The sequence below is a fragment of the Klebsiella sp. K5-306 genome (assembly GCF_051835185.1).
GTDB lineage: Bacteria > Pseudomonadota > Gammaproteobacteria > Enterobacterales > Enterobacteriaceae > Klebsiella > Klebsiella oxytoca.
Genome location: NZ_JAIFJY010000007.1, coordinates 114,708 through 227,856, shown reverse-complemented (window position 1 = coordinate 227,856; position 113,149 = coordinate 114,708). Strand labels below are relative to the sequence as shown.

General features: G+C 54.7%; 116 protein-coding genes, 2 tRNA genes and 1 other RNA gene (2 of these 119 only partly in view). 57 read left to right on the top strand and 62 right to left on the bottom strand.

Annotated features, from left to right (window positions below; genetic code table 11):
• The 4 genes from uxuA to mtgA form a co-directional block, all read left to right on the top strand.
• Positions 1-587 carry the 3' portion of a mannonate dehydratase gene (gene uxuA / locus K2184_RS13630; protein ID WP_004106177.1) on the top strand. 478 nt of this gene lie to the left of the window's left edge, so the window shows 587 of its 1,065 coding nt (coding positions 479-1,065); its start codon lies beyond the left edge, outside the window; it ends in the stop codon at positions 585-587.
• A 149-nt stretch (positions 588-736) separates the two neighbouring features.
• A complete protein-coding gene (gene arcB, locus K2184_RS13625) occupies positions 737-3,076 on the top strand; it encodes an aerobic respiration two-component sensor histidine kinase ArcB (RefSeq protein WP_049591507.1) in 2,340 nt (779 codons plus the stop codon).
• Positions 3,077-3,310: 234 nt separating this feature from the next.
• Positions 3,311-3,964 (top strand): isoprenoid biosynthesis glyoxalase ElbB, encoded by a 654-nt coding sequence (elbB, locus tag K2184_RS13620; RefSeq protein ID WP_016809823.1) that lies wholly within the window; start codon positions 3,311-3,313, stop codon positions 3,962-3,964.
• Complete coding sequence (gene mtgA / locus K2184_RS13615) at positions 3,961-4,689, top strand: monofunctional biosynthetic peptidoglycan transglycosylase (protein ID WP_064343894.1); 729 nt, start codon at positions 3,961-3,963, stop codon at positions 4,687-4,689. Before elbB ends, mtgA begins: the two co-directional genes overlap by 4 nt.
• Before the next feature lie 50 nt (positions 4,690-4,739).
• Here mtgA and npr read toward each other — a convergent pair whose 3' ends face one another.
• The 11 genes from npr to K2184_RS13560 form a co-directional block, all read right to left on the bottom strand.
• Positions 4,740-5,012 (bottom strand): PTS phosphocarrier protein NPr, encoded by a 273-nt coding sequence (gene npr, locus K2184_RS13610; protein ID WP_004106170.1) that lies wholly within the window; start codon positions 5,010-5,012, stop codon positions 4,740-4,742.
• Positions 5,009-5,863, bottom strand: a complete 855-nt coding sequence (rapZ, locus tag K2184_RS13605; RefSeq protein WP_004106169.1) for an RNase adapter RapZ — start codon at positions 5,861-5,863, stop codon at positions 5,009-5,011. Before rapZ ends, npr begins: the two co-directional genes overlap by 4 nt.
• A gap of 45 nt (positions 5,864-5,908) precedes the next feature.
• Positions 5,909-6,397: a PTS IIA-like nitrogen regulatory protein PtsN gene (gene ptsN, locus K2184_RS13600; protein WP_004106168.1), complete on the bottom strand. Its 489-nt coding sequence runs from the start codon at positions 6,395-6,397 to the stop codon at positions 5,909-5,911.
• 66 nt (positions 6,398-6,463) lie between these two features.
• The gene (gene hpf / locus K2184_RS13595) at positions 6,464-6,751 is read right to left on the bottom strand and encodes a ribosome hibernation promoting factor (protein WP_004106167.1); all 288 of its coding nucleotides are present in this window, start codon (positions 6,749-6,751) and stop codon (positions 6,464-6,466) included.
• A 22-nt stretch (positions 6,752-6,773) separates the two neighbouring features.
• Positions 6,774-8,207: an RNA polymerase factor sigma-54 gene (gene rpoN / locus K2184_RS13590; RefSeq protein WP_004106166.1), complete on the bottom strand. Its 1,434-nt coding sequence runs from the start codon at positions 8,205-8,207 to the stop codon at positions 6,774-6,776.
• 47 nt (positions 8,208-8,254) lie between these two features.
• Positions 8,255-8,980, bottom strand: coding sequence for an LPS export ABC transporter ATP-binding protein (gene lptB / locus K2184_RS13585; protein WP_004106165.1), 726 nt, complete (start codon positions 8,978-8,980; stop codon positions 8,255-8,257).
• Between the two features lie 6 nt (positions 8,981-8,986).
• On the bottom strand, positions 8,987-9,532 hold the full coding sequence (lptA, locus tag K2184_RS13580; protein ID WP_004106163.1) for a lipopolysaccharide ABC transporter substrate-binding protein LptA: 546 nt from the start codon (positions 9,530-9,532) through the stop codon (positions 8,987-8,989).
• Entirely contained in the window at positions 9,501-10,076 is a 576-nt protein-coding gene (lptC, locus tag K2184_RS13575; protein ID WP_004106160.1) for an LPS export ABC transporter periplasmic protein LptC, read from the bottom strand. The genes lptA and lptC overlap by 32 nt, the downstream gene beginning before the upstream one ends.
• Positions 10,073-10,639: a 3-deoxy-manno-octulosonate-8-phosphatase KdsC gene (kdsC, locus tag K2184_RS13570; RefSeq protein ID WP_004106158.1), complete on the bottom strand. Its 567-nt coding sequence runs from the start codon at positions 10,637-10,639 to the stop codon at positions 10,073-10,075. Before kdsC ends, lptC begins: the two co-directional genes overlap by 4 nt.
• A gap of 14 nt (positions 10,640-10,653) precedes the next feature.
• On the bottom strand, positions 10,654-11,658 hold the full coding sequence (gene kdsD / locus K2184_RS13565; protein ID WP_004115845.1) for an arabinose-5-phosphate isomerase KdsD: 1,005 nt from the start codon (positions 11,656-11,658) through the stop codon (positions 10,654-10,656).
• Positions 11,655-12,632, bottom strand: a complete 978-nt coding sequence (locus K2184_RS13560) for a calcium/sodium antiporter (RefSeq protein WP_004106154.1) — start codon at positions 12,630-12,632, stop codon at positions 11,655-11,657. The genes kdsD and K2184_RS13560 overlap by 4 nt, the downstream gene beginning before the upstream one ends.
• A 209-nt stretch (positions 12,633-12,841) precedes the next feature.
• On the opposite strand from K2184_RS13560, the gene mlaF reads away from it, so the two are divergent.
• From mlaF to murA, 7 genes are all read left to right on the top strand, one after another.
• Positions 12,842-13,654: a phospholipid ABC transporter ATP-binding protein MlaF gene (gene mlaF, locus K2184_RS13555; RefSeq protein WP_004106152.1), complete on the top strand. Its 813-nt coding sequence runs from the start codon at positions 12,842-12,844 to the stop codon at positions 13,652-13,654.
• Between the two features lie 7 nt (positions 13,655-13,661).
• Complete coding sequence (mlaE, locus tag K2184_RS13550) at positions 13,662-14,444, top strand: lipid asymmetry maintenance ABC transporter permease subunit MlaE (RefSeq protein WP_004106151.1); 783 nt, start codon at positions 13,662-13,664, stop codon at positions 14,442-14,444.
• Positions 14,445-14,448: 4 nt separating this feature from the next.
• Positions 14,449-15,000, top strand: coding sequence for an outer membrane lipid asymmetry maintenance protein MlaD (gene mlaD / locus K2184_RS13545; protein ID WP_004106149.1), 552 nt, complete (start codon positions 14,449-14,451; stop codon positions 14,998-15,000).
• An 18-nt stretch (positions 15,001-15,018) separates the two neighbouring features.
• The gene (gene mlaC / locus K2184_RS13540; protein ID WP_004106146.1) at positions 15,019-15,654 is read left to right on the top strand and encodes a phospholipid-binding protein MlaC; all 636 of its coding nucleotides are present in this window, start codon (positions 15,019-15,021) and stop codon (positions 15,652-15,654) included.
• Complete coding sequence (mlaB, locus tag K2184_RS13535; protein ID WP_004106144.1) at positions 15,654-15,944, top strand: lipid asymmetry maintenance protein MlaB; 291 nt, start codon at positions 15,654-15,656, stop codon at positions 15,942-15,944. Before mlaC ends, mlaB begins: the two co-directional genes overlap by 1 nt.
• 135 nt (positions 15,945-16,079) lie before the next feature.
• Complete coding sequence (gene ibaG, locus K2184_RS13530) at positions 16,080-16,334, top strand: BolA family iron metabolism protein IbaG (RefSeq protein ID WP_004106141.1); 255 nt, start codon at positions 16,080-16,082, stop codon at positions 16,332-16,334.
• Between the two features lie 54 nt (positions 16,335-16,388).
• Positions 16,389-17,648: a UDP-N-acetylglucosamine 1-carboxyvinyltransferase gene (gene murA, locus K2184_RS13525; protein ID WP_004106129.1), complete on the top strand. Its 1,260-nt coding sequence runs from the start codon at positions 16,389-16,391 to the stop codon at positions 17,646-17,648.
• Positions 17,649-17,704: 56 nt separating this feature from the next.
• Here murA and sfsB read toward each other — a convergent pair whose 3' ends face one another.
• Both sfsB and ispB read right to left on the bottom strand, forming a co-directional pair.
• Positions 17,705-17,977 (bottom strand): DNA-binding transcriptional regulator SfsB, encoded by a 273-nt coding sequence (sfsB, locus tag K2184_RS13520; protein ID WP_163524800.1) that lies wholly within the window; start codon positions 17,975-17,977, stop codon positions 17,705-17,707.
• Between the two features lie 196 nt (positions 17,978-18,173).
• Positions 18,174-19,145 (bottom strand): octaprenyl diphosphate synthase, encoded by a 972-nt coding sequence (ispB, locus tag K2184_RS13515; RefSeq protein WP_004106125.1) that lies wholly within the window; start codon positions 19,143-19,145, stop codon positions 18,174-18,176.
• A 260-nt stretch (positions 19,146-19,405) separates the two neighbouring features.
• Here ispB and rplU point away from each other — a divergent pair, with 260 nt between their 5' ends.
• The 4 genes from rplU (at position 19,406) to cgtA (ending at position 22,243) form a co-directional block, all read left to right on the top strand.
• On the top strand, positions 19,406-19,717 hold the full coding sequence (gene rplU / locus K2184_RS13510; RefSeq protein WP_004106123.1) for a 50S ribosomal protein L21: 312 nt from the start codon (positions 19,406-19,408) through the stop codon (positions 19,715-19,717).
• A 19-nt stretch (positions 19,718-19,736) separates the two neighbouring features.
• Positions 19,737-19,994, top strand: coding sequence for a 50S ribosomal protein L27 (rpmA, locus tag K2184_RS13505; protein WP_003861831.1), 258 nt, complete (start codon positions 19,737-19,739; stop codon positions 19,992-19,994).
• Between the two features lie 95 nt (positions 19,995-20,089).
• Complete coding sequence (locus tag K2184_RS13500) at positions 20,090-21,055, top strand: DMT family transporter (protein ID WP_123830018.1); 966 nt, start codon at positions 20,090-20,092, stop codon at positions 21,053-21,055.
• A gap of 15 nt (positions 21,056-21,070) precedes the next feature.
• Positions 21,071-22,243: an Obg family GTPase CgtA gene (gene cgtA / locus K2184_RS13495; RefSeq protein WP_004106119.1), complete on the top strand. Its 1,173-nt coding sequence runs from the start codon at positions 21,071-21,073 to the stop codon at positions 22,241-22,243.
• Positions 22,244-22,287: 44 nt separating this feature from the next.
• Here the strand turns inward: cgtA and dacB are convergent, their stop codons facing one another.
• The gene (gene dacB / locus K2184_RS13490; RefSeq protein ID WP_163524795.1) at positions 22,288-23,721 is read right to left on the bottom strand and encodes a serine-type D-Ala-D-Ala carboxypeptidase; all 1,434 of its coding nucleotides are present in this window, start codon (positions 23,719-23,721) and stop codon (positions 22,288-22,290) included.
• A 234-nt stretch (positions 23,722-23,955) separates the two neighbouring features.
• On the opposite strand from dacB, the gene greA reads away from it, so the two are divergent.
• Entirely contained in the window at positions 23,956-24,432 is a 477-nt protein-coding gene (gene greA, locus K2184_RS13485) for a transcription elongation factor GreA (RefSeq protein ID WP_004106115.1), read from the top strand.
• Between the two features lie 152 nt (positions 24,433-24,584).
• On the opposite strand, the gene yhbY is transcribed toward greA, so the two are convergent.
• The gene (gene yhbY, locus K2184_RS13480; protein WP_004139797.1) at positions 24,585-24,878 is read right to left on the bottom strand and encodes a ribosome assembly RNA-binding protein YhbY; all 294 of its coding nucleotides are present in this window, start codon (positions 24,876-24,878) and stop codon (positions 24,585-24,587) included.
• 124 nt (positions 24,879-25,002) lie between these two features.
• On the opposite strand from yhbY, the gene rlmE reads away from it, so the two are divergent.
• The 6 genes from rlmE (at position 25,003) to K2184_RS13450 (ending at position 30,601) form a co-directional block, all read left to right on the top strand.
• Positions 25,003-25,632 (top strand): 23S rRNA (uridine(2552)-2'-O)-methyltransferase RlmE, encoded by a 630-nt coding sequence (gene rlmE / locus K2184_RS13475; protein WP_004106110.1) that lies wholly within the window; start codon positions 25,003-25,005, stop codon positions 25,630-25,632.
• Between the two features lie 99 nt (positions 25,633-25,731).
• Positions 25,732-27,666, top strand: coding sequence for an ATP-dependent zinc metalloprotease FtsH (gene ftsH / locus K2184_RS13470; protein WP_004854549.1), 1,935 nt, complete (start codon positions 25,732-25,734; stop codon positions 27,664-27,666).
• Between the two features lie 96 nt (positions 27,667-27,762).
• Positions 27,763-28,611 carry a dihydropteroate synthase gene (gene folP, locus K2184_RS13465; RefSeq protein ID WP_064397209.1) on the top strand — a complete coding sequence of 283 codons (849 nt, stop codon included), beginning with the start codon at positions 27,763-27,765 and terminating at the stop codon, positions 28,609-28,611.
• Positions 28,604-29,941 (top strand): phosphoglucosamine mutase, encoded by a 1,338-nt coding sequence (gene glmM / locus K2184_RS13460; protein ID WP_004106105.1) that lies wholly within the window; start codon positions 28,604-28,606, stop codon positions 29,939-29,941. Before folP ends, glmM begins: the two co-directional genes overlap by 8 nt.
• A gap of 229 nt (positions 29,942-30,170) precedes the next feature.
• On the top strand, positions 30,171-30,500 hold the full coding sequence (gene secG / locus K2184_RS13455; RefSeq protein WP_004106103.1) for a preprotein translocase subunit SecG: 330 nt from the start codon (positions 30,171-30,173) through the stop codon (positions 30,498-30,500).
• A gap of 14 nt (positions 30,501-30,514) precedes the next feature.
• A tRNA-Leu gene (locus tag K2184_RS13450) sits at positions 30,515-30,601 on the top strand.
• 153 nt (positions 30,602-30,754) lie between these two features.
• On the opposite strand, the gene argG is transcribed toward K2184_RS13450, so the two are convergent.
• Positions 30,755-32,098, bottom strand: a complete 1,344-nt coding sequence (gene argG, locus K2184_RS13445; RefSeq protein WP_004106101.1) for an argininosuccinate synthase — start codon at positions 32,096-32,098, stop codon at positions 30,755-30,757.
• 307 nt (positions 32,099-32,405) lie between these two features.
• On the opposite strand from argG, the gene K2184_RS13440 reads away from it, so the two are divergent.
• The 12 genes from K2184_RS13440 to mtr all read left to right on the top strand — a co-directional run bounded on the left by K2184_RS13440 (position 32,406) and on the right by mtr (position 46,112).
• A tRNA-Met gene (locus K2184_RS13440) sits at positions 32,406-32,482 on the top strand.
• Between the two features lie 206 nt (positions 32,483-32,688).
• Positions 32,689-33,141, top strand: coding sequence for a ribosome maturation factor RimP (gene rimP, locus K2184_RS13435; RefSeq protein WP_004125659.1), 453 nt, complete (start codon positions 32,689-32,691; stop codon positions 33,139-33,141).
• 27 nt (positions 33,142-33,168) lie between these two features.
• Positions 33,169-34,656 (top strand): transcription termination factor NusA, encoded by a 1,488-nt coding sequence (gene nusA / locus K2184_RS13430; RefSeq protein WP_123830017.1) that lies wholly within the window; start codon positions 33,169-33,171, stop codon positions 34,654-34,656.
• A 24-nt stretch (positions 34,657-34,680) separates the two neighbouring features.
• Positions 34,681-37,371, top strand: coding sequence for a translation initiation factor IF-2 (infB, locus tag K2184_RS13425; protein ID WP_004106093.1), 2,691 nt, complete (start codon positions 34,681-34,683; stop codon positions 37,369-37,371).
• Positions 37,372-37,462: 91 nt separating this feature from the next.
• Entirely contained in the window at positions 37,463-37,864 is a 402-nt protein-coding gene (rbfA, locus tag K2184_RS13420; RefSeq protein WP_004106092.1) for a 30S ribosome-binding factor RbfA, read from the top strand.
• Positions 37,864-38,808: a tRNA pseudouridine(55) synthase TruB gene (gene truB, locus K2184_RS13415; RefSeq protein WP_004106091.1), complete on the top strand. Its 945-nt coding sequence runs from the start codon at positions 37,864-37,866 to the stop codon at positions 38,806-38,808. Before rbfA ends, truB begins: the two co-directional genes overlap by 1 nt.
• A 147-nt stretch (positions 38,809-38,955) precedes the next feature.
• On the top strand, positions 38,956-39,225 hold the full coding sequence (gene rpsO / locus K2184_RS13410) for a 30S ribosomal protein S15 (RefSeq protein WP_004106090.1): 270 nt from the start codon (positions 38,956-38,958) through the stop codon (positions 39,223-39,225).
• Between the two features lie 241 nt (positions 39,226-39,466).
• On the top strand, positions 39,467-41,605 hold the full coding sequence (pnp, locus tag K2184_RS13405) for a polyribonucleotide nucleotidyltransferase (RefSeq protein WP_004106089.1): 2,139 nt from the start codon (positions 39,467-39,469) through the stop codon (positions 41,603-41,605).
• Positions 41,606-41,712: 107 nt separating this feature from the next.
• Entirely contained in the window at positions 41,713-42,597 is an 885-nt protein-coding gene (gene nlpI / locus K2184_RS13400; protein WP_004106088.1) for a lipoprotein NlpI, read from the top strand.
• Between the two features lie 100 nt (positions 42,598-42,697).
• Complete coding sequence (yrbN, locus tag K2184_RS13395; RefSeq protein WP_085903200.1) at positions 42,698-42,778, top strand: protein YrbN; 81 nt, start codon at positions 42,698-42,700, stop codon at positions 42,776-42,778.
• The gene (locus tag K2184_RS13390) at positions 42,771-44,723 is read left to right on the top strand and encodes a DEAD/DEAH family ATP-dependent RNA helicase (RefSeq protein ID WP_016809829.1); all 1,953 of its coding nucleotides are present in this window, start codon (positions 42,771-42,773) and stop codon (positions 44,721-44,723) included. The genes yrbN and K2184_RS13390 overlap by 8 nt, the downstream gene beginning before the upstream one ends.
• 144 nt (positions 44,724-44,867) lie before the next feature.
• Positions 44,868-46,112 carry a tryptophan permease gene (mtr, locus tag K2184_RS13385; RefSeq protein WP_017145353.1) on the top strand — a complete coding sequence of 415 codons (1,245 nt, stop codon included), beginning with the start codon at positions 44,868-44,870 and terminating at the stop codon, positions 46,110-46,112.
• A gap of 32 nt (positions 46,113-46,144) precedes the next feature.
• On the opposite strand, the gene K2184_RS13380 is transcribed toward mtr, so the two are convergent.
• The 3 genes from K2184_RS13380 to ubiU form a co-directional block, all read right to left on the bottom strand.
• Positions 46,145-47,152, bottom strand: coding sequence for a luciferase-like monooxygenase (locus K2184_RS13380; RefSeq protein ID WP_004106061.1), 1,008 nt, complete (start codon positions 47,150-47,152; stop codon positions 46,145-46,147).
• Positions 47,153-47,295: 143 nt separating this feature from the next.
• Positions 47,296-48,174 (bottom strand): U32 family peptidase, encoded by an 879-nt coding sequence (locus K2184_RS13375; RefSeq protein ID WP_023321681.1) that lies wholly within the window; start codon positions 48,172-48,174, stop codon positions 47,296-47,298.
• 8 nt (positions 48,175-48,182) lie between these two features.
• A complete protein-coding gene (ubiU, locus tag K2184_RS13370; protein WP_023321680.1) occupies positions 48,183-49,178 on the bottom strand; it encodes a ubiquinone anaerobic biosynthesis protein UbiU in 996 nt (331 codons plus the stop codon).
• A gap of 221 nt (positions 49,179-49,399) precedes the next feature.
• Between ubiU and ubiT the strand changes: the two genes are divergently transcribed.
• Positions 49,400-49,924 (top strand): ubiquinone anaerobic biosynthesis accessory factor UbiT, encoded by a 525-nt coding sequence (gene ubiT, locus K2184_RS13365; RefSeq protein WP_004106057.1) that lies wholly within the window; start codon positions 49,400-49,402, stop codon positions 49,922-49,924.
• On the top strand, positions 49,918-50,421 hold the full coding sequence (locus K2184_RS13360) for a GNAT family N-acetyltransferase (protein ID WP_023321679.1): 504 nt from the start codon (positions 49,918-49,920) through the stop codon (positions 50,419-50,421). The genes ubiT and K2184_RS13360 overlap by 7 nt, the downstream gene beginning before the upstream one ends.
• Here K2184_RS13360 and K2184_RS13355 read toward each other — a convergent pair.
• Positions 50,408-50,692, bottom strand: a complete 285-nt coding sequence (locus tag K2184_RS13355; RefSeq protein ID WP_023321678.1) for a GIY-YIG nuclease family protein — start codon at positions 50,690-50,692, stop codon at positions 50,408-50,410. The two genes, K2184_RS13360 and K2184_RS13355, sit on opposite strands and share 14 nt — an antisense overlap.
• A gap of 55 nt (positions 50,693-50,747) precedes the next feature.
• Here K2184_RS13355 and K2184_RS13350 point away from each other — a divergent pair, with 55 nt between their 5' ends.
• Positions 50,748-51,191 (top strand): YhbP family protein, encoded by a 444-nt coding sequence (locus K2184_RS13350; protein ID WP_004106054.1) that lies wholly within the window; start codon positions 50,748-50,750, stop codon positions 51,189-51,191.
• On the opposite strand, the gene K2184_RS13345 is transcribed toward K2184_RS13350, so the two are convergent.
• Positions 51,171-51,689, bottom strand: coding sequence for a type 1 glutamine amidotransferase domain-containing protein (locus tag K2184_RS13345; RefSeq protein WP_004106053.1), 519 nt, complete (start codon positions 51,687-51,689; stop codon positions 51,171-51,173). The two genes, K2184_RS13350 and K2184_RS13345, sit on opposite strands and share 21 nt — an antisense overlap.
• 128 nt (positions 51,690-51,817) lie before the next feature.
• Here K2184_RS13345 and K2184_RS13340 point away from each other — a divergent pair, with 128 nt between their 5' ends.
• The 3 genes from K2184_RS13340 (at position 51,818) to K2184_RS13330 (ending at position 53,736) form a co-directional block, all read left to right on the top strand.
• The gene (locus K2184_RS13340) at positions 51,818-52,468 is read left to right on the top strand and encodes an NAD(P)H-binding protein (protein WP_017145358.1); all 651 of its coding nucleotides are present in this window, start codon (positions 51,818-51,820) and stop codon (positions 52,466-52,468) included.
• Positions 52,469-52,537: 69 nt separating this feature from the next.
• Positions 52,538-53,578: a permease gene (locus K2184_RS13335; protein WP_004106051.1), complete on the top strand. Its 1,041-nt coding sequence runs from the start codon at positions 52,538-52,540 to the stop codon at positions 53,576-53,578.
• A complete protein-coding gene (locus K2184_RS13330) occupies positions 53,578-53,736 on the top strand; it encodes a hypothetical protein (protein ID WP_023321677.1) in 159 nt (52 codons plus the stop codon). Before K2184_RS13335 ends, K2184_RS13330 begins: the two co-directional genes overlap by 1 nt.
• Here the strand turns inward: K2184_RS13330 and dolP are convergent.
• The 4 genes from dolP to K2184_RS13310 all read right to left on the bottom strand — a co-directional run bounded on the left by dolP (position 53,729) and on the right by K2184_RS13310 (position 57,541).
• On the bottom strand, positions 53,729-54,304 hold the full coding sequence (gene dolP, locus K2184_RS13325; RefSeq protein WP_004106049.1) for a division/outer membrane stress-associated lipid-binding lipoprotein: 576 nt from the start codon (positions 54,302-54,304) through the stop codon (positions 53,729-53,731). The genes K2184_RS13330 and dolP overlap by 8 nt on opposite strands.
• A 9-nt stretch (positions 54,305-54,313) precedes the next feature.
• Positions 54,314-54,904: a DnaA initiator-associating protein DiaA gene (gene diaA / locus K2184_RS13320; protein ID WP_002918211.1), complete on the bottom strand. Its 591-nt coding sequence runs from the start codon at positions 54,902-54,904 to the stop codon at positions 54,314-54,316.
• Between the two features lie 211 nt (positions 54,905-55,115).
• Positions 55,116-55,502 carry a YraN family protein gene (locus tag K2184_RS13315; protein WP_004106044.1) on the bottom strand — a complete coding sequence of 129 codons (387 nt, stop codon included), beginning with the start codon at positions 55,500-55,502 and terminating at the stop codon, positions 55,116-55,118.
• Positions 55,460-57,541 (bottom strand): penicillin-binding protein activator, encoded by a 2,082-nt coding sequence (locus K2184_RS13310; protein WP_163524793.1) that lies wholly within the window; start codon positions 57,539-57,541, stop codon positions 55,460-55,462. Before K2184_RS13310 ends, K2184_RS13315 begins: the two co-directional genes overlap by 43 nt.
• A gap of 63 nt (positions 57,542-57,604) precedes the next feature.
• Between K2184_RS13310 and rsmI the strand changes: the two genes are divergently transcribed.
• Positions 57,605-58,465, top strand: a complete 861-nt coding sequence (rsmI, locus tag K2184_RS13305) for a 16S rRNA (cytidine(1402)-2'-O)-methyltransferase (RefSeq protein WP_023321675.1) — start codon at positions 57,605-57,607, stop codon at positions 58,463-58,465.
• A 50-nt stretch (positions 58,466-58,515) separates the two neighbouring features.
• On the opposite strand, the gene K2184_RS13300 is transcribed toward rsmI, so the two are convergent.
• The 14 genes from K2184_RS13300 to K2184_RS13235 form a co-directional block, all read right to left on the bottom strand.
• A complete protein-coding gene (locus K2184_RS13300) occupies positions 58,516-59,595 on the bottom strand; it encodes a fimbrial protein (RefSeq protein WP_023321674.1) in 1,080 nt (359 codons plus the stop codon).
• A gap of 13 nt (positions 59,596-59,608) precedes the next feature.
• Complete coding sequence (locus K2184_RS13295) at positions 59,609-62,134, bottom strand: fimbria/pilus outer membrane usher protein (RefSeq protein ID WP_032744999.1); 2,526 nt, start codon at positions 62,132-62,134, stop codon at positions 59,609-59,611.
• A gap of 56 nt (positions 62,135-62,190) precedes the next feature.
• Positions 62,191-62,883: a fimbrial biogenesis chaperone gene (locus K2184_RS13290; RefSeq protein WP_004106031.1), complete on the bottom strand. Its 693-nt coding sequence runs from the start codon at positions 62,881-62,883 to the stop codon at positions 62,191-62,193.
• 60 nt (positions 62,884-62,943) lie between these two features.
• Positions 62,944-63,513 carry a fimbrial protein gene (locus tag K2184_RS13285; RefSeq protein WP_004106030.1) on the bottom strand — a complete coding sequence of 190 codons (570 nt, stop codon included), beginning with the start codon at positions 63,511-63,513 and terminating at the stop codon, positions 62,944-62,946.
• 328 nt (positions 63,514-63,841) lie between these two features.
• Positions 63,842-64,615: a DeoR/GlpR family DNA-binding transcription regulator gene (locus K2184_RS13280; RefSeq protein WP_004106029.1), complete on the bottom strand. Its 774-nt coding sequence runs from the start codon at positions 64,613-64,615 to the stop codon at positions 63,842-63,844.
• 110 nt (positions 64,616-64,725) lie between these two features.
• Positions 64,726-65,769 carry a galactitol-1-phosphate 5-dehydrogenase gene (gatD, locus tag K2184_RS13275; RefSeq protein WP_004106028.1) on the bottom strand — a complete coding sequence of 348 codons (1,044 nt, stop codon included), beginning with the start codon at positions 65,767-65,769 and terminating at the stop codon, positions 64,726-64,728.
• 46 nt (positions 65,770-65,815) lie between these two features.
• Positions 65,816-67,189, bottom strand: a complete 1,374-nt coding sequence (locus K2184_RS13270) for a galactitol-specific PTS transporter subunit IIC (RefSeq protein WP_004106027.1) — start codon at positions 67,187-67,189, stop codon at positions 65,816-65,818.
• Between the two features lie 5 nt (positions 67,190-67,194).
• The gene (gene gatB, locus K2184_RS13265) at positions 67,195-67,479 is read right to left on the bottom strand and encodes a PTS galactitol transporter subunit IIB (protein ID WP_004106023.1); all 285 of its coding nucleotides are present in this window, start codon (positions 67,477-67,479) and stop codon (positions 67,195-67,197) included.
• A 26-nt stretch (positions 67,480-67,505) separates the two neighbouring features.
• Positions 67,506-67,973, bottom strand: a complete 468-nt coding sequence (gene gatA, locus K2184_RS13260) for a PTS galactitol transporter subunit IIA (protein WP_016809840.1) — start codon at positions 67,971-67,973, stop codon at positions 67,506-67,508.
• A 15-nt stretch (positions 67,974-67,988) separates the two neighbouring features.
• On the bottom strand, positions 67,989-69,260 hold the full coding sequence (gene gatZ, locus K2184_RS13255; protein ID WP_004106019.1) for a tagatose-bisphosphate aldolase subunit GatZ: 1,272 nt from the start codon (positions 69,258-69,260) through the stop codon (positions 67,989-67,991).
• A gap of 176 nt (positions 69,261-69,436) precedes the next feature.
• Entirely contained in the window at positions 69,437-70,252 is an 816-nt protein-coding gene (locus K2184_RS13250) for an HPr family phosphocarrier protein (protein WP_004115756.1), read from the bottom strand.
• 10 nt (positions 70,253-70,262) lie between these two features.
• A complete protein-coding gene (locus K2184_RS13245) occupies positions 70,263-71,675 on the bottom strand; it encodes a PTS fructose transporter subunit IIC (RefSeq protein WP_004115754.1) in 1,413 nt (470 codons plus the stop codon).
• A gap of 10 nt (positions 71,676-71,685) precedes the next feature.
• A complete protein-coding gene (pfkB, locus tag K2184_RS13240) occupies positions 71,686-72,600 on the bottom strand; it encodes a 1-phosphofructokinase (RefSeq protein WP_004115752.1) in 915 nt (304 codons plus the stop codon).
• 24 nt (positions 72,601-72,624) lie between these two features.
• Positions 72,625-73,479 (bottom strand): tagatose bisphosphate family class II aldolase, encoded by an 855-nt coding sequence (locus K2184_RS13235; RefSeq protein ID WP_004106011.1) that lies wholly within the window; start codon positions 73,477-73,479, stop codon positions 72,625-72,627.
• Positions 73,480-73,831: 352 nt separating this feature from the next.
• Between K2184_RS13235 and K2184_RS13230 the strand changes: the two genes are divergently transcribed.
• Positions 73,832-74,626: a DeoR/GlpR family DNA-binding transcription regulator gene (locus K2184_RS13230; protein WP_163524817.1), complete on the top strand. Its 795-nt coding sequence runs from the start codon at positions 73,832-73,834 to the stop codon at positions 74,624-74,626.
• A gap of 10 nt (positions 74,627-74,636) precedes the next feature.
• Positions 74,637-75,584, top strand: a complete 948-nt coding sequence (locus K2184_RS13225) for a sugar kinase (RefSeq protein ID WP_004106007.1) — start codon at positions 74,637-74,639, stop codon at positions 75,582-75,584.
• Positions 75,585-75,634: 50 nt separating this feature from the next.
• Here K2184_RS13225 and garD read toward each other — a convergent pair whose 3' ends face one another.
• A complete protein-coding gene (gene garD / locus K2184_RS13220) occupies positions 75,635-77,206 on the bottom strand; it encodes a galactarate dehydratase (protein ID WP_004106006.1) in 1,572 nt (523 codons plus the stop codon).
• Between the two features lie 518 nt (positions 77,207-77,724).
• Between garD and garP the strand changes: the two genes are divergently transcribed.
• From garP to K2184_RS13190, 6 genes are all read left to right on the top strand, one after another.
• On the top strand, positions 77,725-79,059 hold the full coding sequence (gene garP, locus K2184_RS13215) for a galactarate/glucarate/glycerate transporter GarP (RefSeq protein ID WP_004106004.1): 1,335 nt from the start codon (positions 77,725-77,727) through the stop codon (positions 79,057-79,059).
• 28 nt (positions 79,060-79,087) lie between these two features.
• Complete coding sequence (gene garL, locus K2184_RS13210) at positions 79,088-79,858, top strand: 2-dehydro-3-deoxyglucarate aldolase (protein WP_004106001.1); 771 nt, start codon at positions 79,088-79,090, stop codon at positions 79,856-79,858.
• Positions 79,859-79,886: 28 nt separating this feature from the next.
• A complete protein-coding gene (gene garR / locus K2184_RS13205) occupies positions 79,887-80,777 on the top strand; it encodes a 2-hydroxy-3-oxopropionate reductase (protein ID WP_004105999.1) in 891 nt (296 codons plus the stop codon).
• 65 nt (positions 80,778-80,842) lie between these two features.
• A complete protein-coding gene (gene garK, locus K2184_RS13200; RefSeq protein ID WP_163524791.1) occupies positions 80,843-81,988 on the top strand; it encodes a glycerate 2-kinase in 1,146 nt (381 codons plus the stop codon).
• Positions 81,989-82,020: 32 nt separating this feature from the next.
• Positions 82,021-82,399, top strand: an RNA gene (gene rnpB, locus K2184_RS13195) — RNase P RNA component class A.
• Between the two features lie 686 nt (positions 82,400-83,085).
• Positions 83,086-83,496, top strand: a complete 411-nt coding sequence (locus K2184_RS13190; RefSeq protein ID WP_023330073.1) for a Spy/CpxP family protein refolding chaperone — start codon at positions 83,086-83,088, stop codon at positions 83,494-83,496.
• A gap of 35 nt (positions 83,497-83,531) precedes the next feature.
• Here K2184_RS13190 and K2184_RS13185 read toward each other — a convergent pair whose 3' ends face one another.
• The gene (locus K2184_RS13185; protein ID WP_016808040.1) at positions 83,532-83,699 is read right to left on the bottom strand and encodes a hypothetical protein; all 168 of its coding nucleotides are present in this window, start codon (positions 83,697-83,699) and stop codon (positions 83,532-83,534) included.
• An 18-nt stretch (positions 83,700-83,717) separates the two neighbouring features.
• The gene (locus K2184_RS13180; protein WP_004105987.1) at positions 83,718-84,419 is read right to left on the bottom strand and encodes a pirin family protein; all 702 of its coding nucleotides are present in this window, start codon (positions 84,417-84,419) and stop codon (positions 83,718-83,720) included.
• A gap of 104 nt (positions 84,420-84,523) precedes the next feature.
• Here K2184_RS13180 and K2184_RS13175 point away from each other — a divergent pair, with 104 nt between their 5' ends.
• Positions 84,524-85,420 (top strand): LysR family transcriptional regulator, encoded by an 897-nt coding sequence (locus K2184_RS13175; RefSeq protein ID WP_004105985.1) that lies wholly within the window; start codon positions 84,524-84,526, stop codon positions 85,418-85,420.
• Between the two features lie 37 nt (positions 85,421-85,457).
• Here the strand turns inward: K2184_RS13175 and K2184_RS13170 are convergent, their stop codons facing one another.
• The 11 genes from K2184_RS13170 to K2184_RS13120 all read right to left on the bottom strand — a co-directional run bounded on the left by K2184_RS13170 (position 85,458) and on the right by K2184_RS13120 (position 93,003).
• On the bottom strand, positions 85,458-85,826 hold the full coding sequence (locus K2184_RS13170) for a DUF805 domain-containing protein (RefSeq protein WP_004105984.1): 369 nt from the start codon (positions 85,824-85,826) through the stop codon (positions 85,458-85,460).
• 126 nt (positions 85,827-85,952) lie between these two features.
• Complete coding sequence (locus K2184_RS13165; RefSeq protein WP_070556304.1) at positions 85,953-86,939, bottom strand: glutathione S-transferase family protein; 987 nt, start codon at positions 86,937-86,939, stop codon at positions 85,953-85,955.
• Between the two features lie 191 nt (positions 86,940-87,130).
• The gene (locus K2184_RS13160; RefSeq protein ID WP_004105982.1) at positions 87,131-87,523 is read right to left on the bottom strand and encodes a DoxX family protein; all 393 of its coding nucleotides are present in this window, start codon (positions 87,521-87,523) and stop codon (positions 87,131-87,133) included.
• Between the two features lie 331 nt (positions 87,524-87,854).
• The gene (locus tag K2184_RS13155; protein WP_004105981.1) at positions 87,855-88,154 is read right to left on the bottom strand and encodes a YqjK-like family protein; all 300 of its coding nucleotides are present in this window, start codon (positions 88,152-88,154) and stop codon (positions 87,855-87,857) included.
• Positions 88,151-88,549 carry a phage holin family protein gene (locus K2184_RS13150; protein WP_004105980.1) on the bottom strand — a complete coding sequence of 133 codons (399 nt, stop codon included), beginning with the start codon at positions 88,547-88,549 and terminating at the stop codon, positions 88,151-88,153. Before K2184_RS13150 ends, K2184_RS13155 begins: the two co-directional genes overlap by 4 nt.
• Before the next feature lie 2 nt (positions 88,550-88,551).
• Positions 88,552-88,857 (bottom strand): DUF883 family protein, encoded by a 306-nt coding sequence (locus tag K2184_RS13145; protein ID WP_004105979.1) that lies wholly within the window; start codon positions 88,855-88,857, stop codon positions 88,552-88,554.
• Positions 88,858-88,902: 45 nt separating this feature from the next.
• Positions 88,903-89,271, bottom strand: coding sequence for a DUF1090 domain-containing protein (locus tag K2184_RS13140; protein WP_004105978.1), 369 nt, complete (start codon positions 89,269-89,271; stop codon positions 88,903-88,905).
• Positions 89,272-89,410: 139 nt separating this feature from the next.
• Positions 89,411-89,788, bottom strand: a complete 378-nt coding sequence (gene mzrA, locus K2184_RS13135; protein ID WP_160886235.1) for an EnvZ/OmpR regulon moderator MzrA — start codon at positions 89,786-89,788, stop codon at positions 89,411-89,413.
• Positions 89,789-89,796: 8 nt separating this feature from the next.
• Positions 89,797-90,459, bottom strand: a complete 663-nt coding sequence (yqjA, locus tag K2184_RS13130; protein WP_004105976.1) for a DedA family general envelope maintenance protein YqjA — start codon at positions 90,457-90,459, stop codon at positions 89,797-89,799.
• Positions 90,460-90,797: 338 nt separating this feature from the next.
• Positions 90,798-91,574 (bottom strand): transcriptional regulator ExuR, encoded by a 777-nt coding sequence (gene exuR, locus K2184_RS13125; RefSeq protein ID WP_004105974.1) that lies wholly within the window; start codon positions 91,572-91,574, stop codon positions 90,798-90,800.
• A gap of 127 nt (positions 91,575-91,701) precedes the next feature.
• Complete coding sequence (locus tag K2184_RS13120; protein ID WP_004115725.1) at positions 91,702-93,003, bottom strand: MFS transporter; 1,302 nt, start codon at positions 93,001-93,003, stop codon at positions 91,702-91,704.
• 480 nt (positions 93,004-93,483) lie between these two features.
• Here K2184_RS13120 and uxaC point away from each other — a divergent pair, with 480 nt between their 5' ends.
• The 3 genes from uxaC to K2184_RS13105 all read left to right on the top strand — a co-directional run bounded on the left by uxaC (position 93,484) and on the right by K2184_RS13105 (position 97,266).
• The gene (gene uxaC / locus K2184_RS13115; protein WP_004105970.1) at positions 93,484-94,896 is read left to right on the top strand and encodes a glucuronate isomerase; all 1,413 of its coding nucleotides are present in this window, start codon (positions 93,484-93,486) and stop codon (positions 94,894-94,896) included.
• Positions 94,897-94,914: 18 nt separating this feature from the next.
• Positions 94,915-96,402 carry a UxaA family hydrolase gene (locus K2184_RS13110; RefSeq protein WP_004105968.1) on the top strand — a complete coding sequence of 496 codons (1,488 nt, stop codon included), beginning with the start codon at positions 94,915-94,917 and terminating at the stop codon, positions 96,400-96,402.
• Between the two features lie 309 nt (positions 96,403-96,711).
• A complete protein-coding gene (locus tag K2184_RS13105; protein ID WP_004105965.1) occupies positions 96,712-97,266 on the top strand; it encodes a YgjV family protein in 555 nt (184 codons plus the stop codon).
• Positions 97,267-97,281: 15 nt separating this feature from the next.
• On the opposite strand, the gene sstT is transcribed toward K2184_RS13105, so the two are convergent.
• From sstT to K2184_RS13075, 6 genes are all read right to left on the bottom strand, one after another.
• Entirely contained in the window at positions 97,282-98,529 is a 1,248-nt protein-coding gene (gene sstT, locus K2184_RS13100; RefSeq protein WP_004105963.1) for a serine/threonine transporter SstT, read from the bottom strand.
• A gap of 254 nt (positions 98,530-98,783) precedes the next feature.
• Positions 98,784-99,752 carry a TerC family protein gene (locus tag K2184_RS13095; protein ID WP_004105962.1) on the bottom strand — a complete coding sequence of 323 codons (969 nt, stop codon included), beginning with the start codon at positions 99,750-99,752 and terminating at the stop codon, positions 98,784-98,786.
• 250 nt (positions 99,753-100,002) lie between these two features.
• Positions 100,003-100,992, bottom strand: coding sequence for a Gfo/Idh/MocA family protein (locus tag K2184_RS13090; protein ID WP_004105959.1), 990 nt, complete (start codon positions 100,990-100,992; stop codon positions 100,003-100,005).
• Positions 100,993-101,061: 69 nt separating this feature from the next.
• Positions 101,062-101,565: a M48 metallopeptidase family protein gene (locus K2184_RS13085; protein ID WP_014839612.1), complete on the bottom strand. Its 504-nt coding sequence runs from the start codon at positions 101,563-101,565 to the stop codon at positions 101,062-101,064.
• Between the two features lie 78 nt (positions 101,566-101,643).
• Positions 101,644-103,287, bottom strand: a complete 1,644-nt coding sequence (locus K2184_RS13080) for a glycoside hydrolase family 43 protein (protein ID WP_163524789.1) — start codon at positions 103,285-103,287, stop codon at positions 101,644-101,646.
• A 128-nt stretch (positions 103,288-103,415) separates the two neighbouring features.
• The gene (locus tag K2184_RS13075) at positions 103,416-104,282 is read right to left on the bottom strand and encodes a helix-turn-helix domain-containing protein (RefSeq protein WP_004105950.1); all 867 of its coding nucleotides are present in this window, start codon (positions 104,280-104,282) and stop codon (positions 103,416-103,418) included.
• A gap of 107 nt (positions 104,283-104,389) precedes the next feature.
• Here K2184_RS13075 and K2184_RS13070 point away from each other — a divergent pair, with 107 nt between their 5' ends.
• The 3 genes from K2184_RS13070 (at position 104,390) to K2184_RS13060 (ending at position 107,873) form a co-directional block, all read left to right on the top strand.
• Complete coding sequence (locus K2184_RS13070) at positions 104,390-105,733, top strand: glycoside-pentoside-hexuronide (GPH):cation symporter (RefSeq protein WP_004105949.1); 1,344 nt, start codon at positions 104,390-104,392, stop codon at positions 105,731-105,733.
• A 104-nt stretch (positions 105,734-105,837) separates the two neighbouring features.
• Positions 105,838-106,968: a 23S rRNA (guanine(1835)-N(2))-methyltransferase RlmG gene (gene rlmG, locus K2184_RS13065; RefSeq protein WP_004115706.1), complete on the top strand. Its 1,131-nt coding sequence runs from the start codon at positions 105,838-105,840 to the stop codon at positions 106,966-106,968.
• A 77-nt stretch (positions 106,969-107,045) separates the two neighbouring features.
• The gene (locus tag K2184_RS13060) at positions 107,046-107,873 is read left to right on the top strand and encodes a hypothetical protein (RefSeq protein WP_053064443.1); all 828 of its coding nucleotides are present in this window, start codon (positions 107,046-107,048) and stop codon (positions 107,871-107,873) included.
• Between the two features lie 153 nt (positions 107,874-108,026).
• Here the strand turns inward: K2184_RS13060 and K2184_RS13055 are convergent, their stop codons facing one another.
• The 3 genes from K2184_RS13055 to lsrR form a co-directional block, all read right to left on the bottom strand.
• Positions 108,027-110,048 carry an NADPH-dependent 2,4-dienoyl-CoA reductase gene (locus tag K2184_RS13055; protein WP_047720605.1) on the bottom strand — a complete coding sequence of 674 codons (2,022 nt, stop codon included), beginning with the start codon at positions 110,046-110,048 and terminating at the stop codon, positions 108,027-108,029.
• Positions 110,049-110,262: 214 nt separating this feature from the next.
• A complete protein-coding gene (gene lsrK / locus K2184_RS13050; protein WP_004115701.1) occupies positions 110,263-111,855 on the bottom strand; it encodes an autoinducer-2 kinase in 1,593 nt (530 codons plus the stop codon).
• 38 nt (positions 111,856-111,893) lie between these two features.
• Positions 111,894-112,865, bottom strand: a complete 972-nt coding sequence (gene lsrR / locus K2184_RS13045; RefSeq protein ID WP_004105944.1) for a transcriptional regulator LsrR — start codon at positions 112,863-112,865, stop codon at positions 111,894-111,896.
• A gap of 219 nt (positions 112,866-113,084) precedes the next feature.
• Between lsrR and lsrA the strand changes: the two genes are divergently transcribed.
• A protein-coding gene (gene lsrA, locus K2184_RS13040) for an autoinducer 2 ABC transporter ATP-binding protein LsrA (protein WP_004105943.1) crosses the window boundary here: on the top strand, positions 113,085-113,149 show its beginning. 1,423 nt of this gene lie beyond the right edge of the window; only the first 65 of its 1,488 coding nucleotides appear in the window; it begins with the start codon at positions 113,085-113,087; its stop codon lies off the right edge, out of view.

The window sequence follows — 113,149 nt, the reverse complement described above, 5'->3', positions numbered from 1 at the left end:
CTGAGCGTCTGGCCAAAGTTCAGGAGCTGTTTGCGCAGTACAAAGATGTTGATGACAAGACGCTGCGGGAGAATCTGGTCTATTTCCTGAAGGCGGTTATCCCCGTCTGCGAAGAGGTCGGCGTGAAAATGGCTATTCACCCAGACGATCCGCCGTACTCTATTTTTGGCTTGCCGCGTATCGTGAAAAATCGCGACGATCTGGATTGGATCTGCCGGGCGGTAGATTCTGAGGCCAATGGCATCACGCTCTGCACCGGTTCAATCGCGGAAGATCCTGCCAATGACGTCTACTCGATTCTGGCCGAGTTTACACGGCGCAAACGTATCCATTTTGCCCATGTGCGTAATATTAATCTTATTAAAGATAAAGACTTTTATGAATGCGCTCATCCGTCAGAATTCGGCTCTTTGGACATGTATAAAGTGATGCAGGCGCTCTATGACAATGGTTTTAGTGGCTATATACGCCCGGATCATGGACGTTTTATCTGGGGTGAAACAGGGCGGCCAGGTTATGGATTATACGACCGTGCGCTGGGCGTGACCTACCTGAAGGGGCTGTGGGAAGCGCTCAGTAAACGCTAACGCTCGTTTTGTTCTCTTCTCTATTTCCGGCTGACGCCCGTTCAGCGTCAGTCGCGTAACTGCAATCCTTCCCGCATTTTTTGCACAACTTACAGCGTCTTGCTCAGAATTGAGTATTATTGTGCGAAGTTGTCGCGAAGGAATCCCTTATGAAGCAAATCCGTATGCTGGCGCAGTATTATGTTGACCTGATGATGAAGCTGGGTCTGGTGCGCTTTTCAATGCTGCTGGCCTTTGCGCTGGTGGTGCTGGCGATAGTTGTGCAGATGGCCGTTACGATGGTGCTGCATGGCCAGGTGGAAAGTATTGATGTGATCCGCTCCATCTTCTTCGGCCTGCTGATTACCCCATGGGCGGTCTATTTCCTTTCGGTGGTGGTTGAGCAACTGGAAGAGTCCCGGCAGCGCCTCTCGCGGCTGGTAGAGAAACTGGAGGAGATGCGCGAGCGCGATCTCAAGCTGAATGTGCAGCTCAAGGACAATATCGCCCAGCTTAATCAGGAAATCGGCGAACGTGAAAAGGCGGAAGCGGAACGTGAAACGACGCTTGAGCAGCTCAAAATTGAGATGAAAGAGCGTGAAGAGGCGCAAATTCAGCTTGAGCAACAATCCTCTTTTCTGCGCTCCTTCCTTGATGCTTCTCCGGATCTGGTTTTCTATCGTAATGAAGATAAAGAGTTTTCCGGTTGTAACCGTGCGATGGAGCTTTTGACAGGCAAAAGTGAAAAGCAGCTTATCCATCTGAAGCCGCAGGATGTTTATACCGAAGAAGTGGCGGAAAAGGTGCTGGAAACGGATGAGAAAGTCTTCCGCCATAACGTCTCACTAACCTACGAACAGTGGCTGGATTATCCGGACGGGCGTAAGGCCTGCTTTGAAATCCGTAAGGTTCCTTATTACGACCGCGTAGGTAAGCGGCGCGGCCTGATGGGTTTTGGCCGCGATATCACGGAGCGTAAGCGCTATCAGGACGCTCTGGAGCGAGCCAGCCGAGATAAGACCACCTTTATCTCAACGATCAGCCACGAGCTGCGTACGCCGCTTAACGGCATTGTAGGGCTTAGCCGAATTCTGCTGGATACCGATTTGACCGGCGAACAGGAAAGATACCTGAAAACCATCCATGTCTCAGCGGTAACCCTTGGTAATATCTTCAATGATATTATTGAGATGGATAAGATGGAGCGGCGTAAAATTCAGCTGGACAACCAGCCGGTTGATTTTACCGGTTTCCTTGCGGACCTGGAAAACCTCTCCGGCCTGCAGGCGCAGCAGAAAGGCCTGCATTTTGTGCTGGAACCCACGCTTCCGCTGCCGCATAAAGTGATCACCGACGGAACGCGTTTACGCCAAATCTTGTGGAATCTTATTAGTAATGCGGTGAAATTTACTCCGCAAGGCGGGAATGTGAACGTCCGCGTGCGCTATGACGAGGGGAATATACTGCACTTCGAAGTGGAAGATTCAGGTATCGGCATCCCTGAAGCGGAGCAGGATAAGATTTTCGCCATGTACTACCAGGTTAAAGATAGCCAGGGCGGCAAGCCTGCGACGGGCACCGGTATCGGTCTTGCCGTATCACGTCGCCTGGCGCGAAATATGGGGGGGGATATCTGCGTTTCCAGCCTGCCGGGTAAAGGCGCGACATTTACCCTCACCGTACATGCTCCGGCCGTTGCGGAAGAGGTTGAAGATACGCTGGCGGAAGATGAAATGCCATTACCTGCGCTGAACGTGCTGCTGGTGGAAGATATTGAGCTAAACGTGATCGTTGCGCGATCGGTACTTGAGAAGCTTGGCAATAGCGTCGATGTGGCGATGACCGGTAAGGCTGCGCTGGAGATGTTCGTCCCCGGCGAATACGATCTGGTGCTGCTTGATATCCAACTGCCGGATATGACCGGCCTTGATATCTCTCGTCAGCTTAAACAGCGCTTTGCCGCCGACGAGCTTCCGCCGTTGGTTGCGCTTACCGCTAACGTACTGAAGAACAAGAATGAGTATCTGGAAGCGGGAATGGATGATGTCCTGAGTAAGCCGTTATCGGTTCCGGCATTAACCGCGATTATCAAAAAATTCTGGGATGCGCCGGAAGAAGAGGAGAATGAGATGCCATCTGTAGATAGCAGTAAATCGGCTTCCGTACTGGATATTCCGATGCTTGAGCAGTACATCGAACTGGTAGGGCCGAAGCTTATTTATGACGGTCTGGCCGTCTTTGAAAGAATGATGCCGGGCTATATGGCGGTTCTGGAGTCTAATTTGACCGCTCGCGACCAGAAAGGAATTGTTGAAGAGGGGCACAAGATTAAAGGGGCTGCGGGCTCGATCGGTTTGCGCCATATTCAACAGTTAGGTCAGCAGATCCAGACGCCGGATTTACCCGCATGGTCGGATAACGTTGGCGAATGGGTTGAAGAGATGAAATCCGAATGGCAAAGCGATGTCGCGGTACTGAAAGCGTGGGTCGCGGCGGCAGATAAAAAATGACCCCGGATAAACCGGGGTGCGCGAATACTGCGCCAACACCAGGGAACTGGACATTGCGCCAGAATCATTTAAGTGATTTTTTTACACGGCGCAACCTGAGGATTTGGCTTACTCGCTCATTAAGATAGCAAACCTTAAATATTTTGTTACGTGAAACAGTAAAATATGTGAAGCATAGCGAGTAAATCAAAATTTTTGACTGCTTTCATAAACTTGTACTAAGGGGCTGATGTGATGAAGAAAATTGGTGTCGTGCTGAGCGGATGCGGCGTTTATGACGGAAGTGAAATCCATGAAGCCGTCATTACCCTGCTGGCAATTGCCCGCAGCGGGGCTCAGGCCGTTTGCTATGCGCCGGATAAAATACAAACCGATGTTATCAATCATCTGACCGGCGAAGCGCAGGCGGAAAGCCGTAATGTGCTGGTGGAAGCGGCGCGTATCGCGCGCGGAGAGATTCAGCCTTTGGCCAATGCCCGAGCGGATGAGCTGGACGCGCTGATTGTGCCCGGCGGTTTTGGCGCGGCAAAGAATCTCAGTAGCTTTGCCTCGCAGGGGAGCGAATGTGAAGTGGATAGCGATCTTAAAGCGTTGGCTCTGGCGATGCATCAGGCCGGTAAGCCGCTGGGCTTTATCTGCATCGCTCCGGCGCTGTTGCCGAAAATTTTCGCTATTCCGCTACGCGTGACCATCGGTACCGATCTCGATACCGCCGATGCGGTAGAGGAAATGGGCGCTGAGCACGTGCCTTGCCCGGTGGATGATATTGTAGTTGATGAAGATAACAAAGTGGTGACGACTCCGGCGTACATGCTGGCGCAGAACATCGCGGAGGCGGCGAACGGAATTGAAAAACTGGTCGCTCGCGTCCTGGTGCTGGCCGCATGACCCTCCGCTTTTCGCCGCTGCGGATGATGAAGCGTTTTGTTCTGAGGCTGCTGTTGGCTTGCGTGGTGCTTTGGGGCGGCGGAATTGCGCTGTTTAGTATCGTGCCCGTCCCTTTTTCGGCAGTGATGCTGGAGCGCCAGGTCAGCGCCTGGCTTTCCGGGAATTTTCATTATGTCGCCCATTCCGATTGGGTGGGGATGGATGAAATCTCGCCGTGGATGGGGCTTGCCGTTATTGCTGCAGAAGATCAGAAATTCCCGGAGCACTGGGGGTTTGATGTTTCGGCCATTGAGAAGGCGCTGGCGCATAACGAGCGCAATGACAGCCGGATCCGCGGAGCGTCAACGCTGTCGCAGCAAACGGCAAAAAACCTGTTCCTGTGGGATGGCCGCAGCTGGCTGAGAAAAGGGCTGGAGGCGGGGCTGACCGTCGGCATCGAAACGGTCTGGAGCAAAAAACGGATCCTCACCGTTTACCTCAATATTGCTGAGTTTGGCGACGGAACGTTTGGCGTAGAAGCCGCATCGCAGCGCTATTTTCACAAACCTGCCAGTAGACTGACGGCTGCAGAAGCCGCGCTTTTAGCTGCGGTTTTGCCCAATCCCATTCGCTTTCGCGCCGATGCGCCGTCGGGTTATGTTCACAGCCGTCAGGCGTGGATCCTGCGCCAGATGAGGCAGTTGGGTGGGGAAGGTTTTATGCGGGCGAATAAGCTACATCAATAAACTTGCTATCAGATCTCCCCGGTCAGCACCGCTGCAGCCGGGGAATACCTCTAGTCTTCATCAAACCCGGCGTTGAATAGCGCGATAACGGCGGCCAGCGCTTCAACCTCCTGCGGGCCGTTAGCTTCAATCTCAATCTGACGGCCTTTAGCCGAGTCGAGCATCAGCAAGGCAATCACGCTATTCGCTTCAGCTTCAGTACCTTCATCATTGCGCAGCAGGACTTCAGCATCATAGTTCTGCATTAATTCAAACAGCTTCATCGCCGGGCGAGCGTGCATGCCCAGCTTATTGGTGATTTCAACGGTTTGCTTAACGGTCATGATTTGCGTTTTTCCAGCGTCCGATGACGGGACTGCACGTTCTTACCGCGTGAGCGGAAGTAGTCAGCCAGCTGTTCGGCGATATAAACCGAACGGTGTTTACCACCGGTACAACCAATAGCTACCGTCAGATAGCTGCGGTTATTGGTCTCCAGCATAGGTAACCATAGCTCAAGATAGCTGCGGGTCTGGTAAATGAAATTATGAACTTCCGTGTGCCGGTCGAGGAAAGCGGCCACGGGTTTATCAAGGCCGGTCATCGGGCGCAGCTTCGGATCCCAGTGCGGGTTCGGCAGAAAGCGCACGTCAAAAACGTAGTCGGCATCGATAGGGATGCCGTGCTTAAAGCCAAAGGATTCAAATACCATCGTCAGTTCGCGTTCGCGTTTGCCCAGCAAACGCGTGCGCAACATTTCTGCCAGCTCATGCACCGACATTTCAGAAGTATCGACGATCAGGTCGGCGCGGGAGCGCAGAGGTTCCAGCAGATCGCTCTCTTCATCAATGGCGCTTTCCAGCGACAGGTTTTTGCTCGATAGAGGATGTAAACGACGGGTGTCGCTATAGCGGCGAATCAGGGTGTTACGATCGGCATCAAGGAACAGCAACTGAGGTGAAAACTCTGCGGGCAGATTTTTCATCGCCTGCTCGAAGATTTCCGGCGATTCGGGCATGTTTCGCACGTCAATACTGACGGCCGCCGAGATGTTTCTGTCGGCGAGCGAACGCGCCAGCTCTGGCAACAGCACAACCGGCAGGTTATCGACGCAGTAAAAACCCATATCTTCCAGCGCTCGCAGGGCGACGGATTTCCCCGACCCTGAACGGCCGCTGACGATCATCAGTACCATGTACCGTTTCTCCTCAGTACGAAAAAGAGTAAGGTGCGACTTCCGTTATGCCTCATTGTTGCTTCCCGCTTCAGTGATGATTTCATAGAGCTCTTCATCACTTTGTGCAGCGCGCAGACGGCGGCAAATAGTTTTATCTGCCAGGCGCTTCGCCACCAGCGAGAGCGTATGCAGATGCGTTTTAGTTTGATCGGCCGGGACGAGAAGGGCAAACAGCAGATCGACAGGTTGATTGTCGATAGCATCAAAGGCAATCGGGGTTTCCAGTTGAACAAAAACGCCCACGGCCCGCAGCGTATCCTCTTCGAGTTTACCGTGGGGGATCGCAATGCCGTTACCAATCCCGGTACTGCCCATTTTCTCACGGGTGAGAATCGCCTCGAACACCACCTGGGGCGCTAAGCCTAACTGCTTTGCCGCCAGCTCGCTGATGATTTCCAGCGCGCGCTTTTTGCTCTGGCAGTGAACCTGGCTACGGGTACATTCCTGGTTAAGGACATTGCTCAGTTGTAGAGCCGAATCGTTATTTATCATAATTTCACCTGAGCTCACCCTGGCCAACCGCCTGCAGGCGGTTGGCGTAGGCTATTGCCCGGACAATTAGTGTTGTTTCAGTTTATCTTTATGTTTTGTTAACTGTCTTGCCAGCTTATCGATAAGGCCATCGATAGCAGCATACATATCCTGCCCTTCCGCACTGGCATGGATTTCGCCACCGTTGACATGCAGATTGGCGTCCGCAATTTGCGTCACCTTCTCCACTTTTAACACAATATAGACCTGATTGATCCTGTCGAAAAACTGCTCCAGTTTGCTGAACTTCGCCGTCACGAAATCGCGCATGGCGGGAGTTATTTCGACGTTGTGTCCTGTAATGTTGAGCTGCATAGTGTCTTCCTTATCGGTTGGGTCAAACCAGCTGCTTGCGCTGATTCGACGGCGGGATGGATAAAGACTCTCGGTACTTAGCAACGGTTCGCCGCGCCACCATAATACCCTGATCGGACAGCATGGTGGTGAGCTTACTGTCACTCAATGGTTTCGCGGGGTTTTCCGCGGCGATTAATTTCTTCACCAGCGCGCGAATGGCCGTCGACGATGCTTCGCCGCCGCCTTCGGTGTTCACATGGCTGGAGAAGAAATACTTCAGCTCAAAAATACCGCGTGGACTGTGCAGGTATTTTTGCGTGGTAACGCGTGAAATAGTGGATTCATGCATTTCGACGGCCTGAGCGATATCCGCCAGCACCATCGGCTTCATAAACTCTTCACCTTGTTCAAAAAAGGCCTGCTGCTGTTCGACGATGCAGCGGCTGACGCGCAGCAGGGTGTCGTTGCGGCTCTCCAGGCTCTTGATAAGCCAGCGGGCTTCCTGGAGATTGCTGCGGATAAACTGGCCGTCAGCATCATTGCGCGCGCTGTTGCCCATTGCCGCATAGTGCTGATTGATCTTCAGGCGGGGAAGGCTATCTGAATTGAGTTCGACAACCCAACGATCGTGAACCTTACGCACCAGTACGTCAGGGATGACATATTCCGGCTCGCCAGTTTGAATCGACTGGCCCGGGCGCGGATCCAGCGATTGGATCAGATTCACCGCTTCCTTTAACACCTCTTCTTTCAGGCGGGTAACGCGCATCAGAGTACGGAAGTCATGGTTGGCCAGCAGATCGAGATGATCGCTGATGATCAGGCGAGCTTCATCAATCCACGGCGTCTCTTTGGCAAACTGTGAAAGCTGAACCAGCAGGCAATCGCGCAAGTCTTTCGCCGCCACGCCGACGGGGTCGAAACGCTGGATGCGCTTGAGCACCGCTTCAACTTCTTCAAGTCCGATTTCATCATCGCCAATACTTTCAACGATCTCTTCGACAGGAATAGTCAGGTACCCCGTGTCATCAACGGCATCGACGATTGAGGTCGCAATGGCGCGATCGGTATCGGTAAATGGCGTGAGTTCAACCTGCCACATCAGGTAATCCTGCAGGCTTTGCGTGGTCTCGCCCTGATAGACGGGCAGTTCATCATCCTGATAATCGACGCCGTTGCCTGAGGGCGTTCCCGCGGTATAGATCTCATCCCAGCTGGCATCAAGCGGCAGCTCGTCGGGCATCTCTTTCTGCTCAAGGGCATCGACGGTATCCAGAGATTCGCGATCCTCGGCCTCTTTGGTTTCTACCTCATCGTGAAGATCGGTTTGCTCCAGCAACGGGTTGCTGTCCAGCGCCTGCTGGAGTTCTTGCTGGAGTTCTAACGTAGACAACTGCAGTAAACGAATCGCCTGCTGCAGCTGTGGCGTCATGGCAAGCTGTTGGCTTAGCCTTAATTGCAAACCTTGCTTCATATTCAGGGCCAATATCTCCGGCTAAAACGTCTGGAACCTCTACCCTATCAGAGTCTGAAGTCTTCCCCAAGATACACGCGCTTAACCTGCTCGTCTTCAAGGATTTGCTGTGGCGTACCGTGAGCAATCAGGTGGCCCTGGCTGACGATATAAGCGCGTTCGCAAACGGCCAGCGTTTCCCTGACGTTATGGTCGGTAATCAACACGCCGAGGCCGCTGTCGCGCAGGTGTTCAATAATACGTTTGATGTCGATAACGGAAATGGGGTCAACGCCGGCGAAGGGTTCATCAAGCAGGATGAATTTCGGATTAGCGGCCAGCGCGCGGGCGATTTCAACGCGGCGGCGTTCACCACCGGAGAGCGCCTGACCGAGACTGTCGCGCAGGTGCTCAATGTGAAACTCTTCCATGAGCTCTTTCGCGCGATCTTCACGCTGTTCGGTGCTCAGGTCGTCGCGAATCTGCAATACCGCCATCAGGTTATCGTATACGCTCAGGCGGCGAAAAATAGAGGCTTCCTGAGGGAGATAGCCGATTCCGCGACGCGCGCGCGCGTGCAGCGGCAGCAGGCTAATATCTTCGTCATCGATGATAATATTCCCTGCGTCGCGCGGTACGATGCCAACGACCATATAGAAGGTGGTCGTTTTACCGGCGCCGTTTGGGCCGAGCAGGCCTACAATTTCGCCCGAGTTCACGGTCAGACTGACATCTTCCACGACGCGGCGGCCTTTATAGGCTTTAGCAAGGTTCTTTGCAGTTAATGTTGCCATAACGAATTACTTACCTTTCTTTGACTGATCGCCACTTTTGTCCTGCAGCTGCGAAGGAACCAGAACCGTGGTCACGCGCCCGCCTTTATTGCTGAAAGCCTGCATTTTTTGTTCTTTCACCAGGTAAGTGATTTTGTCACCCTGGATATTGCTATCGACCTGCTCCAGATGCGCATTGCCGGTCAGGACGACAAAGTCATTTTGCAGTTCATAATGCATTTTCGACGCGCGGCCTTTCACCGGCTTGCCGTTGTCCTGCATCTGGTAGAAGGTGGCAGGGTTACCGTAGCCATCGATAACCTCTTTACCTTTTTCGCCGCCAGGACGGGTCACAACGACTTTGTCGGCATTGATTTTGATGGTTCCCTGAGTGACGACAACATTCCCCGTAAAGGTCACGACGTTGCCCTGCATATCCAGCGACTGCTGATCGGATTCAATGTGAATCGGCTGATCGGTATCACCCGTCTTTGCCTGAGCCGACAGGCTGGCCGCCAGTAAGGCGCTGGCGAGCGCAATCTTAAGGCTGAGTTTGTTTGTTCTGAATTTCATATGAGGTTCTAACCTTTTCAATCAGCTCGGCATTTTTGCTGCGCAGGTTCCCGCGCATTTTCAGGCCGCTGGAATTAAATGTTGTTCCGTACAACGTCACCATGTCATCGGAGGTAACATCCTGCGTCACCAGGTTTATCTGGGCGTTATCCGTCGTAATTTTGCGCAGTTGAGAGTCAGCCGACAGCGCATCGACTTCAACGTGCCCGTAAAGATACAGCATGCGATCATTGGTCAACTTAGCTTTATCCGCTTTGATAGACCAGGTTGGTGCTTTATTCGTATCAAAGGTGGTCATCACCGGTTTGGCAAACCACGACAGCTGCTGCGCGGAGAAGTACTCCACGTGTTCAGCGATGAGCCGGTAGTTAAGCGCCCCCTCGGGACTATACACGACGGTATCGGTATGTTCGCTGGTATACGTTGGGTCATCAGGATTGATCGCTTGCTGGGTCGTATCGTCCGTACTCGCCAGGTTCAGGCCGATCAGAATCAGCGCGACCAGCGACAGTAAAATGATAACCCAACGTCTGGTTTTACTCATATAGATTGCCCTTTGGCCTCATCCAGCTTGCCCTGCGCCAATAGTAGCAAATCGCATACTTCCCGTACCGCTCCGCGACCGCCGTTAATACGCGTGACGTAATCCGCGCGCGGGAGCAGCAACGGATGCGCATCGGCTACCGCTACACTTAAACCCACTTTAGCCATCACCGGCCAGTCAATCAGATCGTCGCCAATGTAGGCGACTTCATCAGCATCAACGGCCAGCTTATTCAATAGTTCATGGAACGCCAGCAGCTTATCGGACTGTCCCTGGTACAGATGCCTGATGCCCAGCGTTTGGCAGCGATCTTCCACCAGTTTAGCTTTTCGCCCGGTAATTATCGCCACTTCAATATCTGAAGTCAGGGCGCAGCGGATGCCGTAGCCATCGCGCACGTTAAACGCTTTCAGCTCTTCACCGTTATTGCCCATGTAGATAACGCCGTCGGATAGAACGCCGTCCACATCAAGTATGAGTAAACGGATTTTTGCCGCCCGGTCAATAAAGTCCTGGCTCACCGGCCCATAGCAGGTCGCGATCAGGGCATCAGCATTATTCATTATTTTTTCCTTACTTACACTACGCCCGCGCGCAGGAGATCGTGCATATGTATCACACCTACCAGGCGGTCGCCATCGGCAACCAGCACGCAGGTGATATGACGGGACTGCATCAGGTTGAGCGCATCAACGGCCAGAGTGCCGGGACGGATACGGATACCGCCTCGCGTCATCACCTCGGCAATGCTGGCGTTACGCATATCAATACCGGTATCAAATACGCGGCGCAGATCGCCATCGGTGAAGATGCCGATGATATTCATCTCATCATCGCAAATGGCAGTCATGCCTAAATTTTTGCGCGTGATTTCCAGCAGCGCATCGCGCAGCGTAGCCTCCAGGCTCACGTGCGGAATTTCATCACCGGTGTGCATGATATCATTGACCCGCAGCAGTAGCTTACGGCCCAGCGCGCCGCCGGGATGCGATAGCGCAAAATCCTCTGCGGTAAAACCGCGGGCTTCCAGCAGCGCTACGGCAAGCGCATCGCCCATGACCAGCGCGGCGGTGGTGCTGGATGTCGGAGCCAGCCCTAACGGGCAAGCCTCTTTGGGCACCTTTACGCACAGATGAATATCCGCCGCGCGCGCCATGCTGCTGTCCGGTCGGCTGGTGATACAAATCAGCGACACCTGCTGGCGCTTAAGCACCGGGATCAGGGCGAGGATTTCGTTTGATTCGCCGGAGTTGGACAGCGCAATCACCACATCGCAGGGGGTGACCATACCCAAATCGCCGTGCGCGGCCTCTCCGGGGTGAACGAAGAAAGATGAAGTACCGGTGCTGGCAAACGTCGCCGCCATTTTTCGCCCGATATGGCCGGATTTGCCCATCCCCATCACCACAACTTTACCGTTACAGCGGAAGATGGTCTCACAGGCACGGGTAAAATCTTCATTAATATATTGATCGAGCTGGGCCAGACCTTCACGTTCAATTTCCAGAACCTCACGGCCTGCCCGTTGAAAGTCAAAATCCGCTGGCAAATCTGTTTGCGACATAATGTTATCCCGAATCATTCAACGAAGAGCGGCGCTGTCCAGTACAGCATCGCTAACCAAAGCATAAAACCGCCAACCAGCAGGGCGCCGGCAAGGCGACCTGGCTGCTGCTTACGGCGCCAGCACAGCGCAGCGAAGATCAGGCTGACCAGCAGCATAACGCCATAGTCGCGGGTAAAGGCCTCGGCGGCAAAGGTACCCGGCGCAATCAGCGCGGGGAGCCCGAGGACCAGTACAATATTCAGAATATTAGCGCCAATGATATTGCCGATGGCGATATCGTTCTCGCCTTTGCGCGCTCCGGCAATGGCGGTAGCCAGCTCGGGCAGGCTGGTGCCTATCGCGACGACCGTTAAGCCGACGGTCAGTTCGCTGATGGCAAAAAAGTTCGCCAGAACCGTGGCGTTATCAACGACCATTCGCGTGGCCATCGGCATCACTATCATCGCAACGCCCAACCAGAGCAGCGCGACGGGAAGCGAACCCTCCCGCGGCAGCTCCGCCAGCTGTTCGCGGGTCAGGCTGTCGTTCCCCTGACGCTCTGCCAGGCGGGCGATTTTAATGGTAAACAGCAGCCATAATATGGCCAGCGCCAGCAAAAAAAGGCCGTCTATCCGCGTGAGCTGCCCGTCGTACAGCACGAATCCCGCCAGTAAACTGACCAGCAACATTAACGGCAATTCGCGGCGCAGGATATCAGAATGCACGGTAAAAGGTTGAAACAGAGCCGTGAGGCCGAGGATCAGCAGGATGTTGGTGATATTCGATCCGAGAGCCGTTCCGATCGCCAAATCGGTTTGCCCATGCAGAGAAGCGGCGGCGGAAACGATCGTTTCCGGTAAGCTGGTTCCGATGCTTACCACCGTCATGCCAATAATCAGGGGAGGGATCCCCAGCATACGGCAGAGTATTGAAGCGGCGTAGACCAGACGATCGGCGCTGTAGACAACCAGCAATAAACCAATAATTAACAGAGCCGTCGCTAAGAGCATCTAAAGTCCTTTATTCAGGTATAATCGTCGCCTCGCTGGCCGTCCGTAGGCAGCGTAACGAATTCTTAATTTTGACTTTATGTGTGCCAAAAGTAAAACAAATGCCAGCTTTCGCTAACCTGGGCAGGTAAGATTCTGTAAAAATGTTGGGTTTGTGGTGAAAGAAAGCGCCATGCTTAGCCCGAAGGGTGTCTAGTAAGGATGATTTTATGAGCCAGAGTTTGGCGAATCTAGTCGAAGTGCGCGGTATTCGCTTCTCGCGGGGCGATCGCGTGATCTTCGATGATATCTCGCTTTCGGTACCCCGCGGAAAGATCACCGCGATTATGGGGCCATCAGGGATCGGCAAAACCACCCTGTTACGCCTGATCGGCGGCCAGATCCCGCCGGACAAGGGCGAGATCCTGTTTGATGGTGAAAACGTACCGCAGATGTCGCGCTCGCGCCTGTACACCGTGCGCAAGCGTATGAGCATGCTGTTTCAATCCGGCGCGCTGTTCACCGACATGAACGTGTTTGATAACGTCGCCTATCCGCTGCGCGAGCATACTCGTCTGCCGGAAGCGCTGCTGCACAGCACGGTAATGATGAAGCTGGAAGCCGTCGGCCTTCGCGGAGCCGCTAAGCTGATGCCTTCTGAACTTTCGGGGGGGATGGCGCGCCGTGCTGCGCTGGCGAGGGCGATTGCGCTGGAACCTGATCTCATCATGTTCGATGAGCCCTTTGTCGGACAGGACCCCATTACGATGGGGGTACTGGTGAAATTGATTTCTGAACTCAACAGCACCCTGGGTGTCACCTGTATCGTAGTTTCGCATGATGTGCCGGAAGTGCTCAGCATTGCGGACTTTGCGTATATTGTGGCGGACAAAAAAGTCGTGGCGCATGGGAGCGCGCAGTCGCTGCGTGAAAATGCCGATCCTCGCGTTCGTCAGTTCATTGATGGTATCGCTGACGGCCCGGTGCCGTTCCGCTATCCGGCGGGTGATTATCATCATGATTTATTGGGCAAAGGGAGTTAAGCGACTCATGTTGTTAAATGCGCTAGCCGCGCTCGGACATCGCGGTATTAAAACTATCGCGACGTTCGGGCGTGCTGGATTGATGCTCTTCAACGCAGTTGTGGGCAAGCCTGAGTTTCGCAAGCATGCGCCGCTGCTGGTACGCCAGCTGTATAACGTTGGCGTGCTGTCGATGCTGATCATTATTGTATCGGGGTTGTTCATCGGTATGGTGCTGGGTCTGCAGGGCTATCTGGTGTTAACCACCTATAGCGCTGAAACCAGCCTCGGCATGCTGGTGGCGCTGTCGCTGCTGCGTGAACTGGGGCCGGTTGTTGCCGCGCTGCTGTTTGCCGGACGTGCCGGTTCGGCATTGACGGCCGAAATTGGTCTGATGCGCGCCACTGAACAGCTCTCCAGCATGGAGATGATGGCGGTCGACCCGCTTCGCCGCGTGATTTCACCGCGTTTCTGGGCCGGGGTGATTTCACTGCCGTTGCTAACCATTATTTTTGTGGCGGTCGGCGTATGGGGCGGTTCGCTGGTTGGGGTTAACTGGAAGGGCATTGATGCCGGCTTCTTCTGGACGGCGATGCAAAATGCCGTCGACTGGCGGATGGATCTGGTCAACTGCCTGATTAAGAGTCTGGTTTTCGCCATTACGGTAACATGGATCGCGTTATTTAACGGTTATGACGCTATCCCCACTTCCGCCGGGATTAGCCGGGCGACGACGCGTACGGTAGTACATGCGTCGCTGGCGGTTCTGGGGCTGGATTTTGTGCTGACTGCGCTGATGTTTGGGAATTGAGTTCATGCAAACGAGAAAAAATGAAATCTGGGTTGGGGTATTCTTACTGGTGGCGCTGCTGGCGGCGCTGTTTGTCTGCCTGAAGGCGGCAAACGTGACCTCTATACGTACTGAACCGACCTACCGGCTCTATGCCACTTTTGACAATATCGGCGGTCTGAAAGCGCGCTCACCGGTGCGAATTGGCGGCGTGGTCGTAGGACGCGTGGCGGATATTACCCTCGATCCTAAAACCTACCTGCCTCGCGTGGCTCTCGATATTGATGAGCGCTATAACCATATCCCCGATACCAGTTCGCTGGCGATCAGAACTTCCGGTCTGCTGGGCGAACAGTACCTGGCGATGAACATCGGGTTTGAAGACCCTGAGCTGGGAACGGCTATCCTTAAAGATGGCGGCACCATTCAGGACACCAAATCCGCCATGGTGCTGGAAGATTTGATAGGCCAGTTCCTCTACAACAGTAAAGGTAGTGACAATAAGAATTCTGGCGATGAACAGGCTGCTGGAGAGAGTCATACTGACGCTACGCCGCCTGCCGGCACGACGCATTAATTTCAGGAGAGAGAAGACATGTTTAAACGCTTACTAATGGTCGCCATGCTGGTGATTGCCCCATTGACTGCGGCTACCGCCGCGGACCAGTCCAATCCGTATAAGCTGATGAACGAAGCGGCGCAGAAAACCTTCGACCGCCTGAAAAACGAGCAGCCGAAGATTCAGGCTAATCCGAACTACCTGCGCGAAATCGTCGATCAGGAATTGCTGCCGTACGTTCAGGTAAAATACGCCGGTGCGCTGGTGCTGGGGCGTTATTACAAAGAAGCGACCCCGGCGCAGCGTGAAGCCTATTTTGCCGCCTTCCGTGAATATCTGAAGCAGGCCTACGGCCAGGCGCTGGCGATGTACCACGGTCAGACCTACCAGATAGCGCCGGAGCAGCCTCTGGGCGATGCGACTATTATCCCTATCCGCGTCACGATCCTTGACCCGAATGGCCGTCCGCCGGTGCGCCTGGATTTCCAGTGGCGTAAAAATACCCAGACCGGCAACTGGCAGGCGTACGACATGATTGCGGAAGGGGTGAGCATGATCACCACTAAACAAAATGAGTGGAGCGACCTGCTGCGCACCAAAGGCGTTGATGGTCTGACGGCGCAGCTGAAGGCAAGCTCCGCGCAGCCGATTACCCTGGAACAGAAAAAATAATGACCGGGCAGCTGAGCTGGGCTCGCGATGGTGAGACGCTGGCGCTGCGCGGAGAGCTGGATCAGGATCTCCTGGTCCCGCTGTGGGATGCACGCGCTCAGGCGACGGATGGCGTGTCGGCAATTGACCTGAGCGCAGTGACCCGCGTGGATACCGCCGGACTGGCGCTATTGGTGCATTTTATCGCGCTGATTCGTCGGCAGGGTCGGGAAGCGAAATTGATCGGTAAGAGTGAAAATCTGCAAACCCTGGTCAGGTTATATAACCTTCCTGCTGATATGATCCCATAAATTTTTCAGTGCCTTACTGCTGAAGCTATTCTGAAAGCCCCATCAAACTTTTCGATGGGGCTTTTTGCTTGTTTAAGACAGCGCCACTTTCCTCTAAGATGTTGGGCTGTTTTCACTATCAGATAAATGTAGCCCATGGAAAATCATGAAATTCAGACCGTGCTGATGAACGCACTCTCCCTTCAGGAAGTCCACGTCTCTGGCGATGGCAGCCACTTTCAGGTTATTGCTGTGGGTGAGATGTTCGACGGCATGAGCCGGGTCAAGAAGCAACAGGCTATCTACGCCCCGCTGATGGAATATATTGCCGATAATCGCATCCATGCTCTGTCGATTAAAGCGTTTACTCCGCAGGAGTGGGCGCGAGACCGCAAACTTAATGGCTTATAAGCTGTGGGGATGTTCCCCGCAGCGTATGTGAATTCTTAACAGAGAACAGAATCAATGGATAAATTCCGTGTTCAGGGGCCAACTCGCCTTCAGGGCGAGGTCACCATTTCCGGCGCGAAAAACGCCGCCCTGCCAATCCTCTTTTCCGCGCTATTAGCCGAAGAGCCGATTGAGATCCAAAACGTACCGAAGCTGAAAGACATCGATACCACCATGAAACTGCTGAGCCAGCTGGGCGCGAACGTTAAGCGCAACGGCTCCGTCTGGATTGATGCCGGCCCGGTCGACGTTTTCTGTGCTCCGTATGATCTCGTTAAAACTATGCGCGCGTCTATTTGGGCGCTGGGGCCGCTGGTGGCCCGCTTTGGCCAGGGTCAGGTATCTCTGCCTGGCGGCTGCGCTATCGGCGCGCGCCCCGTTGATTTACACATTACCGGCCTTGAGCAGCTGGGCGCGGAAATCAAACTGGAAGAAGGGTATGTTAAGGCGTCGGTCAACGGCCGTCTGAAAGGCGCGCATATCGTGATGGACAAGGTCAGCGTTGGCGCAACCGTGACCATCATGAGCGCAGCGACGCTGGCGGAAGGCACGACCGTTATCGAAAACGCCGCGCGTGAGCCGGAAATCGTTGATACCGCAAACTTCCTTAATACGCTGGGCGCGAAAATCAAAGGTCAGGGTACCGATCGTATCACCATCGAAGGCGTAGCGCGCCTCGGTGGCGGCGTGTACCGCGTTCTGCCGGATCGTATTGAAACCGGGACGTTCCTGGTGGCAGCGGCGATTTCTGGCGGTAAGATTCTGTGCCGCAATGCTCAGCCCGATACCCTGGATGCGGTTCTGGCGAAGCTACGTGATGCCGGCGCGGATATCGAAACGGGCGAGGACTGGATTAGCCTCGACATGCATGGCAACCGGCCGAAGGCTGTCAACGTGCGTACTGCTCCGCACCCGGGCTTCCCGACCGACATGCAGGCCCAGTTCACATTACTGAATCTGGTTGCTGAGGGAACAGGGGTGATCACCGAGACGATCTTCGAAAACCGTTTTATGCATATTCCGGAACTGATCCGTATGGGTGCGCATGCGGAAATCGAAAGCAACACGGCGATTTGCCACGGCGTGCAGCAGCTTTCTGGCGCTCAGGTAATGGCGACGGATCTGCGCGCGTCAGCCAGCCTGGTACTGGCGGGCTGTATCGCGGAAGGTACGACGATTGTCGATCGTATTTACCACATTGACCGCGGCTACGAGCGTATCGAAGACAAACTGCAGGCGCTGGGCGCGAATATCGAACGCGTCAAAGGCGAATAAGCCTGTAGCAGCAGCCCTCTGACGTTGGTCCGGGGGCTGTTTTCTGCAACCTCGCTTTACTCGTTATTCTTCCTCTGACGCATCATCTGCGTTCTGTCGATAAACTGATGGGTATGGGGATCGTGATAGCGCGATGGCCATATCACCCACGGATCGGTTTCCAGCGCATTCGCAATAATCAGCTCGCCTTTGGGCCAGGGACGAGTCAACGCGTTGGCAAGCGTTGAAGAACTTAAACCATTACGCCGCGATTCAGCTGCCAGCGACGTCCCTTTTTTGCGTAATCCGGCAATAATATCCGCCGGATGCCAGTCGATGAACTTATCCATAAATTCTCCTGGTATTAAACATTCCGTTCGTCCTTAATGGGCGACAAAATGACTATACCTTGAGTTCCAGTAATGTTCTAACAAGTTCTTTTAATGGATGGGATATTAGGAATATATCAAGAAATAAAGCAGATTTTGAGTTTACAGGATTTTATTGGAACTTTCCCGCGATTGACGCGGGAAAGGAAGACGGGAATTAATGATCGCGCTGTACAGCGATATGGGCGAGGCCAATTAGCGCTTCCCGCCATGGAGAATCGGGAAGGACCTGAAGCGCGGCAATAGCTTTATCAGCTTCTTCCTCCGCGCGTTTTTGGGTCCATTCAAGCGAACCACAGGTGGCCATGGTTTCCAGCACGGCTTCAAGAAGATGACGACCGTTACCCTGTTCAATCGCTCCGCGGATCATGGCGGATTGTTCGGCGTTGCCGTGCCGCATCGCGTGCAGCAGCGGAAGGGTAGGTTTGCCTTCATTCAGATCGTCACCGACGTTTTTACCGAGTCGCTCGCCGTCTGAACTGTAGTCCAGCAAATCATCGATCAGCTGGAAAGCGGTCCCCAGATAGCGTCCGTAATCCTGTAACGCTTTTTCTTGTTCTGCGGTACAGTCAGCCAGAATACCGGAGCACTGAGCTGCGGCTTCAAACAGACGGGCAGTCTTGCTGTAAATAACCCGCATGTAGTTTTCTTCGGTGATGTCCGGATCGTTGACGTTCATCAACTGCAGCACTTCGCCTTCAGCGATAACGTTAACGGCTTCCGACATCACTTCCAGAACTCTCAGCGAGCCAAGGCTGGTCATCATCTGAAAGGCGCGGGTGTAGATGAAATCACCAACCAGCACGCTAGCGGCATTACCAAAAGCGGCGTTTGCTGTGGCTTTTCCGCGGCGCATATCAGACTCGTCGACGACATCATCATGCAGCAGGGTGGCGGTGTGGATAAATTCGATCAGCGCGGCAATGGCGACATGAGCGTTGCCCTGATATCCAACGGCACGCGCGGCCAGTACGGCGATCATCGGACGAATGCGTTTACCGCCTCCGCTAACAATGTAATAGCCTAACTGATTGATAAGCTGAACATCAGAGTCGAGTTGCTCAAGAATTGTCGCATTGACGCCCGCCATATCCTGCGCGGTTAACTCATTGATTTTTTCTAAATTCATCGCAAAAGCCGGGCCAAATGTCCTGTTATCGCGTATCCGAATAGGATCACAGAAGGATTAAGACAGAATTAAAAGAAGATGTGATTGTACTGAAAAATTGCCGTAGATAAACGCTGGAGTGAAAGTTGTGTTTTTTTTCTGCGTTGATCGCTGATCGCTCTTGTCAAAGGCTCGCGTTTTGCGTAATATTCGCGCCCTATTGTGAATATTTATAGCGCACTCTGAATCATACGAAGAGGTGCGCGGAAGCGGAGTTCTATATGTACGCGGTTTTCCAAAGTGGTGGTAAACAACACCGAGTAAGCGAAGGTCAAACCATTCGCCTGGAAAAGCTGGACATCGCAACTGGCGAAGCTGTTGAGTTCGCTGAAGTGCTGATGATCGCAAACGGTGAAGAAATTAAAATCGGCGTTCCTTTCGTTGAGGGCGGCGTAATTAAAGCTGAAGTTGTTGCACACGGTCGTGGCGAGAAAGTTAAAATCGTTAAGTTTCGTCGTCGTAAACACTACCGTAAGCAGCAGGGCCATCGTCAGTGGTTCACTGATGTGAAAATTACTGGCATCAGCGCCTAAGACCTGAGGAGAGATTTAAATGGCACATAAAAAGGCTGGCGGCTCAACTCGTAACGGTCGCGATTCAGAAGCTAAACGCCTGGGCGTTAAGCGTTTCGGTGGCGAATCCGTTCTGGCGGGTAGCATCATCGTTCGTCAACGTGGTACCAAATTCCACGCTGGCACTAACGTAGGTTGCGGTCGTGACCACACTCTGTTTGCTAAAGCAGACGGTAAAGTGAAATTCGAAGTTAAAGGCCCGAACAACCGTAAATACATCAGCATCGTTGCTGAGTAAGTTTTTCGTGGTCCGGTAACGGATTAAAGCCCCGCAACGTGTTGCGGGGCTTTTTACATTGAAAACCCGGAAAATTTTCTGCAGGGAAAACGGGCATGAAGCAGCAGGCCGGCATCGGCATTATTTTAGCGCTCACCACGGCGATGTGTTGGGGCGCTTTGCCGATCGCAATGAAGCAGGTTCTTGAAGTGATGGAACCGCCGACGGTGGTGTTTTACCGCTTTTTGATGGCAAGTATTGGTCTCGGCGCCATTCTGGCCATGAAAAGAAAACTGCCTCCGCTGCGTATTTTTCGCAAGCCGCGCTGGTTGGTACTGCTGGTCATTGCGACGGGTGGTTTGTTCGGTAACTTCATTCTGTTTAGTTCTTCCTTGCAATATCTCAGCCCCACCGCTTCTCAGGTGATTGGCCAGCTGTCCCCGGTCGGCATGATGGTGGCCAGCGTTTTTATCCTTAAAGAGAAAATGCGCGGCACCCAGGTTGCGGGAGCGCTAATGCTGGTGAGCGGTCTGGTGATGTTTTTTAACACCAGCCTGATTGAGATTTTTACCCGCCTGACGGACTACACATGGGGGGTAATTTTCGGCGTAGGCGCCGCGACGGTGTGGGTGAGTTACGGCGTCGCGCAAAAGGTGTTATTACGCCGTCTGGCATCGCAGCAAATCCTTTTTTTGCTGTACACTTTATGTACGATATCGCTATTGCCATTAGCAACGCCTTCACAGGTGCTGGCATTAAGCGACTGGCAGCTGGCCTGTCTGGTTTTTTGCGGGCTCAATACCCTGGTGGGCTACGGTGCGCTGGCGGAAGCCATGGCGCGCTGGCAGGCGGCGCAGGTGAGCGCGTTGATTACCTTAACGCCGTTATTTACGCTGCTATTTTCAGATTTATTATCACTGGCCTGGCCCGACGTTTTCGCCAGACCGCTGTTGAACCTGATGGGTTATCTCGGTGCGTTTGTCGTGGTTGCGGGCGCGATGTATTCCGCCGTCGGCCACCGTCTTTGGGGACGGTGGCGAAAGCGAGAAGCGGTTGTGCCGCTCCCCCGCTCAGGCGAATGATTTACGGAGAGTAAAATGAAGTTTGTTGATGAAGCAACGATCCTGGTCGTAGCAGGTGATGGCGGCAATGGTTGCGTTAGCTTCCGCCGCGAAAAATATATCCCGAAAGGCGGCCCCGACGGCGGCGACGGCGGCGACGGCGGTGATGTCTGGCTCGAGGCGGACGAAAACCTGAATACCCTGATCGACTACCGTTTTGAGAAGTCTTTCCGCGCCGAACGCGGGCAGAACGGCCAGAGCCGCGATTGTACCGGCAAACGCGGTAAAGACGTGACGGTGAAAGTGCCGGTAGGGACCCGCGTGATTGACCAGGGCACCGGCGAGACGATGGGTGATATGACCAAACATGGTCAGCGCCTGATGGTCGCCAAAGGCGGCTGGCACGGTCTCGGCAACACCCGTTTCAAATCGTCCGTTAACCGTACTCCGCGTCAAAAGACGATGGGGACGCCGGGCGATAAGCGCGATCTGCAGCTGGAGCTGATGCTGCTGGCGGATGTCGGAATGCTGGGGATGCCTAATGCGGGTAAATCGACCTTCATTCGCGCCGTTTCCGCGGCGAAGCCTAAAGTTGCTGACTACCCGTTCACTACGCTGGTACCGAGCCTCGGCGTGGTGCGTATGGACAACGAGAAGAGCTTCGTGGTGGCCGACATCCCTGGGCTGATTGAAGGCGCAGCTGAAGGCGCAGGCCTCGGCATTCGCTTCCTGAAGCACCTGGAGCGTTGCCGCGTACTGCTGCATCTCATCGATATTGAGCCGATTGACGGTTCCGATCCGGTTGAGAATGCGCGGATCATCATCGGCGAGCTGGAAAAATACAGTGAGAAACTGGCTTCTAAGCCGCGCTGGCTGGTCTTTAACAAGATTGACCTGATGGATAAAGCTGAGGCGGAAGAGAAAGCGAAAGCCATCGCGCAAGCGCTGGGCTGGGAAGATAAGTTCTATCTGATTTCCGCCGCCAGCCAGCAGGGCGTAAAAGACCTGTGCTGGGATGTCATGACCTTTATCATCGAAAACCCGATAGTGCATGCGGAAGAAGCGAAGCCCGCAGAAAAAGTCGAGTTTATGTGGGATGACTACCACCGTCAGCAGCTTGAAGAAGCTGAAGTGGAAGATGATGAAGACTGGGATGACGATTGGGACGAAGACGACGAAGAAGGTGTCGAATTCATCTATAAACGTTAATTCCGGGTAAACTAAAAGGGCCGCAGAAGATGCGGCCCTTTTGCTTAATTATTCTGATACAGGTCTTTATACAAGCGGCTTTCGAAGCGCACCAGCGGAATACGTCGGTTACGCTGGTCGGCCGGAGGCACGGCGTAGCCTGATAAATACTGCACGAACGCCATCTTCTGCCCGCTGGCCGTGGTAATGAATCCAGCCAGGTTATACACCCCCTGCAGTGAGCCCGTTTTCGCCGAAACTTTGCCGTCAACGCCTGCCTGATGCAGACCCGCGCGGTATTGCAGAGAGCCATCGTGGCCAGCCAGGGGCAGCATCGAGATAAAGTTGAGCGCGTTATCATGCTGGGCGATGTACTGTAGCACCTGCATCATCGTCGCTGGCGCGATCAGGTTATGACGCGACAGGCCTGAGCCATCGGCAATGATCGTATTCCCGAGATCGACACCGGTCTGCTGACGCAGGATCTGCCGTACGGCATCGGATCCGGCTCGCCAGGTTCCCGGCACGCCGAAGCGAGCATGGCCAATGGTGCGAAACACCGTATCGGCGATCATGTTGTCCGATTTTTTCAACATAATACGCAGCAAATCGTGCAGCGGCGCAGATTGCGTACTCGCCAGTACGGTACCCGGCTCGTTTGCCAGCGTCTGACGTAGCAGCGTACCGCTCCAGGTGATATCGGCGTCGGTCAGCTCCGCTTTCAGAATCGCGCCGGCATAGCTGGCGCCATCCTGAATGGCAAAAGCCAGCGGCAGCGGCTCGCTGCGCTGCGGTAGACAGCCGGTCAGGGTGTAACGGTTGAGATCGCCGGGAACCACGTCCAGCTCACAGTATTGTGCTTCAGAAGAGCCGCGAGCGAGGGTACGCACCTGGCTGAACATGGTCACCGGGTAATAAGACGCCACGCGGATAAACGCCAAATCGCCCGGCTTTTGCGCGCTATAAAGCGAGATGGAGAAACAGTTTCGATCGACAATCGCCGCCGCCGGAGGTGCGCTAAAGCACTGCGTCATATCGTTCCATGGCCAGCCTGGCGCTTTATCATGACTGGCGAAAATGGAGGTATCGATCAGAACATTGCCTTCAATTCGCTGGACGCCTGCTTTCTTCAGCGTGGCAACCATATTACGAATATCCTGGCGCTTGAGGGTAGGGTCGCCGCCAAAGCGCGCAATCAGGTCTCCTTTCAGGATGCCACCGCTGAGGCTGCCTTTCGTTTCCAGCGTCGTGGTGAAGCGGAAATCCGGACCCAGCTGCAGCAGCGCGGCCAGCGCGGTGATCACTTTTTGGGTGCTGGCGGGTAGCGCCATCTGCTGGCTATGGTAGTCTATCTCCGGCGTCGGGGAGCCTACCTTCTGCGCCATAAAGGCAAGGTTTGCGCCCGCAGGAAGCTGATTGATGTACTCGTCAATATTCGCCGCATGAGCGCTAATCGCTATACCGGCAGTCAATCCGATGATAAATCTGGGAAATCGCATAATCTCGCGCTAACAACCTGAAACCAGTCCGTCATACTACGGTGCAACGCCCTGTAAAGTAAACGATGACCCATAATGAACTTCGGGTTAAAATACGTATCAAATTGAAAATTGCTGCTGGCCTGGGGATCGCTTTCCGGGTCGGTTTTCTTTTGCTCCGGCCATGCTCAAGACTTGACCGGCTGCGGAGCAGCGGCGTCTGCTCCATGAAGGATCGATAAAGAGGTATAACAAATGCAAGCTATTCCGATGACCTTACGTGGCGCTGAAAAACTGCGCGAAGAACTGGATTTCCTGAAGTCCGTACGTCGTCCTGAAATCATCGCGGCTATCGCTGAGGCGCGCGAGCACGGCGATCTGAAAGAAAATGCTGAGTATCACGCTGCCCGCGAACAGCAGGGTTTCTGTGAAGGACGCATCAAGGATATCGAGGCGAAGCTGTCTAACGCGCAGGTCATCGATATCACCAAAATGCCTAACAATGGCCGAGTGATTTTTGGTTCCACAGTCAGCGTTCTGAATCTTGATACCGATGAAGAGCAAACTTATCGTATCGTCGGCGATGACGAGGCCGATTTTAAGCAAAATCTGATCTCTGTAAACTCACCGATTGCGCGTGGTTTAATCGGTAAAGAACAGGATGATGTTGTCGTCATCCGTACACCGGGCGGTGAAGTCGAATTCGAAATTATCAAGGTTGAGTACCTTTAATCCGAATTTAACGCTACGATGTTGATGGATTGTAAAGAAAGGAAAAAGGCCGCGTAGCGGCCTTTTATCAACGTCCGGAGCATGGCATTTTGCTCGTCTACCCGCAGAAAACCCTCGATTTACACAAAGTTGTGTCGATAACCAGGATATTCTTAGCGTGGCAGCGAGATTTTACGCTCTTTAGTCGGGCGGTACAGAACCAGCGTTTTACCGATGACCTGTACATTACAGGCGCCGGTTTCGCGCACGATAGCTTCCACGATCAAGGTTTTAGTTTCGCGATCTTCCGAGGCGATCTTCACCTTGATAAGTTCATGGTGCTCTAACGCTTGTTCAATCTCGGCCAGTACCCCTTCGGTCAAACCATTGTTGCCAAGCATAACTACCGGCTTGAGCGGATGTGCCAGACCTTTCAGGTGCTGTTTTTGTTTAGTACTCAGATTCATCGTATTTTTTTGCTTACGTTGGGATTGAAAACGGTTCATTCTACCGCCATCTCCCATATATCGCCAAACTACCGCGTCGATTTTTACGTCGCGAAGTACGATGAACCCGAAATGGGAATGTTAAATGACAGGTAAAAAGCGTTCTGCCAGCTCAAGTCGTTGGCTTCAGGAACACTTTAGCGATAAATATGTTCAGCAGGCACAGAAAAAGGGGTTACGTTCCCGAGCCTGGTTTAAACTTGATGAAATACAGCAAAGTGACAAGATTTTTAAACCGGGGATGACGATAGTTGACCTCGGCGCTGCACCCGGTGGCTGGTCGCAATACGCGGTTACGCAGATCGGTAACAGCGGCCGCATCATTGCTTGCGATCTTTTACCTATGGATCCAATCGTTGGTGTGGACTTCCTTCAGGGCGACTTTCGTGATGAATTAGTCCTGAAAGCGTTACTTGAGCGTGTAGGTGACAGTAAAGTACAAGTTGTCATGTCCGATATGGCGCCAAATATGTGTGGAACACCGGCGGTGGATATTCCCCGGGCCATGTATCTGGTGGAGCTGGCGCTTGGAATGGCTCGAGATGTATTAGCGCCAGGTGGTAGTTTTGTAGTGAAGGTGTTCCAGGGCGAAGGCTTCGATGAGTATCTAAGAGAGATTCGCTCCCTGTTTACGAAGGTCAAAGTTCGTAAGCCGGACTCTTCTCGCGCCCGTTCGCGTGAAGTGTATATTGTAGCGACCGGGCGTAAACCATAGCCGGCAGATTTCAAACGAAAGTTTGAAAGACGCGGGATATAGAGTATCCTGACGCTGTTTTTAACACAGTTGTAATAAGAGGTTAATCCCTTGAGTGACATGGCGAAAAACCTAATACTCTGGCTGGTCATTGCCGTTGTGCTGATGTCAGTTTTCCAGAGCTTTGGGCCCAGCGAGTCGAATGGCCGAAAGGTAGATTATTCAACCTTCCTGCAAGAGGTCAATCAGGACCAGGTTCGCGAAGCGCGTATCAACGGACGTGAGATCAACGTTACCAAGAAAGATAGTAACCGTTACACGACTTACATTCCGGTTAACGATCCGAAGCTGCTTGATAACCTGTTGACGAAAAACGTCAAAGTGGTTGGCGAACCGCCGGAAGAGCCAAGCCTGCTGGCTTCTATCTTCATTTCCTGGTTCCCGATGCTGCTTCTTATCGGCGTCTGGATCTTCTTCATGCGTCAGATGCAGGGCGGCGGTGGCAAAGGCGCCATGTCGTTCGGTAAGAGCAAGGCGCGCATGCTGACGGAAGACCAGATCAAAACCACTTTTGCCGACGTCGCCGGTTGTGACGAAGCGAAAGAAGAAGTCGGTGAACTGGTTGAATACCTGCGTGAACCGAGCCGTTTCCAGAAGCTGGGCGGCAAGATCCCGAAAGGCGTCCTGATGGTCGGCCCTCCGGGTACCGGTAAAACCCTGCTGGCCAAGGCCATTGCAGGCGAAGCGAAGGTTCCATTCTTTACAATTTCAGGTTCTGACTTCGTTGAAATGTTCGTGGGCGTTGGCGCATCTCGCGTGCGCGACATGTTCGAACAGGCCAAGAAAGCGGCACCGTGCATCATCTTTATCGATGAAATCGACGCCGTAGGCCGCCAGCGTGGCGCGGGCTTAGGCGGCGGTCACGATGAACGTGAGCAGACGCTGAACCAGATGCTGGTTGAGATGGATGGTTTTGAGGGTAACGAAGGTATCATCGTTATCGCGGCGACCAACCGTCCGGACGTTCTTGACCCTGCGCTGCTGCGTCCGGGCCGCTTTGACCGTCAGGTTGTTGTTGGTCTGCCGGATGTTCGCGGTCGTGAACAGATCCTGAAAGTGCATATGCGTCGCGTACCGCTGGCGCCGGATATCGATGCGGCAATTATCGCCCGCGGTACGCCAGGCTTCTCCGGTGCTGACCTCGCGAACCTGGTAAACGAAGCTGCGCTGTTTGCCGCTCGTGGCAACAAGCGCGTGGTCTCGATGGTTGAGTTCGAGAAAGCGAAAGACAAAATCATGATGGGTGCGGAACGTCGCTCCATGGTGATGACGGAAGCGCAGAAAGAGTCCACCGCGTACCACGAAGCGGGTCATGCGATTATCGGTCGCCTGGTGCCGGAACACGATCCGGTGCACAAAGTGACAATTATTCCGCGCGGTCGTGCGCTCGGTGTTACCTTCTTCCTGCCTGAAGGCGACGCTATCAGCGCCAGCCGTCAGAAGCTGGAAAGTCAGATTTCGACCCTGTACGGCGGTCGTCTGGCAGAAGAAATTATCTACGGCGTAGAGCATGTTTCTACCGGTGCGTCTAACGACATAAAAGTCGCGACTAACCTGGCGCGTAACATGGTGACCCAGTGGGGCTTCTCTGACAAACTCGGCCCGCTGCTGTATGCCGAAGAAGAAGGCGAAGTTTTCCTTGGCCGCAGCGTCGCGAAAGCGAAACATATGTCCGATGAAACGGCTCGTATCATCGACCAGGAAGTGAAGTCACTGATTGAGCGTAACTACAATCGTGCACGCCAGCTTCTGAACGATAACATGGACATCCTGCACGCGATGAAAGATGCGCTCATGAAATATGAGACCATCGATGCTCCGCAGATTGATGACCTGATGGCTCGCCGCGATGTTCGCCCGCCAGCTGGCTGGGAAGAACCGGGTTCGTCCAACAATTCTGACAATAACGGCACGCCTCGTGCGCCGCGTCCGGTTGATGAACCGCGTACGCCAAACCCGGGTAATACCATGTCAGAACAGCTGGGCGACAAATAAGTTAGCCGTCATTGATGCTGTTGTACTTTTAAAACCCCAGGGCGTTTGCTCCGGGGTTTTTCTTTTTCAATCTTTCTCTGACTCAGGGACATAGCGATGAAACTTGAAGCCCAGGGTTCAACCCTCGATCTCTCCCACCCCCATGTAATGGGAATTCTTAACGTCACCCCGGATTCGTTCTCTGACGGCGGGACTCACAATACGCTGGTAGAAGCCGTTAAACATGCCAATCTGATGATTAATGCCGGAGCGACTATTATTGATATCGGTGGGGAATCGACGCGCCCGGGGGCCGCAGATGTCAGCGTTGAGGACGAGCTCGCTCGAGTCATTCCGACGGTAGAAGCCATTGCCCAGCGCTTCGAAGTGTGGATCTCCGTTGATACCTCTAAACCGGAGGTGATTCGTGAATCAGCGCGCGTGGGGGCGCATATCATCAATGATATCCGTTCGTTAACCGAGCCGGGAGCGCTGGAGGCTGCGGCGGAAACCGGCTTGCCGGTGTGCCTGATGCATATGCAGGGCCAGCCGAAGACCATGCAGGATGCCCCTAAATACGCGGATGTCTTTGCTGACGTTGAACGCTTTTTTGTCGAACATATTGTGCGCTGCGAGCGGGCCGGTATCGCAAAAGATAAATTGCTGCTCGACCCGGGATTCGGTTTCGGTAAAAATCTTTCCCATAATTATGAACTGCTTGCCCGACTCAGCGAGTTCCATCATTTCGGTCTTCCGCTACTGGTCGGTATGTCGCGTAAGTCGATGGTAGGCCAGTTGCTTAATGTCGGGCCGAAAGAACGCCTGAATGGCAGCCTGGCTTGCGCAGTCATTGCTGCAATGCAGGGCGCGCAGATTATTCGCGTCCATGATGTCAAAGAAACGGTAGAAGCGCTGCGTGTGGTGGAAGCTACCCTGGCCGCTAAGGAAAATAAACGTTATGAGTAACCGCAAATATTTTGGTACTGATGGTATCCGTGGCCGCGTAGGCGATGCGCCAATAACGCCAGAATTTGTCTTAAAGCTGGGCTGGGCGGCTGGAAAGGTGCTGGCGCGCCACGGTTCGCGCAAGATTATTATCGGTAAAGATACCCGTATTTCAGGCTATATGCTGGAGTCCGCGCTGGAGGCTGGCCTGGCTGCCGCAGGGTTATCCGCTTCTTTCACCGGCCCAATGCCAACGCCGGCAATTGCCTATCTGACGCGAACCTTCCGCGCGGAGGCCGGAATTGTGATCTCCGCTTCGCATAATCCGTTCTATGATAACGGTATTAAATTCTTCTCTATCGAAGGGACTAAGCTCCCGGATGAAGTTGAAGAAGCCATTGAAGCCGAAATGGAGAAAGAGCTGACCTGCGTTGATTCCGCCGAGCTGGGCAAAGCCAGCCGTATCGTCGACGCGGCTGGTCGCTATATCGAGTTTTGCAAAGGCACCTTTCCGAACGAGCTGAGCCTCAACTCCTTGAAAGTGGTGGTCGATTGCGCTCACGGCGCGACTTACCATATCGCCCCGAGTGTTTTCCGCGAGCTGGGCGCTCAGGTGATCGCCATGGGCTGTGAGCCTGATGGACTCAACATCAATGAAGAAGTCGGAGCGACGGATGTTCGTGCTCTGCAGGCGCGCGTGCTGGAGGAAAAAGCCGACCTGGGTATTGCCTACGATGGCGATGGCGATCGGGTCATAATGGTGGACCATGAAGGCAATAAAGTCGACGGTGATCAGATCCTCTACATCATAGCTCGCGAGGGTCTGCGCCAGGGGCAACTGCGTGGCGGCGCCGTCGGGACGCTCATGAGCAACATGGGGCTTGAACTGGCGCTCAAACAGCTGGGTATTCCTTTCGTTCGCGCGAAGGTAGGTGACCGTTATGTGCTGGAAAAACTGCAGGAGAAAGGCTGGCGCATCGGTGCCGAAAACTCCGGCCATGTGATCCTGCTGGACAAAACCACCACGGGGGATGGGATTGTCGCCAGCCTGCAGGTGGTGGCGGCGATGGTGCGTAACCATATGAGCCTGCACGATCTGTGTAGCGGAATGAAAATGTTCCCGCAGCTGCTGGTTAATGTCCGCTTTACCGAAGGTAGCGGTAACCCGCTGGAACATGAACATGTAAAAGCGGTCACGGCAGAAGTGGAGGCCGAGCTGGGCAATCGTGGCCGCGTACTGCTGCGTAAATCAGGCACCGAGCCGCTGATTCGCGTTATGGTGGAAGGCGAGCATGAAGAAAAGGTGCACGAGTTCGCCCATCGTATCGCTGATGCCGTAAAAAGCGTGTAATTTGTCTGGCTAAGTAATTAAAAAGGCGACGCTTGCCGCCTTTTTAATCGACAAAAAATCGCTTTTTGCTGTTTTTTTCCGCACTTGATACAATGCGTTGAAATTGCCCTTGCGAAGGTCATTCGCTTTGGTTAGTATTCACACCCGCTTCAGTGGGAAACGTTAATACGTCCCGCTTTATTGGTCGAAGCACTTGGTATGCGGCGAATCCGCAAGGAACAGGTTGATTATGTACGAAGCTCTTTTAGTTGTTTTCCTTATTGTGGCAATTGGCCTTGTTGGTCTGATTATGCTGCAGCAAGGTAAAGGCGCTGATATGGGAGCCTCCTTCGGAGCAGGCGCTTCCGGCACTCTGTTTGGATCCAGCGGTTCTGGTAACTTCATGACCCGCATGACTGGTATCCTGGCTGCGCTGTTCTTCATCATCAGTCTGGCGCTGGGCAATATCAACAGCAACAAGACCAACAAAGGAAGTGAGTGGGATAACCTGAGCGCTCCGAAAACCGAGCAAACTCAGCCGACAGCTCCGGCACAGCCGAGCAGCGACATCCCGCACTGATAAGTAGTATCCGTACCGAGGTGGTGGAATTGGTAGACACGCTACCTTGAGGTGGTAGTGCCCTAACGGGCTTGTGGGTTCGAGTCCCATCCTCGGTACCAATTTCCTGAAAAAAGACGCTGAAAAGCGTCTTTTTTTCGTCCAGAGAAAAGTGCGCAGTCGCATAAGCGGCTGATATTCCTCTTCAGTTGGGGGCGGGATTTCACAGCATAAAAAAGGCCGCTTGCGCGGCCTTTACTGTTTTCTCAGGGATGTTACTTAGCTTTATTTTCCAGGTTTTCCACCTGCGGCAAGCCGGTGGCGGAAGAGGCGGTCAGCAGTCCGGACTGAGCGTAGCCAAACAGCTTATCGCGGGTATCGGTGATATCCAGATTGCGCATTGTCAGCTGGCCGATACGGTCCTCAGCGGAGAACATTGAGTCGCCTTTTTCCATGGTCAGGCGTTCTGCTTTATAGGTCAGATTATCTGACACGGTATTTAGGATGGAATAGTCGTTGCCGCGACGCAGTTCAAGGGTCACTTCGCCGGTGATTTGGCTGGCCACCCAGCGCTGCAGGCCGTCGCGCAGCATCAGAGCCTGTGAGTCGAACCAGCGCCCCTGATACAGCAGGCGACCCAGCTGACGACCGTGTGCGTGATATTGTTCGATGGTATCTTCATTATGAATACCGGTCAGCAGACGCTCATAGGCAATATGCAGCAGCGCCATCCCGGGGGCTTCATAAATGCCGCGGCTCTTCGCTTCGATGATACGGTTTTCGATCTGATCGCTCATGCCGAGTCCATGGCGGCCGCCGATCCGATTAGCTTCCAGCATCAGCTCAACGTCATCGCTAAAGGTCTGTCCATTCAGCGCAACCGGGTGGCCTTGTTCAAAGCGGACGGTGACTTCTTCCGCAGGAATTTTGACGCTTTCATCCCAGAACTTCACGCCCATAATTGGGTTCACAATCTTGACGCTGGAGTTCAGGAACTCAAGATCTTTAGCCTCGTGCGTAGCTCCCAGCATATTGGAGTCGGTTGAGTAGGCTTTTTCAACGGACATTTTATAGTCAAACCCGCAGGAAATCATAAATTCTGACATTTCCTGGCGGCCGCCTAACTCGTCGATAAAGTCGCTATCCAGCCACGGTTTGTAAATTTTCAGCTCTGCGTTGGTCAGCAGGCCGTAACGATAGAAACGTTCGATATCGTTGCCTTTATAGGTACTGCCGTCGCCCCAGATGTTAACGCCGTCTTCTTTCATCGCGGCAACCAGCATAGTACCGGTCACTGCGCGGCCCAGCGGAGTGGTATTAAAGTAGGTCAACCCGCCGGTGGTGTTATGAAACGCGCCGCACTGGATTGCAGCAATACCTTCCGCAACCAGCTGCTTACGGCAGTCGATCAGACGAGCTCCTTCAGCACCATACTCTTTGGCACGACGAGGAATGGCTTCGTAATCGTCTTCGTCTGGCTGTCCCAGGTTAGCGGTATATGCATAAGGGACTGCTCCCTTTTTACGCATCCACAGCAGCGCGGCGCTGGTATCCAGCCCACCAGAAAAAGCAATACCAATACGTTGTCCTACCGGGAGATGCTTGAGAATCGTCGTCATAAAATAAAACCCTGCTAGAGAGACTGTGGTGAGTTTGACTCAACAATCTTTATTGCATGTTTATGCATTAATTGTGAGTTTTCATTTAATCATCTTTTGCTGGTGACAGGAAGAGGCTGAGCCGTTTTTTACCAAAAAACCCTGAAATACCAGCACGAACCGAAACCCGCTATGTGAAATTCATGTTGACAAAATATATGAAGTATCAATACAATTCACTACGATTTTATGTCCCGTCTCTCGGTACCAAATCCCAGCAGTATTTGCGTCTTTTGCTCAAAACGAGTAAAATATGCCACGTTTCAGGCGCGGGGTGGAGCAGCCTGGTAGCTCGTCGGGCTCATAACCCGAAGGTCGTCGGTTCAAATCCGGCCCCCGCAACCACTTTCCCATTAAGTACTTTTTCAAATATACTGTGAGGACCGGGTCCTTCGTAGACGAATTTGAAAGAATTCTTCTGGAAAGTGTTCCAGATCGCAGTTGCGATCTCAGGGTTCAGTTATCTAAAGCCCCGATTTATCGGGGTTTTTTGTTATCTGACTTCAGAATAACTGGGCTATACGCCCTTTTTTTATGTCTTGGGGGTGGGTTTGTCCACATTAGAGCAAAAATTAACAGAGATGCTCACAGCGCCAGTTGAAGCGCTTGGCTTTGAGCTGGTCGGCATCGAATTTATTCGCGGTCGCACATCCACACTGCGCATCTATATTGATAGTGAAGATGGCATCAATGTTGATGATTGTGCTGATGTGAGTCACCAGGTCAGTGCTGTTATGGACGTAGAAGACCCGATTACAGTCGCTTATAACCTGGAAGTTTCTTCCCCTGGTCTCGATCGTCCTATGTTTACCGCCGAACACTATGAGCGTTTCATCGGCGAAGAAGTTTCGCTGGTTTTGCGCATGGCGGTACAGAACCGACGCAAATGGCAGGGCCTTATCAAAGCGGTAGACGGTGAGATGATCACGGTAACCGTCGAAGGCAAAGATGAAGTGTTCGCGCTGAGTAACATCCAGAAGGCGAACCTGGTTCCCCACTTTTAACAGTCTGGATTGAGGTGAAAGGCCCCGATGAACAAAGAAATTTTGGCTGTTGTTGAAGCCGTTTCCAACGAAAAGGCGCTGCCGCGTGAGAAAATTTTCGAAGCGTTGGAAAGTGCGTTAGCAACGGCTACTAAGAAAAAATATGAACAAGAGATCGACGTTCGCGTAGAAATCGATCGTAAAAGCGGTGATTTCGACACATTCCGTCGCTGGCTGGTTGTGGAAGAAGTCACCCAGCCGACGCGCGAAATCACGCTGGAAGCTGCGCGTTTCGAAGATGAAAGCATGAATCCTGGCGATTACGTCGAAGACCAGATTGAATCTGTCACCTTTGACCGTATCACTACGCAGACTGCGAAGCAGGTTATCGTACAAAAAGTACGTGAAGCCGAACGCGCAATGGTCGTTGATCAGTTCCGTGAGCACGAAGGTGAAATTATCACGGGCGTAGTGAAGAAAGTGAATCGCGACAACATTACGCTGGATCTGGGCAACAACGCTGAAGCCGTGATCCTGCGTGAAGACATGCTGCCGCGTGAAAACTTCCGTCCGGGTGACCGTATCCGCGGCGTACTGTACGCAGTCCGCCCGGAAGCGCGTGGCGCGCAGCTGTTCGTGACGCGTTCCAAGCCGGAAATGCTGATTGAACTGTTCCGCATTGAAGTTCCGGAAATTGGTGAAGAAGTTCTCGAAATTAAAGCGGCGGCTCGCGATCCTGGCTCTCGTGCTAAAATCGCGGTTAAAACTAACGATAAGCGCATCGATCCGGTGGGTGCCTGCGTCGGTATGCGCGGCGCGCGCGTTCAGGCAGTCTCGACTGAACTGGGCGGCGAGCGTATTGATATCGTGCTGTGGGACGATAACCCGGCGCAATTTGTCATTAACGCCATGGCTCCGGCTGACGTCGCCTCTATCGTGGTAGATGAAGACAAGCACACCATGGATATCGCAGTCGAAGCGGGCAACCTGGCGCAGGCCATTGGCCGTAACGGTCAGAACGTCCGTCTGGCGTCTCAGCTGAGCGGCTGGGAACTGAACGTCATGACCGTTGATGACCTCCAGGCTAAGCATCAGGCTGAAGCCCATGCAGCGATTGATACCTTCACTAAATATCTTGATATTGATGAAGATTTCGCCACGCTGCTGGTTGAAGAAGGTTTCGCCACTCTGGAAGAACTGGCCTATGTGCCAATGAAAGAACTGCTGGAAATTGACGGTCTGGATGAACCGACCGTTGAAGCACTTCGTGAGCGGGCGAAAAACGCGCTGACCACGCTGGCGCTGGCCAAAGAAGAGAGCCTGGGAGACAGCAAACCTGCCGACGATCTGTTGAATCTGGAAGGTATGGATCGCGCCCTGGCATTCACCCTGGCCGCCCGTGGTGTTTGTACGCTGGAAGATCTCGCCGAGCAGGGCATTGATGATCTGGCTGATATCGAAGGCTTGACCGACGAGAAAGCCGGAGAACTTATCATGGCCGCTCGTAATATTTGTTGGTTCGGCGACGAAGCGTAATAAACTGTAGCAGGAAGGAACAGCATGACAGATGTGACCATTAAAGCGCTGGCCTCAGAGATTCAGACCTCTGTGGATCGCCTGATACAGCAATTTGCTGATGCAGGGATCCGCAAATCGGCTGATGATTCTGTGACCGCGCAAGAGAAGCAAACCTTGTTGACGCACCTGAACCGTGAACACGGCTCAGCGCCCGACAAGCTGACGCTGCAGCGCAAAACGCGCAGCACGTTAAATATTCCGGGTACCGGTGGAAAGAGTAAGTCGGTACAAATCGAAGTCCGCAAGAAACGCACCTTTGTGAAACGCGATCCGCAAGAGGCCGAACGCCTTGCCGCGGAAGAGCAGGCGCAGCGTGAAGCGGAAGAGCAAGCCCGTCGTGAGGCAGAAGAAGCTGCCAAACGCGAGGCGCAATTAAAAGCTGAACGTGAGGCCGCAGAACAAGCGAAACGTGAACTCGCCGATAAAGCGAAACGTGAAGCCGCGGAAAAAGACAAAGTGAGCAATCAACAAACCGACGATATGACCAAAACCGCCCAGGCTGAAAAGCAACGCCGCGAAAACGAAGCTGCGGAGCTGAAGCGCAAATCGGAAGAAGAAGCACGCCGCAAACTTGAAGAAGAAGCGCGCCGTGTAGCGGAAGAAGCACGCCGTATGGCTCAAGAAAACGAAAAGAACTGGACTGAAGCGCCAGAAACGCCTGAAGAGACCACTGACTATCACGTAACAACTTCTCAGCATGCGCGTCAGGCTGAAGACGATAACGATCGTGAAGTTGAAGGCGGTCGCGGCCGTGGACGTAATGCGAAAGCAGCGCGTCCGGCTAAGAAAGGCAACAAACACGCTGAATCGAAAGCCGATCGTGAAGAAGCCCGTGCGGCCGTTCGCGGCGGTAAAGGTGGTAAACATCGTAAGGGTTCGGCTCTGCAGCAAGGCTTCCAGAAGCCGGCTCAGGCGGTTAACCGTGATGTTATCATCGGTGAAACCATCACCGTTGGCGATCTGGCCAACAAGATGGCCGTTAAAGGTTCTCAGGTCATCAAAGCGATGATGAAGCTGGGCGCTATGGCGACGATTAACCAGGTCATCGACCAGGAAACCGCACAGCTGGTTGCCGAAGAGATGGGCCACAAAGTTATCCTGCGTCGTGAAAACGAGCTGGAAGAAGCGGTAATGAGCGACCGTGACACCGGCGCTGCGGCGGAACCGCGCGCACCGGTTGTGACTATCATGGGTCACGTTGACCACGGTAAAACCTCTCTGCTGGACTACATTCGTTCAACGAAAGTGGCCTCTGGCGAAGCGGGCGGCATTACCCAGCATATCGGTGCGTACCACGTCGAAACCGACAACGGTATGATCACCTTCCTGGATACCCCGGGCCACGCCGCGTTCACCTCTATGCGTGCTCGTGGTGCTCAGGCGACGGATATCGTGGTTCTGGTTGTGGCCGCAGACGACGGCGTGATGCCGCAGACCATCGAAGCAATCCAGCACGCGAAAGCGGCGGGTGTGCCGGTCGTGGTTGCGGTGAACAAAATCGATAAGCCGGAAGCGGATCCGGATCGCGTTAAAAATGAACTGTCCCAGTACGGCATTCTGCCGGAAGAGTGGGGCGGTGAAAGCCAGTTCGTCCACGTGTCTGCTAAAGCGGGTACCGGCATCGACGAACTGCTGGACGCAATCCTGCTGCAGGCTGAAGTTCTGGAGCTGAAAGCGGTTCGTAAAGGTATGGCGAGCGGCGCGGTTATCGAATCCTTCCTGGATAAAGGTCGTGGTCCGGTTGCTACCGTTCTGGTACGCGAAGGTACGCTGCACAAGGGTGACATCGTCCTGTGCGGTTTCGAATATGGTCGCGTTCGTGCGATGCGTAACGAACTGGGTCAGGAAGTGCTGGAAGCGGGTCCATCCATTCCGGTGGAAATCCTCGGCCTGTCAGGCGTACCGGCTGCCGGTGACGAAGTGACCGTCGTTCGTGACGAGAAGAAAGCACGTGAAGTTGCGCTGTATCGTCAGGGTAAATTCCGTGAAGTTAAGCTGGCTCGTCAGCAGAAATCTAAACTTGAGAACATGTTCGCCAACATGACCGAAGGCGAAGTTCACGAAGTGAACATCGTCCTCAAAGCGGACGTGCAGGGTTCTGTGGAAGCGATCTCCGACTCCTTGCTGAAACTGTCTACTGACGAAGTGAAAGTGAAGATTATCGGTTCCGGCGTAGGTGGTATCACCGAAACCGACGCAACCCTGGCCGCTGCCTCCAACGCGATTCTGGTTGGCTTTAACGTTCGTGCTGATGCATCCGCACGTAAAGTTATCGACGCGGAAAGCCTGGATCTGCGCTACTACTCCGTCATCTATCATCTGATCGACGAAGTGAAAGCAGCGATGAGCGGCATGCTGTCTCCGGAACTGAAACAGCAGATCATTGGTCTGGCCGAAGTCCGTGATGTGTTCAAATCGCCGAAATTCGGCGCCATCGCAGGCTGTATGGTTACTGAAGGTACGATTAAGCGTCATAACCCAATCCGCGTACTGCGCGACAATGTGGTTATCTATGAAGGCGAGCTGGAATCCCTGCGCCGCTTCAAAGATGACGTTAACGAAGTTCGTAACGGCATGGAGTGTGGTATCGGCGTTAAGAACTACAACGACGTTCGCGTTGGCGATATGATCGAAGTGTTCGAAATCATCGAGATTCAACGTACCATCGATTAATCGTTTAGTAGGCCGGGGAAGCGCAGCGCCACCCGGTTATACAAAATTAAAGGGGGCCGCGTGGCCCCCTTATTTGTCTGGAGAATTTATTATGGCGAAAGAATTTGGTCGCCCGCAGCGCGTGGCTCAGGAGATGCAAAAAGAGATCGCAATCATCCTGCAGCGCGAAATTAAAGACCCGCGTCTGGGCATGATGACCACGGTTTCAGGCGTCGAGATGTCCCGCGACCTGGCCTATGCCAAAGTGTTTGTGACCTTCCTGAACGACAAAGACGAAGCCGCCGTGAAAGCGGGCATCAAGGCTTTGCAGGAAGCGTCTGGTTTTATTCGCTCGCTGCTGGGCAAAGCAATGCGCCTGCGTATCGTGCCGGAACTGACCTTCTTCTACGACAATTCATTAGTCGAAGGAATGCGCATGTCGAACCTGGTGACCAGCGTGGTGAAACATGACGATGAGCGTCGTGTGAACCCGGACGACAGTAAGGAGGACTAATGAGTCGTCCTCGTCGTCGCGGTCGCGATGTGCACGGCGTACTGTTGCTGGATAAACCGCAAGGCGCATCCAGCAACGACGTGCTGCAGAAAGTTAAACGACTTTATAATGCTAACCGGGCAGGGCATACGGGAGCGCTGGATCCGCTGGCGACCGGCATGTTGCCGATTTGCCTCGGGGAAGCGACAAAGTTTTCCCAGTATCTGCTTGATTCTGACAAGCGCTACCGCGTGATTGCTAAACTTGGCCAGCGCACCGATACCTCTGATGCCGACGGCCAGGTGGTGGAAGAACGTCCGCTGACTTTTAGTCCTGAGCAGCTGGCAGCCGCGCTCGATGGCTTTCGTGGTGAAACCCAGCAGGTGCCGTCGATGTATTCGGCGCTGAAATACCAGGGGAAAAAACTGTACGAATATGCCCGTCAGGGGATTGAAGTACCGCGTGAATCCCGGCCGATTACGGTTTACGAGCTGCTGTTTATCCGCCATGAGGGGACGGAGCTTGAGCTGGAAATTCATTGCTCCAAAGGCACCTACATTCGCACGATTATTGATGATTTAGGCGAGAAGCTTGGATGCGGCGCGCACGTCACTTTCCTGCGTCGCCTGGCGGTCAGTAAATATCCCGTCGAACGGATGGTGACGCTGGAGCAGCTGCAGGCGCTGGTTGAACAAGCCAATGCGCAGGATATTCCCGCAGCCCAGCTGTTGGACCCGCTGTTGATGCCGATGGACAGCCCGGCTTCGGATTACCCGCTGGTGAATATTCCGGAAACCTCCGCCATCTACTTTAAAAACGGTAATCCGGTGCGGACATCGGGTGCGCCGCTGCAGGGGCTGGTTCGCGTCACTGAAGGTGATGACGAGAAGTTTCTTGGCATGGGGGAAATCGATGATGAAGGCCGCGTGGCGCCTCGTCGTCTGGTGGTTGAATACCCTGCCTGAGCGCTTTCCTTGCGATAAAAGGCTGCTGCGAGTAGAATATCGCCGCTTAACGTCCGCCAAAGTGTTTTAACATTTGCGAGCGTTATATCAGGGGTTGCTGAATTAGAGATCGGCACCCTTTCTTTCTTTTAATTTTGGAGTTCGAAAATGTCTCTAAGCGTTGAAGCTAAAGCAAAAATCGTTTCTGAGTTCGGTCGTGGCGAAAACGACAGCGGTTCTACTGAAGTTCAGGTTGCACTGCTGACTGCACAGATCAACCACCTGCAGGGTCACTTTGCAGAGCACAAAAAAGATCACCACAGCCGTCGTGGTCTGCTGCGCATGGTTTCTCAGCGTCGTAAACTGCTCGACTACCTGAAACGTAAAGATGTTGCACGTTACTCTTCGCTGATCGAGCGTCTGGGTCTGCGTCGCTAATTCTGCGAGTTTCAGAAGAAGGGGCCTCACGGCCCCTTTTTTCGACCGGGCGGCAGCAATTCATTAAAAACTCATGTATTGTTGCTATTAATGATCTTCATGCAGAGGTTCGCGCGGCTAATGAGAGGCTTGACTCGCAGGGGCGGGTAAAGGTTGTCATTAGTCGCGAGGATGCAGAAGATCGGGTCATACGATGTCTTATCGTGGATTTGACATCATCTATAGATAAAAGGATAGAATTTTGCTTAATCCGATCGTTCGTAAATTCCAGTACGGCCAACATACCGTAACGCTGGAGACCGGCATGATGGCGCGCCAGGCAACTGCCGCCGTTATGGTTAGCATGGATGACACCGCGGTATTCGTTACCGTAGTCGGCCAGAAAAAAGCGAAGCCAGGCCAGGATTTCTTCCCGCTGACCGTTAACTATCAGGAGCGTACTTACGCTGCTGGTAAAATCCCGGGTGGTTTCTTCCGTCGTGAAGGCCGTCCGAGCGAAGGCGAAACCCTGATTGCGCGTCTGATTGACCGCCCGGTTCGCCCGCTGTTCCCGGAAGGCTTCGTTAACGAAGTTCAGGTTATTGCGACCGTCGTTTCCGTTAACCCACAGGTTAACCCGGATATCGTCGCGATGATCGGCGCTTCCGCTGCGCTGTCTCTGTCCGGTATTCCGTTTAACGGCCCAATTGGCGCCGCGCGCGTGGGTTATATTAATGACCAGTACGTGCTGAACCCGACCCAGGAAGAGCTGAAGTCCAGCAAACTGGATCTGGTTGTTGCGGGTACCGAAGCCGCAGTACTGATGGTTGAATCCGAAGCTGAACTGCTGAGCGAAGACCAGATGCTGGGCGCGGTCGTGTTTGGTCACGACCAGCAGCAGGTTGTTATTCAGAACATCAACGACCTGGTGAAAGAAGCCGGTAAACCGCGTTGGGACTGGCAGCCGGAAGTGGTTGATGCCGCGCTGAACGCGCGCGTCGCTGCGCTGGCTGAATCTCGCCTGAGCGATGCGTACCGTATCACCGACAAACAGGAGCGTTATGCTCAGGTTGACGTGATCAAATCCGAAACTATCGCGACCCTGGTTGCGGAAGATGAAACCCTGGACGCTAACGAACTGGGCGAAATCCTGCACGCAATCGAGAAAAACGTGGTGCGTAGCCGCGTACTGGCCGGTGAGCCGCGTATCGATGGTCGTGAAAAAGATATGATTCGTGGTCTGGACGTTCGTACCGGCGTTCTGCCGCGTACCCACGGTTCAGCACTGTTTACCCGTGGTGAAACTCAGGCACTGGTTACCGCGACCCTGGGCACCGCACGTGACGCGCAGAACATCGATGAGCTGATGGGCGAGCGTACCGACTCTTTCCTGTTCCACTATAACTTCCCTCCGTACTCCGTAGGCGAAACGGGAATGGTCGGCTCTCCGAAGCGTCGTGAAATCGGTCACGGTCGTCTGGCTAAGCGCGGCGTACTGGCCGTGATGCCGACTATCGAAGAGTTCCCGTACACCGTACGCGTGGTTTCTGAAATCACCGAATCGAACGGTTCCTCCTCCATGGCTTCCGTTTGTGGCGCTTCTCTGGCGCTGATGGACGCAGGTGTGCCGGTGAAAGCCGCCGTTGCGGGTATCGCAATGGGTCTGGTGAAAGAAGGCGACAACTTCGTCGTGCTGTCTGACATTCTGGGCGATGAAGATCACCTGGGCGATATGGACTTCAAAGTTGCGGGTTCCCGTGAAGGTATCTCTGCTCTGCAGATGGATATCAAAATTGAAGGTATCACCAAAGAGATCATGCAGGTTGCTCTGAACCAGGCTAAAGGTGCGCGTCTGCACATCCTGGGCGTGATGGAACAGGCGATTAACGCGCCGCGCGGCGATATCTCTGAGTTCGCACCGCGTATTCACACGATCAAGATCAGCCCGGACAAAATTAAAGACGTTATCGGTAAAGGCGGCTCCGTTATTCGCGCGCTTACCGAAGAAACCGGCACCACTATCGAAATCGAAGATGACGGTACCGTCAAAATCGCAGCAACCGATGGCGACAAAGCGCAGCACGCGATTCGTCGTATCGAAGAGATCACCGCTGAGATCGAAGTTGGCCGTATCTATAACGGTAAAGTGACCCGCATCGTTGACTTTGGCGCATTCGTTGCCATTGGCGGCGGTAAAGAGGGTCTGGTTCACATCTCTCAGATCGCCGACAAGCGCGTTGAGAAAGTGACCGACTATCTGCAGATGGGTCAGGAAGTGCCGGTTAAGGTTCTGGAAGTTGACCGTCAGGGCCGTGTCCGTCTGAGCATCAAAGAAGCAACTGAACAAACTCAGCCTGCGGCTGCGCCGGAAGCTCCGGCTGCCGAACAGCAGGGCGAGTAAGGTTGCCGTTTGCCCTCCGCATTGCGGAGGGCGCATTGCGGGCAGGAAGCCCTGTTTGCAGCCGGGGAACTGGACGTTCATCCAATCGTTGTCTTCGGGAGTGGGAAATGAAGCCTTTTTTGCGCTGGTGTTTCGTGGCGACAGCTCTCACGCTGGCAGGATGCAGCAACTCTGCCTGGCGTAAGGACGCAGTCCTCGCGGTGCCATTGCAACCGACTTTGCAGCAGGAAGTGATTCTGGCGCGCATGGAACAAATTCTTGCCAGTCGGGCTTTAACCGATGACGAACGCGCACAGCTTTTATATGAGCGCGGAGTGTTGTATGATAGTCTCGGTCTGAGGGCATTAGCGCGAAATGATTTTTCACAAGCGCTGGCAATCCGACCGGATATGCCTGAAGTATTCAATTACTTAGGCATTTATTTAACGCAGGCAGGCAATTTTGATGCTGCCTATGAAGCGTTTGATTCTGTACTTGAGCTTGATCCAACTTACAACTACGCGCACTTAAATCGCGGCATCGCTCTGTATTACGGCGGTCGTGCTAAGTTAGCGCAAGATGATCTGCTGGCGTTTTATCAAGACGATCCCAATGATCCTTTCCGAAGCCTGTGGCTTTATCTCGCCGAGCGTCAGCTCGATGAGAAGCGGGCGCTTGAAGCACTGAGACAGCGCTTAAACAAGTCGGACAAAGAACAATGGGGATGGAACATTGTCGGGTTCTACCTTGGCGACATTAGCGAAAAAGAGCTAATGGACCGTCTGAAGGCAGACGCAACGGATAACACCTCGCTCGCTGAGCATCTCAGTGAAACCAACTTCTATTTAGGTAAGTACTACCTAAGTCTGGGGGACAAGGACAGCGCTACGGCACTGTTCAAACTGGCGGTCGCAAACAACGTTCATAACTACGTTGAGCACCGATACGCATTGTTGGAATTATCGCTCTTGGGCCAGGAGCAAGATGACCTGGCAGAATCGGACCAGCAATAGCTGACGAACACATCAGCCCTTTTTTGATTGCCATCACCTTAGCGGGTGAGGGCGTTGTTGTTCGTTAATACACCTACTTTGAGCCGGTTCACACTTTTCAATGAAAATTACCGTAAATTTTCACGATGAGTTATGTAGACTGGCCGCCATTAATTTTGAGGCACACGTACTACATGGCTGAATTCGAAACCACATTTGCAGATCTGGGCCTGAAGGCTCCCATCCTTGAAGCGCTTAACGATCTGGGTTACGAAAAACCATCTCCGATCCAGGCTGAGTGCATTCCGCATCTGCTGGGCGGCCGCGACGTTCTGGGTATGGCCCAGACGGGTAGCGGTAAAACCGCAGCGTTCTCTTTACCGCTGCTGAACAACATTGATCCTGAGCTGAGAGCACCGCAGATTCTGGTGCTGGCGCCGACCCGCGAACTGGCGGTACAGGTTGCTGAAGCAATGACGGAGTTCTCTAAACATATGCGCGGCGTAAACGTGGTTGCCCTGTACGGCGGCCAGCGTTATGACGTGCAGCTGCGCGCACTGCGTCAGGGGCCGCAAATCGTTGTCGGTACCCCGGGTCGTCTGCTGGACCACCTGAAACGCGGTACGCTGGATCTCTCTAAACTGAGCGGTCTGGTACTGGATGAAGCTGACGAAATGCTGCGCATGGGCTTCATCGAAGACGTAGAAACCATTATGGCGCAGATCCCGGAGGGTCATCAGACCGCTCTGTTCTCTGCCACCATGCCGGAAGCGATTCGTCGTATTACCCGCCGCTTTATGAAAGAGCCGCAGGAAGTGCGCATCCAGTCCAGCGTCACGACTCGCCCGGACATCAGCCAGAGCTACTGGACTGCTTACGGTATGCGTAAAAACGAAGCGCTGGTGCGTTTCCTGGAAGCGGAAGATTTTGATGCGGCGATTATCTTCGTTCGTACCAAAAATGCGACCCTGGAAGTGGCCGAAGCGCTGGAGCGTAGCGGCTATAGCAGCGCTGCGCTGAACGGCGACATGAACCAGTCCCTGCGTGAGCAGACTCTGGAGCGTCTGAAAGACGGTCGTCTGGATATCCTGATTGCAACCGACGTTGCGGCTCGTGGCCTGGACGTTGAGCGTATTAGCCTGGTGGTTAACTACGATATCCCGATGGATTCCGAGTCTTACGTTCACCGTATCGGCCGTACCGGTCGTGCGGGTCGCGCTGGCCGCGCGCTGCTGTTCGTTGAGAACCGCGAGCGTCGTCTGCTGCGCAATATCGAACGTACGATGAAGCTGACCATTCCGGAAGTTGAACTGCCGAACGCAGAGCTGCTGGGCAAACGTCGCCTGGAAAAATTTGCCGCGAAAGTTCAGCAGCAGCTGGAAAGCAGCGATCTGGATCAGTACCGCGCGCTGCTGGCGAAAATCCAGCCGTCTGCCGAAGGCGAAGAGCTGGACGTGGAAACGCTGGCCGCAGCGCTGCTGAAAATGGCGCAGGGCGAACGTCCGCTGATCCTGCCGCCGGATGCGCCTATGCGTCCTAAGCGCGAGTTCCGCGACCGTGACGATCGTTTCGAACGTCGTGGCGACCGTAACGATCGTGGCCCGCGCGGCGATCGCGGTGGCGAAGATCGTCCGAAGCGTGAGCGTCGTGACGTTGGCGATATGGAACTGTACCGCATTGAAGTGGGCCGTGATGACGGCGTTGAAGTTCGTCATATCGTTGGCGCCATCGCGAACGAAGGCGATATCAGCAGCCGTTACATTGGTAACATCAAGCTGTTTGGTTCTCACTCCACCATCGAACTGCCGAAAGGCATGCCGGGCGAAGTGCTGCAGCACTTTACGCGTACCCGCATCCTGAACAAGCCGATGAACATGCAGTTGCTGGGCGATGCTCAGCCGCGCCCTGAGCGCAGCGGCGAACGTCGTGGCGGCGGTGAGCGTCGTGAAGGCGGCCGTAGCTTCGGCGGCGGTGAACGTCGTGAAGGTCGTGGTTTCGGCGGTGAGCGTCGCGAAGGCGGCCGTGGTGAAGGTCGTCGTTTCAGCGGTGAACGTCGCGAAGGTGGCCGCGCGCCGCGCCGCGATGATGCTTCAGCGCCGCGTCGTGACGACTCCGCAGGTCGTCGTCGTTTCGGTGGCGATGCATAATTAGCGCTTTCCGCTAACGTAAAGTAAACGATACAGCCCCGATCTTAACGATTGGGGCTTTTTTTATTTCCTTTGTACTCGTGTACTGGTACAGTGCGTCACGTTGATAACAAGAAAAGTATTTTCGACTGGAGATTTCGGCAAATGGCGACACTTACCACTACGGCAACCCGACCGTCCTTATTTGGCGGCGTAGTGATTATCGGCGGGACAATTATTGGCGCGGGCATGTTTTCGCTGCCGGTTGTAATGTCCGGCGCATGGTTCTTCTGGTCTCTGGCGGCGCTGGTTTTTACCTGGTTTTGTATGCTGCATTCCGGGTTGATGATCCTCGAAGCGAACCTGAATTATCGGATTGGTTCGAGCTTCGATACCATTACTAAAGATCTGCTCGGTAAAGGCTGGAATCTGGTTAACGGCGTGTCGATCGCCTTTGTACTTTATATTCTGACTTACGCCTATATCTCCGCCAGCGGCTCGATCCTGCACCATACGTTTAGCGAAATGTCGCTGAACGTACCGGCAAGGGCGGCCGGTTTTGGTTTTGCGCTACTGGTGGCGTTTATCGTCTGGTTGAGCACCAAAGCGGTGAGCCGCATGACGGCCATTGTGCTGGGAGCTAAGGTCATTACCTTCTTTCTGACCTTTGGCAGCCTGTTGGGGCACGTCCAGCCGACCACGCTGTTTAACGTGGCTGAACAAAATGCCTCGTATATGCCCTATCTGCTGATGACGCTGCCGTTCTGTCTCGCATCTTTCGGCTATCATGGCAACGTGCCGAGCCTGATGAAGTACTACGGCAAAGATCCGCGCACAATCGTGAAATGCCTGGTTTACGGTACGCTGCTGGCGCTGGGTCTGTACGTGGTGTGGCTGCTGGTGACGATGGGCAATATCCCGCGCCCTGAATTTATCGGCATCGCGCAGAAGGGGGGCAATATAGATGTCCTGGTCCAGGCACTCAGCGGAGTGCTGAACAGCCGGAGCCTGGATCTGCTGTTAGTCATCTTTTCGAACTTTGCCGTTGCCAGTTCATTCCTTGGCGTAACGCTGGGGCTGTTTGATTATCTGGCGGATCTGTTCGGCTTCGATGACTCCGCGCTGGGACGTTTTAAAACAGCGGTACTGACCTTCGTTCCGCCGATGGCGGGAGGCTTGCTGTGGCCGAACGGATTCCTCTATGCGATCGGCTATGCAGGTCTGGCCGCGACGATCTGGGCGGCAATTGTACCGGCGCTGCTGGCTCGCGCATCGCGTAAACGTTTTGGCAGCCCATTGTTTCGCGTTTGGGGTGGAAAGCCGATGATCGCTTTGGTGCTGCTGTTTGGGCTGGGTAACGTTATCGTGCATTTCCTCTCAAGCTTTAACGTATTACCCACCTATCAATAATTGAAAATGCGGCAAAAATGCCGCATTGCTCACTACCCGATCAGCTCTTCTTTCACCTGCATCGCCAAATCAAATGAATGTAGGCGCGCCTGATGATCGAAGATTTGGCCGTTAACCATGATCTCATCAGCCTGGGTCTCCCGTAGAATCGATGCCAGCCCGTGGCGGATTTTCGCTTTATCGCCGACCAGCGACATGCTCAGCGCCTGCTGAACGCCGTACTGCTCTGAAGCGGACCACAGCTGATGCATATTTTGCACCGGCGGCGGCAGTTGTCCGGTCTCGCCCCGGCGCAGTTTGACGAACGCCTGCTGCATGGACGTAAACAGAAATTCCGCATCTCTGTCGCTATCGGCGGCAATAATGTTAATGCATACCATCGCATACGGCTTCTCTAACCGTTCTGACGGCTGGAAGTGGGTGCGGTAGAGGTGCAGGGCCTGGAAGAGCATATCCGGCGCGAAGTGCGAGGCAAAGGCGAACGGCAGCCCCAGCTGCGCCGCCAGCTGAGCGCTGTAAAGGCTTGAGCCGAGCAGCCAGACAGGTATCTTCTCGCCATAGCCGGGAACCGGCCGTACGTGCGGATTAGGATCGCGGGCGTCGAACCAGTCCACCAGCTCCGCGACATCGCGCGGGAAGTTATCAACATCGCCGCTCATATGGCGACGCAGCGCGCGCATGGTCGGCTGATCGCTACCTGGCGCGCGCCCAAGGCCGAGATCGATACGACCGGGGTAGAGCGTATTGAGCGTGCCGAACTGCTCGGCAATCACCAGCGGCGAATGGTTAGGCAGCATCACGCCGCCGGAGCCCAGATGCAGAGTGGTGGTATGGGCGGCAAGATAGCCAATCAGCACCGAGGTCGCGGCGCTCGCAATACCGACCATATTATGGTGCTCGGCCAGCCAGTAGCGATGATAACCGCGTTTTTCCGCCAGCTGCGCCAGATCTAAAGAGTGGGAGAAAGCTTCCTTTGCGGAAGATCCTTGCGGGATTGGCGCCAGGTCGAGCACCGAGAATGAAACAGATTTGTCAGTCATAAAGGCTCACTTTGCTACAGCATAGTCATCAGATTGAAGGTCTTCTTCCAGCCTGGCGCATCCGCGATACGCCTGCCAGAAAAGCTGCATCTTTAATAGTGCATTAAAAAGCAGCGATAGCCATTAACAAAGTGAGCGGTTAATCAGCTCTGCAGTTCCAGTCCGGCCAGCCGCCGCCAGTAGCCGTTGCAGTCGCTGTTCGCCGTCAGCGGTAGCGGCGCTGCGCCGTTCTCATTTGCCCGGAAGGCGTCCAGCATCGCAAAGGTCTCGCTGCCCAGCGGCGACAGGCGGACCATATCCACCAGCCCGTGCATGGTGCTCAGCTCATTCCCGAGGTTATAGACGTAGCCGCTCATGGTCTGAATGCCGTTGAGGACGAATACCTGCTGGTTCTCCTGCGAGAGCACATCGCGCCCGTTAGGATATTTTATGCAGCAGGTTTCGCACTCGTCTTTGGGTCGGTCTTCCGAACGGGCGGTAAAGCAGCGGGCGGAGTAGGCCAGCGGCAGATGGCCGTAGCTCAGCACCTCTACCTCAAACTGGTTGCGAATGCCCAGTTCGTCGCACTGGGTCAGCAAGTTCGCCAGCCAGTCGCGGGAAAGCTCGACCGGCATACACCAGCGCACCATACCTTGCTTAAGCAGCAGACGCAGGGTGACGGCGTTGTAGCAGTTGAGCGCATGGCCGGCGACGAACGGCAGTTTACGTTCCGCGCACAGGTTAACGACGCCGAGATCGCTGGCTTCAATCAGAAATTCGCCGTTATCGACATAGCGCTTCAGTTCGCCCAGTTCCGAGGACGCCTGCACCAGCGCGAGGGTGGAAAGCACTATCTGTTTGCCGCTTCCCGCCAGCGCTTTCGCCATCTCGATCCAGTCGCCGACTTTGGTGGCGCGGCGTTTGCTGCATACCGCTTCGCCGAGATAAATCGTGTCCGCGCTGCAGCTGGCTGCCTGCTGGTAAAAATCTTCCAGCGTCTCTTTTGGCCAGTAATAAAGCACCGGCCCTAATGAATATTTCATTGCTGTTCTCACTGCCATTTACGGTGATAGGCGCCAAGGGTGGTTTGCGTCCCTTCGGACATCGAACCGAGGGTCTCCATCCACGCGGACTGCGGCACGAAGTTTTGCGGATCGGCTTTGCAGCGATCGATCGCCTGACGCCAGACTTTCGCCACCTGGGTGACGTACGCCGGACTGCGCTGGCGGCCCTCGATTTTGACCGAGGCAATATTTGCCGCCATCAGCTCCGGCAGCAGCTCCAGGGTGTTCAGGCTGGTGGGCTCTTCCAGTGCGTGGTAGCGCTCGCCGTCGACCAGATACCGCCCTTTACAGAGGGTGGGATAGCCGGCATTTTCACCATCTCTATAGCGGTCGATCAGCACTTCGTTAAGGCGTGATTCCAGTCCCTGCGGCGTTTGCTGCCAGCGCACGAAGCGTGCCGGCGAACAGGCGCCGACGGTATTCGGTGATTCGCCGGTCAGATAAGAGGAAAGATAGCAGCGGCCTTCCGCCATAATGCACAGGCTGCCGAAGGCGAAGACCTCCAGCGGCACCGGCGTGGCGCGGGCCAGCTGTTTGACCTGGTGAATCGACAGTACGCGCGGCAGCACCACGCGGGCGATGTCAAAGTTGCGATGATAAAATTTTACCGCTTCTTCGTTAGTGGCCGAGGCCTGAACGGAAACGTGACGCTCGATGTGCGGGTAGCGCTCGGCGGCATACTCCAGCATTGCGATATCGGCGAGGATCAGCGCGTCGGCGCCCAGCTGGGCCGCCATATCTACCGCGCGCTGCCAGCGGGTATAGCCATCAGGATGCGCGAAGGTATTGATGGCAATATGCAGTTTACGACGATGCTGGTGCACAAAGCTGACGGCTTCCTGCAGTTTCTTTTCGGTGAAATTAAGGCCGGCAAAGTGGCGGGCGTTGGTGTCATCTTTCAGCCCGATATAGACGGCATCGGCGCCGTTTTCGATGGCCGCCTTAAGCGCCGGAAGGTTACCGGCTGGGCAGAGCAGCTCCATAATTTTTCCTGAAAAACGCGGCCCGTCAGGGACGCTGGATGGTTAATGAGCTGGGATTTTAGTTAACCTTCTGGTGACAATTTTTGATTTGAGGCAGTTAAAAGCGTATTGGCGGGATCAATACCAGCGGCCCGACATCGTGATTTTGTTGATTTACGCCGCTATGTCGTTTATTTGATATGGCACAATAGAGGAACTATTGCATTCATGGAGTAAAGCTTGTGTTGGATAAACTGCGTTCCCAACTGGTTCACTTTGGCCCGTCGTTAATAAGCGTGCCGGTTAAGCTGGCGCCTTTTGCCCTCAAGCGCCAGGTGCTGGAACAGGTATTAAGCTGGCAGTTTCGCCAGGCGCTGGCGGATGGGGAGCTGGATTTTCTCGAGGGGCGCTGGTTAAGTATTCATGTGCGTGATATCGGCCTGCTGTGGTATACCTCGGTGATTAACGGCCGTCTGGTGGTCAGCCCGGCGGCTGAAGCGGACGTCAGCTTTAGCGCCGACGCCAGCGACCTGCTGATGATTGCGGCACGCAAGCAGGATCCGGATACGTTGTTCTTCCAGCGTCGCCTGGTTATCGAAGGCGATACCGAGCTGGGTCTTTATGTAAAAAACCTGATGGATGCCATTGAGCTGGAGCAGATGCCCAGGGCGCTGCGTATTATGCTGCTGCAGCTGGCGGACTTTGTTGAAGCAGGCCTGAAAGGCCCGCAGAAACCTGAACAGACATCGGTAGGTGAGGCATGCTGATTCGAGTAGAAATTGGGATTGATGCACCGGGAATCGACGCGCTATTGCGTCGTACCTTCGGCAGCGATGCGGAAGCGCAGCTGGTGCACAGCCTACGTGAAGATGGCCTGATCACGCTGGGCGTGGTGGCGACGGATGACGAAGGTCAGGTCGTGGGCTATGCGGCCTTTAGCCCGGTTGCCGTTGAAGGCGAAGAGCTGCAGTGGGTTGGACTGGCTCCGCTGGCGGTCGATGAAAGCTACCGCGGTCAGGGCATCGGTCGTCAGCTGGTCTATGAAGGGCTCGATTCACTGAACGAGTTTGGCTATGCCGCTGTTGTCACCCTTGGCGATCCGGCGCTTTATGGTCGTCTGGGCTTTGAACCCGCAGCGCGTTTTAATCTGCACTGCCGTTGGCCGGATAGCGCGGAAGCTTTCCAGGTTCACCGTCTGGCCGATAACGCCCTTGATGGCGTCAGCGGGCTGGTCGAATACAGCGACCACTTTAACCGCTTCTGAGGCTTTTCAACAGCGCCTCAAACGAACCGTCTCCGGCAACGAGGCGCTCTTTCTGGCGCTTCGTTAGCTGCTTGATACGATACTCCAGTCGCAGTGCTAGTGAGTGCTCACCAACTTCCCGGCTGAAGGCCAGCTGAAGCTCTCCCTTACCACGCAGCGCTTTCGCGCCTTTGCCGTCCTGGTGCTGGCAAAAGCGGCGTGAGACATCGGTAGTAATCCCGGTATAAAGGCGATTATCGGCGGTACGAATCAGATAGAGAAACCAGCACACGGTACAGAGGTCGCTATGTTAAGGTGTGAGCACCATAACATACTGGAGAGTAAAGATGGATACGCTCGCCGCTATCAGCCGTTGGCTGGGAAAGCAGCATGTCGTGACCTGGTGCGTCGCCCGCGATGACGAACTGTGGTGCGCCAATGCCTTTTACGTTTATGACCCGGAAAAGGTCGCCTTTTATTTGCTTAGCGATGAAAAAACGCGCCACGGCCAGATGACCGGGAAAGGCGCCAGGGTGGCCGGAACGGTAAACGGCCAGCCGAAGACCGTCGCCTTGATCCGCGGCGTCCAGTTTAAAGGCCAAATTCGCCGCCTGTCCGGGGAGGAAGAGGCGGCGATGCGTAAGCGTTACGTCAGCCGTTTTCCGGTTGCCCGCATGCTATCGGCGCCCGTCTGGGAGATTCTCCCCGATGAGCTTAAGTTCACCGATAACACGCTGGGCTTTGGTAAAAAGCTGCACTGGCTGCGTGAATCAGGCACCGAGCAGACGTAAAGCTTCTCGATTAAACGCCGGCAGGTCGTCCGGGGTTCTGCTGGTCACCAGCTGCTCGTTGTCGATAACCACTTCCTGATCGTAGAATTCGCCACCGGCGTTTTTCACGTCGACGATGATAGGCTTCACGGCTGTCAGCTTACGCCCGCGAATCACATCGGCGCTAATCAACAGCTGCGGACCGTGACAGATGGCGAATACCGGTTTGCCGCTGTTCACAAAATCGCGGGTGAAGGTGACAAAGCGTTCGTCTCCGCGCAGCGCGTCCGGTGAATAACCGCCCGGTAGCAGCAGAGCGTCGAAGTCGGCAGGGGTGACGTCATCAATGGCTTTATCGATAACGACTTCAGCTTCCCCTTTTTTCCCTTTTACCTTCTTCCCCGCCTGTTTTTCAATCGTCACGACCTCATGACCGGCCAGACGATAGGCGTCCGCGGGTGAGGTGAACTCCGAGTCTTCAAAGTCGTCGGTAATTAAAACGGCTATCTTCTTACTCATTCTTCCTCCAGTGTTTTGGTGTGGAATGAGGCATTTCCCTGATGATGATGGATAATTACCTCGTAGAGTATTAAGTCTGGAACATGAGGCTGGGATCGCAACATAGAAAAATCTGCAAAGGAGTTTCGATGAGTCAGGTACTGATAACGGGGGCAACCGGGTTAGTTGGCGGTCACTTACTTCGAATGCTACTCAACGCGCCGGGCGTTAAGTCCGTTGCCGCCCCGACGCGTCGGCCGCTGGCCGATATCTCCGGCGTCTTTAACCCCCACGATCCGCAGCTAACGGACGCCCTGGCGCAGGTTGTCGATCCGATAGATATCGTTTTCTGCTGTCTGGGGACTACCCGCCGGGAAGCGGGTAGCAAAGAGGCGTTTGTGCATGCCGATTATACGCTGGTCATTGATACCGCGCTGGTGGGAAAAAAGCTGGGCGCGCAGCATATGCTGGTCGTCAGCGCGATGGGGGCCAATGCGCATTCGCCCTTTTTCTATAATCGTGTAAAGGGTGAGATGGAAGAGGCGCTGATTGCGCAGCAGTGGCCGCGCCTGACCATTGCCCGCCCGTCAATGCTGATAGGCGAGCGCGAAAAAAAACGCGCCGGCGAAACGCTCTTTGCGCCGCTTTTCAATCTGCTGCCGGGAAATCTGAAGTCAATAGAGGCGCGGGACGTGGCGAGCGCGCTACTCGCGGAGGCGCTATCGCCCACGCAGGAGGGCGTACAAATTCTCTCTTCGTCGCAGCTGCGCGAAAGGGCGGCACGCTCGGGGGATTACTGATTTCCAAAATTTCCCCGGAGGCGTAGTATTCATGTCCTCAATTTATCATGACACTCCCCGGGGAATGCTATGGCTGGTCAGTCTTCATCTCAGGTGGCATCACCGTTTCAATGGTGGAAGCCCGCGCTCTTTTTTCTCGTCGTTATCGTTGGTCTGTGGTTCGTTAAATGGCAACCCTACTATGGCAAAGCCTTCACTGCCGCAGAGACGCACAGTATCGGCAAATCTATCCTTGCTAACAGTAACGATAACCCTTTCGCTGCGGCCTGGGATTACGCCCTGGTCTATTTCCTGGCCGTATGGAAAGCGGCGGTCCTGGGCGTGCTGCTGGGTTCGCTGATTCAGGTGCTGATCCCGCGTGACTGGCTGCTGCGCACGCTGGGGCAGGCGCGTTTTCGCGGTACGCTGCTGGGAACCGTATTCTCTCTGCCGGGCATGATGTGCACCTGCTGCGCCGCGCCGGTGGCGGCAGGAATGCGTAAACAGCAGGCCTCGATGGGCGGCGCGCTGGCGTTCTGGCTGGGCAATCCGCTGCTCAATCCGGCGACGCTGGTGTTTATGGGCTTTGTGCTGGGCTGGCAGTTTGCGCTGGTGCGCCTGCTGGCTGGTCTGGCGACGGTGCTGGTGGTCGCAACGCTGGTGCAGAAATGGGTAAAAGAGGCGGCGACGCAGCCGGTTTCGGTGCCTGAACAGCCGGTTGCAACCGTGCAGGACGGTTTCTTTAGCCGCTGGCTGCGCGCTCTCTGGACGCTGTTCTGGAACACTATCCCGGTTTATATTCTGGCGGTGCTGGTGCTGGGAGCCGCGCGGGTGTGGTTATTCCCTCATGCCGATGGGGTGGTAGATAACACGCTGTTCTGGGTGATTGCTATGGCGATTGCCGGCTGCCTGTTTGTTATTCCGACGGCGGCGGAGATTCCGATAGTGCAGACGATGATGCTGGCAGGTATGGGCGTGGCGCCCGCGCTGGCGCTGCTGATTACGCTGCCTGCTGTCAGCGTACCGTCACTGATTATGCTGCGGAAAGCGTTTCCGGCGAAGGCGCTGTGGCTCACCGGCGGGCTGGTGGCGCTGTGCGGCGCGGTGGTTGGCGGGCTGGCTTTAATCTGATGACTTTCCCGGAGGCGGCGCTGCGCGCCTGTCCGGGCTTGCTGATGACCTTCCCGGAGGCGGCGCTGTGCGCCTGTCCGGGCTACGGGTCTACAGCAGGCGATGAACCCGTAGCCCGGCTCAGCAAAGCGCAAGCCGGGGGGTTAACGTTTACTTGATATAGGTAAAAGCGGTGGTGACGCGAGTCACGCCGCTTACCCGGCTGGCGATATCCGCCGCCGCGCGTCCTTCACGATCGGTAACCAGACCCATCAGGAACACTTCGCCATTTTCGGTTGTTACCTTCACGTTGGAGGATTTCACCTGGTCGGTACCCAGCAGCTGGGAGCGGACTTTGGTGGTGATCCAGGTATCCGAAGAGGCGGTACCTAAGCCGATCGGCTGGCCCTGACGCACCTCATTAAACACCTCCGTTGTCCCTTCTACGCCCATTGCGATTTGCTTCGCGCGCGCGGAGAGGTCTGGCGTTGGAGACTGACCGGTCAGCAGGACTTTACCCTGGTAGGCGGTCACGTTGATGCGGGCCTGTTTCTTAATTTGTTCATCTTTGGATAGCGCGCTGTTGACGCGTAGCTCCAGCGTGCTGTCATCCACCTGAGTACCTACCGTACGCGGGTCCGTCGCGGCTTTGGTGCCGACCGCTGCCGTGCCAACTACCGCTGCGGCAACGCATCCCTGAAGCAGTAGCGCAGACAGCAGAATGGCGAGGGGCGAGAGAGCCTTCATGTGTTCTCCTTAATCGTCCTGGTGTGGAAAAAGCGTGTTATCGATCAAATCGCACAGACAATTGACGGTGAGCATATGCATTTCCTGAATTCGCGCGCTGCGATGCGAGGGAATGCGGATTTCGACGTCCTGCTGCCCTAAGAGGCCAGCCAGTTCACCGCCGTCATAACCGGTTAACGCCACGATAGTCATATCGCGGGTGACCGCCGCTTCCACGGCTTTCACGATATCCCGGCTATTGCCGCGCGTAGAAATCGCCAGCAGTACGTCGCCGGCGTGTCCCAACGCACGCACCTGCTTGGCATAGATTTCATCATGCAGGCGATCGTTGGCAATTGCGGTTAAGACCACATTATCGGTATTTAGTGCAATGGCGGGTAAACCAGGGCGTTCAGTTTCGAAACGATTAATCATGCTGGCAGCAAAATGCTGTGCGTTGGCGGCGGAAGTGCCATTACCACAACAGAGAATTTTGTTGCCGTTCAGCAGCGATTGTACGAGCGTCATAGCCGCACGGGAGATGGCGTCCGGGAGTGCTTCCGCTGCTGCAATTTGGGTTTGAATGCTTTCGGTGAAGCAGGCTTTGATTCTGTCGAGCACGGGATCCCTTAATTCATTTTACCCATCATACTTCAGGTTGCTTGTGCGTTGGCTACGCTCGTTCGCCCGAATCACTGACTTGAGTCAGCTCATCGGGACTTTCTCGCTTGCCGCGTTACTCGGCCTGCGGTCTCGCCCCTTCGGGGCCAGCGCCAGCGCTGTTCAAAGCACAAGTGCTTTGTCCTGCAACTCCAATTATTTTGGGTGTACGCTATTCGCCAAAGGCGTTTTTTAGCCATTGGATGTCGTTTCCGGTGAAGGCTACCACATCGAAACGGCAATCCACAGTCTCAAAGCTCCCATTCTGTCGGCAGAGCCACAGACGCGCGGCTTTGAGCAGTCTTTGTTGCTTTTGCGGCGTGACGCTGGAAGCGGCATCGCCGTAGCTTGCGCTGCGACGATAGCGTACTTCGACAAATACGGTGACGCTACCGTCGCGCATGATGAGGTCAATCTCGCCGCCGCGCTCGCGGACATTGGCGGCGATAAAGCGCAAACCCTGGCGCTCCAGCCAGCGGCGCGCCTGCATTTCCCAGGCATCGCCGGTCTGTTTACTTAGTTGGCTGCGACGATTTGCCCACCCTGGTATTTGAGCCATGACAGTTTCCTGTTGATCACGCAATCCTGCGTGGCCGTAAGATCGCCGGTATTGCCGTTCAGCTCAAAGCCTGGCACCTGGCGCATCTGCGAGAAGTGGTTGGCCAGAGACCAGGCGTCGGCGCCCATGGCGTACAGGCGCGCCAGCGAGTAGTCGTTACGAACGGCGGCCAGCGCCTGCTGCTGCAGCGCCGGGTTGCTTCCCGCCAGCATCGGGATTTCGCTGTATTGCAGGCCTTCCATCTCCAGACGGAAGTCCGGGCCGGAGGTTCCCTGGGCGCTGCGGGAGCTGGCGTACAACGTCACGCCGCTCTGGCTACCGTTACGCAGGGCAATCATCGGCTTGACGTAAGCAATTTGTTCCGGCGTCGCCAGGATGTACGCGGCGTCGACGCCGCCGGTGCTGCTGACCGGCATATCGCTCGGGCTTCCCAGAGCGCTGTCCTGCGCTGACGGCAGGGTAGAAACCGGCGTACCGCTTAATGAAATACCGCTGTTAACGCTGCCGCGCAGCTCGGCCGTGGAACCTAAACGCTGTTGCAGTACCGTGCCGCCCCCCAGCTTCAGCCACTCATTGGCAAAGGCATTAACCACGCGATCGCCCAGCGCGCCGCGCGGTACCAGCAGCAGCGGAGTCTGTTTACCCTGATCGTGTATGTGGTGCGCCGCGTCGCGAGCTTCGTCTTCCGGAGAGAGGGCGAAATAGCAGATATTAATCCGGTTTTCGATTTTCTCCGGCTGGTTGAGCGCCAGCACGTTCAGCGAGGTATTGCTCTTGATGACCTGTTCGACGTTATCTTTCAGCAGCGGGCCGACGACGATGGTCGCGCCGTCCTGCTGTACCTGAGCCAGTAGCTGGCTCATCGGTTGCGTGGTGGTGTCATAGATTTTCAGCTCGGCGGCCGGGTTAGCCGGGGTGGCGGACACAGCCTGAGTCTGCGATGCCTGTACCGGCTGGCTGGTGGTCTCCGGCGCCGGGGCGGATGTCGCCTCCGGTGCGGTGACCGGCGCCTGAGCTTGCGCCTGGTCGGCAGCTGGCGTTTGTACTGGCGCCTGAGCGCTGTTCGTCGCCGTCAGATCGGTTACTTCCGCCTGCGACGGGCTTACCACTGCGCTATCGGCAACATTCGCCGCCTGGGCGACCTGGGCGGGCACCGCGCTTCCGGAAACGGCAGGCGCGCCGTTTTTCGCCGCTTCAAAGCCCTGCTGGATAGTCCGGCCAAAAATGGCCGCCTGGCCGTTAAGCGGCAGCAGCAGCGCGATTTTATTGGTCGATGCGGCCCGGTAGTTTTGCATATTGACGAGCTGCGTCGGCAGCATTTTCGCGCCCGGGTTTTGCGGATAGCGGGTCTGCCAGTCTTTGATGCCTGCTTTGAGCATCGTCGGATCGCTGCGGTTATCAAACCACATGCGCTGCAGGTCCAGCCAGCCCTGCAGAACGTTCTCGTCGGCGTTAATCACCAGCGCGTAGGCCTGATCTTTGGTCATCGCGGTGAGCGCTTTCCAGGTCGCGTCGATGTTCTTCTGCTTTTGCGCGGCCAGGCTCAGCAGCGGCTGCTGGGCGACCAGGGCCCGCAGCAGGTTCAGCGAAGGCTGCCCCTGGCTGGCGTCAATTTGCGCCTGCCAGTAGCGCGGCAGCTGGTTCTGCTCAAAGCTTGCCGGATCGAGTTTGCTCAGCAGCGCCTGCGCGCCCTGGAAGTCGTTCTGCGCCAGCTTCACTTCTACCGCCAGCAACGACCGTTCGCGACTTTGCGCAGCGTTAAGACCGGACGGCAGCTGGTTGAACAGCTCAACGGCCTGCGGTTTCTTACCTTCTTTCAGCAGTGCACGAATGGCGAGTAATTGCCAGTTGGTCTTGCTATCATTCGAGCTTTGCTGCATCTGTTGCAGATAGTAACTGGAGTCTGCCTGTGCCGTACCCTGCAAATACGCCGTGCTTTGGTCCGGGGTGTGGGTGCCGCAGCCGGCAAAGATCAGAGCGGCCAGCAGTACGGGCAGACAACGCACGGGTTTAGAACGAAGAAATGTTGACGGTACCATATGTGTCCAGTGATATTTTTTTGGCTCAATGCTCAATATTAATTCGGCAATACGGACGAGACAATGAAACAACACGAATCAGCAGATAATTCTCAGGGACAGCTCTATATTGTGCCCACTCCGATAGGGAATCTGTCTGATATCACGCAACGCGCGCTGGAAGTGTTGCAAACCGTTGATTTAGTTGCGGCCGAGGATACCCGCCATACCGGTTTGCTGCTGCAGCATTTTGCGATTAACGCCCGGTTATTTGCGCTTCATGACCATAACGAGCAGCAAAAAGCGGAAACGCTGGTGGCGAAGCTAAAAGAGGGGCAAAACATCGCCCTGGTTTCCGATGCCGGAACCCCGCTGATTAACGATCCCGGTTACCATCTGGTGCGCACCTGCCGCGAGGCCAATATCCGCGTGGTGCCGCTGCCCGGCCCCTGCGCGGCGATTGCGGCGCTGAGCGCGGCGGGGCTGCCGTCGGATCGTTTCTGCTACGAAGGTTTTCTGCCTGCGAAGTCTAAAGGGCGTCGCGATACGCTGAAGGCGCTGGAAGAAGAGCCGCGCACCATTATCTTCTATGAATCGACCCACCGCCTGCTGGAAAGCCTGGAAGATATCTGCACGGTACTGGGCAAGTCCCGCTACGTGGTGCTGGCGCGAGAGCTAACCAAAACCTGGGAATCGATTCACGGCGCGCCCATCGGCGAGCTGCTGGCATGGGTGAAAGAAGATGAAAACCGCCGTAAAGGCGAGATGGTGCTCATCGTCGAGGGTTTTAAAGCGCAGGAAGAGGCGCTGCCGGCGGTGGCGCTGCGCACGCTGGCCCTGCTGCAGGCCGAGCTACCGTTGAAAAAAGCCGCTGCCCTGGCCGCAGAAATTCACGGCGTGAAGAAAAACGCGCTGTATAAGTATGCTCTGGAGCAGCAGGGGTAATACTGCGAATTACCGCCTTCCTGATAGCGCGTCAGGAAAGGCGGATGTGGCTATCTAACCGTTGCGGTGAGGGTCACTGAGCCGTGGAACGGGCCTGGCTGCAGTACTCCGCCGACCAGATTAATGGGTTGGGCTTGCAGCTGTACAGCGCCTGGAGCTGATTTATCTAAAGTTATCGATCCACCATTCATGGGTATATTGACGTTATGGCGCATCATAATACCAACATCAGCAACATTATCTGATTCCCTGCGGCGGGCTGCGAGCACGTACTGACTCACGACGTCATCACCCTGCACAACAAGTTCAAGAGTGTCAGATTTTTGATATAATGACGCATCCCCACAATCGTAGACAATATCAAACTTTACAGGCGTATATCCGTCAGGCATGTGGTCCTTAGTGGTGAATTTTGAGGCGCTGATTTGCCCAAGGTCGACCCGAATGACATCGCCTTCGTTAATCTTACAGCTTTGCGGAACGGTGATGCTGCCCTCGAGATAGATATCGGCAATATCTTTGTAGACGTTTTTTGCATAACTAACGGTGCTACTCCAGGCCGACTGGAGGGTAGCAATATGCGTGCTCGGGATCTCCATCCGGCCTAAAAAAGATTGCGTGACGCGAAAGGTAATGCTGACGTTACTGCCTACGGTAAATGTCCCGGCGCGCTGTTCGTCAGGATCCCCATTACATACGCCATTATCGTTTGCAGCCTTAAAATAACCTTCTCCCCTAACCGGTGAGTTTATGTTAGTAGGAACCGTAAGCGCCGATACGCCAGGTACATCGGTAATCACCGTTTTAATATCCAGATTATCATTTAATTTTTGAAATCCAGAATAGCCGGAGCTAGCTAACGGCGTGGTTGCTGAATAGTAGAGATTAACCCCGGTGTTGGCGGGACAGTCGCAAACCATTTTATAGCTACCGCCAGAGGTGGTGCCGGAGGTCATGTCTATTAAAGTCCCGGCGACGTTTTGCTCTTTTGTCCAGTCGTTGGCAAAGCTGGTGATAAAATTAACAGGCCCGCCTACGGCTTCGCAGCCGCCCATCGCCGCGCGTGCCGGTGCTGCGGCAAACAGGGCGAGAGCAATGCCGCCGGTTAAAAGATAAATCGCGTTTTTCATGGTGTTTTGTTCCTTAGCGGCATGTTGTCGTGGCCCGAATAACGGAGGCTGTGCGCTGGCCGTTAGCGGGCAGGCTAAACGTAAATCGGCACTGCTGATGCTCTTCATTCCCCCAGCGCACGTTCCAGGCCTGCGGCCGTTCGTTGACGCCGGTGAGATAGAGCACGCCGCCTTCATCAACAATGCTCTGCTGCTGCTGGCTTTCGCTGCTGGCCATCGCGCCAAACGGCAGCGGTTTACCGTTTCTGTCGGTCAGCGTCAGCAGCACGCGCTGGCCAATTTTGGCGCTAAACTGCGCGGTCACAGCCGCTCCCTGACTCGGAACCACCAGCTTCATGGTCTGGGTGACGTCGACGTCATCCGGCATCGTGGTGGTATCCAGATAGATACGGTTCTCCTGATAAGAGGTCAGGTAGGGGATCACGGCATAGCCGAAGTAGTCGGTAGCGATTCCGGGATAGTTTTTGACGCGTATACCAGAGGCGCCATCGGCATCAATCAGCGCAAAGGCGTTACCCAGCGGCTGCGACAAGGTGACGCCGTGGCTGTGCGCCACGATGCCGCCGGCCAGGCCATAGCTCATCTGGTGGTTATCGGAACTGTAATCGTAACCGGCGTTGACGGTGCCGTAGGCGGAACGATAGCTGCCGTAGAGGCTGCTGCCGTTGCTGTCGTTATTCTTGCTCTGCCGCTGTTTCAGGCTGTAGCTCAGACGGCTATCTTCCAGTAGAGAGCCGTTGATTCCGACTTCATGCTGGGTCGCTTGCTCCTTCTGGCTGGTGATCCGCCAGTTGGCGTTAGCGTGCGGCAGCCAGCGGTCCAGCGGTACGCTGAGGCTGATGGACAGCGAACGATCGCTGTCGCGATCGGCATAGTCGGTAAACTGGCCGCTGACGTTATAGCTGACACCCCACAGGTTGCCGCTGAGGCCAATCGACAGGTTTTTGTCCTTCTGCCCTTTGTCCCAGTATTCCTGCTGCGAACCGGAAGCGTAAAAACTGACGCCGGTAAACAGATTCTGATTAATGCTGAACTGGATTTCGCTGCTCTGCCGATCGTCAGCGTCGATATCCCGCTGGTTGGCATCTGAGAACGTGAAGTAGCCAGTGCTGGTATAGCGGTAATAGCCCAGCGATAGATTGGTGCCGGTCTCTGGAATATCTTTAATGTACTGGGTGCGCCAGCTGTAGCCGGAATCGCTGTCGCCGTTATCAAAGCGGGTATCCGCCCGGCCAATATCCATCGACAGGGCACCAAACTCTCCCAGCGTACCGCCGATACCCAGAGTTAACGCCTGGTAATCCTCGGAGCCCGTCAGGCCGCCGTACAGCGTAAAGGTGTTACTCAGGCCGTAAATCCCCGTAGTTTCAATAAACTCCGGTTCTTTACTGTCCTCCGAGCCTGCCGCCCGAAAGCGCCCGGCGGTGACGCTATATTTGAGGTGCCCCGGCCGCTGCATCATCGGCAGGGAGGAGAACGGCTGTACAAAATGGCGCGTGGTGCCGTCAGCCTCTTCAATCGTCACGTCTAAATCGCCGCTGAATGAGGAGGGGTACAGATCGTTGATCTCGAAAGCGCCGGCAGGCACGGTGCTCTGGTAAATGGTGTAACCGTTCTGACGAACCGTCACGATAGCGCTGGAGTTAGCGATCCCGCGGATCGTCGGCGCAAAGCCGCGCTGGCTGTTAGGCAGCATGCTGTCATCGGAATAGAGCCGCGCGCCGGTAAACTGATAGCTGGAGAACACGCTGCCGTCAGTCGCGCTTTCGCCCATCACCAGCTGCGATTTGAGGCTTTTGATATCCCGCTGCAGCCAGGTATTAATGCTGTCCCACTGCGAAGTGTCGCTGTTGTGCGTCCAGGTCGAGTAGTTGCGCAGCCGCCACGGGCCGAGGTTGGCGCCGTTCTGCATGTTCAGATACTGGCGCCTGCTGCGCTCGCCGCCGTCGTAGCGGCTCTCTGAACCGGTAAAGTTATAGTTGGTGAACAGCACCGGGATGCCATTGTCCCAGCGGGAGGGGTCAACATAGCCTCTGGCATCGCGGTAGAGCATAATTTGCGGTACGCTCATGTTCAGCTTACCGTGGTTGAGATCCAGCTCGCTGCTGCTGTTCGGCACCGTTTGCGCGAGGTTGGTGACTTTTGCTGCATCGTCCAGCTTCGCCAGCGCCGGGATCTCATCAACTTTAAAGCCCAGCTCGCGCAGCTGGCCGACGGTAAACTGGGGGATAAGCTGGTGGTTATCTCCGGCGACAAACGGGATTTTACGCTGCGTCAGCTTCTTATTATTAATATAAATATCAACGATATACTCGCCGGGTAGCTGGGCGCTGTCCTGAGAGAAGGCTGATAGATCTACCGTTTGCAGGCCGCTTTTGTTGGTTTCCAGCAGCGAAGGATCGAAATAAAAGTCGTCGGCCTGCGCGACATGGCATATCAGGCCGCTGCCGGCCAGCATCATCGGCAAAGCGTGCCTGACCCTGTAAGCAAGGCTTTTAAGCGCCAGCACGTTTTTTTTCCCTGTGGTGTTGCTTTGCATTCCCTGATTGCCCGTATCCGTTATTTATTGTTATTTACGTCTTGCCTGCGTAAGCGTTATTGCAGTACCCGAGTTTCTTTTGCCGTGGTACCGCCATAGTCATTGATGGCGGCCCACTGCACGGTATTACCCGATGCGGCAGGTAGCGGAATTTGTTTGTGCTCGCCGGGAGCGATATAGTCAACCTGATTGGTTAAATCTGTTTTACCCAATGCGATGCCGGCAAATACCACGTAATAGGCGGATGGGTTATAGATATCTAAGGTATTATTCGTTCGCTTATATTGTATAGATTTCCACGCATCCTGCGGGGCGCCTTTAAGATGCGCCGGGCGATAGAAAAGCTTTATTCTGGTTTTAAATACCAGGGTCAGCGCGTTGGTTTTTTCCGCTTCACTTTTCGATTGGGCCGGAATAGCCCGCACGTTAACGTAAAACAGCGACTCTTTATCTTCCGGCAAATTGCCTTCGGTTTTAATAATGCGCAATGAGGAGTCGTCGCCGGCATTCAGGCGAAACAGCGGCGGGGTCATAATAAACGGCCCGCGGATTGTTCCTTGCGGATTATCAATCCATGATTGCAATAAATAGGGCATTTTGCTGCTGTGATTGGCAACGGGCAGGGCGGCCTCTTTTTTACTGGCGTCGTAAATCACCCGCGTGGTTTGCAGAACGATCCCGCCGGCCAGGCTTTGGCTGACCCATCCTCCAAGCAACAAGGCCAATGCTACCAGGGTTTTCCCTTTCATCCTGCGGCTCCAATAAAAAGTTTTACCCACCATATGGTGGGTAAAAGCACAACGTGAGAATTAACGATAATCGATGGTAACGTCGACGGAAGCGTTCGCTTCCCCGGCGGTGATGGCCGAAGATTCAACGGTAGAGACGTAGTAAGCCTGCAGATTGACGTCCGTTTGTTCACCCGTGATATCAAAAGTGACCGGGGTGTCGTTCAGTTTATTGAGCGCCAGCTGGGCTCCGTCGGAAGCGCGGTCGATGCGAATACCGACGCCGGTCGCAGGCGTGGCCGAACCCGTTACTGCAACCAGATCGTTATTTGCGCCCGTAGTACCGCCATTACGCGTTTCCAGCCAGAGCTGGAACGACTTGCTTTCGCTGCCATCAACATGTTTCCAGGCTTCAGTTGGGCAATTGGTCAGCGGAATGGTGAACGGGGTAGTCGGTGATTTGTCGCCTACGGTTTTAAACTGGGTATTAGAGTAATGGCCCAGTTCAACATTTACCGTATCGCCGTTAGCGAATTCACAGGTAGAGGTGGTGATTTCACCCGTGAATTCAATAGTACCATCGCTTGCCCAGGCGCTGCCTGCAGCCATTGCCAGTAATCCAACTGCAACGGACTTTGCAATTACATTCATTTTTTACCTCATCCATGTATTTTTTTTGGAAAACATCTTTTATGGTGATTAAGCTTTTTTCATAAATCATCACGACGAAGATTATATTGAACTTTTTATGAATTCATATTGGCTGAGGCGGGTTTTAGGATTGTATTTATGGTAATTCGCTGTAAAGTTAAATGTGCTTAATTTACGTTTAAATAAAAGTTTTCAGGAATGGGTTTATGAACTAATTTTATTAAAAATGAATTCATGAACGTACCGGTTAGCAAGCTATTTTTATAGGTTTTTTTTTATAATATTAATCAAGTGACAAAAGGCAGATGTTTAATATCTGCCGGGTTGTCTAGACGATTTGTAACTCAATGGGTGTGTTTTTTAACTCTGCGAGATATTCCCCGCTAATCCCGTCATCGGTAATCACGCAGTTTATTTTCTCCATCGGCAGAACCTGGTTGAAGCCGCGACGATTAAATTTGCTGGCATCCAGCACGGCAACGACCTTATGCGCAGCGGCTGCCATGACGCCGCTGATGGAGTAGCCTTCGTTGAAGGTCGTGATGCCGTTGGTGGTGTCGATACCGTCCGCGCCGACGAACATGAGATCGGCGCTGATGCCCTGAAGCGAGCGTTCAGCGATGGTGCCGTGCATCGAGTGCGTTTTGTGGCGCACGGTGCCACCGCACACCACCAGGGTGATATCTTTATTTTCTGAAAGCGTAAACGCTGCGGGTAAGCTATTGGTAATCACCGTAATATTGGTCATACGTACCAGCGCCTCGGCAATCAGCAGGGTGGTGCTGCCGCTATCCAGGATCACCGTCATGCCTTCGCTAATCATTGCCGCCGCGGCCTGGGCTATTCGCTTTTTCGGGTCGCTGGCCAGTTGATAACGCTCTTCCAGCACCACTTCCTGGCTATCTCCTTCGGTTAAATTGCTGCCGGGCCTCGCGGCGCCGCCGTGAAAGCGGGTGAGTAATCCCTTTTCCTCCAGCAAGCGGAGATCGGCCCGGATAGTCACTTCGGAGATGCCAAAGAGATTCGAAAGGTCCAGCACCAATACGCTACCCTGCGTATTGACCATTTCGACAATTTTGTTCCTTCGCTCGAATGAGTTCATATTAATTTGCCTGATAATTAACTGATCTTAGTGTAATCGAAGGATAATGAAAGTTGAACGATAATTTTCGAAAGGTTATGTGAGCCAGCGCAGATTGCTGGCTCAGGCGGTCAGGAGAGTTTAAGCAGGATTTTCCCCTGCATCGGCGCGCCGTTGAGCGCCTGGACTTCGCGGGCAAAGCTTTCGGCATCGCCGATGTGGGCGATAAGCGGGGCAAGCTGAATGCGTTTTTCCGTCAGCAGCCGAGCCGCCGTTTGCCACTCTTCTCCCGGCCACGGACCGGAGTAATTCATCCAGCTACCAACGATAGTCAGCTCTTTACGGAGAATCTGGCCAAAGGTGGCGGAAGGCAGCGTCAAATCATGGTGCAACGTGCCCACCAGCGCCAGCTGCGCACGCGGTCCGGCGACCTCAATGCCCAGCGCCACGGTTTGCGGCGTGCCGGCGGTTTCCAGCACCAGTTGGTCGAACTGAATCTCTTCCAGCGCCGTTTGAATCTGTTTGCCGCTCATCTCCTTACTGTTAAAGACGTGCGTTGCGCCGAGCGTTTTTGCCAGCTCCAGCTTCTGCGGGTTGATATCAATAGCCGTAATACTTTTGGCGCCCAGTTCGCGGGCGCACTGCAGCGCCAGCAGGCCAATCGTGCCTGCGCCAATAATAATCACGTTTTTCCCTTCGCAGCCCTGCGCCAGATGAAAGGCGTGCAGACCGACGGTAATCGGTTCAATAAACGCGCCGTCATCAATCGGCATCTGATCCGGCAGACGGAACAGGTTGGCGCGTTTAACTACCACGTACTGCGCATTTCCGCCTTCGCTGCGCGAACCGACAAACTGATACTGCTTGCAGAGAGAGAAATATTCGCGCTGACATTGGGGACAACTAAAGCAGGGGAGCAGAGGCACGCAGGCTACCGCGTCGCCCGGTTGCAGGTCGGTCACCGCTGAGCCGTAAGATTCAACATAACCGCTGAACTCGTGACCCAGGGTGATGGGATAGTAGTGGGCGCCTTTGGCGAAGATGCGCGGAATATCAGAACCGCACAATCCAGAGCTGACGACTTTGACCAGGACATCGTTTTCCGTTTGTAGGGCCGGTATCGGGCGTTCTTCAACGCACACTGTCCCCTCAGCATGGATAACCACTGATTGCATAATATTCTCCAGAAATGTCCGGGGGAGCGAATGCTCCCCCTTGAGATTAAGAAACGCTCGGGCTTTGCTGCGCGGCGGTGGCTTTCTCTGCGGCGGCGAAGCTGCGCGCCCGACGCCACGTCAACAGCACGCCGGCGACATAGATGACGCCGATAACCACAAAGCCCACCACGTTTTGCCAGGTGAAGAGCTGAATGAGCAGCCAGGTAACCGGTGAACCGCCCTGGTCCATAGAGGCCACAAGGCCGCCTGTCTTCAGAGCCCCGGCGTTAGCCGCCAGCTGGGTATGCAGGCCGATGGTCTGCGTCGCAATCCATAGCGTGATCCCCATCAGGGTGATCCCGGAAATCAGCGTGCGGAACAGGTTCCCCTGGTGTACCGCCACCGCCATGGCGACGAAGAATCCAATGGTCGCGAGATCGCCGAACGGCAGGACCTGGTTGCCCGGCACCACAACCGCGATCAGAATAGTGAGCGGAATAAAGATCAGGCTGGCCGATACGACCGAGGTATGCCCAAGCAGTAGCGCCGGATCGAGACCAATCAGGAAATCCTGGCCGCCAAACTTCGCCTGCAGACGTTTACGCGCCTGTTTGGCAATCGGGTTCAGGCCATCCATGATAGGTTTGATAACGCGCGGCATCAGCAGCATGACGGCCGCGGTTTTGACCGCCAGCTGGAGAATTCCCTTCAGGTCGTAGCCCGCCAGCGCGCCGATGACCAGACCCATCACAAAACCGACGGTGACCGGTTCGCCAAACGGACCGAAGCGTTTCTGAATGTCGTCAGCGCTGAAGTGAATGCGGTTCAGGCCGGGGATTTTTTCGATAATCGTATCGACCAGCACCGCTATCGGCCCTAAATAAGCCGAGCTACCGTGCGGTATGGCGATGCCATCAAGGCCGAAAAAGTCGCGGGTATCCTTCGCAAACCAGTCGCCGAGCTTGTAAACGAAAGCTGCATGCACCACTACGCCAAGAATACCAATCCAGTAAGAACCGGTCGCGATATGCAGCATGGCGCCGGTAAAGGTCATATGCCAGATGTTCCAGATATCGACGTTCACGACGCGAGTCATCCGAGTGACCAGCATGAAAATGTTGACTGCGATGGCGATAGGAATCGCCACCAGCGCGATTTGCGACGCCCAGGTCATCGGTGACGACCCCGGCCAGCCAATATCAATCACGTGCAGGTTAATCTGGAAATGCTCAGCCATCGCTTTTGCCGCCGGGCCGATAGAGTCGAGCATCAGGCCGATAACCAAGCCGATACCGACAAAGCCAATGCCGATATGCAGGCCAGATTTAAAACAATCCCCGAGCTTCATCCCCAGTATTTTGGAGAAGATAATGATCACGATAGGCAGCATCACCGTCGGACCAAGATCGAGGATATAACGCATGATTTCGCTAAACATGGGCGTTACTCCGTCAGGATGTTCAGGATTTTTTGCTGCAGCTCTTCAATGCCTACGCCGGATATGAAAGGCATACCGTGAACCACCGGAATGTCGCCAAAGGTTCTGTCAACCCGGGCGGTGGTGCAAATGAGGTGTGCGCCGTCCATATAGGTTTCGATTTCATTCACCCGGCACTGCACCAGGTCCAGCTCGATGCTGTGGTCCGCGCACAGATCTTTGATCTCTTCTGCGGCCATGGTCGAGGTGGCGACAGCGCCGCCACAGGCGACGATTACTTTGCGTTTCATAGGGTACCCCTTTTATTATCAGTGTCTTATAAAGCCTGAGCGTTCGGCTCTGACTCAAGGATAGAGCGCCGAAACAGCTCGGGCAGCTGCTCCTGCGAGGCAGCGAGCAATGCTTCTAGCGTGGTCGGGTTCTGTAGCTCACTAAATAACCGGCGCAGCAGCTGTAGCTGTGCAGTCGGATTTTCTACAATCAGCGCGATGATTAACGAAACGTCGATTTCGCCGTCGTCGTCAGCACGCTGAAAAGGGACCGGATTGTCCGGGCGAATCAGGTAGATAGCCGGAGACTTCGCATGTACCGCCTCGCAGTGGGGAATCGCGACCGCATGCTGCTCCAGCGCAATACCGGTTGGGAAAGTCGCTTCTCGTTCGAGCAGCGCCAGCGGATAGCTATCGTGCACGACGCCGCGCGCCAGCATCTCTTCGCCAATGTGTTCCAGCGCCTGCTGGCTGGAACGAAAATGAATGCCGGTACGAACAAACAATTGACTCATAAATCCTCTTTAACTTCAGGCGATTTCAGATGAACAGCCGTAACGGTAGGCACGCAGCACATCCTGAATTTTGTCGAGGATGAGGTCGTGCGGTACGGCGGCGAGTTCGTTTAACGACAGTCGTTCAAACTGCACGGGCATATACTGGCTGATAAGGCCCAAAGGCAGCTTAGTTTCGGTCAGGTTTGCCATTAACTTTTCCACGCTCTGGCGAATACGCGGATGCGGCCAGTAGTAGCGAATGCGATCGGACAGGCTGAAGTGAATATCCACCATTGCCTGGCTCCAGGTCGGACGATAGTACTTCTGCCAGTAGCCCGGTTCGTTAAGCATCACTTCATCAATCACTTCCATTACGCGGCTGCGAGACTCCGGAGCGACCAGTTCATTCTCCATTTGCGCGAGAGCAAAGATGGCTTCACGCAGCGCGAAGGTTAGCGCCGGCCCCACTTTCAGGATGGCGTAATGGTCGCGTACCAGCGCCCGGTAGGCCTGACGGGACTGGTAGTCAGTCGAGTGCGCTTCGTAGACCATGGGCGTGCTTTCGATCCACGCGGAGAGTGCTTTGGCTGCCTCCGGTTGGTAATGAATAATTTGCGTATGGTCGAACTCAACGCCGGGCTGCACCACGATAGCGATGACGCGATCCAGCGCGGCGTTCAGCCCCAGATTACGAAAGGCGGCTTCATGGGTTTCCAGCGTTGCCGCCGCATCCTGGGCGCGGGTCACGTGGACGCTGCCGATGGTGCTGGCTTCGCCGCCGGGAACCGGAACTTCGGTGCCGATGACGTAGGTCAGATGGCGTTTCTGCTCGTCGGTTGCGGTCTCTTCCGCAGCCTGGCACAGGCGAGCGGCGCGTTCGGCGACGACGGCCGGGTTCAGCGGCACCGGATCGTCTGCACAGGACATTGAAGCATCGAGATGGATTTTGCTGAATCCTGCGGCGACGTAGGCTTTAATCAGATCGACTGATTTTTCCATCGCTTCAGCGGCGGGTTCGCCCTGCCAGCAGTTGGGGCCGAGATGGTCGCCGCCGAGGATGATGCGTTCTGACGGGAAACCGACTTCGCGGGCGATTTTATTTACGAAATCACGGAAGTCCGCAGGCTGCATTCCGGTGTAGCCGCCAAACTGGTTAACCTGGTTAGAGGTGGCCTCGATGAGGACCTTATTGTTGGTATGCAGATCGAAACGTAGCGCGGCTTCGATGACCAACGGGTGTGCGGAACAAACTGAGCAGATGCCGATGTGTTCGCCAGCTTTGTGGCGGGAAATAATATCTTTCATTTCAAACCTCCGTTTTCTTTCGAATATATTCGTTATGTTTTGTTTTGCTCGCAAACTCCTTTGTTTTGATTTGTGATCAATCTCGAAAAAAAGAAAGGTAAAACGTAATGTTGCGAAAGTTAGAGATAAAAAAACGCTCTGGCGATGACGGCAGAGCGTTTTTAATTGTTTGAAATTTAACTAAATAATCGAGACAGCCAGCTCCGTTTAGGTTTTTCTACGGGCGGAACGGCACGCTGCGGCTGAGCGGCGATTTCGCCTAATCCGGCATTAAAGGCCGCGCCAATAGCCTCCAGCGCCTGATGAGCATCCTCTCCGCTGGCCATAAAGTGCAGCCGATGGCCCTGTTTTGCACCGAGAGAGACAACCCGCATCAGATTTTTGGCGTCAACAATGGCGGAACGCGTGTCGAGATTTTCCACCCGGATTTGCGACTGCCACTGCTTCACCGCTTTCACCAGTACCGCGCTTGGTCTCGCGTGCAGTCCGTGGGGATTGCGCAGGGTAAAGGTCGCCTCTTCGTCGAACATCGGGGGCGGTTCCGTCTCTTCTCCTCCGGCCGGGAAGATATTGCCGGCCAGTATCTCCAGCACCGCCTGTGGGCTCTCAGCGCGCGAAAGCGCTGCCGGCACGCGCTCATCGCTCAGGGCGTGGGTAAGCTGGCGGAGAATATCAAGGTGTTCGTTATCCTGGGCGGCGATGCCCACAATCAGATATGCCGTTTGTTCTTCTCCCCAATCCACACCCTGCGGGCAGGCCAGTACTTTGACACCGGTTTTCAGTACCGCATCGCGGCTCTGTGGCGTGCCGTGAGGGATCGCGATACCGTTGCCGAGGTAAGTGCTGATTTGTCCTTCACGGTCGCGCATGCCGCTCAGATAAGCGGGCGTGGTATGCCCGGCTTCGGTTAATTTGCCAACGACGCGTTGCAGCGCTTCATCTTTCGTTTTGATCGCGCGATCGAAATGGATATCTGCGCAAGTCAGTTGCATACATAGCTCCTTATTTAATAGCGCCGGCCAGCGATGTTGCTTCCAGGGCCCGCTTTTGCCACAGCCTCCAGCATCCCAGCATGACCGCGCCGCAGGCGGAACCGGCGAGAATGCACAGCACCCACATCAGTGGTTTGCTCACCAGCGGCAGGATCAGGAAGCCGCCGTGCGGAGCGGGAACCTGAATATGCAGGCTGTAGCTAAGAACCGCAGAGATGGAAGAGGCGATCATCATCATGGGGATAACGCGTAAAGGATCTTTCGCGGCGAACGGAATAGCGCCTTCAGTAATATGGGTGCAGCCGAGAATATAGTTGACCATCCCGGCGGCGCGCTCTTCTTCGCTGAACCCTTTCGGGAAGAAGGTCGTTGCCAAAGCGATAACCAGCGGCGGTGTGATGCAGGCGGCGGAAACCCCGGCCATAAAGAAGTAGTTGCCCTGGCCAAGCAGCAGCGTACCGGTGACGTAGGCGGCTTTATTCACCGGGCCGCCGAAGTCGAAGGAGCACATCGCGCCGACCACAATACCTAACAGAATCGGGTTTGCTTCCTGTAATGAACTTAGCCAGTTCATCATCGCGTTATTGATGGCGGCGACGGGTTGACCGAGGAGGACCATCATTACACCAATCACCAGCACGCCGATGAGCGGCATAATGAATATCGATTTGAGCCCTTCATACTGTCGCGGCAGGCCGTTGAGCATATTGCGGATCAGCAGCATAAAATAACCGGCGGCAAAACCGGCGATAATTCCGCCGAGAAAGCCTGCGCCGGTCGCATTGGCCAGTAAGCCACCGACGAAGCCCGCGACCATACCGGGACGCCCGGAAATAGACCAGGCGATATAGGCGGTGAAAATCGGTACCATGATTGAGAAGGCTTGTTGGCCCACTTTCATTAGCGTTGCGGCGATCGCGTTATATTGCGGCGAGTTTGGATCGGCGGAGTAGATGCCCCACAGGAAGGAGATGGCAATCAAAATCCCTCCCGCTACGACAAACGGCAGCATGTTGGACACGCCGCTCATCAGGTGCTTATAAACCTGACGGCCGAAAGACTCTTGCTCGTATTTCTCCGTTGACTCGGCGGAAGCAGAAATTCCCTGGCGACGCGCCGCCTGACCGCCGATCACTTTATTAATTAAATCGGCCGGATGGTGAATGGCTTCTTTAACCGGAACCTCAATGACCGGCAGGCCATTAAACCGCTCGGCGTTCACGTCTTTATCGGCGGCGATAATCACGCCATAAATATCTTTTAAATCCGCGGGGGTAATCGCGTTTTCAACGCCGGAAGCGCCGTTGGTTTCCACTTTAATATCGACATTTAATTTCTTTGCTGCGGTTTTTAAGGCCTCTTCAGCCATAAAAGTATGTGCAATACCCGTAGGGCAGCCGGTAACTGCAATGATTTTTTTCATAATCGGACCTTTATAATTGGACGACCTGAATTTGTTGTAATAATTCTTCTGTGCGTTGTAATTTGCCTAACCCGGCGGAAGCGGCGACATCGGCGCCGGTCGCGCTGGCTAATGCCAGAGCGTGAGTGACATCTTCTTTGTTAAGCCATTTACTGAGAAAAGCACCCAGTGCGGCGTCACCAGCGCAGGCGGAGCTGACCAGTTCAATTTTCGGTGCGGAGCAAAACCACACGCCTTCGCCGTTGGAAAAGTAGAGACCCTCGGCTCCCATCGTCAGCAGCACGTTGCGAGCGCCCAGTTGATGCAGCGTGCGCATGGCCTCACGCACCTGCTGGCGGCTACTGACGTCAAGACCGAAGATTTCCCGCAGCTCGTCATCGTTGGGTTTAATCAACAATGGCCGTAATTCCAGCAGCTGGCGCAGTACCGGATGGCTGATATCGAGAATAACTTCACAGCCTTTCTGCTGGCATAATTCAATGATTTCAGCATAAAATCGGCTTTCAATTCCCGGCGGCAGGCTGCCGCTGATCGCTAAATAATCCCCGGAAGTGACGCATTGCAGATGATGAATAACCTGTTGTTTGCACTCATCATCAATTTTTGCTCCGGGATTAACGAGTTTATATTCCTCAGCACCGTCATTAATAAAAATATTAATTCGGGTTGGCTCAGAGACCCATGCCGGCGTCACTTTAATGTTTTTCTGACGTAACTCTTCCACAATATAACGGCCAGTGAAACCACCGAAAATGCCCATAATGTGAGTGGGCTGCTGATAGTGATTTAATATCAGCGAAACGTTCACTCCTTTGCCATTCGGGCAATATTCCGTGTGCCGGGTTCGGTTCACTGCCGACGGCTTCAGCGGATCGCAAAAGATATTCATATCGATTGCAGTATTGAGTGTCAGGGTATGGATCACGACGTTGCTCCTTCGATCCGAAAATTACAGTTGTCCTTCACAGCCGCAAACGTGAATGACTTTGCGTACGATATCCTTCATCGCCGCTTTGGCCGGTTTCATATAATGACGCGGATCGTTAGCGTCTGGATTTTCCTCGAAATAGTGCTTCAGGGCATCGGAGAAGGCGATTTTCAGCTCGGTGGCGACGTTGACCTTGCACACGCCCAACGAGATTGCCCGGCGGATATCGCTATCGGCCAGACCCGATGCGCCATGAAGAACCAGAGGAACCTCAACGCGATCGCGAATGGCGGCGAGGCGGTCAAAATCGAGCTTGGGTTCTGCAGCGTACATGCCGTGGGCAGTACCGATAGCGACCGCCAGCGAGTCGATACCGGTGCGGGCGACAAATTCACGCGCCTGTTCCGGGTTGGTATACAGCGCATCTTTTGCATCGACCACGAGATCATCTTCCACACCGCCCAGGCGACCAAGCTCGGCTTCGACGCTGGCATCATAACGGTGGCTCAGTTCAACCACGCTCTTGACTAACGCGACGTTTTCTTCAAAAGGTGCGTGTGAACCGTCGATCATGACCGAGCGGATACCGGCCTGTACTTTACGTGTGATATCGGCCAGATCTTCATGGTGATCGAGGTGGACCGCTAAAGGGAGATCCCAGATCTTAGCCAGATCGCGAGCGATCGCCACCACGTTACCGGTTCCTGCATAGCTATAAGTTCCCGGGGTGCCGGCAAGGATCAGCGGAGAACGCAGCTCGGCCGCCGTCTCTACCACCACCTGCATCGTTTCCAGGTTGTGGATATTAAAGGCCGGAACAGCGTATCCAAGCCGCTGAGCTTTCAACAGCATGTTTTTACTCGAGATAATGTACATTCTTGCTCCTTAACTTTCATTTTGTAAATTTGTTTGTTGATTATACCTTCGTTTTGAAAGTAATGTAGCGATCGCTGCGCTTTGTTGTTGTGATCAATCGCACACTACTGTGATGTTATTTTAAAAATGAAAGTTATATGCTCTTGTTTGTTTTCTTTTTTAAAAGTATCTTAAAAAGCATGATTAAACATAACCTACTGAATTAAATAATTTTAATTCGTCATTCAATGCTTGAAGAAGGCCTGGCGTTTGACAATGCAGCGGGGAAATTTAAAAATGAAAGTTATTCTGGGAGAAAATAAGAAGGCACAACACTGTGGCAAAACCGTCTACAAGTCTGCTGAAAAGGCGCCTGGACATCGCGGAGATCGTGCGCAAAAACGGAGAGATCAAAGTTGACGATCTGGCTGAAATGCTGGCTGTATCTGGGGTAACGATCCGTAATGACCTGAACTACCTTGAACAGCAGGGCTACCTTAAGCGCTCGTTTGGCGGCGCAATTTACACTTCCCAGGCCGGGACTCCGATCGCCCTGGCTCCGGAGGCCCCGGTAGTAACGGATAAAGCCCTGGAGACCGAAATGGCTCGCCAGATCGCCGCGCAGATCGAAGATAGCGAAACGCTCTTTCTGGGGCAGGGGTCGATCTTACGCAAAGTGATCCCGTTTCTTGCTGGCTATGACGAGCTTTGTCTGCTGTTAAACGACCTGGCGCATGTGCCGCTGGCGCAGGAGTTTCTGAATGGGGAAACCGTGCTGCTCGGCGGCGTACTCGGGAGCAGCGGCAAAATAGTCGAAGGCGATCTGGCGCTGAACGCGCTGGGTCAATATCGCCCCTCACGAGCGCTGATCGCTGTCGACCACATTGCGGAAGATGGCACCTTGAGCGTCAGACAGGAAGCCAGCGCTCGCCTGCTGAGCGAAGCGGTGGCGCAAAGTGAGAGGGTGATTGCGGTCGTTGCGCATCGTCCGGTGTATGGCGATAAGCGCTACGCGATTGGCGACTTGCAGCAAATTAGCGGCATCGTGACGCCGCAGGTGGTCGCCGCGGAGTATCACGCCCGCCTTCTCGCCGCTGGCATGACTAACAGCTATACCAACAACGAGTGCCTGACATGGCTCAACCCTGCTTTGCAGAAGGCAAAGTAAAGGAGCGATGATGAATGTGACCATTTGCACCATCGGCGAACTACTGGTGGAGTTTCTGGCAAAAGAAGAGAACCAGGGTTTTTCTCGCCCGGGTGAATTTTGGGGGCCATATCCCAGCGGCGCCCCGGCAATTTTCGCCGATCAGGTGGCAAAGCTGGGGCTGGGCTCGGTGCTTTTCAGCTGTGTCGGCAACGATGCGTTTGGTGAAATGAATATCGCGCGGCTGGAAAGCGACGGCGTAAACGTTAATGGGATCGCCATACTGCAAAAGGCGACCACCGGCAGCGCTTTCGTGAGCTACCGTAGCCAGGCGCAGCGCGATTTTATTTTTAATATGCCGAACAGCGCCTGTGGTTTGCTAACCGCTGACCATATTGACGACCGTCTGCTTAACCAGTGCAATCATTTTCACATTATGGGCTCTTCGCTGTTTTCGTTTCGCATGATCGACGCGATGCGTAAAGCGATTGAAAATATTAAAGCGCGCAACGGCACGGTTTCGTTCGATCCGAATATCCGCAAAGAGATGCTCAACATCCCTGAAATGTCGCAGGCTTTTGAATATATCCTTGATTATACAGATATTTTTTTGCCCAGCGATGGCGAACTGGATTACTTTGGCCTCAACCCTGGGCGCAATGAGCAGGTGCTGGTGGATAAGCTTTTAAAGCGCGGCGTTAAGCACGTGGTAATTAAACGCGGCCCGCGCGGAGCGAGCTATTACAGCGCCAGAGAAACGCATCATGCTGCCGGTTTTCATGTCCCGGTTGTCGATCCGACGGGGGCCGGCGACTGCTTTGGCGCCACCTTTGTCAGCCTTTTCCTGTCCGGCGCATCGCCGCAGGAGGCGCTGAGATGGGCCAACGCCAGCGGCTCTCTGGCGATTACCCGGCGTGGGCCGATGGAAGGGACTTCCACCAAAGCGCAGATAGAGGGGTTTCTCAACGCGCATCAATAGCAGAGGTATCCCGCCCGAAGCATCACGAGCGGGATAAGTTGCTGAGCCGATCAGGTCACCGGCGCCGGGTTAAACACCGCCAGCTGATTGTGCAGGCCCCACTGATCTGAGAAAGTCTTCTTGCGGCCGCTGGCGACATCAAGAATAAATTCAAACAGCTTCAGCCCTACCTCTTCGATGGTTTCTTCGCCGGTGGCGATGGTTCCCGCATTGATATCCATTAGGTCATACCAGCGGTTTGCCAGCTCGGTACGCGTCGCCATTTTAATCACCGGTACGGCGACCAGGCCATACGGCGTACCGCGACCGGTAGTAAAGACCTGCACCGTGATCCCGGAGGCCACTTGCTGAGTACCGCAGACGAAGTCGCTCGCCGGCGTCGCGGCGTAAATCAAACCGCGTTTGGTCGGGCGCTGCCCCGGAGAGAGCACTTCGGCAATCGCGCTCTTTCCGGATTTAGCGATAGAACCCAGCGCCTTTTCTACAACGTTGGCCAGACCGCCTTTTTTATTGCCCGGGGATGGGTTGGCGCTGCGGTCGGTTTTACCCATATCAAGATAGTTATCGTACCAGGCCATCTCCTCCAGCAGGCGTCTGCCGACTTCTTCGTTGATGGCGCGCGGCGTCAGCAGATGAATCGCATCGCGTACTTCGGTGACTTCGGAAAACATGACGGTCGCCCCGCAGCGCACCAGCAGATCGGAGGCATAGCCCACCGCCGGGTTGGCGGTCACGCCAGAAAACGCATCGCTGCCGCCGCACTGCATACCGACCACCAGTTCGGAGGCCGGGCAGGTTTCGCGCTGGCGCTGGTTCAGCTTCTCCAGATGGCGCTCGGCGACCTGCAGAATGTCATCCACCATTGATTTAAAACCGACGTGCTTCTCATCCTGCAGGCTGACGATGCTGGCGCTATCTACGGGAATGCTTTTTACATCGTCGGTGCCTTCCAGCAGGCGCTCCGGCTGCAGTTTCTCGCAGCCAAGGCCAATCACCATCACTTCGCCGCCGAAGTTTGGATTGAGGGCCAGGTTATGAATGGTGCGGATCGGAACGACCGCTGCCGGAGCGTTAATCGCCACGCCGCAGCCATAAAGATGGTTCAGACCCACGACGCCATCGACGTTGGGATACTTCGGCAGCAGATCGCGTTCGATAATTTTCACTACGTAATCGACGACTCCCGCCACGCAGTGCACGCTGGTGCTAATACCGAGCAGATTTTTGGTGCCAACGCTGCCGTCGGCGTTGCGATAGCCTTCGAAGGTATAGCCTTCCAGCGGCGGCAGCGGCGCCGGAACTTTGGTCGCCAGAGGTAAGGTGTGCAGAGGCGGCGCCTTCGGCAGTTCCACCAGCGATTCGTCAATCCAGCTGCCCTGCGGAATATCGCGTACCGCGTAGCCAATCACCTCGCCATAGCGGATGATTTCACCGTGTACAGGAATATCGACCAGCGCGACCTTGTGGCCTTGCGGGATATGCTCAACCAGCGTGAGCCCGTCAGGGAAACGCGTTCCGGCTTTTAAACCTCGATCGTTAACAATAATCGCCACGTTATCCGTTTCGTGCACTTTTATATAAAACGCCGTTGGCGATTCTTGTCTAATTTCAATGTCAGCCATTGTCCAGTATTCTCCAGCAAGGTGCGAATAATAAAATAAAACGTTTATACCCGTCATATTTCAAGCTGCATTTGCGTTGGCTTTCCTCGCTCACCCCAGTCACTTACTTTAGTAAGCGCCAGGGGATTCCCTGCGTTGCCGCCTTCATGCAACTCGAAATATTTAGGGTATATTCAATTTCTGATGCGCAGATTTGTGAAATAAAGAATGTCAGGTGTTTGAATTTGAAAATGTGATCTAAATCACCCATTGCTACGCAAGAGAACCCGCACATGGGGGAAATCGCTGGAACTGTGGATCAGCGCCCATTGATTATTGCATTTGCACAACATTAGAGATAATTAAACGCCATTTACAGGTTGTATGCACAGTGTTTAACGGTCGCAAGCTGATTATACTGAGTCATGCTTGCAATGCGCCGGATGAGTAAATCGATACCTCCTGATATTGATTTCTGAATGATTAAGAATCACACCAAAATAAATAATGGAAGGTGTGTTGTACCTGAGGAATATGAGATGAGTCTGGATGCAACAATAGAACAGAAAAAAAGTGTGCCAACCCGCTATTTAATTCTGTTAATTATTTTTATTGTCACTGCCGTTAACTATGCCGACCGCGCGACGCTTTCGATCGCCGGTACCGAGGTGGCGAAAGAGCTGCAGCTGAGTGCGGTCTCAATGGGCTATATTTTCTCCGCTTTTGGCTGGGCCTACCTGCTAATGCAAATCCCCGGCGGCTGGCTGCTCGATAAATTTGGATCGAAAAAGGTCTACTCTTACAGCCTGTTCTTCTGGTCGCTGTTCACCTTCCTGCAAGGCTTTGTGGATATGTTTCCGCTGGCGTGGGCGGGCATCTCAATGTTTTTTATGCGCTTTATGCTGGGCTTCTCTGAAGCGCCATCTTTCCCGGCAAACGCCCGTATCGTCGCGGCGTGGTTTCCGACGAAAGAGCGCGGCACCGCATCGGCGATCTTTAACTCCGCGCAGTATTTCTCCCTGGCGCTGTTCTCGCCGCTGCTGGGCTGGCTGACCTTTGCCTGGGGTTGGGAGCATGTCTTCACCGTCATGGGCGTGATTGGCTTTGTGCTGACCGGCCTGTGGATAAAACTGATCCATAATCCCACTGACCATCCGCGCATGACGCAAGAGGAGCTGAAGTTTATCTCCGAGAATGGCGCAGTCGTTGATATGGACCATAAAAAGCCCGGCAGCGCGGCGGCCAGCGGTCCGAAGCTTCACTATATCAAGCAGCTGTTGACCAACCGCATGATGCTGGGCGTATTCTTCGGTCAATATTTTATCAATACCATTACCTGGTTCTTCCTCACCTGGTTTCCGATTTATCTGGTGCAGGAAAAGGGTATGTCGATTCTGAAAGTGGGTCTGGTCGCATCGATTCCGGCGCTGTGCGGTTTTGCCGGCGGCGTGCTGGGCGGCGTGTTCTCTGACTATCTGATTAAACGCGGTTTTTCCATCACCGTGGCGCGTAAGCTGCCGATCGTCCTCGGAATGCTGCTCGCTTCCACCATCATTCTGTGTAACTACACCAATAATACCGCGCTGGTGGTCACCCTGATGGCGCTGGCATTCTTCGGTAAAGGGTTTGGCGCGCTGGGCTGGCCGGTGATTTCCGATACCGCGCCGAAAGAGATTGTTGGTCTGTGCGGCGGCGTATTTAACGTATTTGGTAACGTTGCTTCCATCGTAACCCCGCTGGTTATCGGTTACCTGGTGAGCGAACTGCACTCATTCAACGCAGCGCTGGTCTTTGTTGGATGTTCCGCCCTGATGGCGATGGTTTGCTATCTGTTTGTGGTCGGCGACATCAAACGTATGGAACTGCAGAAATAATTAACGGTTAAGTGACAAGGTATAAGTGATGAATAACGATATCTTCCCGAATAAATTTAAGGCGGCCCTGGCGGCGCATCAGGTTCAGATTGGTTGCTGGTCCGCGCTGGCGAGCCCAATTAGCACCGAAGTTTTAGGCCTGGCCGGTTTCGACTGGCTGGTACTGGACGGCGAACATGCGCCGAACGATATCTCTACCTTTATCCCCCAGCTGATGGCGCTGAAAGGGAGCGCCAGCGCGCCGGTCGTTCGCGTACCGACCAACGAACCGGTGATCATTAAGCGCCTGCTGGATATCGGTTTTTATAACTTCCTGATCCCGTTTGTGGAAACGGAAGAGCAGGCGATTAACGCCGTTGCCTCAACCCGCTATCCGCCTGAAGGCATTCGCGGCGTATCCGTCTCGCACCGCGCCAATATGTTTGGCACCGTGCCGGATTACTTCGCGCAGTCGAACAAAAATATCACCATTCTCGTGCAAATCGAGAGCCAGCAGGGCGTGGATAACGTTGATGCGATAGCCGCCACGCCTGGCGTGGACGGTATTTTTGTCGGCCCAAGCGATCTGGCCGCTGCGCTGGGTCATCTGGGCAATGCTTCCCATCCGGAAGTTCAAAAAGCAATCCAGCATATTTTTGCCAGCGCGAAGAAGCACGGTAAGCCGAGCGGTATTCTGGCACCGGTTGAAGCCGACGCGCGCCGCTATCTGGAATGGGGCGCGACCTTTGTCGCCGTCGGCAGCGACCTGGGCGTTTTCCGTTCTGCCACGCAGAAGCTGGCTGACTCCTTTAAGAAATAACCACCACCGAAACTAGAGAGATAAAGACATGACAATGAAAGTTGGTTTTATTGGCCTCGGTATCATGGGTAAACCAATGAGTAAAAACCTCCTCAAGGCGGGTTACTCGTTGGTGGTTGCTGACCGTAATCCGGAAGCGATTGCCGAAGTGATTGCCGCAGGCGCAGAAACCGCCGCATCAGCGAAAGCGATTGCCGAGCAGTGCGATGTGATCATCACCATGCTGCCGAACTCCCCGCACGTGAAAGAGGTCGCGCTGGGCGAAGGCGGGATCATTGAAGGCGCGAAGCCGGGCACCGTTTTGATTGATATGAGCTCCATCGCGCCGCTGGCGAGCCGCGAAATCAGCGAAGCGCTGAAAGCGAAGGGCGTCGATATGCTGGATGCCCCGGTCAGCGGCGGCGAACCGAAGGCTATCGACGGTACGCTGTCGGTGATGGTGGGCGGTGATAAAGCGATTTTCGATAAATATTACGATCTGCTGAAAGCGATGGCGGGATCCGTGGTACACACCGGCGAGATCGGCGCGGGCAACGTCACCAAGCTGGCCAACCAGGTGATTGTGGCGCTGAACATTGCGGCGATGTCCGAAGCGCTGACGCTGGCGACTAAAGCGGGCGTGAACCCGGATCTGGTTTATCAGGCCATCCGCGGCGGGCTGGCCGGGAGCACCGTGCTGGATGCCAAAGCGCCGATGGTGATGGATCGTAACTTTAAGCCGGGCTTCCGTATCGATCTGCATATTAAAGATCTGGCGAATGCGCTGGATACTTCTCACGGCGTGGGCGCCCAGCTGCCGCTGACCGCCGCAGTAATGGAGATGATGCAGGCGCTGCGCGCGGATGGCCTGGGTACCGCCGACCATAGCGCACTTGCATGCTACTACGAAAAACTGGCGAAAGTGGAAGTCACTCGCTAACAAGAAGGGCGCGGATGCGCGCCCTGTAATTCTTGCCTTGCGCGGCACTGTCAGGCTACATAACTATGAAAATCGTAATCGCCCCAGACTCTTATAAAGAAAGCCTCTCGGCCACCGAGGTTGCTCAGGCTATAGAAAAAGGTTTTCGGGAAATTTTCCCCGATGCGCTCTACGTGAAGGTTCCTCTCGCCGATGGCGGAGAAGGTACCGTTGAGGCGATGATTGCCGCGACGCAGGGAACCGAGATGAGCGCCTGCGTGACGGGGCCGCTGGGTCTCCCGGTTGAGGCCTGCTGGGGGCTTTCCGGTGACGGCAAAACCGCGTTTATCGAAATGGCTGCGGCCAGCGGGCTGGGGCTCGTGCCGCCCGTACAGCGTAACCCGCTATTGACGACATCGCGCGGTACCGGCGAGCTGATTCTGCAGGCGCTGGATCACGGGGCGAAAAATATCATCATTGGCATTGGCGGCAGCGCCACCAACGATGGCGGCGCAGGAATGGTGCAGGCGCTGGGCGCGCGGCTTTGCGATGCCAACGGCGCGGAGATTGGCAACGGCGGCGGTAGTCTGTGTAGCCTCAATTCGATAGATATCTCCGGTCTTGATGCCCGACTACATGATTGCGCTATTCGGGTCGCCTGCGATGTCACCAATCCGCTGATCGGCGATAGCGGCGCGTCAAGAATTTTTGGCCCGCAGAAAGGGGCTACCGAAGCGATGATCCGCGAGCTGGACAGCAATCTGGCGCACTACGCCGATATTATTAAGGCCGATCTGCATGTCGATGTGAAGCAGGTTGCCGGTGCGGGCGCGGCGGGCGGTATGGGTGCCGCGCTGATGGCGTTTCTGAAGGCTGAATTACGCAGCGGGATTGAAATCGTGACCCAGGCGCTGAACCTGGAAGAGCATATCCTTGATTGTTCGCTGGTGGTGACCGGCGAAGGTCGGCTGGATAGCCAGAGTATTAACGGTAAAGTGCCGGTTGGCGTGGCAAGCGTGGCGAAAAAGTATCATAAGCCGGTGATTGGCATCGCCGGTAGTCTGACCCGGGACGTCGGTGTGGTTCACCAGTATGGGATTGATGCGGTGTTTAGCGTGCTGACCAGCGTAACGACGCTCGAAGAGGCGTTTCGCGGCGCGGCGGACAATATTTATCATGCGTCGCGTAATATTGCGGCGACATTGCAGGTTGGGATGGCGACGGAAGGATGACAACCGTCGGTAAACCCTCTATACTTCGCGCCGAAGCTGACCAGACAGTCGCCGCTTCGTCGTCGTCCTCTTCGGGGGAGACGGGCGGAGGGGAGGAAAGTCCGGGCTCCTTAGGGCAGGGTGCCAGGTAACGCCTGGGGGGCGCAAGCCCACGACCAGTGCAACAGAGAGCAAACCGCCGATGGCCCACGCAAGTGGGATCAGGTAAGGGTGAAAGGGTGCGGTAAGAGCGCACCGCGCGTCTGGTAACAGTTCGCGGCACGGTAAACTCCACCCGGAGCAAGGCCAAATAGGGGTTCACAAGGTACGGCCCGTACTGAACCCGGGTAGGCTGCTTGAGCCAGTGAGCGATTGCTGGCCTAGATGAATGACTGTCCACGACAGAACCCGGCTTAACGGTCAGCTTCAACTTTTCAGCAAAACCCCTGCCAGCAATGGCGGGGGTTTTTGCTTCTGGCTTCGGGTTGAAACACGGGGCAGATGAATGACTGTCCACGACGCTATACCCGAAAGAAAGCGGCTTAACGGTCAGCTTCAACTTTTCAGCAAAACCCCTGCCAGCAATGGCGGGGGTTTTTGCTTCTGGCTTCGGGTTGAAACACGGGGCAGATGAATGCCTGTCCACGACGCTATACCCGAAAGAAAGCGGCTTAACGGTCAGCTTCAACTTTTCAGCAAAACCCCTGCCAGCAATGGCGGGGGTTTTTGCTTCTGGCTTCGGGTTGAAACACGGGCAGATGAATGACTGTCCACGACGCTATACCCGAAAGAAAGCGGCTTAACGGTCAGCTTCCACATTCAAAGAAAACCCTCGTCAGAAATGGCGGGGGTTTTTGCTTCTGGCTTCGGGTTTGAACAAAGAACGCGGGCAGTATGTGGGAAACCGGGCTGCCATCAACCGCATGATGACTCATACGGCCATGCATTCTCCTCGCCTGGTTTTATATATTTTAAGTAAATGAATTGAATTATAGCATTCGTATTTATTATATGTTGCTGATTTAACTACATTTATACGTACTATTTCTTACATTTCGTCATTAGCTTCTGAAAAATAATAGACCGCCACATCGACGATAATTAATCAGGATACAACAATGAAATTAATGACCCGCATTGCATTAACAGCCGCTCTCGCCACTGGGTTCTCCATGGCGGCTCAGGCTGCGGATGTTAAGGCTGCACCCGCTCCGGCGCAGGACCCGATTGTCCAGCACTTAAAACTGACTAACGATCAGATAACGAAAATTAAAAGCCTGCATCAGCAGCTGGAAAAAAACGTTCAGCAGATTTCCCAGAAAGATATTAAAGACGGCGTGTTGTTTGAGGTTATTGATTCTGGAAAATGGAACGAAAAGGCGGTCAAAGAGCAGCTGGCGGCATTTAGCCAGGTAGAGCAGCAGGCTCGCTATTATCGCGTGAAGTACTATTTTGATGTGAACCAGGTGCTGACGCCAGAACAGCGTAAGCAGGTACAAAAAGACTTAGCTCAGGAGCTGAGTGAGTAAATCCATCGGCCCCGCGCCCGGGGCCGATATTTGCATCAGGCGACGCTCTCTTCTTCCTGGAGCCGTATCTCCGCTTCCGCGACGATCGCCTCCAGCTCGCTTAACATCTCTTCATAGCCAAAACTCATCGTAGTGACGGTTTCCGATTGCGGCTGTTGCGCCGATAGCGCCACTTTTTTTGTTTTCTTCTTGCCCACTGACATACTCCCTTACTGCCGTTGTTACACTGGTAAATCTATCAGCAAAGCGCGCAGCGGCGTATCAGCAACGAGGGTAATGTTAGCTTCGTCACGAATAAAAGCGCCATCGCCGCAGGTCAGAGCCTGCTTCTCTTCTTCCTGCACCCGCGCATGCACCGTACCGTGAATCGACTGCAGGTAGGCGCGGGGGCCGTGAAGCTGCACGTTAAGCTGCTCGCCTTTCGCCAGGTCGATATGGTGGATCCATACCTGCTGGCGCAGCTGGAGGCTATGCTGGCTGCCGTCCGGCGAAGCCAGCAGCTGCTGCGATCCGGCGGCGATAGCGATTTTTTGCACCAGCGGGTTTTCGTGCTGTGGACAGGCATCCAGCCACAGCTGCATTCGCGTCAGCGAGCGATCTTTACTCAGGTTATGCTCGCTGTAGCTTACGCCAGGCTGAGTTGATATCAGCAGCGCTTCGCCGGCTTTTGCCTGAATATGGTTGCCATCGCTGTCGCGGTATTCCGCTTCACCTTCCAGAATCAGGTTCAGAATGTCGACTTTCGGGTAGGTCCGCGGCTGAAACGACGCGCCGGGCGCCAGAATTTCCTGATTGAGCACGCGCAACGATGCGTAGCCCAGCAATTTAGGGTCGAAGTAGTGGCCAAAGGAAAAGGTGTAGCGGGCCTGCAGCCAGCCGAAGTCTGCTTGACCGCACTGTTTGGCTGTTCGGGTTGTAATCATCTTCTTGACCTCTCTTTACACTAAATCAATGGTAAAGGTATGGACGCTGTATTGTTAGCCAGATATTCTGCCCGGTATATTCAAATTTCCTGAATGAGACTGCGATGGCTAAAGAGAGAGCATTAACGCTGGAAGCATTGCGCGTTATGGATGCAATTGACCGACGCGGAAGCTTTGCGGCGGCGGCCGATGAGCTGGGTCGGGTGCCTTCAGCGCTGAGCTATACCATGCAAAAGCTGGAAGAGGAGCTGGACGTCGTGCTGTTTGACCGTTCAGGTCATCGAACAAAATTCACTAACGTGGGCCGAATGTTGCTGGAGCGCGGGCGCGTACTGCTGGAGGCGGCCGATAAGCTGACGACGGATGCCGAAGCGCTATCGCGCGGTTGGGAAACGCACCTCACTATCGTCACCGAGGCGCTGGTGCCCACCACCGACCTTTTTCCTTTAATTGAAAAGCTGGCGACCAAATCGAATACTCAACTGTCGATTATTACCGAAGTACTGGCCGGGGCATGGGAACGCCTTGAGCAGGGGCGGGCGGATATTGTCGTTGCGCCGGATATGCATTTTCGCTCCTCTTCGGAAATCAACTCCCGCAAGCTCTATTCGGTGATGAGCGTCTATGTAGCCGCGCCGGATCACCCTATTCACCAGGAGCCGGAGCCGCTTTCTGAAGTTACGCGCGTTAAGTACCGCGGCGTGGCGGTCGCGGATACCGCCCGCGAGCGCCCGGTGTTGACCGTGCAGCTGCTCGATAAACAGCCGCGCTTAACCGTGAGCACCATCGAAGATAAGCGTCAGGCGCTGCTGGCAGGATTGGGCGTTGCGACGATGCCGTATCCGCTCGTAGAGCAGGATATTGCCGAAGGGCGTCTGCGGGTGGTCAGTCCGGAATACAGCAACGAGATCGACATTATTATGGCCTGGCGTCGCGACAGCATGGGTGAGGCGAAGTCATGGTGTCTGCGGGAAATCCCGAAGCTGTTTATGGGAAGATAAAACAAAATGCGCCCCTTTTTTGTCGAGGGGCGCATCGTTAGTAAGAAGTCGGTTTAGGATCCGGCCCGAAGCGATTATTTCCTGGGGTGCCGTTCTGGCAATTGAATACCAGGATCACCAGCCAGCCGATAACGGGAATCAGCAGCAATAACAGCCACCATGCCGAGCGGTCGGTATCGTGCAATCGACGGAACTGCACGGCCCACCACGGTAAGAATATCAGCACGCCATAGATAGTGGTCAGAATCCCTTCTCCTCCGGCGCGCTGCCATCCCAGCATCTTATCAATGATGCTGAGTACGCCGGTGAGGATGATGTTGACCAGAATAAACATCCAGTACTCTTTGCGCCGGGCGCGGCCGCCAAATCCAATGTAGTTTTTTAATACTTTAAGATACCAGTCCATTTCTACGCCTCTGTTAACCGTCAATCACTTGTTTTTAAAGCGATCGAAATAAGAATAGACGTGAATGAAATGATGGTAAATATTTGTTTTGTGAATTATTGGGCGCAGCAAATCGCGCCCAATTGCCTAGCGGAAACGAAGATCGCGGCCGTGAGGTTCGTTAAGATCCTGCTGCGGACCAACGGAGATAATCCCGGTCGGGTTGATGGTTTTATGGCTACGGTAGTAATGGTTGCGGATATGGGCGAAGTCCACCGTTTCCGCAATGCCCGGCATCTGGTAGATATCGCGCAGGAAGCTATACAGGTTGAGGTAATCGCTGATGCGGCGTTTGTCGCATTTAAAGTGGGTCACGTACACCGGATCGAAACGAACCAGGGTGGTCCACAGGCGAATATCAGCTTCCGTCAGTTGGTTACCCGTCAGGAAACGATGCTGGCCAAGGATTTGCTCCAGACGCTCCAGAGCGGTAAACACTGCATCAACCGCTTCATCATAGGCCTGCTGGCTGGTGGCGAACCCGGCTTTATAGACGCCGTTATTCACATTATCGTAGATCCAGCCGTTCAGCTCATCAATCTGATCGCGCAGCTCAGGCGGGTAGTAATCTCCTGCGCGGGCGCCCAGCCCGTCGAAGGCGGTATTAAACATGCGGATGATTTCCGCCGACTCATTGCTGACGATGGTGTGCTGCTTTTTGTCCCACAGCACCGGCACCGTAACGCGCCCGCTGTAGTGGGGATCGGCATGCAGATAAAGCTGATAAAGATATTCGTGCTGGTAGAGCGTATCGCCGGTGGCTGCCGGGAAGCTATCGTCGAAAGTCCAGCCGTTCTCGAACATCAAGGGATTAACCACGGAGACGGAGATAAACGGCTCCAGTCCTTTCAGGCTACGCAGAATTAAGGTGCGATGCGCCCATGGGCAGGCAAGAGAAACGTACAGATGATAGCGATCTTTCTCCGCAGCGAATCCGGCTTCGCCGCTTGGGCCCGGCGCGCCGTCGGCGGTTAACCAGTTGCGAAAGGCGGAAACAGAACGCTTAAATCGCCCTCCGGTGGATTTGGTGTCATACCAGGTGTCGTGCCAGACGCCGTCAACTAATTGTCCCATTATTTCCTCCTTTATACCCGTCATACTTCAAGTTGCTTGTGCGTTGGCTTTCCTCGCTCACCCTTTCAGGGCCAGCGCAAGCGCTGTTCAAAACGGTTAACCGTTTTGTCCTGCAACTCGAATTATTTAGGGCATAGATAATAAAAGCGAGGAGATGTCTCCTCGCTTTATATTTATTCAGTATAGTGCGCTTACCACTTTTTATTCAGTACGCGGTCGATACTAAAGGCGCCTGGACCGGTGATAGCCAGCAGCAGGAAGCCGCCCGCGATGGTCAGGTTTTTCATGAACATCAGCGAGTTCACGCCTTCAGCAAAGTTGCTGTGGAACAGGAACGCGGTCAGCACGGTGAAGCCGGCGGTGAACAGCGCGGTAGTGCGGGTCAGGAAACCGAACAGGATTGCCAGACCGCCGCCGAATTCAAGCAGGATCACCAGCGGCAGCATAAACCCAGGGACGCCCATGGCTTCCATATATTGTTGTGTACCCGCATACCCGGTAATTTTTCCCCAACCTGCGGTAATGAACAGAATGGGCATCAGAATGCGCGCTACCAGTACACCAACATCTTCTAATTTTTTCATTTCCTACTCCAGAAAACCCAAAGGGCGGCGATTTTGTTTTTCAAAGTAATCCAGCGTGTTACGCGGGGTTGCTGTCGATGGAGTGAATATTAGCGGGGCCGTGACGGAATTGTTAGCAAGGAAAACTGTAGATCTTCTTCAAAGATTCTGAGTGATTATTGATAAACCAAATGAATAGAAGAACCGCTATAGCGGCGCTGGAGATGAGAAAAGAAGAAAGGAGAAGCGATGCGGCTGTCATGAAATTCAAGGAGGAAGCAGGCCTGCTCATGATGCCGGGAGGCGGCTGGCGCCTGACCCGGCTTATATCATTCCGCTATGAACATTAGCCTCAGCGTGATGACGACTGGCGCAGCAGATTGCGGGCCATCCGCCAGGTGCTCCAGATACCGAGGCTGCGTTTTGCCCAGCGCATCAAAAAGCGCGGATGACGAACTGACCATATTGCCACGAGGCCGCTGCCGACCATTGCCCATGAACGCAGATTCAGCAGGGTATTCCAGCCCCGATCAATGGGCGCAGTTGCCTCAAGCCAATGGCGGTGGCTGGCGCTAAGGTCCAGCCGCTGCTGTTGGATCAGGCGCAGCAAAAGCGCTTTTTGTCGTTCGCGTTCCTGCTGTTCGCGGCTCATGGCTTATCGTCCTCCAGCAATGCGCGGTCGTTTGCCAGCTCCTGACGCGTGAAGCGCAGGAACGTTGAACGTCGGGCTTTGCGTAAGGTCCAGATACCGCCAATGAGCGCTGCCAGCAGCAGAACCGCCGTGGTGCCGATCATCACGTTTAATCGATATTGCGCATCGACCGCCCAGATGATCAGAACCAGCATGCTCATCAAACCAAACGCGGCGAACAGCAGCGTCAATCCGAGCATCAGGAATAGCTGGATGAGGTTGGCTTTCTCCTCTTCCAGCTCCACGACGACCAGGCGCAGGCGCGTTTCCACCATCTCAACCAGCAAAGTGACGATGCGCTGACCGATGCCGAAAACGCTTTGTCCGGGGCCTTGCGTGCTTTTAGAATTCGCCATAATTAACGACGCGTCAGCAGGACACCCAGCACCAGCCCGACGGCAGCACCAATCCCCACGCCGGTCCACGGGTTTTCACGGACGTATTCATCTGCACGCGCAGCGGTTTCTCGCGTCTGCTTCATGAGAGCGTCGCTGGTTTCACCCAGGCGTACACGGCTTTCCTTCAGCGCGCTTTCAGCTTTACTACGTAGCTTACCGATCTCTTCTTTCGACTTATCCGTGGAGGAGTTCAGCACTTCTTCCAGGGTATCAGCCAGCGTCTTCAGTTCCGCACGCAGGTCTTCTGCAACGTTATCTTTAGCCATGTTTATCTCCTGTTAAAGTGGTCCATATTGGTCTTGCTTAAGCGATTAGTACTCGCGAGATTGCAGCTCTTTCAGTTCTTGCTGCGCTTCTTCAAGTTTACGCTGGCGCTTGCTGATTTTATCAGCATCGCCTTTCTGTTCGGCTTCGCGCAGGTCGTTGCGGCGTTCGGCAATTTCTTCCTGCTGTTTGGCGATTTTTTTCTGGTGATCGGCTTTGAGCTGGCTGTCGCTGCAGTGAGCCTTCACTTCGCTCAGCGCCTTTTTCAGACCGTCAATACGATGCTGGTTATTATGCTTTTCTGCATAGCTGATCTCCCGCTGGATATCCTGCTCTTTTTCCTGGCAAGGGGAGATGGCAAAGGCGCTGGCGCTAAGTGATGACAGAACCAGGAGCAAAGCGATGCGGTGTTTCATGGATACTACCTTCCATTGTGCGGGGGAATAACCCCGATCCAGTTGATAAACGTGAGTCTGGTGACTTCCGCAAACTTAATGATAGTAAGTAAACCGGGAAATCACCAAACCGGGTGAAAATATTCGGAATTTTCGTTGATTACCCGAATCTGTGTGGCGTATCGCGCAGGCGGGAAATCCAGGCCGTCGGCGAATCATCGTCTTCCACTAAAGCGATAATATAACCATGCGGCAGAGCGCGACCCAAAACTTCTTTGGCGGCGGCTCCCTGAGCGCTGGAGTCAAACTTGATGAGCAGACCGTCATTCTGTGGCGTAATGCTCTTAAAACGGATGCCGTTGGCATCGAGATGGTGCCAGACGGAAAAACCGTCCGGCATGCTAATACCCTGGCTAACGGGACGAATAGCCAGGGTTGATTCCTGCTGCTGCACGGTGAGCCAGAGCCAGAACAGGCCGCACAGGAGTAACGAACCGCCCAGCATCCAGCTTATCTGACGTAGAGAGGCGCGCTTTATCGCCATTGTCAGCCCCGGCTCCTGTATTTTTTCTTCCACAGGACGATCAGCGAGCCAATCAGGCCGAATACCAGCAGCGCGACGGGCAGCAGCATCAGGCAGGACATCAGCTGATCTTCATATTTCAGGAATACCGGCGTTTTCCCCAACAGATATCCCAGCGAAGTCAGAATCAGCACCCACAGCAGCCCGCTCATCCAGTTAAAAAACTGGAAACGCGCGCTGCTCAGGCCCGACAGGCCGGCAATGGTCGGCAGCAGCGTGCGCACGAAAGCGATAAAACGGCCAATCAGCAGGGCGGAAAGCCCGTGCTTATGGAACAGATGATGCGCGCGCTGGTGGTAGTGCGAAGGGAGATGCGACAGCCAGTTTTGTACGATACGCGTATTGCCCAGCCAGCGGCCCTGAATATAACTTAGCCAGCAGCCCAGGCTTGCCGCCGCGGTAAGTAGCAGCAGCGTTTGTGGAAAACCCATCGCGCCTTTGGCAATCAGTACGCCCACCAGAACAAGCAGGCTATCGCCTGGTAAGAAGGCGGCGGGCAGCAGACCGTTCTCAAGGAATAAAATCATAAATAAGACAAAGTACAGCATGCCAATCATGGAGGGATTAGCGAGAGTTTCGTAATCCTGAGCCCACAAGGCATTCAATAATTGGGTTAATAGTTCCATTCACGATTCCTGGTACATCGGTTAACGGCACGTCTGAACGCGGCATATGCATGGCGACATAGCTTCTTATTGGATTATGGTCGCTACTGCGCTCTGAACGGTTCCCTGTTTAAAAGTGAAGTAAGCAAAAGCTTACTCTCAGAACGACAAAATGCATCTAATTGTAACAAACCCGCTGACTTTACGTCAGAGAAATTGCAGTTTGTTGCATTCTGATTTTGCTGATTGCGGCGGAGGGTGGCGAGTGTATTTACACAGGCTGACACTATATATGCTTTGCTTACCCTGAGGGCTTTTCGGGCAGCGCAGGAGTTGCTGCCCGGCAGGGAGATAAAGGGCTATTTTGCGCCGTTGGCGGCCGTATCGAGATGAACTACCGGATTATCGGCAAACAGGTAGCGATCGGCATTGAATTCAAAGTCATCGCTGGTTTCATTGAATAACATCAGCTTGGTATTTTCCAGATGCTGCCACATGGCCAGCTTAGCCGCATGGGGATCTTTGCGAATCAGCGCTTTCAGAATTTGATCGTGATCGTCGCACCAGTTATCGACGGTACGCGAGTCGATATGGTCATGCAGCTTTTTCCAGTACGGGTTATGTACGCGCTGGGTCCACATCTTTTCCACGATAGCGGCGAGGGCGGTGTTTTGCGTTGCCAGCGCCACCTGCACATGAAACTGAAGATCCCATTCGGAATCGCGAAAACACTTCTCTTTACGCGCTTTTTCCTGGATTTCCATCAACTTCATGATGTCCTGCTTGGTCACCTGAGTGGCGGCGAATTCGGCAATGTTGCTTTCGATCAGCTGGCGGGCCTGCAACAGCTCAAAAGGACCATAATTGGCGAATTCCAGCGATTCATCGGCAATTTGCTGATGTTTCGGATGATTGGAGATAACGTGGATACCGGAACCTTTGCGGACTTCAACGTAGCCTTCAACTTCCAGCATAATGATGGCTTCGCGAACGACGGTACGACTTACGCTTTTTTCGTCAGCGATAAACCGCTCTGCGGGTAGCTTATCGCCTACAAGGTAGACACCTTGTTCAATACGCGTCTTAAGCTCAGCGGCAAGCTGCTGATACAAACGACGCGATTCAGTGATTTCCATATTCGCTCCCGGGAGATGGCGACAATATTGGATTTGTTATACCACTTTTACGCGCTTCTCACCACAAGAAGAAATGAAAAAGCCGCCTTCATCAAGGCGGCTTCGGGAGGGGGGAGCCCGCGTTTAACTAGCTTTGCGTGGCAGGCTTACTGGTTTCCAGCGGAGTGCTGTCGTCATCCGCAGATTTATTTTTCAGTACGGTCCAGATGACCACCGCGCCCAGCACATCGAAGATGGCCAGTACGGCGAACAGCGGGCTAAAGCCGATAGTATCCGCCAGCGCGCCAACCACCAGGGCAAACATGGTGCTGGCCAGCCATGCGGCCATGCCGGTCATACCGTTCGCGGTTGCCACTTCGTTACGACCAAATACGTCGGAAGAGAGCGTGATCAGCGCACCGGACAGCGCCTGGTGAGCAAAACCGCCGACGCACAGCAGGGCGATAGCGACGAACGGGCTGGTGAACAGACCGATCATCCCTGGGCCAATCATCAGCAGCGCGCCCATCGTCACGACCATTTTACGGGAAACAATCAGGTTCACGCCAAACCAGCGCTGGAACAGCGGCGGCAGGTATCCACCGATAATACAGCCGAGGTCGGCAAACAGCATCGGCATCCAGGCGAACATGGCGATTTCTTTCAGGTTAAAGCCGTAGACTTTAAACATGAACAGAGGGATCCAGGCGTTAAAGGTCCCCCATGCCGGTTCGGCAAGGAAACGCGGCAGGGCGATACCCCAGAACTGACGGTTACGCAGAATCTGCCACGGAGACATTTTCTTGCCGTTGTTAGTCTGGTGATGAGACTCCTGGCCACCGATGATGTAGTCGCGTTCTTCGTCAGTTAATTTTTTCTGATCGCGCGGGTGTTTATAGAACACCAGCCACGCCATTGCCCAGGCAAAGCTCAGTACGCCGGAGATGATAAAGGCCATCTGCCAACTGTGCATAACGATAGCCCAAACCACCAGCGGTGGAGCAATCATAGCGCCGATAGAGGAGCCGACGTTGAAGTAGCCGACGGCGATAGAACGCTCTTTCGCCGGGAACCATTCGGAACTGGCTTTCAGACCCGCCGGGATCATTGCCGCTTCGGCGGCACCCACCGCGCCGCGCGCCAGCGCCAGACCGCCCCAGCTTCCCGCCAGCGCGGTAGAGCCGCAGAACACGGCCCAGGCGATAGCAAAGAAGGCATAGCCGATTTTGGTACCTAAAATATCCAGCACGTAGCCGGCGACAGGCTGCATGACGGTATAGGCAGCGGAATAGGCCGCGATGATATAGGAATACTGTTGGGTGGAGATGTGTAACTCTTCCATCAGAGTCGGCGCAGCTGCCGCCACAGTGTTACGCGTCAGGTACCCCAGCACGGTGCCTAAGGTCACCAGTGCGATCATGTACCAACGTAACCCTTTAATTTTACGCATGTAAACCTCATCGTTTGTTATATATCCGCAGCGGGTGCGGCTATCTTCTTGCCTGTAACGGCGGCGAAGAAGGTGAAACGGAGGGTTCAGGAGAGGAAACCTCGTATGGCCCGAACCTTGCCATTAACTGTTGTGTCTAATTCGGTGTCCATACCGGTAAATCCGACGTGATATTTCGTCGGTAATGCATTCCGTCGGTTTATATGTTTCGACGGCAGCAAGATAACTTGTCATACAACTTCAAAAGTTGAGTGACGTCACAAAAGTGGGAAAGTTTGTGTGGGCATTCGTTCATGCGAGAAAGGCCAGAGCTGGCGCGCTCTGGCGGGCCGTTTACTCCTTTCATGGTACTTTTTTTGTCATCGTTTATTGATCTAACTCACGAAAAATACTTCGGTCTGTAGAAATTGGTGTGATAACTTTGTCAGCATTATAGTCAATCATCTGATGGGCTCCCCCGGGGGCGAAGAGGACACGAAAATGACACCGTTTATGACCGAAGATTTCCTGCTTGATACCGAGTTTGCCCGCCGTCTGTACCACGATTACGCGAAAGACCAGCCGATTTTCGACTACCATTGCCACCTGCCGCCGCAGCAGATTGCGGAAAATTACCGCTTTAAAAATCTGTATGACATCTGGCTAAAAGGCGATCACTATAAATGGCGTGCGATGCGTACCAACGGCGTAGCCGAGCGTCTGTGCACCGGTGATGCTTCCGATCGCGAGAAATTTGACGCCTGGGCGGCCACCGTACCGCATACCATCGGTAACCCGTTATACCACTGGACTCATCTTGAGCTGCGTCGTCCTTTTGGTATTACAGGTAAAGTCCTCTCTCCGGCTACGGCGGACGAAATCTGGAATCAGTGCAACGATCTGCTGGCGCAGGAGAGCTTCTCCGCTCGCGGCATCATGCAGCAGATGAATGTGAAAATGGTCGGCACCACCGACGATCCGGTCGATTCTCTCGAGCATCACGCTTCCGTCGCTAAAGACAGCTCCTTCACCGTGAAAGTGCTGCCAAGCTGGCGTCCGGACAAAGCCTTCAATATCGAACAGGCGACCTTCAACGACTACATGGCGAAGCTGGGCGAAGTGTCTGACACCGATATCCGCCGCTTTGCCGATCTCCAGTCCGCGCTGACTAAACGTCTGGATCACTTCGCCGCTCACGGTTGTAAAGTTTCTGACCATGCGCTGGACGTGGTGCTGTTTGCCGAAGCCAACGAAAGCGAACTGGATAGCATCCTGGCGCGTCGTCTGGCTGGCGAGGCCCTTAGCGAGCATGAGGTTGCGCAGTTCAAGACGGCGGTTCTGGTTTTCCTCGGCGCGGAATACGCCCGTCGCGGCTGGGTACAGCAGTATCACATCGGCGCGCTGCGCAACAATAACCTGCGCCAGTTCAAACTGTTAGGGCCGGATGTGGGTTTTGACTCCATCAACGACCGTCCGATGGCGGAAGAGCTGTCCAAACTGCTCAGCAAACAGAACGAAGAAAACCTGCTGCCGAAAACTATCCTCTACTGCCTTAACCCGCGCGACAACGAAGTGTTGGGCACCATGATCGGCAACTTCCAGGGGGAAGGTATGCCGGGCAAAATGCAGTTCGGTTCCGGCTGGTGGTTTAACGATCAGAAAGACGGTATGGAACGTCAGATGACCCAGCTGGCGCAGCTTGGCCTGCTGAGCCGCTTTGTCGGGATGCTGACCGATAGCCGCAGCTTCCTCTCCTACACCCGTCATGAATATTTCCGTCGCATCCTGTGCCAGATGATTGGTCGCTGGGTTGAAGCGGGAGAAGCCCCGGCGGACATTCAGCTGCTGGGCGAGATGGTGAAAAATATTTGCTTTAACAATGCGCGTGACTACTTCGCCATTGAACTGAACTAAGACCAGAGGTCGGTTGATATGCAATACATTAAAATCCATTCGCAAGATAACGTCGCGGTAGCGTTGGCGGATATGGCGGCAGGCACGGTAGTCACCATTGACGGCGATACGGTCACGTTGGCTCAGGATATTGCGCGCGGGCATAAGTTTACGCTGCGCGGCATTGCGAAGGGAGACAACGTCATTAAGTACGGTCTGCCGATAGGGCATGCGCTGGCGGATATCGCGCCGGGGGAACATATCCACTCCCACAATACGCGTACTAACTTAAGCGATCTCGACGCGTACAGCTATCAACCGGATCTTATCGAACCCGCCGCGCAGCCGGCGGATCGCGATATCCAGATTTATCGTCGCGCCAACGGCGAAGTCGGCGTGCGCAACGAGTTGTGGATCCTGCCGACCGTCGGCTGCGTCAACGCCATGGCGCGTCAAATGCAGAATCGATTCCTGAAAGAGACGAACGACGCGGAAGATATTGACGGCGTACATCTCTTCAGTCACACCTACGGCTGCTCACAGCTCGGTGACGATCACATCAACACCCGTACCATGCTGCAAAACATGGTGCGCCATCCGAACGCGGGGGCGGTGCTGGTGGTCGGCCTGGGCTGCGAAAACAATCAGGTTGATGCATTTCGCGAAACGCTGGGCGAGTTCGACCCTGACCGCGTCCACTTTATGATCTGCCAGCATCAGGATGATGAAGTGGAAGCCGGGCTGGAGCATCTGCGTCAGCTATATGACGTGATGCGCCACGATAAGCGCGAGCCGGGTAAGCTGAGTGAACTGAAGTTTGGTCTCGAGTGCGGCGGTTCAGACGGTCTGTCCGGCATCACCGCTAACCCGATGCTAGGCCGTTTCTCGGACTACCTGATTGCTAACGGCGGTACTACCGTGCTGACCGAAGTACCGGAAATGTTCGGCGCCGAACAGCTGCTGATGAGCCACTGTCGCGATGAAGAGACGTTTGGCAAGCTGGTGACGATGGTTAATGATTTCAAACAGTACTTTATCGCTCATGACCAGCCGATTTATGAGAACCCATCGCCGGGCAACAAAGCGGGCGGCATCACTACGCTTGAGGATAAGTCGCTGGGCTGTACGCAGAAAGCGGGCTCCAGCCAGGTGGTTGACGTCCTGCGCTACGGCGAGCGGCTGAAAGTGCACGGTCTTAACCTGCTGAGCGCGCCGGGCAACGATGCGGTAGCGACCAGCGCCCTGGCCGGCGCGGGCTGCCATATGGTGCTCTTCAGCACCGGACGCGGCACGCCATACGGCGGTTTCGTTCCGACGGTGAAAATTGCCACCAACAGCGAACTGGCGGCGAAGAAAAAACACTGGATCGACTTCGATGCCGGTCAGCTGATTCACGGTAAAGCGATGCCGCAGCTGCTGGAAGAGTTTGTCGATACTATTGTGGCCTTTGCCAACGGTAAGCAAACCTGCAACGAGCGTAATGATTTCCGCGAACTGGCGATATTCAAAAGCGGCGTCACCCTTTAAGTACTCGTTATCTTTCACGCCACAGCTGCGGCGTGAAACCTTATTGAGTAATAAAGGGAGGCGTTTCAAAAGCGGCGTTTCTGAGTATGATGCGCCGTTTTGTCTTATACCCTAAATAATTCGAGTTGCAGGACAAAGCACTTGTGCTTTGAACAGCGCTGGCGCTGGCCCCGAAGGGGCAAGACCGCAGGCCGAGTAACGCGGCAAGTGAGTGTATCCCCGGGAGCTAACTGAAGTAAGGGACCGGGGTGAACGAACGCGGCTAACGCACATGCAACTTGAAGTATGACGGGTATATAAGGATTTCCCATGACCGCATACTGGCTTGCCCAGAGCGTTGGCGTTATCGCCTTTCTGATCGGTATTACGACATTTTTCAATCGCGATGAGCGCCGCTTTAAGCTCCAGCTAGCCGTTTATAGCGCCACCATTGGCGTGCATTTCTTTTTGATGGGCGCCTGGCCGGCGGGTATGAGCGCCGAGCTGAATACCGTTCGTACCCTCGTCTCCATGCGCACCCGCAGGCTGTGGGTGATGACCCTGTTTATTGTGCTCACGCTGGTACTGGGGCTGGCGAAGCTGCAGCACGCTATGGAGCTGCTGCCGATTATTGGCACCCTGGCCAGTACTTGGGCGCTCTTTCGCTGCTCCGGGCTCACCGTCCGCTGCGTGATGTGGTGTGCAACCGCCTGCTGGGTGATCCACAACTTCTGGCTGGGTTCGATCGGCGGCACTCTGATTGAAGGCAGCTTCCTGCTGATGAACGGCCTGAATATCATTCGTTTCCGGCGGATGCAGAAGCGCGGTATCGATCCGTTTAAAGTGGAAAAGGCGGTACAGAAGGAAACCCCCTCCGCGCGTTAGCGGAGGGGGGGGAGATTAACTGCGCAGGGCGTTCTTCGCCAGCTGTTCGTCTTCAGCGATACAGGCGGCAGCGGTGAACAGCGCATCGGTTGAGGAGTTCAGCGCGGTTTCGCAGGAGTCCTGCAGGACGCCGATAATAAAGCCGACGGCGACCACCTGCATGGCGATATCGTTCGGGATACCAAACATATTACAGGCCAGCGGGATCAGCAGCAGCGACCCGCCCGCCACGCCGGAAGCGCCGCAGGCGCACAGCGAAGCAACGACGCTGAGCAGCAGCGCGGTCGGCAGATCGACCGGAACGTTCAGCGTGTGCACTGCCGCCAGGGTCAGTACCGTAATGGTAATCGCCGCGCCGGCCATGTTGATGGTCGCGCCCAGCGGAATAGAGACCGAATAGGTATCGCGATCCAGATTAAGCTTTTCGCACAGCGCCATATTCACCGGAATGTTGGCGGCGGAGCTGCGGGTAAAGAAGGCGTATACGCCGCTTTCGCGCAGGCAGGTCATCACCAGCGGATAGGGATTGCGGCGGATTTTCCAGAACACCAGCAGCGGGTTAATCACCAGCGCCACCAGCAGCATACAGCCAACCAGCACCAGCAGCAGCTGGGCGTAGCCCCACAGGGTTTCAAACCCGGTCGTCGCCAGCGTTGACGCGACCAGCCCAAAGATACCCAGCGGCGCAAAGCGAATCACCACCTTAACGATAAAGGTCACCGCGTGGGACATATCGTTGATCAGATTTTTGGTGGTTTCATTGCCGTGGCGCAGCGCGAACCCTAAACCGACGGCCCAGACCAGAATCCCGATGTAGTTAGCGTTCAACAGGGCGTCAATCGGGTTAGAAACCATGCTCATCAGCAGCCCGCGCAGGACTTCAACGATGCCCGACGGCGGAGTAATGCTCTCTGCCGCTGCGTTCAGGTGCAGCGTTGACGGAAAGAGGAAGCTAAACAGCACCGCGGTTAACGCGGCGGCAAAAGTCCCCAGCAGATAGAGGAACAGAATCGGGCGGATGCTGGTTTTTTGCCCCTGCTGATGATTGGCGATGGAGGCCATAACCAGCATCAATACCAGCACCGGCGCTACCGCTTTCAGCGCGCCGACGAACAGCGTACCCAGTAGTCCAACCGCGACGGCGGCCGGTTTTGAGACCGTCGCCAGCAGTACGCCGAGTACCAGACCGATTAAAATTTGTTTGACCAGACTGCCCTGAGCCAGCCGCCGTAGCAGGGTCGATCGGGGTGATGGGGTTGCCATAATTCATTCCTTCCAGTGATGTCGCTGTCCGTCCCGGCTACGTATTATTTGTAACGTTTATGTCCGGATGTAAATAGATGTTTGCCTGGTTGAGTATACGGAAAGAACGCTATTGGGGAAGGGTAAAATGCTGTTTATCGCGCTGAGATCTTATTTTTTAACTATGCATTAACTATTTTGTGACATGAGTAAGAATAATGCGCGGCGAACGTTGCCGACCGGGTGAAACGGGTCTTCACCCGGTCGTTTACCTTTTATTGCAGCTGTTTTTTCTTATCGTTCTGCTTGTTGACCCAGGCGTTGATAAGCAGGGTCAGCACCAGAATACCGCCGACCACGCCCAGAGAAATGCTGATAGGAATATGGAAGAAATCGACAATCAGCATCTTAATGCCGATAAACACCAGAATCACCGACAGGCCATATTTCAGCATCGAGAAGCGCTCCGCGACGCCCGCCAGCAGGAAATACATCGCGCGCAGGCCAAGTATCGCGAACAGGTTGGAGGTCAGCACGATAAACGGATCGGTGGTCACGGCGAAGATGGCCGGAATACTGTCAACGGCAAAGATTACGTCGCTCAGCTCGACCAGGATCAGCACCAGCAGCAGCGGCGTGGCGTAGATAACGCCGTTTTTGCGGGTAAAGAAGCGCTCACCCTCGATTTTATCCGTCATGCGCAGATGATTGCGGATCCAGCGCACCAGCGGTTTATCGCCGATCCCGGAATCATCTTCTTTCGCCAGCGCCATCTTCACGCCGGTAAACAGCAGGAAGGCGCCGAAGACGTAGAGCAGCCACTCAAACTGAGAGATCAGCCAGCTACCGGCGAAGATCATGATCGTACGCAGCACGATCGCGCCCAGTACGCCGTAAACCAGCACTCTGCGCTGTAGCGCAGGCGGAACGGCAAAGTAGCTGAACAGCATCAGCCAGACGAAGACGTTATCCACGGCCAGCGCTTTTTCAATCAGATAGCCGGTGAGGAACGCCAGCGCTTGCGGGTCGGCCACGGCGCGACCTTCGGTCTGCACCAGATACCACCAGAAAGCGGCGTTAAACAGCAGCGAGAGGGTAACCCAGAGAATTGACCAGCCAGCGGCCTGCTTCATGGTCATGCTATGTGCACCACGCCGTCCCTGCAGCAGCAGATCGATAGCCAGCATAATGACCACGACCACTGCGAATCCGCCCCATAACAACGGTGTGCCGACAGTATTCATTACTATTTTCCTTAGATAAAAACAAAACGGCTGACGTCGGAAGACGGCAGCCGCTGCGCTTTTATGCATAGACCTCGCCTTCCGGCAAGGTCTCACTTACAACAAGAATCTGTTGCCCGGCGACCGGATGCGGTTTTTCACGCATCGTAATGACGATCGGCCGGCAAGGAAGTTACTCCCCTTTGCGCGTAACAAAGTATTACAGGTTATAAATGGCGTCAATGGAGGCCGACGGACCATTTACACAGCTTTACGCCACCGGTTGACTATCCGCCGGGAACACGACCCCGGTCTGGCGACGAATTTCGCTCAGCAGCTTCGCCGTGATGCGGCTCACTTCCAGACCCGGATGAACCACCTCGTTGGCTTCGACCAGACGCGCGAACTCCTCCGCTTCATACAGCATCGTATTGATATGCTGCGGCTGGGTGAGATCCTGAGACTTGCCGCCGCGCGGCACGAAACACACTTTCTGGCATTCGGAGATTTTTTCGATCACCAGCGCGCCAGCTTCGCCCTGAATTTCGCTGGGGATCGCCGAGTCGCTGACCTTTGAGTGGTGCAAAGTGACATCAAAATCCCCGTAGCTGAGAACGACCGTGCCCTGGCCATCGACGCCGCTCTCCAGCAGGCTGGCGGTTGCGTGCACCGCGCGAGGCTCGCCCCACAGCGCGACCGCCGAGGCCAGGCAGTAAAAGCCGATGTCCATAATCGAGCCGTTAGAGAAGGCCGGATTGAAGGTGTTGGGATTTTCACCGTCGAGATAGCGCTGATAGCGGGAAGAGTACTGGCAGTAGTTAATAAAGGCTTTGCGCAGCTTGCCGATCTTGTCGAATGCTTGTTTAAGCAGCAGGAAGTTTGGCAGGCTGGCGGTTTTGAACGCTTCGAAGAGCACCACGTTATTTTCCCGCGCCGTCTTAATGGCGGCTTCCACTTCCTGCAGATTCGAGGCCAGCGGTTTTTCGCAAATGACGTGCTTTTTATGGCGCAGAAACAGGCGGGTTTGCGGAAAGTGCAGCGAGTTTGGGCTGGCGATATAGACCGCGTCAACGTCAGGACTTTGCGCTAAATCTTCCAGCGAAGTGAAGAGATGTTCGACGGGATAGTCGCTGGCGAAAGCCTGGGCTTGCTCAAGGCTGCGGGAGTAGATGGCGGTGAGTTTATATTTGCCGGTTTCATGGGCGGCATCGACAAACTGCTTGGTTATCCAGTTTGTGCCAACAACTGCGAAACGTATCATAAACGTTGACGAACTCCGTAAAAGGGACCTTTCGTCACTGTAGCACGGCATCATGACAAAACCAGTGCGCTATGGCGCAGAACGCTCTAACGAAAGCTGTGTCAGCCACAGGCGGGTATCAAACTCCAACTGATGGTACTGCGGCTCCATATGGCAGCACAGCTGATAGAACGCTTTGTTGTGCTCTTTTTCCTTCAGGTGCGCCAGCTCGTGCACCACGATCATCCGCAGAAAATCCTCCGGCGCATCGCGAAAGACGGTGGCGACGCGAATTTCGGCTTTGGCCTTCAGCTTGCCGCCCTGAACGCGGGAGATGGCGGTATGCAGGCCGAGCGCGTTGTTAAGCACGTGGATCTTGTTGTCGTACATTACTTTGTTAATAGGCGCCGCGCCGCGCAGATAGCGGGACTTCAGATCCTGGGTGTACTGATACAGCGCTTTATCGTTGTTGATATCGTGGCCCTGCGGATAGCGCTTTTTCAGCACCTCGCCGAGACGGTTCTGTTCGATTAACGCGGTGACCTGCGCCAGCAGGGATTCAGGGTAGCCCTGGAGATAGGTTAAAGTGCTCATGCGGCCTGTTTGCGTAATTCAGCGACAACAGCCGCGGATTCTAGCACCCCGCGCGGGCAGGATGCCAGAAAGGCAGCGTTACTCGATTATCGCGTCTTCGACTGCCCGGTAGCTAAAGAAGTCAAACAGCGCCTCTTTACGATGCAGCATGCTATCCACGCAGGCCATGCCGACAAACGCGCCGGTAAACTCGCCATAGCGGCTGTATTCATCGGAAAAACGCGAGGTGTCGTAGACCGCGCCGATGTTGAGATATTTTTCGCCATCCACGGACCACGAGCACTGTATCTCCCGGCCATTAATCGCCATCGCCAGATAGATTTCCCCCTCCGTAAGGCAGATTTTCTGCGGGTCGTCGTGACGCTCACCGTTGTCCATATAAATGATGGCCAGCTGCGCTGCGCCGGAGGCTTCATCCCAGGTTTTATGCAAAAACAGATAGTTCATATTGTCGTAGTAAAGCGCCAGGCCCGCGCTATGCTGATAAATCTCCGGGCTGAAATCCATTTTCGTGGTGATGGTGGCGTATACCGAGGTGAGCTTTTTCGCCAGCAGGCTGACTTTATTCAGCGAGCTCAGCGACTCCTGACCGCGTAAGGCAAGGTAACCCGCTTTACGCTCAAGGCTGGTAAAGCGCTGAAAGCGGATCCGCGGCGCATAGAAGGCGTTATCCAGCGTCTGCCCATCAAAATCATCCCTGTCTGGTTTAGCCGGAAACGGCTGAGAAGGCAGATTAGACTCTTCCACCTGGTGCTGAGCGAGGTTCCCCCCGGCCGCCATGCGCAGCCAGCCATCGTCGCTCCATACCATCTTTTGTATCGCCGTCTCGCGGCCTAGCGGGCAGCGCAACTCCTGGCGGAAGGGTCTGCTGCAAAGGTGGGTTAACCAGACTTCCCCCGTCGGGGACTCGACGTAGCTGCCGTGCCCGGCCTTTTGCAGATAGGTTTGCGGATTGAAGTAGTGTGGTTTGAGATGACCTGCATCGTGGCGCTCGTTAAAATTCTCCGGCCAGGCGGTGACGATAGGATTTTGCGGATCGCCTTCATAGGGGCCAGCGACCTGCGTTGCGCGCGCCATAGTGACCGCATGGCCGTAACCGGTGCCGCCTTCAGCGACCATCAGATAGTAATAGTCGCCGCGGCGCGTCAAATGCGGTGCTTCTATACAACCGCGATCGGTCCCGCCGCGCCAGATCCGCTGCGGATAGCCGACAACGCTTTGCCTTTGCGGTGAATACTCCACCAGGCAAATGGCGCCCGGTTTTTCGTAACCTTCGCGGGTTTCCCACTCCAGTGAAACGATCCATTTTTTACCGTCGCTGTCGTGCAGGATAGAAGCATCGAAGCCGGCCGAGTGAAGATAAACCGGCTCACTCCACGGGCCGCTGATTTCACTGGCGGTAATAAGATAGTTATCTACATCAAAATAACGCGAATTCATGGAATTCATTACGCCATAAATAACGTAGAACAGCTTTTCCTCTTCACACCAGGTAAGGCTTGGCGCCCAAATACCTTTGGCGGAGGGCAGCTTTTTTAAATCCGGATTCGTATCATCGGTGAGAACGTGGGTGAGTAATTGCCAATGTTTGAGATCTCTCGAATGGTAAATCGGCAAGCCGGGAAACCATTCAAAGGAAGAGACAGCTACATAATAATCATCGCCGCGCCGACAGATACAGGGGTCCGGATTAAAACCTTTAAAAACAGGATTCTGAATCATCGTATTTACCCTTAATGCGCAAAATATAGCGATGATTGTAAACAGGCGATAGCAAAGGGGATATATAGACTCTGGCTATTTATATAATAAACGTCTACTTATCCGGTGACGGCGCTCACAAAACCGCGTTATTTCTCCGCCCGGCTGCCTACGGCATCGGTGCTTCTGACTTTATGACGGAAGGCCAGCGGGGTGTCGTTCATCATCTCCTTAAACTTGAGGCAGAAGTAGGCGCTGTCGGTGAAGCCGGCGCTTTGCGAGATATCGCTGATCTTCAGGTCGGTATTGGTCAGCAGGTTGATAGCGATATTGAGTTTGCGCAGCAGCATAAATTTTTTGAAGCTGATACCGAAGGCGGATTTAAAGGTGCGGGAAAACCAGGATTTCGACCACCGGCAGCGGCGGGCGGCTTCTTCGGTCGTCATCTCAAAATTTTCATTTTCATCAATGGATTGCAGAAGTTCAATCAGCTCGCTGAGGTAGCGGTGGTTGGTCCGTTCGGTAATGGGGACGGAATCTTTCAGGCTGTTAAAGGCATGCAGCAGCACGCTCTGCATCAGGGAACGGAACAGCGAATCGGCAAAGTCGCTGAACTCGCCGCACCAGCTCAGGAGCAGCTCCAGACGCTCGGCTTCCTCGCCGGAAAGGTAAGCGACTGCGCCGCAGTGCGCGGCGGGTAGCGACAGGTCATATCCCTCAAGCCACTCTTTTTCGAATTGCATAAGATAACGCTTGTGGCTGGCAGCGGCCGGCAGCGTCATTTCATGGATCAATAAGGCAGGGACGAAAACCAGAGTATTGTTTTTTATCGTAAATTTTTCATCACCAATCGAATAGCTGCCTGCCGACTCTCTGAACCACATCAGTTCGTCCATCATATGAAAATGGGGGACTACGTTTATACCATTGAAATCATTTATGTTATCTACCCGTAAGGTAAATAGCTCGCCGGCGCCCACGGGGATCTTTTCGAAAACGGGAGATTCGTCACTCATCGGGTACACTCTTCTTATATTTAACAGGATGATTTATACATAATCGGTAGGCCCTTCGCAATAACGTACAGAGGACAAATATTAATGATGTTTCTGGCGGAGGCGCGATGAACACTGCCCGTATCAGTATTAAAGAAAAATTTAGCTATGGGTTAGGGGATACCGGCTGTAATTTAGTCTGGCAAACAGTGATGCTGTTTATGGCCTGGTTTTATACCGATGTATTTGGTTTAAGTCCGGCGCATATGGGAACCATGTTTCTCGCGGTAAGGGTATTAGACGCGGTGACCGATGTATTAATGGGGGCGGTGGCGGATCGTACCCGAACTAAATATGGGCAATTCCGACCTTATATTTTATGGTTCGCCATTCCTTTTGGCGTTCTTTGCTGCTTAACTTTTTATACGCCGGATTTCGGCTATACCGGCAAGCTCATTTATGCCTATGTTTCTTATACCTTATTATCGCTGGTTTATACGGCGATTAACGTTCCGTATTGCGCGATGATCAATAATATTTCTAACGACTCCCGCGAGCGCGTATCGCTCCAGTCCTGGCGCTTTGCGCTCAGTACGCTTGGCGGCCTGATTGTTTCGCTGACCGCGCTACCGCTGGTGGCGTGGTTGGGCCAGGGGAACGTACAAAACGGTTATTTTTACACCATGATCGTAATGGGGGGCCTGAGCATCATCCTGTTCTTTATCTGTTTTGGCCTGACGAAAGAGCGTTACACCACGGATATCGCGGTCAACAACCAAAGCAGCATTCTTGACGATCTAAAAACTCTGCTCGCCAACAAGGACTGGCGCATTTTGTTCGCGCTCAACGTCGTTAACCTGATTGCGGTGCTGTTTAAAGGCGGGACCACGCTCTATTACGTCAACAACATTATGGGGCGGGCGGATCTGGGTAGCCTGCTGCTGACCACCACCCTGGCCTCGGGCGTGCTGGGGGCGATGCTCTCACCGTTTATCTTTAAAAATATTGATAAAGTGAAAGGGTTTAAAATCTCGATGGCCATCGAGGCGGCGCTGCTGACGGGCATGTACTTCGTCCCGGCGGGGAACGTAGCCGCTATCTTTGCGCTGGTGATTATCATCAATATTATCCAGCTGGCCGCCACGCCGCTGCAGTGGAGCATGCTGTCCGATATCATCGATGCGGAAGAAAAACGCAGCGGTAAAAAGCTCAGCGGGATCGTTTTTTCAACGAACCTGTTTGCCATCAAGCTGGGGATCGCCATCGGCGGCGCGCTGGTGGGCTATATGCTGGCCTGGGGCGACTACGTCGGCGGCGCAGCCCAGCAAACCGAGTCCGCGCTGCAGATGATTAAGCTGTTGTTTACCGTCTTCCCCGGCGTGCTGGTGGCGCTGCTGATTGTTATCATGAGCAAATATAGTCTGGACGATAAGCGCCTGTCGCGCATGGCGCAGGACGACCTCCCGGCGTAACGGGCTATCGCCCGGAAGAAGGAGATAATCGGCGCATCTCTATTCTACTGGGCGGAGTTTGCGTATAAACTCGCGGGTTTTAGAGTTCCGGAGGCACAAAGGCGATGAGCCAGGTAGAGTTAAACGGTGAGTTATTCACATTAGAGCGGTTCCCGCCGAATGCTGAAGAGGAAGCGCTTCAGGCGTGGGAAGCGGCGGATGAATATCTGCTGCAACAGGTGAATGATGTCGACGGCCTGACGCTCATTTTCAATGACAGCTTCGGCGCGCTGGGCTGCGCGCTGGCGGAACGCAATCCGGTCAGCATCAACGATTCCTACGTCTCTGAGCTGGCGACCCGCTACAACCTGCGGATGAACGGCATTGATGAAGAGAGCGTACGTTTTCAGGATCCCTTGAGCGAACTGCCCGCAGCTCCGGCACTGGTGCTCATTAAAGTACCAAAACAGCTGGCGCTGCTGGAGCAGCAGCTGCGCGCTCTGCGCGCGGTTGTCACGCCAGAAACCCGCATCATTGCCGCTGCGAAAGCTCGCGACGTCCACAATTCCACCCTGGCGCTGTTTGAGAAAATCCTTGGCACCACCACCACATCGCTGGCCTGGAAAAAGGCGCGGCTGATTTTCTGTACCTTTACCGCGCCTGAGGTAGCCGATGCGCCGCAAACTTACAGCTGGCAGCTGGACGGTACACCGTGGACGATTCACAACCACGCCAACGTGTTTGCCCGCAGCGGCCTGGATATTGGCGCGCGCTTCTTCCTGGAACACTTGCCAGTAAATATTGAAGGCGAGATCGCCGATCTCGGCTGCGGCAATGGCGTGATTGGCCTGAAAGCGCTGGCTTTAAACCCCGACGCCCGGGTGATGTTTACCGATGAGTCCTATATGGCGGTCGCTTCCAGCCGACTGAACGTCGAAACCAATCTGCCGGATGACCTCGAGCGCTGCGAGTTTATGGTGAATAACGCGCTGTCCGATATTGAACCGGACCGCTTCGCCGCCATCCTCTGTAATCCGCCGTTCCATCAGCAGCATGCGATCACCGATCATATTGCCTGGCAGATGTTTAACGATGCCCGTCGTAGCCTGAAGTACGGCGGCGAGCTGTATGTCGTCGGTAACCGCCACCTCGATTATTTCCGCAAGCTGAAGCGCGCGTTCGGTAACTGCACGACGATCGCCACTAATAATAAATTTGTGGTTTTAAAAGCGGTGAAATTGCGTAAGGCGCGTTAAAAGATAATAATCTCGTTCCTGGATAAGCAGGCCGCTATGGCCTGCTTATTTATATTAATCGGACAGGGATTATTAATATGAATCATCAGGAAGATGAATACAGTAATGGAGCCGCCACTCCGCGCAAAATTGTCTTAGGCAGGCATCCTGCCGTATTTGTTTGCGTTATACAATGCATAGTTTATATATACATCACTGGCTCTGGCTGGCTCGGGTTTAGTGATAATACCGGTGGAGGGTATAATCTGCTATTCGCTGTCCTGTGGGCAGCAATGGCCTTCGGAATCTATAAATATAGCCGCGCCTGCGCTGTCATGGCGCTGGTTCTTTATTTTATCGATCAACTGGCGGTGGAGTTATTTCCGCCCGAACGCAGCTTTAATGTGGCCTGGCTGGCAGGGACCACGATCTGGTTACTCTGTTTTTGCCGCGGAATCATTGCCTGCTGGATGCGGCGTAAACATAAAGTCATCGGGATTGATGACAGTACATATATTAATAAGCGAACGTTAACGCTGTATCTCATTGTGCTCGTGCTTTTCCATTCATCCTGTCTGGGCCTGAAACAGGCGCAGAAGCACACCCGCAATATCCTCTGGCAGGCGTTTTATCAATCGGTCATGGAAGATAAGAGTAAGATCCCGCTGCCGATAAAAATCGATAATAATACTTCCCTCACCGACATCTATTTTGATCAGCACACCTTGATTGTTGAACACCATGTTCGCCAGACAAAGCTGGCCAATTTACCGATGGCGCTCTACTACGCGCACGCTAAAAAACTTTACTCGCGTTATTGCGCCAACGATGTGGCGAGCTCGCTTGATTTAAAAATGATAGTCCGCTTTGCGCAGGGGTATGAGACGCGTGACCTGTCGTTTACGCCAAAAGACTGTCAATTTTAAGATGGGGAAAATTGCTGATTGAAGCTATCGCAGCCAGCAATATCAAGATTGCCGTTTGTATCAGGATGGGGCGATAGTGATGTACCGCCTCACGCAGGGAAATGACAATCGCGAGTTTAGCTATGGCGCTCGCGATTGTCTGAGCATGAACTTTTAAATCGACAGCGCCAGCCGGGTGCCCTGAGCGATAGCCCGCCGGGCGTCCAGCTCCATCGCCACGTCGCAGCCGCCGATCAAATGTACCGTTTTACCCGCCGCCCGCAGCGGATCGGCCAGCTCGCGGCGGGGATCCTGACCGGCGCAGATAATCACATGATCAACGTTAAGCACCTGAGATTCGCCGCCGATCGTCACATGTAAGCCGGCATCATCGATCCGTTGATAGCTGACGCCGGGGATCATTTTGACGCCGCGGGCCAGCAGGGTAGCGCGATGGATCCAGCCGGTAGTTTTCCCCAGCCCGTCGCCGGGCTTGCTGGTTTTGCGCTGCAGCATCACGATCTGGCGCGGGCTTTTAGCCAGCTGCATCCCCTCCGGGCGCAGTCCGCCGGCGTTCTGCAGGCTGGTATCGATCCCCCATTCTGCACAGAACTCGCCGATATTCTGGCTGGTGGCAATGCCGGACTGGCTGAGGTACATGGCCGTATCAAAGCCGATCCCGCCGCAGCCGATAATCGCCACCTTCTCGCCTACCGGCGCTTTATCGCGCAGGACATCGAGGTAGCTCAGCACTTTGGGATGCTCGATCCCGGCGATATCCGGCATCCGCGGGGCGATCCCGGTGGCGAGGACGATTTCATCAAATGCCCGCAGATCCCCGGCCGTGACGTGGGTATTCAATCGCAGATCGACAGCGTGAAGATCGAGCATCTGGCGATAGTAGCGCAGGGTTTCGTAGAACTCCTCTTTGCCGGGGATCTGCTTGGCGATATTAAACTGGCCGCCAATCTCGCAATGACCATCAAAAAGGGTAACCTGATGTCCGCGCGAGGCGGCGTTAACCGCAAAGGCCAGCCCGGCAGGACCAGCGCCGACCACCGCCAGCCGCTTCGGCGTGGTCGCGGGCGCTATCGGCATCAGGGTTTCATGGCAGGCGCGCGGGTTGACCAGGCACGAGGTGACCTCGCCGGCGAAGATCCGATCGAGGCAGGCCTGGTTGCAGCCGATGCAGGTATTGATCTCTTCCGCCCGTCCGCTTTGTGCTTTGGAGAGAAATTCGCTGTCGGCGAGGAAAGGGCGGGCCATCGATACCATATCGGCGTCTCCGCGAGCCAGGATCGCTTCCGCCACATCGGGATCGTTAATCCGGTTGGTGGTGACCAGCGGGATCGACACCGCGCCTTTCAGCTTACGGGTGACCCAGCTAAAGGCGCCGCGCGGTACCGGTGTGGCGATGGTGGGAATACGCGTCTCGTGCCAGCCGATGCCGGTATTGATAATCGTTGCCCCTGCGGCCTCAATGGCTTTTGCCAGCTCGGTGACTTCCGCCAGGGTGCTGCCGCCGCTGACAAGGTCAAGCATTGACAGACGATAGATAATAATAAAGTCGTTGCCTGCGCGCTCCCGCACGGCTCTGACCACCTCTATGGCAAAACGCATGCGTCGGGCGTAGTCGCCGCCCCACTGGTCGTCGCGAAGGTTGGTGCGCGCGGCAAGAAATTCGTTAATCAGATAGCCTTCCGAGCCCATCACTTCGACGCCGTCGTACCCGGCTTCTCGCCCCAGCTGGGCGCAGCGGGCAAAATCATCGATCAGCTGTAAGATCTCTTCGTGGCTCAGTTCGTGAGGCGTAAAGGGGTTGATTGGCGCCTGCAGAGCGGAAGGGGCCACCAGCTTCGGTTGGTAGCTGTAGCGCCCGGTATGCAGGATCTGCAGGGCGATTTTGCCGCCCTCCTCGTGTACCGCGTCGGTAATATAGCGATGATGGGAGAGGTGGCTGGCGTCGTTAAGCACCGCCCCACCCGCCATGGTGACGCCGGAAGGGGCGGGGGCAATTCCGCCGGTGACGATCAGCGCTACCCCGTGGCGGGCGCGCTCGGCGTAAAAAGCCGCCAGCCGCTGCGCGCCATCCGGGAGCTCCTCCAGGCCAGTATGCATTGAGCCCATCAACACGCGGTTTTTGAGCGTAGTGAACCCCAGCTCAAGCGGGGCGAAAAGCGACGGGTAGCGGCTCATAATCTCTTCCAGTGTAAAATTATTGTTATGTGGTCGGATGAGTTACTAATTTAGCCGCCGCGGGCAAAAAGGGAAAAGGGGAGTGCGGCGATTGTGATGGGATTCAAAGAACGGCGGAAGGTTCTCCCTTCTCCCACCGGGAAAGGGAGAAGGGCGGAATAGCGCAGGGGGGCCAGTGAAGCCCGGACTGTTCTCTCTCCTGTCGGGGAGAGGCTTAGGGTGAGGGGGCAACGCGCTCGCGGCGCGCCAGACCCGGCGCCTGCCACATGGAGGTCGTCAATCCGCTGTCCACCAGACCGAGCTGCTCGGCGTACACCGACTGCCATTTGGTCATCATCTCCTGATACAGTTCCCGATGCGCGGGATTAGGCGTAAATTCCCGGTACCAGCTCACCAGTTTCTCACCCGTTGTCGCCATATCGGCGTATAGCCCGGCGCCGGTGCCGGCGGCGATCGCGCAGCCGAGCGCCGTCGCTTCGCGGACCTCCGGCACCCGCACCGGCAGACCGGTGACATCGCTGAGGATCTGGCTCCATAGCGCCCCTTTTGCACCGCCGCCGGCAAAGACCAGGCTATCAAACTGCACGCCGGAAAACTGCGAAATCTGCGCCAGGTTGCAGGCGGAGACAATTGCCGCGTTCTCTTCCAGCGCACGGAAAAGCGTGGCCTTATTGCATTTTTCCGGGTCGATGGAGAGGTTAATAAACGATGGTGCAGCGTGGTACCACTGCTTAAAGTGCATGGCGTCAGAGAAAATCGGCATCACCCCGTGGGAACCCGCCGGTACGCGGCTGGCCATCTCTTCGAGCAGGCTGTAGGCGTCAACGCCAAGCCGCTCGGCAATGAGCTTCTCTTCTGCGCAGAAAGCATCACGGAACCAGCGCATGGTCAGGCCGGTAAAAAAGCTGATGGACTCCGCCTGCGCCATGCCGGGTATGACGTGCGGGTTAACGCGAATATTCATCTCCGGGTCAGTACGGACTTCCGGCAGGTTAACCACCTGCTGCCAGAAAGTGCCGCCGAGCACCGCCGTCTGCCCGGCGCGCACCACGCCGAGACCCAGGCAGCCGAGCTGGACGTCGCCGCCGCCCATCACCACCGGCGTGCCTGCGCGCAGCCCGCTTTGCGCCGCCGCTGCGTCGGTCACCGCCCCCAGTACGCTGCCGGTCTCCTTGACCGGCGAGAGAATATCGGCCCGCAGTCCGGCCATATCCAGCAGCGCCGGGCGCCAGTCGCGGCTGAACAGGTCGAGCATGCCGGTGGTTCCGGCGTTAGAAGGGTCGACCGCCAGCTCGCCGGAGAGCTTCGCCGCCAGCCAGTCGCTGATCATGGTGATGGTCGCCGCTTTGCGGTAGATATCCGGGCGATGGTGGGCCAGCCAAAGCAGACGCGGCATGGCGCTCAGCGCCAGGGTCTGCCCCGACACGCTGTACACTTCGGATTCAAAACGGTCGTCGTGGATCTCTTTGAGCTCCGCCACCTCGCGGCTGGCGCGAGCGTCAACGTTGGCGCAGGCCCAGATGGCCTCGCCGTTGCGGTCGTAAAGCACGATGCCTTCACGCATCGAGCAGCAGGCCACGGACTGAATATCCGCCGCAGAGAGATGGGCGGCGGCCAGCGCCTGGCGGATACACTGACAGGCCAGCTGCCAGTTGACGCTGAGATCGAACTCCATCGAGCCGGGGACATTGTCCACGCTCAGGTGCTTCCATTCGGCCTGACCGACCGCAATCTGACGGCCCTGGAGATCGAATACGACCGCCCGAACGCTGCCGGTCCCGGCATCTAACGCTAACAGGTAACTCATGACATGCGCCTCGCTCATGTTGCGCGGCGCAGGGCCATTTATGAGGCCAGCGTCAGCACCGCGCGTGCTGTTGTCTCTTCCGTTACCAGGCCATTAATCCGCTTGCCGATAAGGGCCGCGTAAATCGCCTGCGCTTTTTCTGTGCCCCCGGCGACGCCCACGATGGTCGGCAGCTGGGCCAGTTCATCAAGGGTGACGCCGAGCAGTTCCCGATGGATCTCCAGCCCTTCAACCGGTTTACCGTCGGCCTGCAGGAAATAACCTAAAATGTCGCCGACCGCGCCTTTGCGGGCGTACATCAGCTGCTCGCCTTCGCTGATGTAGCCGGAGCGCAGGATGGTGGCGTCCCGGCGCTGGTCAATGGCGCCGATACCTACCACTGCCGCATCCGCCGCCGTGGCGGCCAGGATCACATCGCGTACGCTCGATTCCCGGCGCAGGATCTCCGCTACATCCGCCGATGACACCCTCAGCGGCGCGGGGATCATGCTGACGCTACAGGCGGCATCCAGCTGGCCAATGCCGGTCATATACGGACCTACGCCGCCGGAAAGCGTCACCAGCCGAACCTGTTGGGAACCGATAAACCCGCTCAGATGCTGCAGGCAGCTCATGGTGGCTTCGCCAAAGCCCACCGCCAGCAGTTGTCCTGGCTCCAGCACGCCCATTAACGATTGCGCCGCGCCAATCCCCAGGCGGGTGTTCATCGGCGGGGTATTGAGCGCCGGCAGCACGCGGGCGATTTTCAGGCCAAAGCGCTGCTGGAGTTCGGTTTCCAGCGCCAGACAGCCCTCATAGCGCGAATTAATCTGTACGCGGATCACTCCCGACTGGCGGCCTTTTTCCAGCAGGCGGGAGATTTTTAACCGCGGCAGCCCTAAACGCTCGCCGATGTCGTTCTGCGTCAGACCGTCGTGGTAGTAACACCACGCCACCCGCGCCACCAGCTCCTCCTCGGCTAACGCCAGCCCGGCGTAGCGGCTCTCTTCCGTAATGCGTTTTTCGCTCATAAAGTGAACTCTTATAAAAATTTAGATCATATGTTCGTTATTGCGTGGTCGGAAAATGTGAGCCGACTGGCAAAACCGATCTTTCGTTGTTCGCTGGTTTTATTCAAACGATCGAAAGCATAAAACTGTGATCGTTGCACGGTTGTAAATATAGTTCACCGTCTACGCTTTTGAACATTATTAATTCAAAAAATCTTTTGTTCAAAACGAGGCGCGATGATGAAGCCACTGCTTGAAGCTCGCCAAATCTGCAAACAGTTCTCCGGCGTGACCGTGCTGAAGCA

Bases quoted from the DNA above. Each gene is read 5' to 3' on its own strand.
- arcB (WP_049591507.1), top strand. From the start codon at position 737: ATGAAGCAAATCCGTATGCTGGCGCAGTATTATGTTGACCTGATGATG.
- elbB (WP_016809823.1), top strand. From the start codon at position 3,311: ATGAAGAAAATTGGTGTCGTGCTGAGCGGATGCGGCGTTTATGACGGA.
- mtgA (WP_064343894.1), top strand. From the start codon at position 3,961: ATGACCCTCCGCTTTTCGCCGCTGCGGATGATGAAGCGTTTTGTTCTG.
- npr (WP_004106170.1), bottom strand. From the start codon at position 5,012: ATGACCGTTAAGCAAACCGTTGAAATCACCAATAAGCTGGGCATGCAC.
- rapZ (WP_004106169.1), bottom strand. From the start codon at position 5,863: ATGGTACTGATGATCGTCAGCGGCCGTTCAGGGTCGGGGAAATCCGTC.
- ptsN (WP_004106168.1), bottom strand. From the start codon at position 6,397: ATGATAAATAACGATTCGGCTCTACAACTGAGCAATGTCCTTAACCAG.
- hpf (WP_004106167.1), bottom strand. From the start codon at position 6,751: ATGCAGCTCAACATTACAGGACACAACGTCGAAATAACTCCCGCCATG.
- rpoN (WP_004106166.1), bottom strand. From the start codon at position 8,207: ATGAAGCAAGGTTTGCAATTAAGGCTAAGCCAACAGCTTGCCATGACG.
- lptB (WP_004106165.1), bottom strand. From the start codon at position 8,980: ATGGCAACATTAACTGCAAAGAACCTTGCTAAAGCCTATAAAGGCCGC.
- lptA (WP_004106163.1), bottom strand. From the start codon at position 9,532: ATGAAATTCAGAACAAACAAACTCAGCCTTAAGATTGCGCTCGCCAGC.
- lptC (WP_004106160.1), bottom strand. From the start codon at position 10,076: ATGAGTAAAACCAGACGTTGGGTTATCATTTTACTGTCGCTGGTCGCG.
- kdsC (WP_004106158.1), bottom strand. From the start codon at position 10,639: ATGAATAATGCTGATGCCCTGATCGCGACCTGCTATGGGCCGGTGAGC.
- kdsD (WP_004115845.1), bottom strand. From the start codon at position 11,658: ATGATTCGGGATAACATTATGTCGCAAACAGATTTGCCAGCGGATTTT.
- K2184_RS13560 (WP_004106154.1), bottom strand. From the start codon at position 12,632: ATGCTCTTAGCGACGGCTCTGTTAATTATTGGTTTATTGCTGGTTGTC.
- mlaF (WP_004106152.1), top strand. From the start codon at position 12,842: ATGAGCCAGAGTTTGGCGAATCTAGTCGAAGTGCGCGGTATTCGCTTC.
- mlaE (WP_004106151.1), top strand. From the start codon at position 13,662: ATGTTGTTAAATGCGCTAGCCGCGCTCGGACATCGCGGTATTAAAACT.
- mlaD (WP_004106149.1), top strand. From the start codon at position 14,449: ATGCAAACGAGAAAAAATGAAATCTGGGTTGGGGTATTCTTACTGGTG.
- mlaC (WP_004106146.1), top strand. From the start codon at position 15,019: ATGTTTAAACGCTTACTAATGGTCGCCATGCTGGTGATTGCCCCATTG.
- mlaB (WP_004106144.1), top strand. From the start codon at position 15,654: ATGACCGGGCAGCTGAGCTGGGCTCGCGATGGTGAGACGCTGGCGCTG.
- ibaG (WP_004106141.1), top strand. From the start codon at position 16,080: ATGGAAAATCATGAAATTCAGACCGTGCTGATGAACGCACTCTCCCTT.
- murA (WP_004106129.1), top strand. From the start codon at position 16,389: ATGGATAAATTCCGTGTTCAGGGGCCAACTCGCCTTCAGGGCGAGGTC.
- sfsB (WP_163524800.1), bottom strand. From the start codon at position 17,977: ATGGATAAGTTCATCGACTGGCATCCGGCGGATATTATTGCCGGATTA.
- ispB (WP_004106125.1), bottom strand. From the start codon at position 19,145: ATGAATTTAGAAAAAATCAATGAGTTAACCGCGCAGGATATGGCGGGC.
- rplU (WP_004106123.1), top strand. From the start codon at position 19,406: ATGTACGCGGTTTTCCAAAGTGGTGGTAAACAACACCGAGTAAGCGAA.
- rpmA (WP_003861831.1), top strand. From the start codon at position 19,737: ATGGCACATAAAAAGGCTGGCGGCTCAACTCGTAACGGTCGCGATTCA.
- K2184_RS13500 (WP_123830018.1), top strand. From the start codon at position 20,090: ATGAAGCAGCAGGCCGGCATCGGCATTATTTTAGCGCTCACCACGGCG.
- cgtA (WP_004106119.1), top strand. From the start codon at position 21,071: ATGAAGTTTGTTGATGAAGCAACGATCCTGGTCGTAGCAGGTGATGGC.
- dacB (WP_163524795.1), bottom strand. From the start codon at position 23,721: ATGCGATTTCCCAGATTTATCATCGGATTGACTGCCGGTATAGCGATT.
- greA (WP_004106115.1), top strand. From the start codon at position 23,956: ATGCAAGCTATTCCGATGACCTTACGTGGCGCTGAAAAACTGCGCGAA.
- yhbY (WP_004139797.1), bottom strand. From the start codon at position 24,878: ATGAATCTGAGTACTAAACAAAAACAGCACCTGAAAGGTCTGGCACAT.
- rlmE (WP_004106110.1), top strand. From the start codon at position 25,003: ATGACAGGTAAAAAGCGTTCTGCCAGCTCAAGTCGTTGGCTTCAGGAA.
- ftsH (WP_004854549.1), top strand. From the start codon at position 25,732: ATGGCGAAAAACCTAATACTCTGGCTGGTCATTGCCGTTGTGCTGATG.
- folP (WP_064397209.1), top strand. From the start codon at position 27,763: ATGAAACTTGAAGCCCAGGGTTCAACCCTCGATCTCTCCCACCCCCAT.
- glmM (WP_004106105.1), top strand. From the start codon at position 28,604: ATGAGTAACCGCAAATATTTTGGTACTGATGGTATCCGTGGCCGCGTA.
- secG (WP_004106103.1), top strand. From the start codon at position 30,171: ATGTACGAAGCTCTTTTAGTTGTTTTCCTTATTGTGGCAATTGGCCTT.
- argG (WP_004106101.1), bottom strand. From the start codon at position 32,098: ATGACGACGATTCTCAAGCATCTCCCGGTAGGACAACGTATTGGTATT.
- nusA (WP_123830017.1), top strand. From the start codon at position 33,169: ATGAACAAAGAAATTTTGGCTGTTGTTGAAGCCGTTTCCAACGAAAAG.
- infB (WP_004106093.1), top strand. From the start codon at position 34,681: ATGACAGATGTGACCATTAAAGCGCTGGCCTCAGAGATTCAGACCTCT.
- rbfA (WP_004106092.1), top strand. From the start codon at position 37,463: ATGGCGAAAGAATTTGGTCGCCCGCAGCGCGTGGCTCAGGAGATGCAA.
- truB (WP_004106091.1), top strand. From the start codon at position 37,864: ATGAGTCGTCCTCGTCGTCGCGGTCGCGATGTGCACGGCGTACTGTTG.
- rpsO (WP_004106090.1), top strand. From the start codon at position 38,956: ATGTCTCTAAGCGTTGAAGCTAAAGCAAAAATCGTTTCTGAGTTCGGT.
- nlpI (WP_004106088.1), top strand. From the start codon at position 41,713: ATGAAGCCTTTTTTGCGCTGGTGTTTCGTGGCGACAGCTCTCACGCTG.
- yrbN (WP_085903200.1), top strand. From the start codon at position 42,698: ATGAAAATTACCGTAAATTTTCACGATGAGTTATGTAGACTGGCCGCC.
- K2184_RS13390 (WP_016809829.1), top strand. From the start codon at position 42,771: ATGGCTGAATTCGAAACCACATTTGCAGATCTGGGCCTGAAGGCTCCC.
- mtr (WP_017145353.1), top strand. From the start codon at position 44,868: ATGGCGACACTTACCACTACGGCAACCCGACCGTCCTTATTTGGCGGC.
- K2184_RS13380 (WP_004106061.1), bottom strand. From the start codon at position 47,152: ATGACTGACAAATCTGTTTCATTCTCGGTGCTCGACCTGGCGCCAATC.
- K2184_RS13375 (WP_023321681.1), bottom strand. From the start codon at position 48,174: ATGAAATATTCATTAGGGCCGGTGCTTTATTACTGGCCAAAAGAGACG.
- ubiU (WP_023321680.1), bottom strand. From the start codon at position 49,178: ATGGAGCTGCTCTGCCCAGCCGGTAACCTTCCGGCGCTTAAGGCGGCC.
- K2184_RS13360 (WP_023321679.1), top strand. From the start codon at position 49,918: ATGCTGATTCGAGTAGAAATTGGGATTGATGCACCGGGAATCGACGCG.
- K2184_RS13350 (WP_004106054.1), top strand. From the start codon at position 50,748: ATGGATACGCTCGCCGCTATCAGCCGTTGGCTGGGAAAGCAGCATGTC.
- K2184_RS13345 (WP_004106053.1), bottom strand. From the start codon at position 51,689: ATGAGTAAGAAGATAGCCGTTTTAATTACCGACGACTTTGAAGACTCG.
- K2184_RS13340 (WP_017145358.1), top strand. From the start codon at position 51,818: ATGAGTCAGGTACTGATAACGGGGGCAACCGGGTTAGTTGGCGGTCAC.
- K2184_RS13335 (WP_004106051.1), top strand. From the start codon at position 52,538: ATGGCTGGTCAGTCTTCATCTCAGGTGGCATCACCGTTTCAATGGTGG.
- K2184_RS13330 (WP_023321677.1), top strand. From the start codon at position 53,578: ATGACTTTCCCGGAGGCGGCGCTGCGCGCCTGTCCGGGCTTGCTGATG.
- dolP (WP_004106049.1), bottom strand. From the start codon at position 54,304: ATGAAGGCTCTCTCGCCCCTCGCCATTCTGCTGTCTGCGCTACTGCTT.
- K2184_RS13315 (WP_004106044.1), bottom strand. From the start codon at position 55,502: ATGGCTCAAATACCAGGGTGGGCAAATCGTCGCAGCCAACTAAGTAAA.
- K2184_RS13310 (WP_163524793.1), bottom strand. From the start codon at position 57,541: ATGGTACCGTCAACATTTCTTCGTTCTAAACCCGTGCGTTGTCTGCCC.
- rsmI (WP_023321675.1), top strand. From the start codon at position 57,605: ATGAAACAACACGAATCAGCAGATAATTCTCAGGGACAGCTCTATATT.
- K2184_RS13300 (WP_023321674.1), bottom strand. From the start codon at position 59,595: ATGAAAAACGCGATTTATCTTTTAACCGGCGGCATTGCTCTCGCCCTG.
- K2184_RS13295 (WP_032744999.1), bottom strand. From the start codon at position 62,134: ATGCAAAGCAACACCACAGGGAAAAAAAACGTGCTGGCGCTTAAAAGC.
- K2184_RS13290 (WP_004106031.1), bottom strand. From the start codon at position 62,883: ATGAAAGGGAAAACCCTGGTAGCATTGGCCTTGTTGCTTGGAGGATGG.
- K2184_RS13285 (WP_004106030.1), bottom strand. From the start codon at position 63,513: ATGAATGTAATTGCAAAGTCCGTTGCAGTTGGATTACTGGCAATGGCT.
- K2184_RS13280 (WP_004106029.1), bottom strand. From the start codon at position 64,615: ATGAACTCATTCGAGCGAAGGAACAAAATTGTCGAAATGGTCAATACG.
- gatD (WP_004106028.1), bottom strand. From the start codon at position 65,769: ATGCAATCAGTGGTTATCCATGCTGAGGGGACAGTGTGCGTTGAAGAA.
- K2184_RS13270 (WP_004106027.1), bottom strand. From the start codon at position 67,189: ATGTTTAGCGAAATCATGCGTTATATCCTCGATCTTGGTCCGACGGTG.
- gatB (WP_004106023.1), bottom strand. From the start codon at position 67,479: ATGAAACGCAAAGTAATCGTCGCCTGTGGCGGCGCTGTCGCCACCTCG.
- gatA (WP_016809840.1), bottom strand. From the start codon at position 67,973: ATGAGTCAATTGTTTGTTCGTACCGGCATTCATTTTCGTTCCAGCCAG.
- gatZ (WP_004106019.1), bottom strand. From the start codon at position 69,260: ATGAAAGATATTATTTCCCGCCACAAAGCTGGCGAACACATCGGCATC.
- K2184_RS13250 (WP_004115756.1), bottom strand. From the start codon at position 70,252: ATGCAACTGACTTGCGCAGATATCCATTTCGATCGCGCGATCAAAACG.
- K2184_RS13245 (WP_004115754.1), bottom strand. From the start codon at position 71,675: ATGAAAAAAATCATTGCAGTTACCGGCTGCCCTACGGGTATTGCACAT.
- K2184_RS13235 (WP_004106011.1), bottom strand. From the start codon at position 73,479: ATGTACATTATCTCGAGTAAAAACATGCTGTTGAAAGCTCAGCGGCTT.
- K2184_RS13225 (WP_004106007.1), top strand. From the start codon at position 74,637: ATGAATGTGACCATTTGCACCATCGGCGAACTACTGGTGGAGTTTCTG.
- garD (WP_004106006.1), bottom strand. From the start codon at position 77,206: ATGGCTGACATTGAAATTAGACAAGAATCGCCAACGGCGTTTTATATA.
- garP (WP_004106004.1), top strand. From the start codon at position 77,725: ATGAGTCTGGATGCAACAATAGAACAGAAAAAAAGTGTGCCAACCCGC.
- garL (WP_004106001.1), top strand. From the start codon at position 79,088: ATGAATAACGATATCTTCCCGAATAAATTTAAGGCGGCCCTGGCGGCG.
- garR (WP_004105999.1), top strand. From the start codon at position 79,887: ATGACAATGAAAGTTGGTTTTATTGGCCTCGGTATCATGGGTAAACCA.
- garK (WP_163524791.1), top strand. From the start codon at position 80,843: ATGAAAATCGTAATCGCCCCAGACTCTTATAAAGAAAGCCTCTCGGCC.
- K2184_RS13190 (WP_023330073.1), top strand. From the start codon at position 83,086: ATGAAATTAATGACCCGCATTGCATTAACAGCCGCTCTCGCCACTGGG.
- K2184_RS13185 (WP_016808040.1), bottom strand. From the start codon at position 83,699: ATGTCAGTGGGCAAGAAGAAAACAAAAAAAGTGGCGCTATCGGCGCAA.
- K2184_RS13180 (WP_004105987.1), bottom strand. From the start codon at position 84,419: ATGATTACAACCCGAACAGCCAAACAGTGCGGTCAAGCAGACTTCGGC.
- K2184_RS13175 (WP_004105985.1), top strand. From the start codon at position 84,524: ATGGCTAAAGAGAGAGCATTAACGCTGGAAGCATTGCGCGTTATGGAT.
- K2184_RS13170 (WP_004105984.1), bottom strand. From the start codon at position 85,826: ATGGACTGGTATCTTAAAGTATTAAAAAACTACATTGGATTTGGCGGC.
- K2184_RS13165 (WP_070556304.1), bottom strand. From the start codon at position 86,939: ATGGGACAATTAGTTGACGGCGTCTGGCACGACACCTGGTATGACACC.
- K2184_RS13160 (WP_004105982.1), bottom strand. From the start codon at position 87,523: ATGAAAAAATTAGAAGATGTTGGTGTACTGGTAGCGCGCATTCTGATG.
- K2184_RS13155 (WP_004105981.1), bottom strand. From the start codon at position 88,154: ATGAGCCGCGAACAGCAGGAACGCGAACGACAAAAAGCGCTTTTGCTG.
- K2184_RS13150 (WP_004105980.1), bottom strand. From the start codon at position 88,549: ATGGCGAATTCTAAAAGCACGCAAGGCCCCGGACAAAGCGTTTTCGGC.
- K2184_RS13145 (WP_004105979.1), bottom strand. From the start codon at position 88,857: ATGGCTAAAGATAACGTTGCAGAAGACCTGCGTGCGGAACTGAAGACG.
- K2184_RS13140 (WP_004105978.1), bottom strand. From the start codon at position 89,271: ATGAAACACCGCATCGCTTTGCTCCTGGTTCTGTCATCACTTAGCGCC.
- yqjA (WP_004105976.1), bottom strand. From the start codon at position 90,459: ATGGAACTATTAACCCAATTATTGAATGCCTTGTGGGCTCAGGATTAC.
- exuR (WP_004105974.1), bottom strand. From the start codon at position 91,574: ATGGAAATCACTGAATCGCGTCGTTTGTATCAGCAGCTTGCCGCTGAG.
- K2184_RS13120 (WP_004115725.1), bottom strand. From the start codon at position 93,003: ATGCGTAAAATTAAAGGGTTACGTTGGTACATGATCGCACTGGTGACC.
- uxaC (WP_004105970.1), top strand. From the start codon at position 93,484: ATGACACCGTTTATGACCGAAGATTTCCTGCTTGATACCGAGTTTGCC.
- K2184_RS13110 (WP_004105968.1), top strand. From the start codon at position 94,915: ATGCAATACATTAAAATCCATTCGCAAGATAACGTCGCGGTAGCGTTG.
- K2184_RS13105 (WP_004105965.1), top strand. From the start codon at position 96,712: ATGACCGCATACTGGCTTGCCCAGAGCGTTGGCGTTATCGCCTTTCTG.
- sstT (WP_004105963.1), bottom strand. From the start codon at position 98,529: ATGGCAACCCCATCACCCCGATCGACCCTGCTACGGCGGCTGGCTCAG.
- K2184_RS13095 (WP_004105962.1), bottom strand. From the start codon at position 99,752: ATGAATACTGTCGGCACACCGTTGTTATGGGGCGGATTCGCAGTGGTC.
- K2184_RS13090 (WP_004105959.1), bottom strand. From the start codon at position 100,992: ATGATACGTTTCGCAGTTGTTGGCACAAACTGGATAACCAAGCAGTTT.
- K2184_RS13085 (WP_014839612.1), bottom strand. From the start codon at position 101,565: ATGAGCACTTTAACCTATCTCCAGGGCTACCCTGAATCCCTGCTGGCG.
- K2184_RS13080 (WP_163524789.1), bottom strand. From the start codon at position 103,287: ATGATTCAGAATCCTGTTTTTAAAGGTTTTAATCCGGACCCCTGTATC.
- K2184_RS13075 (WP_004105950.1), bottom strand. From the start codon at position 104,282: ATGAGTGACGAATCTCCCGTTTTCGAAAAGATCCCCGTGGGCGCCGGC.
- K2184_RS13070 (WP_004105949.1), top strand. From the start codon at position 104,390: ATGAACACTGCCCGTATCAGTATTAAAGAAAAATTTAGCTATGGGTTA.
- rlmG (WP_004115706.1), top strand. From the start codon at position 105,838: ATGAGCCAGGTAGAGTTAAACGGTGAGTTATTCACATTAGAGCGGTTC.
- K2184_RS13060 (WP_053064443.1), top strand. From the start codon at position 107,046: ATGAATCATCAGGAAGATGAATACAGTAATGGAGCCGCCACTCCGCGC.
- K2184_RS13055 (WP_047720605.1), bottom strand. From the start codon at position 110,048: ATGAGCCGCTACCCGTCGCTTTTCGCCCCGCTTGAGCTGGGGTTCACT.
- lsrK (WP_004115701.1), bottom strand. From the start codon at position 111,855: ATGAGTTACCTGTTAGCGTTAGATGCCGGGACCGGCAGCGTTCGGGCG.
- lsrR (WP_004105944.1), bottom strand. From the start codon at position 112,865: ATGAGCGAAAAACGCATTACGGAAGAGAGCCGCTACGCCGGGCTGGCG.